This is a genomic window from Dankookia sp. P2, from assembly GCF_050632255.1.
Classification (GTDB): Bacteria; Pseudomonadota; Alphaproteobacteria; order Acetobacterales; family Acetobacteraceae; genus Paracraurococcus.
The window spans coordinates 3551481-3660955 of the sequence record NZ_CP192581.1 but is presented as its reverse complement, the minus strand read 5'-3'; the positions used below and the strand labels follow the sequence as shown (position 1 = coordinate 3660955).

Annotated in this window: 102 protein-coding genes and 26 pseudogenes (2 of these 128 cut by a window edge); 63 read left to right on the top strand and 65 right to left on the bottom strand. The window is 72.2% G+C overall.

Features of this window, described 5'->3' with window-relative positions; translation table 11 throughout:
- From ACQ86J_RS21580 to ACQ86J_RS21555, 6 genes are all read right to left on the bottom strand, one after another.
- Positions 1 to 244 carry the 5' portion of an ABC transporter ATP-binding protein gene (locus ACQ86J_RS21580; RefSeq protein WP_431267143.1) on the bottom strand. The gene continues 539 nt to the left of window position 1, outside the view, so the window shows 244 of its 783 coding nt (coding positions 1-244); the start codon lies at positions 242 to 244; the stop codon falls past the left edge of the window.
- Entirely contained in the window at positions 241 to 1215 is a 975-nt protein-coding gene (locus tag ACQ86J_RS21575; protein ID WP_431272489.1) for a branched-chain amino acid ABC transporter permease, read from the bottom strand. The genes ACQ86J_RS21580 and ACQ86J_RS21575 overlap by 4 nt, the downstream gene beginning before the upstream one ends.
- Positions 1216 to 1220: 5 nt before the next feature.
- Complete coding sequence (locus ACQ86J_RS21570; RefSeq protein ID WP_431267142.1) at positions 1221 to 1460, bottom strand: ABC transporter permease subunit; 240 nt, start codon at positions 1458 to 1460, stop codon at positions 1221 to 1223.
- Positions 1424 to 1666 carry an ABC transporter permease subunit gene (locus ACQ86J_RS21565; RefSeq protein ID WP_431267141.1) on the bottom strand — a complete coding sequence of 81 codons (243 nt, stop codon included), beginning with the start codon at positions 1664 to 1666 and terminating at the stop codon, positions 1424 to 1426. The genes ACQ86J_RS21570 and ACQ86J_RS21565 overlap by 37 nt, the downstream gene beginning before the upstream one ends.
- Positions 1555 to 2097: a branched-chain amino acid ABC transporter permease gene (locus tag ACQ86J_RS21560; protein WP_431267140.1), complete on the bottom strand. Its 543-nt coding sequence runs from the start codon at positions 2095 to 2097 to the stop codon at positions 1555 to 1557. Before ACQ86J_RS21560 ends, ACQ86J_RS21565 begins: the two co-directional genes overlap by 112 nt.
- A 215-nt stretch (positions 2098 to 2312) precedes the next feature.
- Entirely contained in the window at positions 2313 to 3224 is a 912-nt protein-coding gene (locus ACQ86J_RS21555) for an ABC transporter substrate-binding protein (protein ID WP_431267139.1), read from the bottom strand.
- 416 nt (positions 3225 to 3640) lie between these two features.
- On the opposite strand from ACQ86J_RS21555, the gene ACQ86J_RS21550 reads away from it, so the two are divergent.
- The 6 genes from ACQ86J_RS21550 to ACQ86J_RS21525 all read left to right on the top strand — a co-directional run bounded on the left by ACQ86J_RS21550 (position 3641) and on the right by ACQ86J_RS21525 (position 8490).
- On the top strand, positions 3641 to 4093 hold the full coding sequence (locus tag ACQ86J_RS21550) for a hypothetical protein (RefSeq protein ID WP_431267138.1): 453 nt from the start codon (positions 3641 to 3643) through the stop codon (positions 4091 to 4093).
- A 118-nt stretch (positions 4094 to 4211) separates the two neighbouring features.
- Positions 4212 to 5360: a hypothetical protein gene (locus tag ACQ86J_RS21545; RefSeq protein ID WP_431267137.1), complete on the top strand. Its 1149-nt coding sequence runs from the start codon at positions 4212 to 4214 to the stop codon at positions 5358 to 5360.
- Positions 5361 to 5448: 88 nt separating this feature from the next.
- On the top strand, positions 5449 to 6204 hold the full coding sequence (locus ACQ86J_RS21540; protein ID WP_431267136.1) for a molybdopterin cofactor-binding domain-containing protein: 756 nt from the start codon (positions 5449 to 5451) through the stop codon (positions 6202 to 6204).
- A complete protein-coding gene (locus ACQ86J_RS21535; protein WP_431267135.1) occupies positions 6195 to 7244 on the top strand; it encodes a xanthine dehydrogenase family protein molybdopterin-binding subunit in 1050 nt (349 codons plus the stop codon). The genes ACQ86J_RS21540 and ACQ86J_RS21535 overlap by 10 nt, the downstream gene beginning before the upstream one ends.
- Positions 7241 to 8032: an FAD binding domain-containing protein gene (locus tag ACQ86J_RS21530; protein WP_431267134.1), complete on the top strand. Its 792-nt coding sequence runs from the start codon at positions 7241 to 7243 to the stop codon at positions 8030 to 8032. The genes ACQ86J_RS21535 and ACQ86J_RS21530 overlap by 4 nt, the downstream gene beginning before the upstream one ends.
- Positions 8029 to 8490, top strand: coding sequence for a (2Fe-2S)-binding protein (locus tag ACQ86J_RS21525; RefSeq protein WP_431267133.1), 462 nt, complete (start codon positions 8029 to 8031; stop codon positions 8488 to 8490). Before ACQ86J_RS21530 ends, ACQ86J_RS21525 begins: the two co-directional genes overlap by 4 nt.
- On the opposite strand, the gene ACQ86J_RS21520 is transcribed toward ACQ86J_RS21525, so the two are convergent.
- The 3 genes and pseudogenes from ACQ86J_RS21520 to ACQ86J_RS21510 all read right to left on the bottom strand — a co-directional run bounded on the left by ACQ86J_RS21520 (position 8483) and on the right by ACQ86J_RS21510 (position 11160).
- Positions 8483 to 8905 carry a MarR family winged helix-turn-helix transcriptional regulator gene (locus ACQ86J_RS21520; protein ID WP_431272729.1) on the bottom strand — a complete coding sequence of 141 codons (423 nt, stop codon included), beginning with the start codon at positions 8903 to 8905 and terminating at the stop codon, positions 8483 to 8485. The genes ACQ86J_RS21525 and ACQ86J_RS21520 overlap by 8 nt on opposite strands.
- 165 nt (positions 8906 to 9070) lie before the next feature.
- Positions 9071 to 10247, bottom strand: a pseudogene (gene coaBC / locus ACQ86J_RS21515) (bifunctional phosphopantothenoylcysteine decarboxylase/phosphopantothenate--cysteine ligase CoaBC); the annotation flags it as partial.
- A gap of 31 nt (positions 10248 to 10278) precedes the next feature.
- Entirely contained in the window at positions 10279 to 11160 is an 882-nt protein-coding gene (locus ACQ86J_RS21510) for a TauD/TfdA dioxygenase family protein (protein ID WP_431267132.1), read from the bottom strand.
- Positions 11161 to 11288: 128 nt separating this feature from the next.
- Here ACQ86J_RS21510 and ACQ86J_RS21505 point away from each other — a divergent pair, with 128 nt between their 5' ends.
- The 4 genes and pseudogenes from ACQ86J_RS21505 to ACQ86J_RS21490 all read left to right on the top strand — a co-directional run bounded on the left by ACQ86J_RS21505 (position 11289) and on the right by ACQ86J_RS21490 (position 12627).
- On the top strand, positions 11289 to 11633 hold the full coding sequence (locus tag ACQ86J_RS21505; RefSeq protein ID WP_431267131.1) for a CidA/LrgA family protein: 345 nt from the start codon (positions 11289 to 11291) through the stop codon (positions 11631 to 11633).
- Positions 11633 to 11788, top strand: a pseudogene (locus tag ACQ86J_RS21500) (LrgB family protein); the annotation flags it as partial. The gene ACQ86J_RS21505 and the pseudogene ACQ86J_RS21500, both read left to right, overlap by 1 nt.
- A 101-nt stretch (positions 11789 to 11889) precedes the next feature.
- Positions 11890 to 12357, top strand: coding sequence for an LrgB family protein (locus ACQ86J_RS21495; RefSeq protein WP_431267130.1), 468 nt, complete (start codon positions 11890 to 11892; stop codon positions 12355 to 12357).
- 57 nt (positions 12358 to 12414) lie between these two features.
- Positions 12415 to 12627 carry a DUF2934 domain-containing protein gene (locus ACQ86J_RS21490; protein WP_431267129.1) on the top strand — a complete coding sequence of 71 codons (213 nt, stop codon included), beginning with the start codon at positions 12415 to 12417 and terminating at the stop codon, positions 12625 to 12627.
- Between the two features lie 634 nt (positions 12628 to 13261).
- Here the strand turns inward: ACQ86J_RS21490 and ACQ86J_RS21485 are convergent.
- Positions 13262 to 14202 (bottom strand): annotated as a pseudogene (locus tag ACQ86J_RS21485) (LysR family transcriptional regulator).
- 107 nt (positions 14203 to 14309) lie between these two features.
- Here ACQ86J_RS21485 and ACQ86J_RS21480 point away from each other — a divergent pair.
- From ACQ86J_RS21480 to cbbX, 7 genes and pseudogenes are all read left to right on the top strand, one after another.
- On the top strand, positions 14310 to 15341 hold the full coding sequence (locus tag ACQ86J_RS21480) for a class 1 fructose-bisphosphatase (protein ID WP_431267128.1): 1032 nt from the start codon (positions 14310 to 14312) through the stop codon (positions 15339 to 15341).
- A 74-nt stretch (positions 15342 to 15415) separates the two neighbouring features.
- A complete protein-coding gene (locus tag ACQ86J_RS21475; RefSeq protein WP_431267127.1) occupies positions 15416 to 16231 on the top strand; it encodes a phosphoribulokinase in 816 nt (271 codons plus the stop codon).
- Between the two features lie 23 nt (positions 16232 to 16254).
- A complete protein-coding gene (gene fba / locus ACQ86J_RS21470; RefSeq protein WP_431267126.1) occupies positions 16255 to 17337 on the top strand; it encodes a class II fructose-bisphosphate aldolase in 1083 nt (360 codons plus the stop codon).
- A 23-nt stretch (positions 17338 to 17360) separates the two neighbouring features.
- Positions 17361 to 17966 carry a hypothetical protein gene (locus tag ACQ86J_RS21465; protein ID WP_431267125.1) on the top strand — a complete coding sequence of 202 codons (606 nt, stop codon included), beginning with the start codon at positions 17361 to 17363 and terminating at the stop codon, positions 17964 to 17966.
- Positions 17878 to 18809, top strand: a pseudogene (locus ACQ86J_RS21460) (ribulose-bisphosphate carboxylase large subunit). The gene ACQ86J_RS21465 and the pseudogene ACQ86J_RS21460 overlap by 89 nt, the downstream one beginning before the upstream one ends.
- Positions 18810 to 18822: 13 nt before the next feature.
- The gene (locus ACQ86J_RS21455) at positions 18823 to 19242 is read left to right on the top strand and encodes a ribulose bisphosphate carboxylase small subunit (protein ID WP_431267124.1); all 420 of its coding nucleotides are present in this window, start codon (positions 18823 to 18825) and stop codon (positions 19240 to 19242) included.
- Positions 19243 to 19245: 3 nt separating this feature from the next.
- A complete protein-coding gene (gene cbbX / locus ACQ86J_RS21450; protein WP_431267123.1) occupies positions 19246 to 20118 on the top strand; it encodes a CbbX protein in 873 nt (290 codons plus the stop codon).
- 1314 nt (positions 20119 to 21432) lie between these two features.
- On the opposite strand, the gene ACQ86J_RS21445 is transcribed toward cbbX, so the two are convergent.
- The 12 genes and pseudogenes from ACQ86J_RS21445 to ACQ86J_RS21390 form a co-directional block, all read right to left on the bottom strand.
- Entirely contained in the window at positions 21433 to 22023 is a 591-nt protein-coding gene (locus ACQ86J_RS21445; protein WP_431267122.1) for a cysteine hydrolase family protein, read from the bottom strand.
- Between the two features lie 132 nt (positions 22024 to 22155).
- A complete protein-coding gene (locus tag ACQ86J_RS21440; RefSeq protein ID WP_431267121.1) occupies positions 22156 to 23556 on the bottom strand; it encodes an NAD(P)H-dependent flavin oxidoreductase in 1401 nt (466 codons plus the stop codon).
- Positions 23557 to 23638: 82 nt separating this feature from the next.
- Positions 23639 to 25844, bottom strand: a pseudogene (gene pnp / locus ACQ86J_RS21435) (polyribonucleotide nucleotidyltransferase).
- 499 nt (positions 25845 to 26343) lie between these two features.
- Complete coding sequence (rpsO, locus tag ACQ86J_RS21430; protein ID WP_431272488.1) at positions 26344 to 26616, bottom strand: 30S ribosomal protein S15; 273 nt, start codon at positions 26614 to 26616, stop codon at positions 26344 to 26346.
- A gap of 48 nt (positions 26617 to 26664) precedes the next feature.
- Positions 26665 to 27552: pseudogene (truB, locus tag ACQ86J_RS21425) on the bottom strand (tRNA pseudouridine(55) synthase TruB).
- 119 nt (positions 27553 to 27671) lie between these two features.
- Positions 27672 to 28088, bottom strand: a pseudogene (gene rbfA / locus ACQ86J_RS21420) (30S ribosome-binding factor RbfA).
- Positions 28089 to 28189: 101 nt separating this feature from the next.
- A pseudogene (gene infB / locus ACQ86J_RS21415) lies at positions 28190 to 31082 on the bottom strand (translation initiation factor IF-2).
- A gap of 184 nt (positions 31083 to 31266) precedes the next feature.
- A pseudogene (locus ACQ86J_RS21410) lies at positions 31267 to 31856 on the bottom strand (RNA-binding protein); the annotation flags it as partial.
- Positions 31857 to 31944: 88 nt separating this feature from the next.
- A complete protein-coding gene (nusA, locus tag ACQ86J_RS21405) occupies positions 31945 to 33543 on the bottom strand; it encodes a transcription termination factor NusA (RefSeq protein ID WP_431267120.1) in 1599 nt (532 codons plus the stop codon).
- A 13-nt stretch (positions 33544 to 33556) separates the two neighbouring features.
- Positions 33557 to 34212, bottom strand: a pseudogene (rimP, locus tag ACQ86J_RS21400) (ribosome maturation factor RimP).
- A 94-nt stretch (positions 34213 to 34306) separates the two neighbouring features.
- The gene (locus tag ACQ86J_RS21395; RefSeq protein WP_431267119.1) at positions 34307 to 35443 is read right to left on the bottom strand and encodes an alpha/beta fold hydrolase; all 1137 of its coding nucleotides are present in this window, start codon (positions 35441 to 35443) and stop codon (positions 34307 to 34309) included.
- Positions 35440 to 36540 carry a hypothetical protein gene (locus ACQ86J_RS21390; RefSeq protein ID WP_431267118.1) on the bottom strand — a complete coding sequence of 367 codons (1101 nt, stop codon included), beginning with the start codon at positions 36538 to 36540 and terminating at the stop codon, positions 35440 to 35442. The genes ACQ86J_RS21395 and ACQ86J_RS21390 overlap by 4 nt, the downstream gene beginning before the upstream one ends.
- Before the next feature lie 58 nt (positions 36541 to 36598).
- Between ACQ86J_RS21390 and ACQ86J_RS21385 the strand changes: the two genes are divergently transcribed.
- On the top strand, positions 36599 to 36859 hold the full coding sequence (locus ACQ86J_RS21385) for a hypothetical protein (RefSeq protein ID WP_431267117.1): 261 nt from the start codon (positions 36599 to 36601) through the stop codon (positions 36857 to 36859).
- Here the strand turns inward: ACQ86J_RS21385 and trmB are convergent.
- The 10 genes and pseudogenes from trmB to ACQ86J_RS21335 form a co-directional block, all read right to left on the bottom strand.
- A pseudogene (trmB, locus tag ACQ86J_RS21380) lies at positions 36840 to 37557 on the bottom strand (tRNA (guanine(46)-N(7))-methyltransferase TrmB). The gene ACQ86J_RS21385 and the pseudogene trmB sit on opposite strands and share 20 nt — an antisense overlap.
- Before the next feature lie 159 nt (positions 37558 to 37716).
- A pseudogene (gene metK / locus ACQ86J_RS21375) lies at positions 37717 to 38904 on the bottom strand (methionine adenosyltransferase).
- A gap of 178 nt (positions 38905 to 39082) precedes the next feature.
- On the bottom strand, positions 39083 to 39850 hold the full coding sequence (dapB, locus tag ACQ86J_RS21370; protein ID WP_431272487.1) for a 4-hydroxy-tetrahydrodipicolinate reductase: 768 nt from the start codon (positions 39848 to 39850) through the stop codon (positions 39083 to 39085).
- Positions 39851 to 39958: 108 nt separating this feature from the next.
- Positions 39959 to 40381, bottom strand: a complete 423-nt coding sequence (locus ACQ86J_RS21365) for a PRC-barrel domain-containing protein (RefSeq protein ID WP_431267116.1) — start codon at positions 40379 to 40381, stop codon at positions 39959 to 39961.
- A 194-nt stretch (positions 40382 to 40575) separates the two neighbouring features.
- The gene (gene dnaJ, locus ACQ86J_RS21360) at positions 40576 to 41721 is read right to left on the bottom strand and encodes a molecular chaperone DnaJ (protein ID WP_431272486.1); all 1146 of its coding nucleotides are present in this window, start codon (positions 41719 to 41721) and stop codon (positions 40576 to 40578) included.
- A 206-nt stretch (positions 41722 to 41927) separates the two neighbouring features.
- Positions 41928 to 43853 carry a molecular chaperone DnaK gene (dnaK, locus tag ACQ86J_RS21355; protein WP_431267115.1) on the bottom strand — a complete coding sequence of 642 codons (1926 nt, stop codon included), beginning with the start codon at positions 43851 to 43853 and terminating at the stop codon, positions 41928 to 41930.
- A gap of 223 nt (positions 43854 to 44076) precedes the next feature.
- Complete coding sequence (locus tag ACQ86J_RS21350) at positions 44077 to 44598, bottom strand: nucleotide exchange factor GrpE (RefSeq protein WP_431272485.1); 522 nt, start codon at positions 44596 to 44598, stop codon at positions 44077 to 44079.
- A 170-nt stretch (positions 44599 to 44768) separates the two neighbouring features.
- On the bottom strand, positions 44769 to 45023 hold the full coding sequence (locus tag ACQ86J_RS21345) for a helix-turn-helix domain-containing protein (protein ID WP_431267114.1): 255 nt from the start codon (positions 45021 to 45023) through the stop codon (positions 44769 to 44771).
- A 23-nt stretch (positions 45024 to 45046) separates the two neighbouring features.
- Positions 45047 to 45361: a hypothetical protein gene (locus tag ACQ86J_RS21340; protein WP_431267113.1), complete on the bottom strand. Its 315-nt coding sequence runs from the start codon at positions 45359 to 45361 to the stop codon at positions 45047 to 45049.
- 1 nt (position 45362) lies between these two features.
- A complete protein-coding gene (locus tag ACQ86J_RS21335) occupies positions 45363 to 46250 on the bottom strand; it encodes a S1C family serine protease (protein ID WP_431267112.1) in 888 nt (295 codons plus the stop codon).
- A 120-nt stretch (positions 46251 to 46370) separates the two neighbouring features.
- Between ACQ86J_RS21335 and ACQ86J_RS21330 the strand changes: the two genes are divergently transcribed.
- Positions 46371 to 46682: a WYL domain-containing protein gene (locus ACQ86J_RS21330; RefSeq protein ID WP_431267111.1), complete on the top strand. Its 312-nt coding sequence runs from the start codon at positions 46371 to 46373 to the stop codon at positions 46680 to 46682.
- A gap of 29 nt (positions 46683 to 46711) precedes the next feature.
- Here the strand turns inward: ACQ86J_RS21330 and ACQ86J_RS21325 are convergent, their stop codons facing one another.
- Genes ACQ86J_RS21325 through ACQ86J_RS21305 form a run of 5 tightly spaced genes read right to left on the bottom strand, consistent with a single transcriptional unit; the run spans position 46712 to position 49275 of the window.
- Entirely contained in the window at positions 46712 to 47242 is a 531-nt protein-coding gene (locus tag ACQ86J_RS21325) for a sensor histidine kinase (protein WP_431267110.1), read from the bottom strand.
- Positions 47243 to 47275: 33 nt separating this feature from the next.
- Complete coding sequence (locus tag ACQ86J_RS21320; protein WP_431267109.1) at positions 47276 to 47566, bottom strand: histidine kinase dimerization/phospho-acceptor domain-containing protein; 291 nt, start codon at positions 47564 to 47566, stop codon at positions 47276 to 47278.
- Entirely contained in the window at positions 47524 to 48123 is a 600-nt protein-coding gene (locus ACQ86J_RS21315; protein ID WP_431267108.1) for a hypothetical protein, read from the bottom strand. The genes ACQ86J_RS21320 and ACQ86J_RS21315 overlap by 43 nt, the downstream gene beginning before the upstream one ends.
- Before the next feature lies 1 nt (position 48124).
- Entirely contained in the window at positions 48125 to 49072 is a 948-nt protein-coding gene (locus ACQ86J_RS21310) for an ABC transporter substrate-binding protein (protein ID WP_431267107.1), read from the bottom strand.
- The gene (locus ACQ86J_RS21305; RefSeq protein ID WP_431267106.1) at positions 49066 to 49275 is read right to left on the bottom strand and encodes a hypothetical protein; all 210 of its coding nucleotides are present in this window, start codon (positions 49273 to 49275) and stop codon (positions 49066 to 49068) included. The genes ACQ86J_RS21310 and ACQ86J_RS21305 overlap by 7 nt, the downstream gene beginning before the upstream one ends.
- Here ACQ86J_RS21305 and rsmI point away from each other — a divergent pair.
- Both rsmI and ACQ86J_RS21295 read left to right on the top strand, forming a co-directional pair.
- A complete protein-coding gene (rsmI, locus tag ACQ86J_RS21300; RefSeq protein WP_431267105.1) occupies positions 49274 to 50182 on the top strand; it encodes a 16S rRNA (cytidine(1402)-2'-O)-methyltransferase in 909 nt (302 codons plus the stop codon). The two genes, ACQ86J_RS21305 and rsmI, sit on opposite strands and share 2 nt — an antisense overlap.
- On the top strand, positions 50172 to 50501 hold the full coding sequence (locus tag ACQ86J_RS21295; RefSeq protein ID WP_431267104.1) for a hypothetical protein: 330 nt from the start codon (positions 50172 to 50174) through the stop codon (positions 50499 to 50501). Before rsmI ends, ACQ86J_RS21295 begins: the two co-directional genes overlap by 11 nt.
- Before the next feature lie 114 nt (positions 50502 to 50615).
- Here ACQ86J_RS21295 and ACQ86J_RS21290 read toward each other — a convergent pair whose 3' ends face one another.
- Positions 50616 to 51260 carry a RecX family transcriptional regulator gene (locus tag ACQ86J_RS21290; protein ID WP_431267103.1) on the bottom strand — a complete coding sequence of 215 codons (645 nt, stop codon included), beginning with the start codon at positions 51258 to 51260 and terminating at the stop codon, positions 50616 to 50618.
- A 105-nt stretch (positions 51261 to 51365) separates the two neighbouring features.
- Here ACQ86J_RS21290 and ACQ86J_RS21285 point away from each other — a divergent pair, with 105 nt between their 5' ends.
- The 9 genes and pseudogenes from ACQ86J_RS21285 to ACQ86J_RS21245 all read left to right on the top strand — a co-directional run bounded on the left by ACQ86J_RS21285 (position 51366) and on the right by ACQ86J_RS21245 (position 59030).
- Positions 51366 to 51821 carry a GlcG/HbpS family heme-binding protein gene (locus tag ACQ86J_RS21285; RefSeq protein ID WP_431267102.1) on the top strand — a complete coding sequence of 152 codons (456 nt, stop codon included), beginning with the start codon at positions 51366 to 51368 and terminating at the stop codon, positions 51819 to 51821.
- A 130-nt stretch (positions 51822 to 51951) separates the two neighbouring features.
- A complete protein-coding gene (locus ACQ86J_RS21280) occupies positions 51952 to 52647 on the top strand; it encodes a PRC-barrel domain-containing protein (protein WP_431267101.1) in 696 nt (231 codons plus the stop codon).
- Positions 52648 to 52800: 153 nt separating this feature from the next.
- Positions 52801 to 54003, top strand: a complete 1203-nt coding sequence (locus ACQ86J_RS21275; RefSeq protein WP_431267100.1) for an aspartate aminotransferase family protein — start codon at positions 52801 to 52803, stop codon at positions 54001 to 54003.
- Positions 54004 to 54065: 62 nt separating this feature from the next.
- Complete coding sequence (gene argF / locus ACQ86J_RS21270; RefSeq protein WP_431267099.1) at positions 54066 to 54956, top strand: ornithine carbamoyltransferase; 891 nt, start codon at positions 54066 to 54068, stop codon at positions 54954 to 54956.
- Positions 54953 to 56113: a hypothetical protein gene (locus tag ACQ86J_RS21265; RefSeq protein WP_431267098.1), complete on the top strand. Its 1161-nt coding sequence runs from the start codon at positions 54953 to 54955 to the stop codon at positions 56111 to 56113. The genes argF and ACQ86J_RS21265 overlap by 4 nt, the downstream gene beginning before the upstream one ends.
- A 76-nt stretch (positions 56114 to 56189) precedes the next feature.
- A pseudogene (locus tag ACQ86J_RS21260) lies at positions 56190 to 57169 on the top strand (Hsp33 family molecular chaperone HslO).
- 149 nt (positions 57170 to 57318) lie between these two features.
- On the top strand, positions 57319 to 58056 hold the full coding sequence (locus ACQ86J_RS21255; RefSeq protein WP_431267097.1) for a hypothetical protein: 738 nt from the start codon (positions 57319 to 57321) through the stop codon (positions 58054 to 58056).
- Positions 58057 to 58211: 155 nt separating this feature from the next.
- The gene (locus tag ACQ86J_RS21250; RefSeq protein ID WP_431267096.1) at positions 58212 to 58595 is read left to right on the top strand and encodes a RidA family protein; all 384 of its coding nucleotides are present in this window, start codon (positions 58212 to 58214) and stop codon (positions 58593 to 58595) included.
- Between the two features lie 84 nt (positions 58596 to 58679).
- On the top strand, positions 58680 to 59030 hold the full coding sequence (locus ACQ86J_RS21245; RefSeq protein WP_431267095.1) for a hypothetical protein: 351 nt from the start codon (positions 58680 to 58682) through the stop codon (positions 59028 to 59030).
- Positions 59031 to 59091: 61 nt separating this feature from the next.
- Here ACQ86J_RS21245 and folE read toward each other — a convergent pair whose 3' ends face one another.
- Positions 59092 to 59733, bottom strand: a complete 642-nt coding sequence (folE, locus tag ACQ86J_RS21240; RefSeq protein ID WP_431267094.1) for a GTP cyclohydrolase I FolE — start codon at positions 59731 to 59733, stop codon at positions 59092 to 59094.
- 159 nt (positions 59734 to 59892) lie between these two features.
- Positions 59893 to 61056 (bottom strand): polyhydroxyalkanoate depolymerase, encoded by a 1164-nt coding sequence (gene phaZ / locus ACQ86J_RS21235; RefSeq protein WP_431267093.1) that lies wholly within the window; start codon positions 61054 to 61056, stop codon positions 59893 to 59895.
- 155 nt (positions 61057 to 61211) lie between these two features.
- Between phaZ and ACQ86J_RS21230 the strand changes: the two genes are divergently transcribed.
- The 4 genes from ACQ86J_RS21230 (at position 61212) to ACQ86J_RS21215 (ending at position 66074) form a co-directional block, all read left to right on the top strand.
- Positions 61212 to 62894 carry an FAD-dependent monooxygenase gene (locus ACQ86J_RS21230; RefSeq protein ID WP_431267092.1) on the top strand — a complete coding sequence of 561 codons (1683 nt, stop codon included), beginning with the start codon at positions 61212 to 61214 and terminating at the stop codon, positions 62892 to 62894.
- 5 nt (positions 62895 to 62899) lie between these two features.
- Positions 62900 to 63091 (top strand): hypothetical protein, encoded by a 192-nt coding sequence (locus ACQ86J_RS21225; protein ID WP_431267091.1) that lies wholly within the window; start codon positions 62900 to 62902, stop codon positions 63089 to 63091.
- Between the two features lie 326 nt (positions 63092 to 63417).
- Complete coding sequence (locus tag ACQ86J_RS21220; protein ID WP_431267090.1) at positions 63418 to 65229, top strand: tannase/feruloyl esterase family alpha/beta hydrolase; 1812 nt, start codon at positions 63418 to 63420, stop codon at positions 65227 to 65229.
- Positions 65226 to 66074, top strand: coding sequence for a general secretion pathway protein GspK (locus ACQ86J_RS21215; RefSeq protein WP_431267089.1), 849 nt, complete (start codon positions 65226 to 65228; stop codon positions 66072 to 66074). The genes ACQ86J_RS21220 and ACQ86J_RS21215 overlap by 4 nt, the downstream gene beginning before the upstream one ends.
- On the opposite strand, the gene gspG is transcribed toward ACQ86J_RS21215, so the two are convergent.
- Together gspG and ACQ86J_RS21205 are read right to left on the bottom strand one after the other, a co-directional pair.
- Positions 66071 to 66523 carry a type II secretion system major pseudopilin GspG gene (gene gspG / locus ACQ86J_RS21210; RefSeq protein WP_431267088.1) on the bottom strand — a complete coding sequence of 151 codons (453 nt, stop codon included), beginning with the start codon at positions 66521 to 66523 and terminating at the stop codon, positions 66071 to 66073. The genes ACQ86J_RS21215 and gspG overlap by 4 nt on opposite strands.
- Positions 66524 to 66536: 13 nt before the next feature.
- Entirely contained in the window at positions 66537 to 67280 is a 744-nt protein-coding gene (locus ACQ86J_RS21205; RefSeq protein WP_431267087.1) for a prepilin peptidase, read from the bottom strand.
- A gap of 102 nt (positions 67281 to 67382) precedes the next feature.
- On the opposite strand from ACQ86J_RS21205, the pseudogene ACQ86J_RS21200 reads away from it, so the two are divergent.
- From ACQ86J_RS21200 to ACQ86J_RS21185, 4 genes and pseudogenes are all read left to right on the top strand, one after another.
- A pseudogene (locus tag ACQ86J_RS21200) lies at positions 67383 to 68702 on the top strand (GspE/PulE family protein); the annotation flags it as partial.
- A gap of 574 nt (positions 68703 to 69276) precedes the next feature.
- Positions 69277 to 70431 (top strand): VOC family protein, encoded by a 1155-nt coding sequence (locus tag ACQ86J_RS21195; protein WP_431272484.1) that lies wholly within the window; start codon positions 69277 to 69279, stop codon positions 70429 to 70431.
- A 9-nt stretch (positions 70432 to 70440) separates the two neighbouring features.
- Complete coding sequence (locus tag ACQ86J_RS21190) at positions 70441 to 71670, top strand: type II secretion system F family protein (protein WP_431267086.1); 1230 nt, start codon at positions 70441 to 70443, stop codon at positions 71668 to 71670.
- 119 nt (positions 71671 to 71789) lie between these two features.
- The gene (locus ACQ86J_RS21185; protein WP_431267085.1) at positions 71790 to 72632 is read left to right on the top strand and encodes a ferritin-like domain-containing protein; all 843 of its coding nucleotides are present in this window, start codon (positions 71790 to 71792) and stop codon (positions 72630 to 72632) included.
- Positions 72633 to 72647: 15 nt separating this feature from the next.
- Here the strand turns inward: ACQ86J_RS21185 and ACQ86J_RS21180 are convergent.
- The 4 genes and pseudogenes from ACQ86J_RS21180 to ACQ86J_RS21165 all read right to left on the bottom strand — a co-directional run.
- Positions 72648 to 72872 (bottom strand): annotated as a pseudogene (locus tag ACQ86J_RS21180) (transposase); the annotation flags it as partial.
- A gap of 413 nt (positions 72873 to 73285) precedes the next feature.
- Positions 73286 to 74203 (bottom strand): anti-sigma factor family protein, encoded by a 918-nt coding sequence (locus ACQ86J_RS21175; RefSeq protein WP_431267084.1) that lies wholly within the window; start codon positions 74201 to 74203, stop codon positions 73286 to 73288.
- Complete coding sequence (locus ACQ86J_RS21170) at positions 74200 to 74892, bottom strand: sigma-70 family RNA polymerase sigma factor (protein WP_431267083.1); 693 nt, start codon at positions 74890 to 74892, stop codon at positions 74200 to 74202. Before ACQ86J_RS21170 ends, ACQ86J_RS21175 begins: the two co-directional genes overlap by 4 nt.
- 83 nt (positions 74893 to 74975) lie before the next feature.
- Positions 74976 to 75263 carry a hypothetical protein gene (locus ACQ86J_RS21165; RefSeq protein WP_431267082.1) on the bottom strand — a complete coding sequence of 96 codons (288 nt, stop codon included), beginning with the start codon at positions 75261 to 75263 and terminating at the stop codon, positions 74976 to 74978.
- A 166-nt stretch (positions 75264 to 75429) separates the two neighbouring features.
- Between ACQ86J_RS21165 and ACQ86J_RS21160 the strand changes: the two genes are divergently transcribed.
- The 3 genes and pseudogenes from ACQ86J_RS21160 to ACQ86J_RS21150 all read left to right on the top strand — a co-directional run.
- Complete coding sequence (locus ACQ86J_RS21160; RefSeq protein WP_431267081.1) at positions 75430 to 76359, top strand: metallophosphoesterase family protein; 930 nt, start codon at positions 75430 to 75432, stop codon at positions 76357 to 76359.
- A gap of 14 nt (positions 76360 to 76373) precedes the next feature.
- Positions 76374 to 76763, top strand: coding sequence for a cupredoxin domain-containing protein (locus ACQ86J_RS21155; protein WP_431267080.1), 390 nt, complete (start codon positions 76374 to 76376; stop codon positions 76761 to 76763).
- Between the two features lie 182 nt (positions 76764 to 76945).
- Positions 76946 to 77520, top strand: a pseudogene (locus ACQ86J_RS21150) (transposase); the annotation flags it as partial.
- Positions 77521 to 77724: 204 nt separating this feature from the next.
- On the opposite strand, the gene ACQ86J_RS21145 reads toward ACQ86J_RS21150, so the two are convergent.
- The 5 genes and pseudogenes from ACQ86J_RS21145 to ACQ86J_RS21125 form a co-directional block, all read right to left on the bottom strand.
- Positions 77725 to 78630: a VOC family protein gene (locus ACQ86J_RS21145; RefSeq protein WP_431267079.1), complete on the bottom strand. Its 906-nt coding sequence runs from the start codon at positions 78628 to 78630 to the stop codon at positions 77725 to 77727.
- Between the two features lie 110 nt (positions 78631 to 78740).
- Positions 78741 to 78833: pseudogene (locus ACQ86J_RS21140) on the bottom strand (SMP-30/gluconolactonase/LRE family protein); the annotation flags it as partial.
- A 116-nt stretch (positions 78834 to 78949) separates the two neighbouring features.
- Positions 78950 to 79420 (bottom strand): annotated as a pseudogene (locus ACQ86J_RS21135) (SMP-30/gluconolactonase/LRE family protein); the annotation flags it as partial.
- Positions 79421 to 79563: 143 nt separating this feature from the next.
- Positions 79564 to 80013: a cupin domain-containing protein gene (locus ACQ86J_RS21130; RefSeq protein ID WP_431267078.1), complete on the bottom strand. Its 450-nt coding sequence runs from the start codon at positions 80011 to 80013 to the stop codon at positions 79564 to 79566.
- Between the two features lie 10 nt (positions 80014 to 80023).
- Positions 80024 to 80488 carry a DoxX family membrane protein gene (locus ACQ86J_RS21125; protein ID WP_431267077.1) on the bottom strand — a complete coding sequence of 155 codons (465 nt, stop codon included), beginning with the start codon at positions 80486 to 80488 and terminating at the stop codon, positions 80024 to 80026.
- Between the two features lie 171 nt (positions 80489 to 80659).
- On the opposite strand from ACQ86J_RS21125, the gene ACQ86J_RS21120 reads away from it, so the two are divergent.
- A complete protein-coding gene (locus ACQ86J_RS21120; RefSeq protein WP_431267076.1) occupies positions 80660 to 82231 on the top strand; it encodes a GMC oxidoreductase in 1572 nt (523 codons plus the stop codon).
- Here ACQ86J_RS21120 and ACQ86J_RS21115 read toward each other — a convergent pair.
- From ACQ86J_RS21115 to ACQ86J_RS21090, 6 genes and pseudogenes are all read right to left on the bottom strand, one after another.
- Complete coding sequence (locus ACQ86J_RS21115) at positions 82228 to 82623, bottom strand: hypothetical protein (RefSeq protein ID WP_431267075.1); 396 nt, start codon at positions 82621 to 82623, stop codon at positions 82228 to 82230. The two genes, ACQ86J_RS21120 and ACQ86J_RS21115, sit on opposite strands and share 4 nt — an antisense overlap.
- The gene (locus ACQ86J_RS21110; RefSeq protein WP_431267074.1) at positions 82586 to 84952 is read right to left on the bottom strand and encodes an MGH1-like glycoside hydrolase domain-containing protein; all 2367 of its coding nucleotides are present in this window, start codon (positions 84950 to 84952) and stop codon (positions 82586 to 82588) included. Before ACQ86J_RS21110 ends, ACQ86J_RS21115 begins: the two co-directional genes overlap by 38 nt.
- Positions 84942 to 86204, bottom strand: coding sequence for an amylo-alpha-1,6-glucosidase (locus tag ACQ86J_RS21105; RefSeq protein ID WP_431267073.1), 1263 nt, complete (start codon positions 86202 to 86204; stop codon positions 84942 to 84944). The genes ACQ86J_RS21110 and ACQ86J_RS21105 overlap by 11 nt, the downstream gene beginning before the upstream one ends.
- Positions 86177 to 86818 carry a glycogen debranching enzyme N-terminal domain-containing protein gene (locus tag ACQ86J_RS21100; protein ID WP_431267072.1) on the bottom strand — a complete coding sequence of 214 codons (642 nt, stop codon included), beginning with the start codon at positions 86816 to 86818 and terminating at the stop codon, positions 86177 to 86179. The genes ACQ86J_RS21105 and ACQ86J_RS21100 overlap by 28 nt, the downstream gene beginning before the upstream one ends.
- A 164-nt stretch (positions 86819 to 86982) precedes the next feature.
- A pseudogene (gene zwf, locus ACQ86J_RS21095) lies at positions 86983 to 88441 on the bottom strand (glucose-6-phosphate dehydrogenase); the annotation flags it as partial.
- Positions 88442 to 88971: 530 nt separating this feature from the next.
- Positions 88972 to 89562, bottom strand: coding sequence for a TetR/AcrR family transcriptional regulator (locus ACQ86J_RS21090; protein ID WP_431267071.1), 591 nt, complete (start codon positions 89560 to 89562; stop codon positions 88972 to 88974).
- Between the two features lie 75 nt (positions 89563 to 89637).
- Between ACQ86J_RS21090 and bdcA the strand changes: the two genes are divergently transcribed.
- The 12 genes and pseudogenes from bdcA to ACQ86J_RS21030 all read left to right on the top strand — a co-directional run bounded on the left by bdcA (position 89638) and on the right by ACQ86J_RS21030 (position 97857).
- The gene (gene bdcA, locus ACQ86J_RS21085) at positions 89638 to 90351 is read left to right on the top strand and encodes an SDR family oxidoreductase (protein WP_431267070.1); all 714 of its coding nucleotides are present in this window, start codon (positions 89638 to 89640) and stop codon (positions 90349 to 90351) included.
- Between the two features lie 1011 nt (positions 90352 to 91362).
- The gene (locus tag ACQ86J_RS21080) at positions 91363 to 91830 is read left to right on the top strand and encodes a GspH/FimT family pseudopilin (RefSeq protein ID WP_431267069.1); all 468 of its coding nucleotides are present in this window, start codon (positions 91363 to 91365) and stop codon (positions 91828 to 91830) included.
- Positions 91820 to 92191, top strand: coding sequence for a prepilin-type N-terminal cleavage/methylation domain-containing protein (locus ACQ86J_RS21075; RefSeq protein WP_431267068.1), 372 nt, complete (start codon positions 91820 to 91822; stop codon positions 92189 to 92191). Before ACQ86J_RS21080 ends, ACQ86J_RS21075 begins: the two co-directional genes overlap by 11 nt.
- Entirely contained in the window at positions 92188 to 92781 is a 594-nt protein-coding gene (locus tag ACQ86J_RS21070) for a PulJ/GspJ family protein (RefSeq protein ID WP_431267067.1), read from the top strand. Before ACQ86J_RS21075 ends, ACQ86J_RS21070 begins: the two co-directional genes overlap by 4 nt.
- Before the next feature lie 158 nt (positions 92782 to 92939).
- Entirely contained in the window at positions 92940 to 93794 is an 855-nt protein-coding gene (locus ACQ86J_RS21065; RefSeq protein WP_431267066.1) for a hypothetical protein, read from the top strand.
- Positions 93743 to 93904: pseudogene (locus ACQ86J_RS21060) on the top strand (PilN domain-containing protein); the annotation flags it as partial. The gene ACQ86J_RS21065 and the pseudogene ACQ86J_RS21060, both read left to right, overlap by 52 nt.
- 73 nt (positions 93905 to 93977) lie before the next feature.
- On the top strand, positions 93978 to 94556 hold the full coding sequence (gene gspM, locus ACQ86J_RS21055) for a type II secretion system protein GspM (RefSeq protein ID WP_431267065.1): 579 nt from the start codon (positions 93978 to 93980) through the stop codon (positions 94554 to 94556).
- On the top strand, positions 94553 to 94921 hold the full coding sequence (locus ACQ86J_RS21050) for a hypothetical protein (protein WP_431272728.1): 369 nt from the start codon (positions 94553 to 94555) through the stop codon (positions 94919 to 94921). Before gspM ends, ACQ86J_RS21050 begins: the two co-directional genes overlap by 4 nt.
- Complete coding sequence (locus tag ACQ86J_RS21045; RefSeq protein ID WP_431267064.1) at positions 94921 to 95145, top strand: hypothetical protein; 225 nt, start codon at positions 94921 to 94923, stop codon at positions 95143 to 95145. The genes ACQ86J_RS21050 and ACQ86J_RS21045 overlap by 1 nt, the downstream gene beginning before the upstream one ends.
- A gap of 154 nt (positions 95146 to 95299) precedes the next feature.
- On the top strand, positions 95300 to 96697 hold the full coding sequence (locus tag ACQ86J_RS21040) for a secretin N-terminal domain-containing protein (RefSeq protein ID WP_431267063.1): 1398 nt from the start codon (positions 95300 to 95302) through the stop codon (positions 96695 to 96697).
- A gap of 23 nt (positions 96698 to 96720) precedes the next feature.
- Positions 96721 to 97448 (top strand): annotated as a pseudogene (locus ACQ86J_RS21035) (type II secretion system protein GspD).
- Position 97449: 1 nt separating this feature from the next.
- Entirely contained in the window at positions 97450 to 97857 is a 408-nt protein-coding gene (locus tag ACQ86J_RS21030; RefSeq protein ID WP_431267062.1) for a lytic transglycosylase domain-containing protein, read from the top strand.
- 70 nt (positions 97858 to 97927) lie between these two features.
- Here ACQ86J_RS21030 and ACQ86J_RS21025 read toward each other — a convergent pair whose 3' ends face one another.
- Positions 97928 to 98152 (bottom strand): hypothetical protein, encoded by a 225-nt coding sequence (locus tag ACQ86J_RS21025; protein ID WP_431267061.1) that lies wholly within the window; start codon positions 98150 to 98152, stop codon positions 97928 to 97930.
- Between the two features lie 69 nt (positions 98153 to 98221).
- Here ACQ86J_RS21025 and ACQ86J_RS21020 point away from each other — a divergent pair, with 69 nt between their 5' ends.
- The 3 genes and pseudogenes from ACQ86J_RS21020 to ACQ86J_RS21010 all read left to right on the top strand — a co-directional run.
- Complete coding sequence (locus ACQ86J_RS21020; RefSeq protein WP_431267060.1) at positions 98222 to 98734, top strand: tannase/feruloyl esterase family alpha/beta hydrolase; 513 nt, start codon at positions 98222 to 98224, stop codon at positions 98732 to 98734.
- Positions 98658 to 99137 (top strand): annotated as a pseudogene (locus ACQ86J_RS21015) (tannase/feruloyl esterase family alpha/beta hydrolase); the annotation flags it as partial. The gene ACQ86J_RS21020 and the pseudogene ACQ86J_RS21015, both read left to right, overlap by 77 nt.
- Positions 99138 to 99159: 22 nt before the next feature.
- Positions 99160 to 99645, top strand: a pseudogene (locus tag ACQ86J_RS21010) (tannase/feruloyl esterase family alpha/beta hydrolase); the annotation flags it as partial.
- Positions 99646 to 99891: 246 nt separating this feature from the next.
- Here ACQ86J_RS21010 and ACQ86J_RS21005 read toward each other — a convergent pair.
- The 4 genes and pseudogenes from ACQ86J_RS21005 to ACQ86J_RS20990 form a co-directional block, all read right to left on the bottom strand.
- Positions 99892 to 101508: a GMC family oxidoreductase gene (locus tag ACQ86J_RS21005; protein ID WP_431267059.1), complete on the bottom strand. Its 1617-nt coding sequence runs from the start codon at positions 101506 to 101508 to the stop codon at positions 99892 to 99894.
- A 28-nt stretch (positions 101509 to 101536) separates the two neighbouring features.
- Complete coding sequence (locus tag ACQ86J_RS21000; RefSeq protein ID WP_431267058.1) at positions 101537 to 102700, bottom strand: alpha/beta fold hydrolase; 1164 nt, start codon at positions 102698 to 102700, stop codon at positions 101537 to 101539.
- Positions 102700 to 103346, bottom strand: a pseudogene (locus ACQ86J_RS20995) (NAD(P)-dependent oxidoreductase). Before ACQ86J_RS20995 ends, ACQ86J_RS21000 begins: the two are co-directional and overlap by 1 nt.
- A gap of 359 nt (positions 103347 to 103705) precedes the next feature.
- A pseudogene (locus ACQ86J_RS20990) lies at positions 103706 to 104832 on the bottom strand (MFS transporter).
- Positions 104833 to 105095: 263 nt separating this feature from the next.
- On the opposite strand from ACQ86J_RS20990, the gene ACQ86J_RS20985 reads away from it, so the two are divergent.
- From ACQ86J_RS20985 to ACQ86J_RS20970, 4 genes are all read left to right on the top strand, one after another.
- Complete coding sequence (locus ACQ86J_RS20985; protein WP_431267057.1) at positions 105096 to 105986, top strand: flavin-containing monooxygenase; 891 nt, start codon at positions 105096 to 105098, stop codon at positions 105984 to 105986.
- A 369-nt stretch (positions 105987 to 106355) separates the two neighbouring features.
- Positions 106356 to 106730, top strand: a complete 375-nt coding sequence (locus ACQ86J_RS20980; protein ID WP_431267056.1) for a hypothetical protein — start codon at positions 106356 to 106358, stop codon at positions 106728 to 106730.
- Positions 106730 to 107521 carry a serine hydrolase domain-containing protein gene (locus tag ACQ86J_RS20975; protein ID WP_431267055.1) on the top strand — a complete coding sequence of 264 codons (792 nt, stop codon included), beginning with the start codon at positions 106730 to 106732 and terminating at the stop codon, positions 107519 to 107521. The genes ACQ86J_RS20980 and ACQ86J_RS20975 overlap by 1 nt, the downstream gene beginning before the upstream one ends.
- Positions 107522 to 107665: 144 nt before the next feature.
- Positions 107666 to 107902: a hypothetical protein gene (locus ACQ86J_RS20970; protein ID WP_431267054.1), complete on the top strand. Its 237-nt coding sequence runs from the start codon at positions 107666 to 107668 to the stop codon at positions 107900 to 107902.
- Here ACQ86J_RS20970 and ACQ86J_RS20965 read toward each other — a convergent pair.
- From ACQ86J_RS20965 to ACQ86J_RS20955, 3 genes are all read right to left on the bottom strand, one after another.
- The gene (locus ACQ86J_RS20965) at positions 107875 to 108303 is read right to left on the bottom strand and encodes a tripartite tricarboxylate transporter substrate-binding protein (protein WP_431267053.1); all 429 of its coding nucleotides are present in this window, start codon (positions 108301 to 108303) and stop codon (positions 107875 to 107877) included. The two genes, ACQ86J_RS20970 and ACQ86J_RS20965, sit on opposite strands and share 28 nt — an antisense overlap.
- Positions 108304 to 108332: 29 nt before the next feature.
- Positions 108333 to 108839: a Bug family tripartite tricarboxylate transporter substrate binding protein gene (locus ACQ86J_RS20960; protein WP_431267052.1), complete on the bottom strand. Its 507-nt coding sequence runs from the start codon at positions 108837 to 108839 to the stop codon at positions 108333 to 108335.
- An 81-nt stretch (positions 108840 to 108920) separates the two neighbouring features.
- On the bottom strand, positions 108921 to 109169 hold the full coding sequence (locus ACQ86J_RS20955; protein ID WP_431267051.1) for a hypothetical protein: 249 nt from the start codon (positions 109167 to 109169) through the stop codon (positions 108921 to 108923).
- Between ACQ86J_RS20955 and ACQ86J_RS20950 the strand changes: the two are divergent.
- Together ACQ86J_RS20950 and ACQ86J_RS20945 are read left to right on the top strand one after the other, a co-directional pair.
- Positions 109132 to 109230 (top strand): annotated as a pseudogene (locus tag ACQ86J_RS20950) (tripartite tricarboxylate transporter substrate-binding protein); the annotation flags it as partial. The gene ACQ86J_RS20955 and the pseudogene ACQ86J_RS20950 sit on opposite strands and share 38 nt — an antisense overlap.
- Positions 109231 to 109300: 70 nt before the next feature.
- Positions 109301 to 109475: the 5' end (the start) of a tripartite tricarboxylate transporter substrate binding protein gene (locus ACQ86J_RS20945; protein WP_431267050.1), read on the top strand. The gene runs 449 nt beyond the window's last position; only the first 175 of its 624 coding nucleotides appear in the window; its start codon is at positions 109301 to 109303; the stop codon falls past the right edge of the window.

The following is a 109475-nucleotide window of genomic DNA, read 5'->3' as shown; positions in this document are numbered from 1 at the left end:
GGCCGCGCTGGGCGATGCGGTCGGGCGCAAGGCCGGTGATGTCCTGGCCATCGAAGCGGATGCGTCCGGCGGTCGGGCGCATGTAGCCGGTGATGACGTTGAAGGCGGTGGTCTTGCCGGCGCCGTTCGGGCCGATCAGGCTGATCACTTGGCCTTCGGGCACGGCGAAGCTGGCATCGGCGATGGCGACCAGCCCGCCGATATGGACGGCGAGGTTCTCGACCGTGAGCAGCGGCCCCGTCATGCGCGGCGCCACAGGCCGGCGACGGCGGGGACGATGCCGCGCGGCAGGAACATGACGAAGAGGATCATCGCCACGCCGTACAGCACCCATTGCGCCTCGGGTGGGGCGCGGCCGCGCAGCAGGTCCGGGATCAGGCCGAAGATCAGCCCGCCCACCACCGGCCCCCAGAGCGTGCCCTTGCCGCCGGTGACCACCATGATGACCATCGTCACGGTGTAGACGAACAGGAAGACGTCCGGGTCGACGATGCGGACATAATGGGCGAAGAGGCTGCCCGCCGCCCCGGCGATGCCGGCCGAGATCACCGCGGCCACGACGAGGTAATGGGTGACGCGGATGCCGACCGAGCGCGCCAGGGATCTGTTGGACCGTAGCGCAACCAGCGCCCGGCCGATGCGCGACCGCACCACCTGCCGCACCAGCAGGAAAGCCAGGACGGCGACCGCCAGCACCAGCCAGTAGGTCTGTGCCTTGGTCACCAGCGCTACCGTGCCTAGGCCCGGCAGCCAGAGCGTGACCGGCGGGATGCCGATCAGCGCCATGGGTCCCTGGGTCAGCTCGATCCAGTTCAGCGCGACCATCCGCAGCACCTGGGCGAAGCAGATGGTGATGATGACGAAATAGGCTCCGCGCACCCGGAAGGCGAGCCGCCCGAGCAGCCAGCCGAAGCTCCCGGCGACCAGGATGGCGGATAGGAACCCGACCCAGACCGGCTGCGGCGCGATGTTGACGCGCAGGCCGAAGCCGATGCCGATGTCGAAGCCGAGCGAGGCGAGCGCCGAGGCATAGGCGCCAAGCCCGAAGAAGGCGCCGTGGCCGAGGCTGAGCTGGCCGGTATAGCCCAGCAGCAGGTTGAGGCTGATCGCGCCGATGATGAAGATGCCGGCCAGGGTCAGCACCGCCAGCATGTAGGGATCGGGCGCAACGATCGGCAGCGCCGCCATGGCGACGACGAATAGGCAGCCCGCCATGCGCGTCACCCGATCCGCTCCTTCGCCGGCACCAGCCCCTGCGGCTTCACCGCCAGGACCAGGATGATCAGCAGGAAGCCGAAGGCGTCGCGGTATTCGGTCGAGAGATACCTGCCAGCGAATTCCTCGACGAAGCCGAGGGCGAAGCCGCCGAGCGTCGCGCCCGGCAGGCTGCCGAGCCCGCCCAGGATGACGATGGCAAAGGCCTTCAGCCCGACCAGGTCGCCCATGGTGGGCGACACCATGAAGACCGGCCCGAGCAGCGCGCCCGAGGCAGCGGCGAGGCCTCGAGCCGAGCGCGAAGGTCGCGGTATTCACTCCAGGCCACCCGCACGCCCATCAGCGCCGCGGTCTGCGGGTCCTGGAAGGTGGCGCGCATCGCCATGCCCGCCCGGGTGCGGTCCAGCGCCAGCCAGAAGCCCAGCAGCAGCGCCGCCGCGGTCGCCAGCACGAAGAGCCGCAGCGGCAGGACCGGATACGGGGCCGAGCACCAGCGGCGAGCCCGGGAAGGGGTTGGGGATGAGCTTGGCGACGCCGCCCCAGATCCACATCTCCCCGTTCTGCAGCACCAGCGCGGCGCCGATCATCACCAGCATCACGCTGTCGATATCCGCCCCGCGCATCCGCCGCAGCAGCACGAGCTTCGAGCAGCGCGCCGAGCGCCACGCCCGCCAGCGTCGCCAGCGGCAGGGCGGCGAAGAAGTTCACCCCTGCCAGCGAGACCAGCGCATAGGTCATGTAGGCGCCGAAGGCGTAGAGCTCGCCATGGGTGAAGTTGACCACGCGCATGACGCCGAAGACGAGCGTCAGCCCGATCCCCAGCAGCGCATAGGTGCCGCCGAGGACCGTGCCGTTGACGAGATGTTGGAGCACCTGGTCCATCTCAGGGCAAACCTCGTCCGAGCGGCATGGCGCGAACGGCGTCACTTGCCCGGCAGGACAAGGCTGGAAGGCGCCTGGTGCGAGCCATGGCGAGCATGGGGGTTCCTACAGCAGGCTGGTCTTGCCCTCGCTCAGCCTCAGGATGGTGACGTTCGGCCGGTTCTGGCCGCTCTCCTGCCCGGCCGGGCCTTCCTTCTGGAAGGCGATGTCGCCGTTCACGCCGGAATCCGCACCTTCCACAAGGCGTCGCGGATCGCCTCCGGCTCCGCCTTTCCGGCGATGCGGATGGCTTCCACCACGGTCAGCATGGCGTCGTAGCCGCGGAAGCCCTCGGTCAGGCCGGCGAATTCCCAGCCTTTCTTGTTCCACTCCTCAGTGTAGGTGGCGGCCAGTTCGGGGTGCGGCGCCTTTTCGGGGAACCAGGGCGCATAGAACAGGATGTGGAAGCTCTCATTGCCCGCCGGCAGCGGGTTGGCGATGAGCTGGTCGGGGAAGGCGCCGCCGGTGGTGACGATGCGCTTGCCGAGCCGCTGCTCCACCGCCTGGCGCAGGGCGAGCGTGGTCTGCTCGACGCCGGTGGTGACGAAGATGGTGTCGCTGTCGGTCTGCTTCAGCGCGGTCAGCTGCGCCGCCAGGTCGGTGGCGTCCGGCGTCATCGTCTCGCCCCGGCCGATGGCGATGCCCTTGGCGGCCAGCGCCTGGCCGAATTTCTCCGCCGCACCCCGGCCGAAATCGTTGTTCACCGAGAGGAAGCCGATTTTCCGGATCGGCGGGTTGAACTTCGAAAGCTGCTCGGCGAAGGCCAGCGCCTCCATCTCCGAGGTCGGGGAGATGCGGAAGACCCAGGGGTTGCCCGAGGTGGTGATGCGCGCGGCCGACGACGTCTCGACCAGCAGCGGCACCTTGTACTCGACCAGCTTCGGCATGATTGCCAGGGTGAAGGTGCTGGACCAGGCGCCGATCAGCACCGGCACCTTGTCGCTCAGCACCAGCTTCTCGACCGAGGCCACTGCCTCCCGCGGATTGGACTTGTTGTCCTCGAGGATGAGCTGGATCGGCCGGCCGAGCACGCCGCCGGCGCGGTTCAGCACCTCGGTCGCGATCTTCGCGCCGTTGGCGACGTACATTGCCCGAGGCGGCGACCGCGCCGGTCAGCGGCTGGGTCATGCCGATCCTGACGGAATCGGCGGCGAGGCCGGGGCGGGGCCAGGGCCGGCATGGCGAGGCCGGCGAGCAGGACGGAGCGGCGGTTCAACATGCGGGACACCTCGGCGCGGGGCGGCCCGTCGGATGCGGACCTTGGCGGGAAGGCGATCAAGCAAGGCGGGTGCCACGCCCGGAACGGCCGGGGCACGCGGGTCCGGCGCCCCGGGCGCCCGCGCTTTGGGCGGCCGGTGGTCAGGAAATGTGCGTGCAGCCACCTATTCCCCTGGCCAGACTGGGTTCCAGCCATGGCATGCTGCTTGCCACCCCCGCCCGCCCTCCGGAGCCCGCGCCATGTCCGACCAGACCAAGCCCTTCGACCTGATCCTGCGCGGCGGCCATGCGGATGGACCCCGCGCAGGGGCTGGATGGCATCATGGACATCGCGGTGCAGGACGGCCGCATCGCCGCCATCGGCAGCGCCATCGCCGGCCCGGCGACCGAAATGGCCGACGTGTCCGGCAAGCTGGTGCTGCCGGGAATGATCGACACCCATGCGCATGTCTTCCGCTACGTCACCGGCCGCTTCGGCCTGGATGCGGACATGGTCGGCGTGCGGTCGGGCGTCACCACGCTGGTCGATCAGGGCGGGCCCTCGGTGCTGACCTTCCCGGCCTTCCGGGAATACATCGTGAAGCCCTCGGCCAGCCGCGCGTGCTGGCCTTCATCTCCGCCTACATGGTCGGCGGCCTCGAGGGCCACTACTACCCCGAGCTCTATGGCCCCGACTGCATCGCGGTGGAGGACACGATCCGTGCCGGCCAGGCCAATGCCGACCTGGTGCGCGGCGTGAAGGGCCATGCCGAGATCGCCGGCTTCACCCGCTGGGGCAATGCGGCGATGCGGAAGGCGGCCCAGATCGCCCGCGGGCTCGACCGCCCCTGTATATCCATTTCGGCCAGCTCTGGCCCATGCCGGGCGAGGGCGAGCCCTACGATCCCGACGCCATCCTGCCGGAGATGCTGGAGATCATGCGCCCCGGCGACGTGCTGGCGCATCCCTTCACCCGGCATCCCGGCGGCTTCGTCGACCGGCACGGCGCGCTGCACCCGGTGGTGCGGGAAGCGCTCGCCCGCGGGCTGAAGGTGGATGTCGGGCATGGCTCCCACTTCTCCTTCCGCATGGCGCGGCTGGTGATCGATGCCGGGGTGGTGCCGGACACGCTCGGCGCCGACATGCATGGCTACAACACCACCCTGCCGAAGCCGCGCGGCACGCCGGAGACGCATCCGGACAAGGAGGAGATGCATCTCTTTGCGGGGAAGCAGAATTTCTCGCTCGCCTCGGCGATGACCAGCATGCTGGCGCTGGGCCTGACGCTGCGGCAGGTGGTGCCGATGGTCAGCACGCATTGCGCGGCGATGCTGCGGATGCAGGACGAGATCGGTGCGCTGCGGCCAGGGGCGGAGGCGGACATCTCCGTCCTGCACGACGAGCGCGGCCGCTTCCGGCTGGAGGACAACGAAGGGCACGGTGGTGACCGCCGACCGCTTCCTACGCCCGGCCTTCTGCCTGCGCGCCGGCCGGCGCTTCGACGCGGATTCCGAGGTGCTGCCGCGGGCCGTGCTGGCCGAGGCCGCGTGAGCGCGTCCGATGCGCGGAGCGCCGCAGAGCTGAGCCCGCCGCGCCAGGATGGGGCGGGCGTTGGCGCCTCCCTCCGCCGCAAGGAGGACACACGCTTCCTTCATGGCCGCGGCCGCTATGTCGGCGATATCCGCCCCGCGGGCACGCTTGAGGTCGCCTTCCTGCGCAGCCCCGTCGCGCATGCGCGGCTGCTCGGCGTGGCGAAGCCCGGGGGCGCGGAACACCGCGTCTTCACCGCCGAGGACCTGCCGGAGATCGGCCCGATCCGCGCCAATTCCGCCCTGCCCGGCTTCCGGCCATCCGAGCAGCCGGCGCTGGCGCGCGGCAAGCTGCGGCATGTGGGCGAGCCCGTCGCCGCCTGCGTCGCGGCGACCCGGGCCGAGGCCGAGGACCTCGCCGCCGCCTGCAGACTGCAGTTCGAAGCGCTGCCGGCCATCGCCGACATGCTGGCGGCCTGCGCCCCGGCGCGCCGCTGATCCATGAGCACTGGCCGGACAACGCCTTCCTGGAGACCCGGCGGAGGAGGATCTCTCGGACCTCGATGCCGTCGCCGCCGCCAAGGTGGTGCGGGTGCTGCGCACCGCGCGGCAGAGCATGGCGCCGATCGAGGGCCGCGGCGTGCTGGCGGAATGGGATCTGCGGCTGGACCAGCTGGTCGTCACCAGCGCGGCGCAGATGCCGCACGTGACCAAGACCGGCATCGCCGAATGCCTGGGGCTGGACGAGGGCCAGGTGCGCGTCGTCGCCCCCGATGTCGGCGGCGGCTTCGGCTACAAGGGCATCCTGCTGCCGGAAGAGCTGGTCTGCGCCGCGCTGGCGATCCGCCTGCACCGCCCGGTGCGCTGGCTGGAGGACCGGCTGGAACAGCTGACCGCCAACGCCAATTGCCGCGAGCACCACTACGTCGTCACCGCCTGGGCCGATGCGGCGGGCCGACTGCTGGGCGCCGAGGTGGACGCCACGGTCGATGCAGGCGCCTATTCCGCCTATCCCTTCAGCGCCTGCCTGGAAGCGGCGCAGATCGGCAGCATCTTTCCCGGCCCCTACACCCTGCCGCGCTTCCGCTACCGCACCGTCTCGGCCTGCACCAACAAGCCACCGATCCTGCCCTACCGGGGTGTCGCCCGCACCGGCGTCTGCTTCGCCATGGAGACCACGCTGGACGCGCTGGCGCGCAAGCTCGGCCTGCCGGCGGAGGCCGTGCGCCACGCCAACCTCGTCCCGCCCGAGGCGATGCCCTACCGCAACCTTGTCGGCAAGGTCTTCGACAGCGGCGACTATCCGAGGCGCTGCGCCGCGCCGTCGCAGCGGTGGACGTGACCGGCATCCGCGCCCGCCAGGCAACCGGCGAGGCGGTCGGCTTCGGCCTGTCGGTCTTTTGCGAGCAGGGCGCGCACGGCACCTCGGTCTACCACGGCTGGGGAATCCCCTTCGTGCCGGGCTTCGAGCAGGCGCAGGCGCGCTTCACGCCCGATGGCGTGCTGGGATTGCGCGTCGGCCTGCACAGCCACGGTCAGGGGCTGGAGACGACGCTGGCGCAGGTGGCGCACGAGATCCTCGGCGTCGATCCGGCCCGCGTCCGCGTCGTGCATGGCGACACCGCGCTGACGCCGTATTCCACGGGGACCTGGGGCAGCCGCGCCATGGTCATGGCCGGCGGCGCGGTGGCAGAGGCCTGCCGACTGCTCGGCGAGCGGGCGCTGGCCATCGGCGCAGCCCTGCTGCAGGCGGAACCGGGCGCCGCCGTGCTGCGCGGCGGCGCGGTGCAGGCCGGCGAGGCGCAGGTCACGCTCGACCAGGTCGCCCGCACCTGGTTCCGCCAGCCGCAGAACCTGCCCGCCGGCGTCGATCGCGGCGGGCTGGAGGTGACGGCCGGCTACCGCCCCGACCCCGACACCGGCACCCACAGCTATGCCGCCCATGCCGTGGTGGCGAAGGTGGATACGGATACCGGGATGGTGACGCTGGAGGACTACGTGATCGTCGAGGACGGCGGCACGCTGGTGAACCCGATGATCGTCGACGGCCAGGTGCTCGGCGGCACCGCCCAGGGCATCGGCACCGCGCTGTACGAGGAGATGCCCTTCGACGCCGAGGGCCAGCCGCTGGCCGGGACGCTGGCCGACTACCTGCTGCCCGGTGCGACCGAGGTCCCCGATATCCGAATCGACCACATGGAGACGCCGAGCCCCTGGACCCGCTTCGGCCAGAAGGGCATCGGCGAGAGCGGCGCCATCGGCCCGCCGGCGGCGATCCTCAACGCGATCAACGACGCGCTGGCGCCGCTCGGCGCCGAGGTGACGGAACTGCCCGCCACGCCGGCCCGCGTGCTGGCCGCCATCGAGCGCGCCCGGCAATGAAGCCCGCCCCCTTCGACTATGCCCGCCCGGCGGACTGGCCAGCGGCGCTGGCGCTGCTGGCGGCGGGTGCGCGGCCGGTCGCCGGTGCGCAGTCGCTCGGCCCCATGCTGAACCTACGCGTGGCGACACCGGAGCGACTGGCCGACCTACGCCACCTGCCCTTCTATGCCGGCGTCGCGGCCACCGGCGATACCGTGCGGATCGGCGCCGGCACCACCCATGCGGCGATCGAGGACGGCGCGGTGCCCGGGCGGCTGGGCGCTATCCTGGCGGGCGTGGCGCGGCGCATCGCCTATCGCGCCGTGCGCAACCGCGGCACCGTCGGCGGCAGCCTCGTGCATGCCGACCCGGCGGCCGACTGGGTCGCGGTGCTGCCTGCCTTCCCCGGTGTCGCCATCGCGCGCGGACCGCAGGGAGAACGGCGCATCCCGCTGGCCGGCTTCATCACCGGCGTGATGGAGACCGCCTTGCGCGCCGACGAATTGCTGGTGGCGGTGGAGCTGCCCGTGCTGCCGGAGGCCGCGCGCTGGGGCCATTGGAAATTCTGCCGCAAGCCAGGCGAATTCTCGAAGGCCACAGCCTGCGTCCTGGCCCTGCCGGGCGCCGCACCGCGCGCCGTGCTGGCGGCGCTGGATGCCGCGCCGCTGGTGATCCCGGACGCCTCGGCGCTGCTGGCGGCGCCGGAAGCCGAAGCAGACCGCATCGTCGCCGGCCTGGCGCTTGACGATCCCTGGCGCGCGGCGCTCGCCCGTACCGCCTTGCGCCGCGCCGTGGAGCAGGCCGCATGATCACCCTGACCGTCAACGGCGACCGCGTCACCTCGGCCGCCGAACCGCGCACCCACCTAGCCGACCTGCTGCGCGGGGAGCTGCTGCTCACCGGAACGCATCTCGGCTGCGAGCACGGCGTCTGCGGCGCCTGCACGGTGGAGGTGGACGGCGCCCCCGCCCGCGCCTGCCTGCTGCATGCCGGCAGCTGCGACGGCGCCGCGATCCGCACCATCGAGGGCTTCGACGACGATGCGGTGATGGCCCAGCTGCGGGAGGCCTTCGCCGCGGAGCACGCGTTGCAATGCGGCTACTGCACCCCGGGGATGCTGGTCACCGCGCGCGACATCGTCCTGCGCCTGCCGCAGGCGGATGCCGCGCGGGTGCGGGAGAAGCTGGCGGGCAATCTCTGCCGCTGCACCGGCTACCGGGGCATCGTCCGCGCCATCCTGTCCGTGCTCGCGGCGCGCACTACCTGACCTTGGGCGCGGCGGCGCCCTCGGCCTCATGCGCGTCCACCAGTTGCCGCAGCAGCCGCAGCAGCACGGCCTGCTCGGCCTCCGGCAGCGGCGCCACCAGCCTTGCATGCGCCCGCGCCGCCGGCCGCTGCATCGCCGCCATCACCGCCTCGCCGGCGGCGGTCAGGGCCAGCAGCCGGGTGCGGCGGTCGGGCCCGGCCGCCACGCGGAGGAAGCCGGCGGCCTGCAGCCGGCGGATGACATCGGCGGTGGTGAAGCGGTCCAGCCGCAGCCCGGCGGCGGCGCTGCGCTGGTCCATCCCCGGCGCGGCCTGCACCAGGCTCAGCAGGCTGTACTGCACCGGGGTCACGCCGAAGGCGGCGCATTCCTCCTGGAACATGGCGGAATGCACCTGGTGCAGCCGGCGGACCAGCACGCCGGGGCGGTCCAGCAGCAGCGTGGCGGCCTCGGCCGGCAGGATCGCGCGGGGCGCCGGGCGCGGGCCGGCTGTGGCATCGGGCATGGGCTGCTGCATGGCATCGTGCCCGCCGGGTCCGCAAGCGCCGCGGCGCCCCGCGTCAGCCGGGGGCGGCTTTGCCACGGTCTCGGCAATCCGCGACGCCAGCCGTCCCGCGACCTCGGCCTTCGGCAGTTCCGGCCAGTCCTCGACCCCGCTTCGGTCACGAGATGCACGGTGTTGCGCTCGCCGCCCATGACGTCGCCGGAGACGTCATTGGCGACGATCCAGTCGCAGCCCTTGCGCAGCCGCTTCTCGGTGGCGTGGGCGACGACGGACTCGGTCTCGGCGGCGAAGCCCACCACCAGGCCGGGGCGCCGGGCGTGGCGGGACAGGGTCGCCAGGATGTCCGGGTTCAGCGCCATCTCGAGGGTCGGCGCCGCGGCGCCCGGCGTCTTCTTCAGCTTCTGCGTCGCCTCCCGCGCCACCCGCCAGTCGGCGACGGCGGCGGCCATGACGGCGATGTCGGCCGGCAGCGCGGCCTCGCAGGCGGCGAGCATCTCGCGCGCCGATTCGACCCGGACGACGCCGACCCCGCCGGGTCCGGCAGGCCGACCGGGCCGCTCACCAGGGTGACGCGGGCGCCGAGCGCGGCCAGCGCGGCGGCGATTGCGAAGCCCTGCTTGCCGCTGCTGCGGTTGGCGATGTAGCGCACCGGGTCGATCGGTTCATGCGTCGGACCGGCGGTGACGAGCGCATGCCGCCCCGCCAGCGGAAGCCCGGCGGGGGAGAGCAGCGCCTCGATCGCCGCCAGGATCTCGACGGGTTCGGACAGCCGGCCGGGACCGCTCTCGGGCTCCGCCATGGCGCCAACGCCGGGGCCGACCACCCGCACCCCACGCGCCGCAAGCGATGCCAGGTTGGCCCGGGTCGCCGGATGCTCCCACATCGCCGGGTTCATCGCCGGGGCGACGAGGATGGGCGCGCGGGTCGCCAGCAGGACGGTGGAGGCCAGGTCGTCCGCCAGCCCGTTCGCCATCTTCGCCAGCAGGTCGGCCGAGGCGGGGGCGACCACCACCAGGTCCGGCAGCCGGGCCAGGCGGATATGGCCGATCTCCGCCTCGGCGGCCCAGAGGTCGTCATGCACCCTTTGGCCGGTGATGCCCGCCAGCGCCTCCCGCGTCACGAAGCGGGCGCCGCCGGCGGTGAGGATGGCGGTGACGGCAGCGCCCGCCTTCCGCAGCAGGCGGGTCAGGTCGAGCACCTTGTAGGCGGCGACGCTGCCGGAGACGATCAGCAGGATGCGGCGGTCATTCAGCATGGCAGCGAAACTACAGGACCGCCGCCGCCGATCAAACCGGCCGCTCGCCCTTCACCGTGACGCGGTTGCCGTAGCGCCGGTTCGGCCAGTAGTCCCACATCGCCCGGTGCTGGGCACAGCGGTTGTCCCAGAACGCGACGGGATTGGGCTGCCAGCGGAAGCGGCACTGGAACAGCGGGTTCTCCATGTGCTGGTAGAGCCAGGCCAGGATGCCGTCGCTCTCGTCGCGCGGGATGCCGAGGATGCGGGTGGTGAAGCCGCGGTTGACGTAGAGCGCCTTCCGCCCGGTCACCGGATGGGTGCGCACCACCGGGTGCTCGGCGCGGGGATAGCTGGCCTTGTCGGCCACGCCCTCCTTGGCGAACATCCCGCGATAGACATGCTCGCCGCTGTGCTCGGCGGTGAGGCCCTCCAGATAGGCCTTCATCCGGTCGGACAGCGCGTCGTAGGCGCCGTACATGCTGGCGAACAGCGTGTCGCCGCCATCCGGCGGGCATTCGCGGATATAGAGGATGCTGCCCATCGGCGGCTCGAGGTCGCAGGAGACGTCGGAATGCCAGCCCTCGCCATTGGCGCGGACCGAGGTCTCGTCGGCCTTGATGATCATCAGCTCGGGGTGGCCGGGCTCGTGCGGTGCCGCAGGGTGCAGGTGCAACTCGCCGAACTGCCGCCCGAAATCGAGGTGCTGCTCCTGCGACATGTGCTGGTCGCGGAAGAAGATCACCAGGTGCTCGGCCAGCGCCCGGTGGATCTCGTCCATCTGCCGGTTGGAGATCGGCCCGCCGAGTGAGACGCCGCTGATCTCGGCGCCGATCAGGGGCGTCAGGCGGTTCACCCCGATCGTCTCATAGGCCTGGCCGGCCCGGGCGCCCACCTTGATGCGGGGGCCGTTGAGGGCGCTGAGCGAGGACATGGCGCGTTCCTTCTTTGCCGTGCTTTGGCGAGAGGCTAGCGCCGCCGGCGCCGCAGCGCGACTCCCCGCGGCGCGTTGGGCACAGACCCGCCCGGAGGCATGCTCGGCGGGTTGACCGGAGGTCCTGGATGATCGGTGCGCTCACCACCCTGCTCGTCTGCCAATTGGCCGGGGAGATCCTGGTCCGCGCCCTGCACCTGCCGGTGCCGGGCCCGGTGATCGGCATGGTGCTGCTCTTCGCCGGGCTGGTGCTGCGCGGCAGGCCGGCGGCCCTGGCGCTAGGCGCGACGGCGGATGCGCTGCTCGGCAATCTCGGGCTGCTCTTCGTCCCGGCCGGGGTCGGCGTGATGCTGTATCTGCCGCTGCTGGCGCGGGACTGGGCGCCGATCTCGCTGGCCGTGGTCGCCGGTACGCTGCTCGGCATTGCCGCGACGGGGCGGTTGGCGCAGGCGCTGTTGCGGCGGCTCGGCTGATGACCGACCTATCGGAGATCTGGGTCTACCTGGCGCGGGAGCCCCTGGCGGCGCTGACCGCCACGTTGCTCGCCTGGCTCGGTGCCTTGCGGATCCAGCGGCTGTTCCGCCGGCACCCGCTGGCCAATCCGGTGCTGTTCGCGGTGGCGTTGCTAGCGGCGGCGCTGCTGCTCGGCGGGGTCGAGTACCGCGCCTATTTCGAGGGCGCGCACTGGTCGTCCACTTCCTGCTCGGCCCGGCGACCGTCGCCCTGGCCGTGCCGCTGCACCGGCAATGGCAGGTGGTGCGGCGCTCGGCGCTCGCCGCGACGATCTCGGTGGTCACCGGCGGGCTCTTCGCGGCCGGCGCCGGCGTCGCCTTCGCCCTGGCCCTCGGCGCGGCGCCGGAGGTCACCGCCTCGCTCGCTCCGCGCTCCGTCACCACCCCGGTCGCCATGGGCATCGCCGAGCGGTTGGGCGGGCTGCCGTCGCTGACCGCCGCTGTGGTGATCTGCTCCGGCGTGGTCGGCGCGGCGCTGGGGCCGGCGGTGCTCGACCTGGTACGGGTGAAGGACTGGCGGGCGCGGGGTCTCGCCATCGGCACCGCGGCGCATGGCATCGGCACGGCGCGGGCGCTTTCGGTCAACGCCACCGCCGGGGCCTTCAGCGGGCTGGCGATGGGGCTGAACGCGCTGGCGACGGCGCTGCTGCTGCCCTTGCTGTGGCGGCTGCTGGCAGGCGGGTGATGGCGGCGCCGGACCGGCTTGCGGCAAGCTGGCCCGGCACGGAGCAAGGAGGCCGGAATGTCCGACACCGATCTGCACAAGCGCATCCAGGAACGCGCCTATGCCATCTGGCAGGCGGAAGGCTGCCCGGACGGGCGCGCCGCGGCGCATTGGGACCTCGCCCGCCGGCTGGTCGAGGAGCGCGAGGCCTATCTCGACGAGGAAGGCGCCGAGAGCTTCCCGGCCAGCGACCCGCCCTCCCATGTCCCCATCACCGGCGACCGGCTATGAAGCCCGGCCAGGAGGAAACGCCGATGCCCGTCTACGCCCTGCACGACCTTGTCCCTGATGCCGCCGGCCGGCCGCTACTGGGTGGCGCCGGATGCGCATGTCATCGGCCGCGTCACCCTCGGCGAGGATGTCGGCGTCTGGTTCGGCGCCGTCATCCGCGCCGACAACGAGAGCGATGGCGATCGGCGCCCGCACCAACATCCAGGAAGGCGCCATGCTGCATTCCGACAGCGGCAGCCCGCTGACGGTGGGCGAGGACGTGACGGTCGGCCACCACGCCATCCTGCACGGCTGCACAGTGGGCGATTGCAGCCTGATCGGGATGGGAGCGACGGTGCTGAACCGGGCGCGGATCGGCCGCTTCTGCATCGTCGGCGCCAATGCGCTGGTGACCGAGGGCAAGGAATTTCCCGACTTCTCGCTGATCGTCGGCAGCCCGGCCAAGGTGGCGCGGGTGCTGCCGGACTCGGCCGCCGAGGATTTGCGCCGGTCGGCGGCGCATTACGTGGCGAGATTGGCAGCGCTTCGCGGCCGGGCTGCGGGTCGTCGGCTGAAGCAGGCAAGGCCAGGGAGGAGGTATCCTCCCTGGCCCCACCTCTATCTTTGTGGATTGGCACTCGTCGCGCGGCGGCATCTACGCCTCGGCCGGCAGCGCCGGCAGGGATTCCGCCCCGTGGCGCGCCAGATGGTCCCACATCGCCTGCGCCGCCGGCAGCAGCCGCTTCTCCGTCCGGCGCACCAGGAACCACTGCCGCAGCGCCGGCGGCCCCGCCACGTCGAGGATCGCCAGCCGCCCGTCGCGCAGCTCCGCCGCGATGGTATGGGCCGAGAGCAGCGCGATCCCCATCCCCGCCATGACAGCCTGCTTGATCGTCTCGTTGCTGCCGATCTCCATCCGGGGCCCGTCGACCTCGGCGCCGAACAGCCGCCGCATCAGGTCGCGGGTGCCGGAACCGGGCTCGCGCAGCAGGAAGGTCTCCCCACCAGCGCGCCCAGCGGGATGGCCCGCCGCCGCGCGAGCGGATGCCCGGGCGGCGCGATGATCACATGCGGGTGTGGGCCGAGCACCGCGCGCTCCACCGGGAAGTGGTCCGGCGGGTAGCCCATCACCGCCAGGTCCAGTTCGAACCCCTCCAGTGCCGCCACAACCTGCTGCCGATTGCCCACCGAAAGCCGCATTTCGACGCCGGGATGGGCGCGCTGGAAGGCGGCGAGGGCGAAGGGCGCGAAATACTTCGCCGTGCTGGTCACGCCGACCGCGACCCGGCCGCCTTCCACGCCGCGCAGTGCTTCGATCGCCGCGGCACAATCCGCCAGAGCCGCCTCGATCCGGCCGAGCGCCGCCAGCGCCTCCCGCCCCGCCTCGGTCGGGCGCATGCCGGCCGGCGTGCGTTCCAGCAGCGGTACGCCGGCCAGCGCGTCCTCCAGCAACCGCAGTTGTTGCGCGACAGCGGGCGGGGTCAGCGAAAGCTGCGCCGCCGCCGCCGTCACGCTGCCGGTCCCGGCCACCGCGCCCAGGGCGCGCAGCTGGCGGAGCGAGGTGCGGCGGGAAAAATTGACAAGTTTTTCTTTCATTGACGACAAGATTAAAGGAATTTCTTGGCCCCGCCAGCCCGCCTAATGTCGCCCCATCGGGTCCAGCCGATGCGCCGCTGAAGGCGCCGGTTGGGGGAGGACGCGGCGTGACGCAGCTCGCGGAGCATCTGGAAGCCTGGGCCGGCCCCAGCCACGGCCGCCAGGCCGTGGCGGAGACGATCTTCGCCCTGGCCCGCGCCGCCGCGGAACTGGCCGAGCTGGTCGCCGAGGGGCCGCTGGCCGGCGAGCTCGGCCGGGTGGTCGGCGCCAGCGACGACGGCGATGGCCAGAAGGCGCTCGACGTCCGCGCCAACGACCTGTTCCTGCGGCACCTGCAGAAGGCCCCGGTCGCCGCCGTGGCCTCCGAGGAAATGCCGGCCGCTGTCGCGCTGCGCGGCGCCGCGCCGATCGCGGTGGCGATGGACCCGCTGGACGGGTCGAACAACATCGACATCGACGCGCCGCTCGGCACGCTGTTCTCCCTGCTGCCGAGCGAGCGGCACGACGACCCCGCGCTGCCCTTCACCGCCGCCGGCGACCGCCAGCTGGCCGCCGGCTGCGTGCTGTACGGCCCGCACACGGTGCTGATGCTGACCATGGGCGTCGGGGTGCAAATCTTCACGCTCGACCGCCGGATCCGCGAGTTCCGCCTGACCCGCGCGGATGTCCGTATGCCGGAGGCCAGGCGGGAATACGCCATCAATGCCTCCAACGCCCGGCACTGGCCGCTTCCGGTGCGCGCCTTCGTCGAGGAATGCGTCGCCGGCGCCGAGGGCCCGCGCGGCACCGACTACAACATGCGCTGGCTCGGCTGCGTCGCGGCCGATGCCTACCGGGTGCTGCTGCGCGGCGGGATCTACCTGTATCCGGGCGATGCGCGGCCCGGCTATGGCCGCGGCCGGCTGCGCCTGGTCTATGAGGCGAACCCGATCGCCTTCCTGATGCACCAGGCCGGCGGCACCGCGACGGATGGTTTCGTGCCGATCCTCGGGATCGCGCCGCACACGCTGCACCAGCGCGTGCCGCTGATCTTCGGGTCGCGCGACAAGGTGGCGCGGGTGGTGTCGTTGCATCTGGACGGCGTGCCGGCGGCGGGGCAGCGCCCGCTGTTCGGCGCCCGCGGCCTGTTCCGGTCCTGAGGGGACGCGCGCGATGTCGGTCCGCCACCCCATCATCTCGGTTACCGGCTCCTCCGGCGCCGGCACCACCCACGGTGAAGCACACCTTCGAGCAGATCTTCCGCCGCGAGGGCATCACCGCCGCCTGGATCGAAGGCGACGCCTTCCACCGCCACGACCGGGCCGAGATGCGCCGCGCCATGACGGAGGCCGAGGCAGCGGGCAACCGCCACTTCAGCCATTTCGGCGAGGCGGCGAACCTATTGGAGGAGCTGGAGGCGGTCTTCGCCACCTATGCCGCGGAAGGCCACGGCCGCACCCGCCACTACATCCACGACGCGGCCGAGGCGGCGCAGCACGGCGCGCCGGCCGGCAGCTTCACCGACTGGGCGGACTTCCCCCGCGGCACCGACCTGCTGTTCTACGAAGGCCTGCATGGCGCGGTGCGAACCGACCGGGTGGACATCGCCCGGCATGCCGACCTGAAGGTCGGCGTCGTGCCGGTCATCAATCTCGAATGGATCCAGAAGATCCATCGCGACAAGTCGGTGCGCGGCTACTCCACCGAAGCAGTGATGGACACGATCCTGCGTCGCATGCCGGACTATGTCCGCATCATCTGCCCGCAATTCGCCGAGACGGACGTGAATTTCCAGCGCGTGCCGACGGTCGATACCTCCAACCCCTTCATGGCGCGCTGGATACCGACGCCCGATGAATCGATGGTGGTGATCCGCTTCCGCAACCCGCGCGGCATCGACTTCGCCTACCTGACCTCGATGCTGCGGGACAGCTTCATGTCCCGGGCCAATTCCATCGTCATCCCCGGATCGAAACTCGACCTTGCCATGCAGCTCATCATGACGCCCATGGTGCTGCAGCTCATCGACCGCAGCCGCCGGGCACGGTGAGTCCATATCACGGGAACATGCGCATGGCCTTCGTCACCCTTCGCCAATTGCTGGATCACGCCGCCGAGCAAGGCTATGGCGTGCCCGCCTTCAACATCAACAACATGGAACAGCTCCGCGCCATCATGGAGGCGGCGGCGAAGACCGCCTCTCCGGTGATCATCCAGGCCAGCCGCGGCGCCCGCGCCTATGCCGGCGACTTCATGCTGACCGCCATGGTGCAGGGCGCGGTCGCCACCTGGCCCGACGTGCCGGTCTGCCTCCATCTCGACCACGGCGACCGGCCGGCCACCTGCCTCTCGGCGATCCAGCACGGCTTCACCAGCGTGATGATGGACGGCTCGCTGCGCGAGGACGGCAAGACGCCGGCCGACTACGACTACAACCTCGCCGTCACCGCCAAGGTCGCCGAGATGGCGCATGGCGTCGGCGTCTCGGTCGAGGGCGAGCTCGGCTGCCTCGGCTCGCTCGAGAGCGGCCAGGGAGAGAAGGAGGACGGCCACGGCGCCGAGGGCGTGCTCTCCCGCGACCAGCTGCTGACCGACCCGGCCCAGGCGCAGGATTTCGTGGCGCGCACCGGCGTCGATGCGCTGGCCGTCGCCATCGGCACCAGCCACGGCGCCTACAAGTTCACCCGTGCGCCGACCGGCGACATCCTGGCGATGGAGGTGGTGCGCGCCATCCATGCGCGGCTGCCGAACACGCACCTGGTGATGCATGGCAGCTCCTCCGTCCCGCAGGAGCTGCAGGACATCTTCAACGAATTCGGCGGGCAGATGCCGCAGACCTGGGGCGTGCCGGTGGCCGAGATCCAGGAAGGCATCCGCCACGGCGTCCGCAAGATCAACATCGACACCGATTGCCGCATCGCCATGGCCGGGCAATTCCGCCGCGTGGCGACGGAGAAGCGCGGCGAGTTCGACCCGCGCGCCTTCATGAAGCCGGCCATGGCGGCGCTGACCGCGCTCTGTGCCCGGCGCTTCGAGGAATTCGGCACCGCCGGCCAGGCGCCGAAGCTGAAGCCGATGCCGCTGCCGGCGATGGCCGCGCTCTACGCCCGCGGCGCGCTCGACCCCGTCATCGGGGGTGCCGCGCGCGCCGCCTGACCCGCTTCCAGGGAGACACGAGGATGAACGTCGCCAGCCCTCCACGCGGCCGCTACGACGCGGGCGTCATGAAGTACAAGGAGATGGGCTACTTCGACCTGGACTACCAGCCGAAGCAGACGGACATCCTCGCCTGCTTCCGGGTCACGCCGCAGGACGGCGTCGACCCGGAGGAAGCTGCGGCCGCGGTCGCCGGCGAAAGCTCGACCGCCACCTGGACGGTGGTCTGGACGGACCGGCTGACGGCGGCCGACCACTACCGCGCCAAGTGCTACCGGATCGACCCCGTCCCCGGCGCGCCGGGCTCGTGGTTTGCCTATATCGCCTATGACCTCGACCTCTTCGAGCCGGGCTCGATCGTCAACCTCTCGGCCTCGATCATCGGCAATGTCTTCGGCTTCAAGCCGCTGAAGGCGCTCAGGCTCGAGGACCATGCGGCTGCCGGTCGCCTATGTGAAGACCTTCGACGGGCCCGCCACCGGCATCGTCGTCGAGCGCGAGCGGCTCGACAAGTTCGGCCGCCCGCTGCTGGGCGCCACGGTGAAGCCGAAGCTGGGGCTCTCGGGCCGCAACTACGGCCGCGTGGTGTACGAGGCGCTGAAGGGCGGGCTCGACTTCACCAAGGATGACGAGAACATCAACAGCCAGCCCTTCATGCACTGGCGCGACCGGTTCCTCTACTGCATGGAAGCCGTCAACCGCGCCCAGGCGATGACCGGCGAGGTGAAGGGCACCTACCTCAACGTCTCCGCCGGGACGATGGAGGACATGTACGAGCGGGCGGAATTCGCCAGGTCGCTCGGCTCCTCCATCATCATGATCGACCTCGTCATCGGCTACACCGCGATCCAGTCCATGGCGAAATGGGCGCGGCGCAACGACATGATCCTGCACCTGCACCGCGCCGGGCATTCGACCTATACGCGGCAGAAGACGCATGGCGTCAGCTTCCGCGTCATAGCCAAGTGGATGCGCCTCGCGGGGTCGACCACATCCATGCCGGCACCGTGGTCGGCAAGCTGGAAGGCGACCCGGCGACGACCGCCGGCTATTACGACATCTGCCGCGAGCCGCACAATCCGCAGCGGCTCGAGCACGGGCTGTTCTTCGAGCAGGACTGGGCCGGGCTGCGGCGGATGATGCCGGTGGCCTCGGGCGGCATCCATGCCGGGCAGATGCACCAGCTGCTGACCCTGCTGGGGGAGGACGTGGTGCTGCAATTCGGCGGCGGCACCATCGGTCACCCCATGGGCATCGCCGCCGGCGCCACCGCCAATCGCGTCGCCCTGGAATGCATGGTGCTGGCGCGGAACGAGGGCCGCGACATCATGGCGGAGGGGCCGGACATCCTGGCCGCCGCGGCGCGCCACTGCACGCCGCTGGCCCAGGCGCTGGAGATCTGGAAGGACGTGACTTTCGACTACGCCTCGACCGACACGCCCGATTTCGTCCCCACCGTCTCCGTCGCCTGAAGGACCAGGATCGATGCGCCTCTCCCAAGGCACTTTCAGCTTCCTGCCCGACCTGACCGAGGCGCAAATCGCCGCCCAGGTCGGCTACTGCATCCGCAACGGCTGGGCGGTGAACATCGAATACACCGACGACCCGCATCCAAGAAACACCTACTGGGAGATGTGGGGCCTGCCGATGTTCGATCTCAAGGACCCCGCCGCGGTGCTCTACGAGCTCGGCGAATGCCGCAAGGTGCATGGCGGCCGCGCCTATATCCGGCTCAGCGCCTTCGACAGCACCCATACCTGGGAGAGCCTCCGGCTCTCCTTCCTGACGGACCGGCCGGCGGAGGAGCCCGGCTTCGCGCTGGAGCGGCAGGAGACGAACGGCCGCGACATCCGCTACACCACGCGGGCCTATGCCGCGGCCAAGCCGATGGGCGAGCGGTACTAGCGCATGGACGCGGCGGCGACCGTCGACCTGCGCGCGGCCTTCGAGGCCTCGGGCCTCGGCGCGGTGCTCGAGGAACTGGACCGCACGCTGGTCGGCCTCGCCCCGGTGAAGCGCCGCATCCGAGAGATCGCGGCGCTGCTGCTGGTCGACCGGCTGCGCCGCGACATGGGCCTGACCAGCGAGACGCCGACGCTGCACATGTCCTTCACCGGCAACCCGGGAACGGGCAAGACCACGGTCGCCGCGCGGATGGCGGATATTCTCCACCGGCTCGGCTATATCCATACCAATCAGCTCGTCTCCGTCACCCGCGACGACCTGGTCGGTCAGTACATCGGCCACACCGCGCCGAAGACCAAGGAGATCCTGAAGAAGGCGATGGGCGGCGTGCTCTTCATCGACGAGGCCTACTACCTCTACCGGCCGGAGAACGAGCGCGACTACGGGCAGGAGTCGATCGAGATCCTGCTGCAGGTGATGGAGAACCGCCGCAACGACCTCGTCGTCATCCTCGCCGGCTATGCCGACCGGATGGAACGCTTCTTCGGCTCCAATCCCGGCATGCGGTCGCGCATCGCGCATCACGTCGACTTTCCCGACTATGACGCCGGGGAGCTGATGCGCATCGCCGAGCTGATGCTGGCGGCGCAGAACTACCGCTTCAGCCCGGAGGCGAAGGACGCCTTCGTGCAATACCTCGCGGCGCGGATGCGGCAGCCGCATTTCGCCAATGCGCGCAGCGTGCGCAATGCGCTCGACCGTGCGCGGCTGCGCCAGGCGGTGCGGCTGTTCGAGGAGCGGCCCGAGGCGGTGACGGCCGAGGCGCTGATGACCATCGGGCCGGAGGAGATCCTCGCCAGCCGCGTGCTGGCCTGAATGGGCGTGGCGCTGGGGATCGACCTCGGCACCTCCGGCCTGCGGGTGGCGGTGCTGGACGCGACGGGGCAGGTGGTGGCGCAGGCCGGCATGCCGCTGCCGCCGACGCGCGCGACGGAGCCGGCGGCCTGGTTGGAGGCGCTGGACGCCGCCCTCGCCCAGGTGCCGCTGGACGCGGTGCGCCGCATCGCGGTTGCCGGCACCTCCGGAACGCTGCTGGCGTTGGATGCGGCGGGGCGGCCGGTCGGTCCCCCGGCGATGTACGACGCGCCGGCGCCAGCCGCGGCGGTGGCGGCCATTGCCCGCGTCGCGCCCGCCGGCAGCCCGGCGCGCGGCGCCACCTCGCCACTGGCCAAGGCGCTCGGGATGCAGGCGCGGCCCGGCGTCGCGCACCTATTGCATCAAGCCGATTGGATCCTCGGGACGCTGCTCGGCCGCTGGGACCACACCGACGAGAACAATGCGCTGAAGACCGGCTACGATCCCGTTGCCCAGTGCTGGCCCGGCTGGCTGGGGGCGACCGGCCTCGACACCGCCCTTCTGCCGCAGGTGGCAGTGCCCGGCAGCGCGCTGGGCGAGATCGCGGCCGGCCGCTTTGGCCTGCCGCGCGGCGCGGTGGTCTGCGCCGGCACCACGGATGGCTGCGCCTCCTTCCTCGCCGCCGGCGCAAGCGAGCCCGGGGAGGGCGTGACGGTGCTCGGCTCCACCCTGACCCTGAAACTCGCCTGCGACCGGCCGGTGGTGGCGCCGGGATACGGCGTCTACAGCCATCGCCTGGGCGGGCTCTGGCTGGCCGGCGGCGCATCCAATAGCGGCGGCCGGGCGCTGGCGCGGCATTTCGACCCGGCGGCGCTGGCGCGGCTTTCCGCCGGCATCGATCCATCGCTCCCGACCGGCCTCGACTACTACCCGCTGCCCGGGCCCGGGGAACGCTTCCCCATCGCCGATCCCGCCCTGCCGCCGCGCGAGACGCCGCGCCCTGCAGACGACACGGCCTTCCTGCACGGACTGCTGGAGGGCATCGCGCGGATCGAGGCGCTGGGCTACCTCCGCCTGGCCGCGCTCGGCGCGCCGCCGCTGCGCTCGGTCCGCAGCCTCGGCAGCGGCGCCGGCAATGCCACCTGGACCGCCATCCGCGCCCGGCAGCTCGGCGTGCCGATGCTGCCGGCGCGCTCGGGGAAGCGGCGGTCGGCGCCGCGCTGCTCGCGCTGCGCGGCGTGTAGACCGGGAACAAGAAAGGCCGGGGAGAAGGTATTTTCCCCGGACCCCTCATCTTTTTCTTTGAGGTCTGGCACCCGGCGCGTGGACGGCCTTTCAGGCCAGCGCCCGCATCGCCGCGGCGGAATCCGCCACCCAGCCGAAGATCCCGCCCTGCGCCTTGATCATCGCCAGGCCCATCGCGTGGAATTCCGGGAAGTAGGACCCGCAGCAATCCGCCAGCACCACGCAGCGATAGCCGCGGTCATTGGCCTCGCGCACCGTGGTGTTGACGCAGACCTCGGTGGTCACGCCGCAGACCAGCAGGGTGCGGATGCCGCGGTTGCGCAGGATCAGGTCGAGATCGGTCTCGCAGAAGGCGCCCTTGCCAGGCTTGTCCAGCACCACCTCGCCCGGGACCGGCGCCAGTTCGGGGACGATGTCGTGCCCCGGCTCGCCGCGGATCAGGATGCGGCCCATCGGGCCGGGATCGCCGATCCGCCGGCCGGGCGGGCCACGCTCCCACTTCGCCGGCGGGCAGTCGGTCAGGTCGGGGCGGTGGCCTTCGCGGGTATGGATCACCAGCAGCCCGGCGGTGCGGGCGGCGGCCAGCACCGCCCGGCAGGGACCGATCGCCGCGGCGAGCCGCGAGACGTCGTTGCCGAGCGCCTCGCCGAAACCGCCAGGCAGCAGGAAGTCCCGCTGCATGTCGATGATGACCAGCGCGGTCGCGGCACGCTCGGCCGCGAGGGGGCTGGTTCGGCTTCGATAAGGATGGACATGGCCGCCGCGCTCCTGCTGCGCGGCGGTCGTTGCAAGCGCGGTGCCAGACGCAGCCGCTCAGCGGCCGGTCAGGATCCGCTCGACCAATTGCTTCGCTGTCGGGATAAAGCCATTCGAATAGAAAGGGTCCGAGCCGAAGCGGTAGGCATTGTGCCCAGCGAACATCAGGTTGTGCTCCAGCGCGCCGTCATGCGCGATGTCCTGCAGCGTCTTCTGGATGCAGAAGCTCCGCGGGTCGGCCTTCTTGCCCGTGTCGTAGTCCGGCTCGTGCTGCGACCAGTTGCTGAAGCGGCAGGCCGACAGGCAGCCCATGCAGTCGACCTGGTCCTTGATGATCTCGGCCTGCTTGTCGCGGGTGACGAAGATCAGCGTGTTGTCCGGCGTGCGCATCGCCTCGACGAAGCCCGCGGCCTCGAAGCTGCGCACCCGCTCCAGGTCATGCGGCGTCAGCCAGACCTTCCGCTTGCGCGGGCCGACCGCGTATTCCGCGGTGTGGTCACCGACCGGCTCGGCGGTGTAGGCGACCTGCCGCTCGCTGCGCGCCTCGAGCTCCCGGATGAAGTCGTTCCGCACGGCCGAGGAGTAGAAGCCGGTCGGGGAGAAGCGCTGCAGCAGCACGTCGCCGGCCTGCAGGGTCAGCAGGCGCTGCTTCCAGGCATCCGAGATCGGGCTTTCCTGGGTCAGCAGAGGCCGCGTGCCGAACTGGAAGGCGACCGGCCCGAGCTCGGGGTTGTCGATCCAGTCGGCCCATTCCTCCAGCCACCAGACGCCGCCGGCCATGATGATCGGCACGTCGCCCAGGCCGAGCTCGCGCATCTGCTGGCGCAGCTTCAGCACGCGGGGATAGGGATCCTCCGGCACCTGCGGGTCCTCGGAGTTCGACAGGCCGTTATGCCCGCCGGCCAGCCAGGGATCCTCGTAGACCACGCCGCCCAGCAGTTCGCGCGCCTTGCTGTAGCTGCGCTTCCACAGTGCCACGAAGGCACGGGCGGAGGAGATGATAGGATAATAGTGGACGTTGTACTCGCGGGCGATGTCGGCCAGCCGGTAGGGCATGCCGGCCCCGCAGGTGATGCCGTTCACCAGCCCCTTGGCGCCATCCAGGATGCCGCGCGCGACGCGTTCCGCCCCGCCCATCTCCCAGAGAATATTGGCATGGATGCGGCCCTGGCCGTTGCTGCGCTCATGCGCCTCGCGGGCCTGGGCGATGCCGCCAGCGATGCCGTAGGCCACCAGTTCCTCATGCCGGTCGCGGCGCGTCTTGCCGTGGTAGACCTGCCGGATGAGGGTGCCGTCCGCATCGTAGCTGTCGGCATTCACCGCCGAGAAGGTGCCGACCCCGCCGCCGGATGCCCAGCCGCCGCAGGTCGCACCGTTCGAGACGGCTACACCCTTGCCGCCTTCGACCAGCGGCAGAACCTCGACCCCGCCCATGCGGATCGCGTTGATCGCCTTCACGCCTCTACCCTCGACAATCCTGGACGTTCGCCAATTGGGTCGGCCGGGCCCCGTACAGGACCCCGGCCGCACCTTTCCCGCCTTACTCGGCGGCGTCGCTACGCTCGCGGCGCGGGCCGCGGTCGCGACGCGGGCCACGGTCGTCGCCCTCACCCTCGGCGCGCGGCCGGCGGGCGCCGACCTGCTCGGTGATGTCGGCGCCGGTGGCCTGGTCGACCACCCGCATGGACAGCTTCACCTTGCCGCGGTCATCGAAGCCGAGGACCTTCACCTTCACCTGGTCGCCGACATTCACGATGTCGTTCGTGCGGTTCACCCGCTCGTTCGACAGTTCGCTGATATGGACCAGGCCGTCCTTGGCGCCGAGGAAGTTCACGAAGGCGCCGAAATCGGCGGTCTTCACGACCTTCCCGTTGTAGATCACGCCGACCTCGGGCTCCGCCACGATGCCGCGGATCCAGTCGATCGCCTTCTGCGCCGCTTCGGTCGAAGTCGCCGCGACCTTGATGGTGCCATCGTCGTCGATGTCGACCTTGCAGCCCGTCACTTCGCAGATCTCGCGGATGACCTTGCCGCCCGAGCCGATCACGTCGCGGATCTTCTCCTTCGGCACCGACATCATGGTGATGCGCGGCGCGTTCTGCGCCACGTCGCCGCGGTTGCCGGACAGGCCCTTGGCCATCTCGCCGAGGATGTGGATGCGGCCGTCCTTCGCCTGCGCCAGCGCCTGGCGCATGATGTCGAAGGTGATCGAGGTGATCTTGATGTCCATCTGCAGGGCGGTGATGCCCTGCTCGGACCCGGCCACCTTGAAGTCCATGTCGCCCAGGTGATCCTCGTCGCCGAGGATGTCGGACAGCACGGCGAAGCCGCGGTCCTCCTTGATCAGGCCCATGGCGATGCCGGCGCAGGGCCGCTTCAGCGGCGTGCCCGCATCCATCAGCGAGAGGGAGGTGCCGCAGACGGTCGCCATCGAGGAGGAGCCGTTCGACTCGGTGATCTCCGACACCACGCGCAGGGTGTAGGGAAACTTCTCCTTCTCCGGCAGCAGCGGCCGGATGGCGCGCCAGGCGAGCTTGCCGTGGCCGATCTCGCGCCGGCCCGGGCTGCCCATGCGGCCGGTCTCGTTCACCGAGTAGGGGGAAGTTGTAGTGGAGCATGAAGTGCTCCCGGTACTCGCCCGGCAGCGCGTCGATGATCTGCTCGTCCTGGCCGGTGCCGAGGGTCGCCACGCAGAAGGCCTGCGTCTCGCCGCGGGTGAACAGCGCCGAGCCATGCGCGCGCGGCAGCACGCCCACCTCGGCCACGATCGGGCGGACCGTCCGGGTGTCACGGCCGTCGATGCGGAGCCCGGTGTCGAGGATGTTGTTGCGGACCACGTCCGCCTCCAGCTCCTTCAGCAGGCCCTTGGCGGCGCCGGCATCGAGGCCCTCCTCGGTCAGCTTGGCGACGACGGCCTTCTTGACCTCGGCCACCTTGCCCTGGCGGACCAGCTTCTGGGTCTCCTTGTAGGCCTCGACCATCGCCTCGCGGCCCAGCTCGGCGATGCGGGCCTTCAGCGTGGTCTCGGCCTCGGAGGCCTCGGGCAGCGCCCAGGGCTCCTTGGCGGCGCGCTCGGCCAGCTCGATGATGCCCTGGATGACCGGCTGGAAGCCCTTGTGGCCGAACTCGACGGCGCCGAGCATGACCTCCTCGGACAGCTCCTGCGCCTCGGACTCGACCATCAGCACGCCCTCGGCGGTGCCGGCGACCACCAGTTCCAGCTTGCTGGTCTGGCGCTGCGCCATGGTCGGGTTCAGCACGTACTGGCCGTCGATGTAGCCGACGCGGGCGCTGCCGACCGGGCCGAAGAAGGGAATGCCGGACAGCGTCAGGGCGGCGGAGCAGCCGACCAGCGCCACCATGTCGGGATCGTTCTCGAGGTCATGCGACAGCACGGTCGCGATCACCTGGACCTCGTTGCGGAACCCGTCCGGGAAGAGCGGGCGCAGCGGCCGGTCGATCAGGCGGGAGACCAGGGTCTCGTTCTCGGAGGGACGGCCCTCGCGCTTGAAGAAGCCGCCAGGGATCTTTCCCGCGGCGAAGGCCTTCTCCTGGTAGTTCACGGTCAGCGGGAAAAAGTCCTGGCCCGGCTTCACCGAACGGGCGCCGACCACGGTGCAGAGCACGATGGTGTCGCCGAGCCGGGCCATGACGGCGCCATCGGCCTGACGGGCAACCTTGCCGGTCTCCAGCGTCAGAAGCTGGCCGCCCCAGGAGATGTCCTTGCGATAGTAGTTTTCGAACATGCGTCGTTCCTTCGTGGGACCGCAGGCCGGGGCCCTTCCCCGCGCATCCGGTCCGGCCGGACCCATCGGGGGTGCGGCTTGGCTTCAAGGCCGGCGAGCCCGCGGCCAGGCTGGCCACAGGCGATCCGGAATGGTGCGACGCGGTGGGTTGGCAGTCTTCAGCCGAAGTCCCTAAGGGGCGCCCCAAGGGGCATTGGCTCGGCGCTTCGGGCTGCATGGACTGCGAGCCATCCCTTGCGGGACGACCGCCCCCGTCGCCGGGGCTCCATGTGGCCGGAAACGCCGTCGCCGTCCCGGGCAGGGATCGCGGCTTGTCCTGTCAGCCCGCCGCGTGCGCGGCGGTGGCCCGGCAGAACCCGACCACATGTCGGCTCACCGGCTCCGGGCGAAGCATATGGCGCGGGGCTGGCCCGATTACCACGGGATTCTGGCGCCCGAAGGGGAGTTGCCCCCCGGAACGCCGGCCCGGGCCGGAATCCGGCCCAGGTGGCGCCGCTGGCTAGCGGCGCAGGCCGAGGCTGCCGATCAGGCGCGTGTAACGCTCGGCGTCCTTCTTCTTCAGGTAGTCGAGCAGGCCACGGCGCTGGCCGACCAGCACCAGCAGGCCGCGCCGGCTATGGAAGTCCTTGGCGTGGGTCTTGAGGTGCTCGGTCAGACCGGAAATGCGCTCCGACAGCAGGGCGACCTGCACTTCGGGGCTGCCGGTGTCGCCGGGCTTGGTCTGGTACTGGGTGATCAGCGCCTTGCGGCGCTCGGGGGACACTGCCGACATCGGGTTGTTCTCCGTCTTGGCCGGGCCCTTCGGGGCCTGCGGCATATTTCAACCGCCGGTCGGGGAGCCTTCCTGGGCCACCAGTCGTTCCGGCACCACAAGGCCGGAGTCCAGGCGGCAGAGCCCCACGAACCGTCCCCCGCCATGACGCGCACCAGGCCCCCCGCGGGGTTGGCATCGTCAGGAATGCGGCCCATGAATTCGACCAGCCCGAGGGCCTGGCCTTGCAGCAGCCGCATGGCCTCCGCCTCCGTCAGGGCCAGCGCCGGGATGTCGGCCAGCGCGGTCGCAACGGGAAGCAGGAGGTCCGGGGAAGGGGCAGGCGTATCGCCCGGCAGGCCGAGCTTGTCCAGCGGAATCGCCTTGTCCTCATGGAACGGCCCGACCCGCATGCGGCGCAGGGTGGCGATATGCCCGACCGTGCCGCAGGCCCGCGCCAGGTCGCGGGCGAGGGAGCGCATATAGACGCCCTTGCCGCTCTGCACGGTGAAGATCGCCGTGTCGGCGTCCGGGCGGCTCTCCAGATCGAACCGGTCGACCCGGGCGGGGCGCGGGGCGAGCTCACGCAACCTGGCCCTCGCGCGCCAGGTCGTAGGCCCGCTCGCCGGCCACCTTGATGGCGGAGAAGATTGGCGGGACCTGCATGATGTCGCCGCGGAAGGCCGGCAACGCCGCCTGAATCTGCTCGTCCGTCGGACGGACATCGGAAGTGCCGATGGTCTTGCCGTCGGCATCGTCGGTGTCGCGCAGGTCGCCGAAGCGCAGCGTGAAGCGGTAGGTCTTGGTGCCGTCCATGACATAGGGGACGGTCTTGGTCGCGGCGCCGAAGGCGATCGGCAGCACGCCGGTCGCCAGCGGGTCCAGCGTGCCGCCATGGCCGACCTTCTGCGCGTCGAACAGCCGCTTCAGCCGGTTGACCACGTCGGTCGAGCCCATGCCGGAGGGCTTGTCGACGATCAGCCAGCCATCCAGCGGCCGGCCCTTTGGCTTGCGCTGGCGGTGACGGCCGTGCTGGCCGCCGGATTTGCCGGAATGGGGCTTGCCGGGATGATGGTTCACGCCTCGTCATCCTTCGGCTTCGGCTCGAGATCACGCGCCACCTCGGGCTGGCGCAGCGCACGGTCGATCTGCATGGCGTAGTCGAGCGCGGTGTCCTGCTGGAAATGCAGGTCGGGCGCCGAGCGCAGCCGCACCGCCTTGGCCACCTGCCCGCGCAGATAGGGCGCGGCGCGCTTCAGCGCCCTGGATTGCCGCCTCCGGCAGCTCCTTGCCCAGGCCGCTGACGAAGGCGGTCATGTGCTTGAGGTCGGGGAGGCGCGGACCTCGGTCACTGTCACCCGCGCGCCGGCGAGGTCGGGGTCGCGGAAGTCCGCCCGGGCGAGGACGGCGGAGAGCGCGTGGCGCACTTCCTCGGCGACGCGCAACTGGCGCTGAGAGGGGCCCTCGCCGGCTCCGGCGTGGCGCTTGGTCATGGGGGTCGAACCCTCTTCTCGAAAAGCTCTGGTCGGAAAAGCAAAGGGGCGCGGCACCCTGCGGCGCCGCGCCCCGGTCATTCACCGGAGTGGGGCGCGGATCAGGCCGCGGTCACCATCTCCGTCTCGTAGCACTCGATCTGGTCGCCGACGCGGATGTCGTTGTAGTTGGCGAAGGACATGCCGCATTCGTAGCCGTTGGTGACTTCCTTCACGTCGTCCTTGAAGCGGCGGAGCGTGCTGAGCTCGCCCTGGTGGATCACCACGCCGTCGCGCAGCAGGCGGACGCCGCAGCCGCGCTTGACCACGCCTTCCGTCACGCGGCAGCCGGCCACGTTGCCGATCTTCTTGACCTCGAAGACCTGCAGGATCTGCGCGTAGCCGAGGAAGTTCTCGCGCGCCACCGGGGCCAGCTTCGACTTGAACATCTTCTCGATGTCGTCCGACACCTCGTAGATGATCGAGTAGTAGCGGATGTCGACGCCGTCGCGCTGTGCCATCTCCCGCGCCTGGGTGGTGGCGCGGACGTTGAAGGCGACGACCACGGCGTTGGACGCCTTGGCCAGCTGGATGTCGCTTTCGGTGATCTGGCCGACGGCGCTGTGCAGCACCCGGACCCGGACCTCCTCGTTGCCCAGCTTGCCGAGCGTCACGCCGATCGCCTCAGCCGAGCCCTGCACGTCGGCCTTGACGACGACCGCGACTTCCTTCTGCACGCCGGCCTGGATGCGGGCCAGCATGTCGGTCAGCGTGCCGCGGCCGGCGACGGCCGAGGCCGAGGCCTTGTCGCGCAGCTTGCGCTGGCGGAACTCCGAGATCTCGCGCGCCTGGGTCTCGTCCGTCACCGCGACGAAATTCTCGCCGGCGGAGGGGACGCCCGACAGGCCGAGGATCTCGACCGGCAGGGACGGGCCGGCGGTCTTCAGCTGGCGGCCCTTGTCGTCGAGCATCGCGCGCACCCGGCCCCATTCGGCGCCGGCCACGACGATGTCCCCGGTCTTCAGCGTGCCCTTCTGCACCAGCACGGTGGCGACGGGACCGCGGCCGCGATCGAGCTTGCTCTCGATCACGGTGCCCTCGGCCGCGCGGTCCGGGTTGGCCTTCAGGTCCAGCACCTCGGCCTGCAGCGAGATCGCCTCGAGCAGCTTGTCGAGGTTGATCTTCTTAGTCGCCGAGACCTCGATTTCCATGGTGTCGCCACCGAGGCTCTCGACCACGACCTCGTGCTGCAGGAGCTCCTGCTTCACCCGCTCGGGCCGGACGCCGTCCTTGTCGATCTTGTTGACCGCCACGATGATCGGGACGTTCGCCGCCCTGGCGTGGTTGATCGCCTCGATCGTCTGCGGCATCACGCCGTCATCCGCCGCGACCACCAGCACGACCATGTCCGTCACCTGCGCGCCACGCGACCGCATGGCGGTGAAGGCGGCGTGGCCCGGGGTGTCGATGAAGGTCACCTTCGACCCGTCCGCGATCTGCACCTGGTAGGCGCCGATATGCTGGGTGATGCCACCCGCCTCGTGCGCCGCCACGTCGGCCTTCCGCAGCGCGTCCAGCAGGCTGGTCTTGCCGTGGTCGACATGGCCCATGATGGTGACGACCGGCGGGCGGACCTGCAGGTCGGTGTCGACATCGGCCGCGCCCTGGATGCCCTGCTCGACATCCGAATCCGCCACCCGGCGGATGCGGTGGCCGAATTCCTCGACCACCAGCTGGGCGGTGTCGGCATCGATGGTCTGGGTCAGCGTCGCCATCACGCCCATGCGGAACAGCGCCTTCACCACCTCGCCGCCACGGGCGGCCATGCGGTTGGCGAGTTCCTGGACGGTGATCGCCTCCGGGATGACGACGTCGCGCACCACGCGCTCGGCGCCGGACCGCAGGCGGGCGAGCTCCTGCTGACGCCGCTCGCGTTCCCGCGCGCGCCGCAGCGAGGCGATCGAGCGGCTGCGCTCGTCGTCGCCCTCGATCGCCGCCTGCACGTCCACGCGATTGCCGCCGCGGCGATCCGGGCCGACCTTCTTGACGGTGGTGAGCACCGGCTTCTTGGCCGGCGTGGCCGCGGCGCCGGGGCGGCGGGCGGCGGCGCGGCGCGCCTCGTCCTCCTCCTCGGCGGTGCGGGCGCGCAGCGACAGCTTCGCGGCGCCGGCGGCCGTGGCAGCACCGGCGGGCGCGGCATTGGGGGCGTTGCCCGGCGCGGCGGCGGCGGCCGGCGGCTGGCCGGGCGCGGCCGGGGCACGGCGCTGGGCGCCGGGGCCGACGGGCACCGGGCCCGGACGGCCACTGCGCAGCGGCGGCGCCACCGGGCGCACCGGCTGGTAGGGCGCGGCGGGCGCCTGGGCCGGGGCGGCGGCCTGCACCGGCGGCGCCGGCTGGGCAGGGGCGGCCTGGACGGGCGCGGCCGGGGCGGCGGGCGCCGGAGGCTCGTCATCCGCGGACGCGTGCAGCGCCTCCTCGGCGGCACGGCGCGCGGCATCCGCGGCCTCGACCCGGGCGCGAGATCGCGTCCTCGGCGGCGCGGCGCTCGGCCTCCTCGGCCTCGCGGCGCTCCTCCTCCTCGCGGCGGCGGGCTTCCTCGGCGGCGGAGCGGACCATGAGCGCCTGGCGCTCCCGCTCCTCGCGCTGGCGCTGCGCCTCGACCCGGCGCTGCTCCTCGAGCACGCGCTGGCGCACGGCCTGCTCGGCCGCGGTCAGCGGCCGGTTGCCGGCGGGCGCCGGCCCGCGGCCTGCGGCCCGCCGGCGCGGGGCGGGCCGGCCGGGCGCGGGCCGCCGCCGGACGGCACCGGCGCGGCCGGGCCGGCCGCCTGGCGCGGCGCCGGCGCTGCCACCGTCCGCTTCTTCACAACCTCGACCTGAACGGTCTTGCTGCGCCCATGGCTGAAGCTTTGGCGGACGCTGCCCGCGTCCACCGTCTTGCCCAGCCTCCAGGCGACCACCGGCCGGCCGAAGGCTCAGCCTGCTCTTGCCCGCGTCCTGGTCGTTCTGGTCGCTCATTCTTTGGTCCGTACCCGATCCGTCTACCGTCATGCCACTCGTGCCAAAGGACTGCCGCAGGCCTGAGCCTGGAGCATGTCCGGGTGATTCCACCGGGCGCGAGATGGCGCGCCCAACCTAGCCGCTCATTGGCCCATGGGGCCGTCTCTCTATGTCCAGCACCATCGCCCCGCGGGCATGGTGTCGCAGCGCCCGGGGCGCCGGTGCCGAGCATGCCGGCGAGCCGTGCGGTCTCGAGCGCGATCGCCTCGGCCAGACGCCCGGGCGCGATCGCCACGTGCACGGCATGGTCCCTTGCGAAGACGCTGCCGAGCATATCCGCCGAAAGGGGGCCACCACCGGCACGTCCCGCCTGCCGACCAGACGCGACCGTTCCGCCGCGCTGCCGTCCGAAGCCTCCACCAGCAGGCCGGCCTTGCCCGCCTGCAGCCATTCGCGGACGGATTCCCGCCCGCAGACCGCCTGCCCGCTCCGCCGGGCGAAGCCGACGAGATCGCGGATGCGACCCCTGAGGCCGTCCTCGATCCGCGCAGCAAGGTCAGGGGGCAGGGTCACGGTCCCACGTGCCGCCTTAGCGAAGGCGCCGCGCTTGATGGCGCGTTCTAACACATCGGCCCTCGCGGACAACCACATTCCCCGCCCCGGCAGCTTTCCGGCCAGGTCCGGAACCACCACACGGCCCGGATCCAGCACGAAACGCAGCATAGCCTCCTTCGGCCCGCTCTCCCGGGTCACGATGCAGCGGCGGAGCGGCCCTTTCTCAGGGACATCCAAGGCTGCATCAGCCGCGGGGGCCGGCTGCGGCACCGGAGCCGCGCCCGGCGGCGGTTGCGCCGGCTTGCGCCGCCGCCCGCGATTAGGATCAGGCCTTCTGGCCGTCGCCATCCACCGCCTCCCCGGCGGCTTCCGGCGCCTCGTCCTGCTCGCCGGACTCCGGCGCCTCGCCGTCCTCGCCCTCGAACCAATGCTGGCGGGCCGCCATGATGATGGCGTTCGCCGTGTCCTCGTCCATCGAATCAGGGCCGAGGATCTCGATCAGTTCGTCGGAGGCGAGGTCGGCCAGGTCGTCCAGCTGCTTCACCCCCTTCTCGCCCAGCGAGACCAGCTGCGCCGGGGTGAAGCCGCCGGCCTCGGCGACCGCATCCTCGACGCCCAGCGCCCGGCGCTTCTCGTCCAACTCGACGTCGCGCTGCTCGAGGAAGGCCTCGGCGCGGCGCTTCAGCTCGGCCGCGACGCTCTCGTCGAAGCCCTCGATGCTGGCCAGCTCGTCGTCGTCCACCGCGATCACGTCCTCGATCGAGGTGAAGCCTTCGGTCACCAGCAGGCCGGCGATCACGTCGTCCACGTCCAGCGCCTCGACGAAGAGGCCGGTGCGCTTGCGGAATTCCTCCTGCCGGCGCTCGCTCTCCTCGGCCTCGGTCAGGATGTCGATGTCCCAGCGGGTGAGCTGCGAGGCGAGGCGGACATTCTGCCCGCGGCGCCCGATCGCCAGCGACAATTGGTCGTCCGGGACCACCACTTCAACCCGCCGTGCCTCGTCGTCCAACACGACCTTCGTCACCTCGGCCGGGGCCAGCGCGTTCACCACGAAGGTGGCGTTGTCGCCGGACCAGGGGATGATGTCGATCTTCTCGCCTTGCAACTCCTGCACCACCGCCTGCACGCGGCTGCCGCGCATGCCGACGCAAGCGCCAACGGGATCGATGCTGGAATCGCGGCTGATCACCGCCATCTTGGCGCGGCTGCCGGGATCGCGGGCGACCGCCTTGATCTCGATGATGCCGTCGTAGATTTCCGGCACTTCCTGGGCGAAGAGCTTGGCAAGGAAACCGGGATGGGTACGGCTGAGGAAGAGCTGCGGGCCGCGCGGTTCCTCGCGCACGTCGTAGATGTAGGCCCGCACCCGGTCGCCGTTGCGGAAGGCCTCGCGCGGGATGGTCTCGTCGCGGCGCAGCAGGGCCTCGGCCCGGCCGAGGTCGACCATCAGGTTGCCGTACTCGGTCCGCTTGACGATGCCGTTGACGATCTCGCCGACGCGGTCCTTGTACTCGTCGTACTGCTTCTTGCGCTCGACCTCGCGCACGCGCTGCACGATCACCTGCTTGGCGGTCTGCGCGGCGATGCGGCCGAAATCGATCGGCGGCAGTGGGTCGACGATGAACTCGCCGACCTGGATGCCCGGCTTGAACTTCTGGGCGATGCGGACCGGGATCTGCGTCGCCTCGTTCTCGACCGGCTCCTGCTCGACCACCTCGGTCCAGCGGGACAGGCGGACCTCGCCGTTGCGCCGGTCGATGATGGCGCGGATGTCCTTCTCGTGCCCGTACTTGGCGCGCCCGGCCTTCTGGATGGCCTGCTCCATCGCCTCCAGCACCTCGTCGCGCTCGATCATCTTTTCGCGCGCGACGGCATCGGCGACCTGCAGCAGTTCCGGGCGAGCGATGGCGACATCCACGGCCATGGCCTGGTTCTCCTTAGTGGGGTTTCTTGCCGCCGGGTCCGCGCTTCGCGCCCTTGGCGCGCGGGGCTTCGGCGATCTCGGTTGCTGTGTCGGCGTCGGACTCGCTCTCCGCCTCGTCCGGCAGGCCGGCGAGCGCGGCGGTCGCCGCAATCAGCGCGTCGGTCAGCACCAGCTTGGCGCGGCGGATATTGCTGCGGGGGAAGGCCGCCTCGCCGCCCTCGTCCAGCTTCAGCCGGGCCTCCTCCGCATCGGCGCCCAGCACGATACCGCGGAACCGCTTGCGGCCCTCTTGCGGGATCATCAGCTCGAGCGTCGCAACATGTCCCGCATAGCGGTTCCAATCCTTGGTCCGGGTCAGCGGCCGGTCGATGCCGGGGAGGAGACCTCCAGCGTCCACTCGCCCTTGATCGGGTCCTCGACATCCAGCACGGCGCCGGCGGCATGGCTGATCGCCTCGCAATCCTCCACCCGGAAGGGCGCGTCGTCGGCCCGGTCGGCCATGATCTGGACGACCGGCCTTTCCTTGCCGGAGACCTGCACGCGCACGAGCTCGTAGCCCATGCTCTCGATGGTGGGGGCGATGGCGTCGGCGATGCGCGCCTCCAGGCCCTCATGCTGCGGACGTTCGATGGTGCTGCCCAAAACAAAAAGGCGGCCCGTTAAGGCCACCCCCCGGTGAAGCGCGGATGGTGATGAGAACGGCTGATATAAACTCCTGCCGCGGCGGCCGCAAGGATCATCTCGCTTGCCGTCCGGACGGCCTTCAGGCGCCCGCGGCGCGCCGCATGAACTCCGCCAGCCGCGGCACCCAGCCGGGGCTGTCCACATTGGCGCCGATATGGCCGGATTCGTTCCTTATCTCGAAGAAATCGGCGTCCACCCCGGCCTCCGCCAGGCGCTGCATCACCGCCGGGGCGATGGATGGCGGAAACAGCCGGTCGGTGGTGGTCAGGGCATAGAGCACCTTGGCCTTGATTTGCCCGAAATCCTTCTGCGCGTCGAAATCGACCGCGGCGCGGCGCAGCACCACCAGCGAATTGCCGTCGAAGGCCCGGGCCCAGGGGGTCGCCAGGCGGCGGATCTCCGCCTCACGCGCCTCCGGGTCGGGAAAGCGGTCGTTCAGCTGCGCCTCGATGCCGTAATTCTTCAGCGTCGCCACGCGGATGTCGGTCAGGATCTGCTGGATGCCGCCATTCGCGTAGTAGCGGCCGCCGTTCCAGTTCGCATCCTCGGCCAGCCGCGCCACCAGCGCCGTGGTCTGCCGCTGGTCGCCGCTGCCCTTCGGCGCGGTGTTGACCGCGATGATCGCGTTCATGGCCTCGGGGTAGGTCACCGCCCATTGGAAGGCCTGGTAGCCGCCATAGGAGGTGCCCATCACCGCCACCAGGTGCCGCACGCCGAGCAGCCCGAGCATGGTCCGCTGCGCCGCGACGATGTCGGTGACCGCGATGGCCGGGAAATCCGGGCCCCACGGCTGGCCAGTCGCCGGGTTGATGCTGGCCGGTGCGGTCGAGCCATAGGAGGAGCCGAGCATGTTGGACGACACGACATAGAAGCGGTCGGTGTCGATCGGCTTGCCCGGGCCGATCATCAGGTCCCAGCTGCCGGGCGCGTCCTCCGCCACGCCGGGCGGCGCCTTGCCCGGCGCGTAGCGGCCTGCGGCATGGTGGCTGCTTGTATAGCCATGGGTGATCAGCACGGCATTGTCGCCGGCGGCATTCAGCGTCCCATAGGTTTCGTAGGCCAGCCGCACCCCGGGCAGCACGGTGCCGGAGCCGAGCCGCAGGTCGCCGATCTCGATCAACCGGCTCTCGACCGCATCCAGCGGGTCGGCCGCGGCCGGCCGGATGGCGGCGATCGCGAGGGGCAGCGCCAGCGCGGTGCGGCGGTCGACGCTCATGGCCGTGTCCTTCCCGTTTGCGGGAAGGCTAGTCCCGGCGCGCCGCCAGGGTCCAGCGCCCGGACGATCGCTGACGCCGCCTCCCGCGCCGCCTGGCGCACCCCCTCCGCCGCCCAGTGGATGCCATCCACGCCAGTCGCCACCCCGGCCAGGTCGCCGCCCGGCAACAGGCCGAAGCGGCGCGCGGCCTCCGCCTGGGCGTCGCGGATGGCGGCGGCATGGGCGGCGGTGGCGGGGTCCAGCGGCCGGCGCTGCGCCAGGCCGAGGCGGAAGGGCCAGGCCTCCCCCGCCTCCAGCCCCGCCCAATCCGCCAGCCGACCGGAGCCGAGCAGCCCGGCCGCGTCCCGCAACGGCGACAGCGGCGCCTGCAGCACGGGCATCGCCGGATCGCCGCCCGCCCCGCGCAGCAAGGCGACCAGCGCGCCGATCCCCGCGACGTAATCGGCGGCCGGGGTGCCGCGCATCGCATCCGTGGTGCCATGCGCCAGGATCAGCAGGGCCGAGGCCGGGGCGGCGGCCTGCGCCACCCGGACCAGGTGCCCGCGCATCGGCCGGGCGGGATCGAGCAGGTCGGCGATCCCGGCGGCGCCCCAGGCGGCATCGGCCAAAGCGAAGGGGGTGCCGGGGCGCAGCCGCGCCAATTCCGCCAGCAGGACGCGGGCGCCCAGCGTCTCGCCCGGCAGCGCCCAGCGCGTGCCCTCCGCCGGGCAGGCGGGGCGGCCGAGACAGGATTGCAGAACGGCGGAGACCGCCGGCGCCGGCGGGTCGCCCGGCCCGGCCGGATGCGCCCCGACCCGGGGCGAGGTCGCATCGAACAGCCCCGCTGCCTGAGACTGGCCGGTGACCAGCACGACACGCCCGGCGGCGAAGCGGCCGCCCTGCGGCACGCCGTCGCGGAACAGCCGGTACCAGCCGCCGGGCGGCACCAGCAACAGCCCGCCGGCGGTGGCGGCGACGATGCGGCCGGCCTCGTCGCGGGCCTCCCAGGCGCCGCCGGCGGGAAGCGGGATGCGCGCCGCGGCGCCGTCCAACGCATAGACGCGGTTCGGCGCCGGCTGCGCCGCGGCCAAGCCGGGGATCAGGAGCAGCCAGGCCAACAATCGCATCGCGCGCATGGCCAAGCCTTTGTTTACCGATTGCGGGCGATATTGGCGCATGGACATCGCCCGGACCCCTGCTTCCCTTGCCGCCCGGCCGCGCCGCTTCCCCGCCCCGGGATCCCGCCGGAAGGCCGTCGCGCTGGCCCGGGCCGCAATCTTCCACCTGCTCGGCGGCACGCTGCTGCTGGCGCTGCTGATCCTGGCCTATCTCACGAAACGGGCGCTCGGGCTCGACCTGGTGCCGGGCGTGGACATGCTACCAGACCCGGAGATCGAGGCGGCGCTGGAGGCCCTGGTCAGCCTGCTCGGCGGATGAGCGACCAATAGAGCGGGCGGCGGCCCTCGCGCAGCGCCTTGGCCTCGTAGCGGGTCGGCGGCCAGCCCTCGGGCCGTGCCTCGGCCGGGGGCGGGACGTCGAAGAGGTCCTGCGCCGCCATCACCTCGGCGACCCAGCCCTGATAGGTCGGGTCGTCGCTGGCGATCCGCCATTCGCCGCCCGGCCGCAGGGCGCGCGCCACCAGCGGCAGCAGGGTGGGGTTGACGAAGCGCCGCTTGGCGTGGCGCGCCTTCGGCCAGGGGTCGGGGAACATCAGGAACAGCCGGTCGAGCGCGCCTTCCGGCAGCAGCCCCAGCAGGTGCCGCGCATCCTGCGGCCAGAGGCGGAGATGCGCCGGCAGCGCCCCGGTCGCCTCCTCCCCCTCCGCGACCAGGCGCGAGAGCAGCGAGCAGAGCCCGTTCTCGAACACCTCGGAAGCGATGTAGCCGACCCGCGGGTTGCGCTCGACATGCGCCAGCGCGTGCTCCCCGCCGCCGAAGCCGACCTCCAGCCACAACGCCTCCACAGGCGTGGCGAAGGCGGCGCGCGGGTCGGCCGCCTGGTCGGGGGAAAGGCGCATCCGCGGCAGGGTCTCGTCCAGCAAGCTGCTGCTGGCGCGCCCGCAGCGGGTGGCTGCGGCGGCGGCCATAGAGCCGGTCGGGGACGCCCTCGGCGAGGGGTGGACGGTCGGCGGTCATGCAAGGGGTCCCGGACAAAAAGGGCGGCGCCGTCTGGCGCCGCCCGCATAGCCGATCCGGCCGGAAGTATCAGCGCCCGAAGGCGCGCTTCAGCAACCCGGACCGGGTGTCGCCTCAGCGCCCGAAGGCGCGCTTCAGCAACCCGGACCGGGTGTCGCCTCAGCGCCCGAAGGCGCGCTTCAGCTCCGGCGCCAGGATGTCCGTGCGCTCCCAGGTGAAGGTGTCGGCCTTCAGGTCCGGCGCCTGGCCGAAATGGCCATAGGCGCTGGTCACCGCATAGATCGGGCGGTTCATGCGCAGCATCTCGCGGATGCCCCGCGGGGAGAGGTTCACCAGGTCCTGCACCACCGCGGCGAGCTTCGCCTCGTCGATGTCCTTGCCCGTGCCGTGCAGGTCGAAATAGACCGAGAGCGGCTTGGAGACGCCGATGGCGTAGGAAACCTGGATGGTGCAGCGATCGGCGAGGCCGGCCGCGACCACGTTCTTCGCCACGTAGCGCGCGGCATAGGCGGCCGAGCGGTCGACCTTGGTCGGGTCCTTGCCGCTGAACGCGCCGCCGCCATGCGGGGCCGCGCCGCCATAGGTGTCGACGATGATCTTGCGGCCGGTCAGGCCGGTGTCGCCGTCCGGCCCGCCGATGACGAACTTGCCGGTCGGGTTCACGTAGAACTCGGCCTCCGGCACCACCCAGCCCGCGGGCAGGACATCCTTCACGATCGGGCGGATCAGCTCTTGATCTCGGCCTGCTCCATGCCCTCGGCATGCTGGGTCGAGACGACGACGCAGGTGACGCCCACCGGCTTGCCATCGACGTAGCGCAGCGTGACCTGCGACTTCGCATCCGGCTCGAGACCCTTGGCGCGGGCGTCGCCGGCCTTCCGGTACTGCGCCATCTTCAGCAGGATCTTGTGCGCGTAGAGCAGCGGCGCGGGCATCAGGTCGGGCGTCTCGTTCGTCGCGTAGCCGAACATGATGCCCTGGTCGCCGGCGCCCTCGTCCTTGTTGCCGGCGGCGTCCACGCCCACCGCGATGTCGGCGGACTGGCCATGCAGGTAGTTCTGGAATCCGGCGTTGCGCCAGGAGAAGCCTTCCTGGTCGTAGCCGATATCCTTCACCGCGGCGCGGACCTTCTCCTCGAGGCCCTGCATCACGCCGTCGGGGCCGCGCACCTCACCGGCGAGGATGATGCGGTTGGTGGTGACCAGCGTCTCGCAGGCGACGCGGGCATAGGGGTCGGCGGCCAGGAAGGCGTCGATGACGGTGTCGGAGATCCGGTCGGCGACCTTGTCCGGGTGGCCTTCGGACACAGATCTCGGAAGTGAAAAGATACTCACCCTTGTCGCGCATGGCGTGGTTCGTCCTCTTGTCGCGCGGGGGATCGGCGGCGCCCCGGCCTGGCCAGTCCGGCGCATGGACGCGCTGCCGCGCGCCCGCCCCGCCGGTTGCCCGGTGTTTCGCAGCCGGGCGGCGGGGGTCAAGGCCGGAGACATAAAGACATGCTTATGTGACGGATCGGTCCCGCCGGTCACCCCATGCCGAGCACGTGCTTCATGTCGTAGAGGCCCGGCGCCCGGCCCTGCAGCCAGCCCGCGGCCCGCACCGCGCCGGTGGCATAGACCCGGCGGTCGAAGCTGCGATGGGTCAGCGCGATGTGTTCCGACCCCGCGGCAAACAGTAGAGTGTGCTCCCCCACCACCTGGCCGCCGCGCAGCGCGGCGAAGCCGATGGTGCCGGTTCCCCGCGCGCCGGTATGGCCGTCCCGCCCGCTCTCGGTGCCGGCCGCCTCCAGCGTCGTCCCCCGGCCACGCGCGACCGCACGGCCGAGCGCGACCGCGGTGCCGGAGGGCGCATCGACCTTCTGCCGGTGGTGCATCTCGACGATCTCGGCGTCGTATTGCTCGGGCGGCAGGGCGGCGGCCATGCGCTCGGCGATCGCCAGGAACAGGTTCACCCCGGGCGCGAAGTTGGCGGCGTAGACAATGGCGGTGCGCTCGGCCGCCTTGGCCACCGCCGCCTCCTGCTCCGCCGAGAGGCCGGAGCTGCCGAGCACGAAGGGCTTGCCCACGGCGGCCGCGGCCTCCGCATGGGCCGCCGCGGTCGAAGCATGGGTGAAGTCGATCACCACGTCACTGGCGGCGAGCAGCGTGGCGATGTCGGGGAGGATGGGTGCCGGGGCGTCAGGGCGGCCGGCGTCTCGGCTGAGGCCGCCGGTAAGCGTCGCGCCGGCGGCCAGCGTCTCCTCGGCCAGCAGGCGGCCCATGCGGCCGGCGATGCCGGCGATGCCGATGCGGATGGGCATGCGCTGTGTCCCCCAGACGGTTCCGGGGGCCGTCATGGCCGGGCGCGGCGGCGCCAGCAAGCCCCCGGGCCATACGGATGGCGACCCGGGCGCGGCACCGGGTCAGCTGCTGCCGGGCGCGCCCCAGATCGAGCGGGCGCCCCAGTAGTCGTCGACGCTGCGGCCCCAGTCCCGGCTGGTCCAGTCCGGCGCATCGCCCGGCCCGTAGGCCGGGGCGCCTTCCAGCCGGTCGCGGTCGAGGTCGACCACATAGCCGCCGAGGCTGGTGTCGTAGCGCAGCACCGACCAGGGCAGCGGATGCACCTTCTCACCGATCCCGAGGAAGCCGCCGAAGCCCATCACCGCATAGGCGACGCGGCCCGACTGCTTGTCGAGCATCAGGTCCTCGATCGTGCCGAGCCGCGCCCCGTCCCGGTCATAGACCGGGGTGCCGGCCACCTTGCCGGCGGCGATCAGCTGCGGCGTCTCCTCGCGCGCGATGTCGCCGCTGACGCCGGGGGTCACGGCGCCTTCCATCTCGGGCATGCGGAGCCTCACGGAATATGGGAGGGGGGCGGGCGGCGATGCGGGTGGGACCGCGTCCGCACCGCCGCCTGCCAGTGTCGTCGCTGGGGGTGCGACGACTTGGGTTGAACGTGGAATCATTCGGCCGGTTCCCGGGCGGTCGACCGACTCTTTATTGCCGGCCGCAGGCGGCGGGGGGGCGAAGGCGGTTGCGCCTAGCGCCCCAGCCCGTCCCAGAAGGCCGCGACCTTGGCGAAGAATCCCTCCGCCTCCGGGCTGGTACGGCCGCCCTTGCTGGCCTCGGCCTCGAACTGCTCCAGCAGCTTGCGCTGCCGGGTGCTCAGGTTCTGCGGCGTCTCGACCGAGACCTGGACGAACATGTCGCCCCGCACCGTGCTGCGGAGGACGGAGAAGCCCTTGCTGCGCAGGCGGAACTGATCGCCCGCCTGGGTGCCGGCCGGAATCGTCACCCGCGATCGCCCGCCATCGATGCTCGGCACCTCGACCTGCGCGCCGAGCGCCGCCTGGGTCATCCGCAGCGGCACGCGGACGAAGATGTTGGCCCCGTCGCGCTGGAAGATCGGGTGCGCCTTGACCGAGATGTCGACATAGAGGTCGCCTGCCGGCGCGCCACGCAGCCCGGCCTCGCCCTCCCCGGCCAGGCGGATCCGGGTGCCGTCCTCGACCCCCGCGGGAATCGAGACGTTCAGGGTGCGGTCGCGCTGCACCCGGCCGGCGCCCTGGCAGACCTTGCAGGGGTTCTTGATGATCCGGCCGGCGCCGCTGCAGGTCGGGCAGGTCCGCTCGATCAGGAAGAAGCCCTGCTGCGCGCGGACCTTGCCGGCGCCCTGGCAGGTCGGGCAGGTCTGCGCCGCGGTGCTGCCGGCCTCGGCCCCGCTGCCGTTGCAGGCCTCGCAGCTGACCGAGGACGGCACCCTTACCGTCTTCTTGGTGCCGGAGAAGGCCTCCTCCAGCCCGATCTCGACCATGGTGCGGAGATCGGCGCCGCGGCCGCTGGCCTGGCGACGGCCACCGCCGCGCTGGCCGCCGCCGAAGCGGCCGAACATCTCCTCGAAGATATCCTCGAAGCCGGCGCCGAAGGGATTGCCGCCACCCCCGCCACCGCCGCCGCCCTGCTCGAAGGCGGCATGGCCGAAGCGGTCATAGGCGGCGCGCTTCTCGCCGTCCTTCAGGACGTCATAGGCCTCGTTCAGCTCCTTGAACCTGGCCTCGGCTTCCTTGTCCCCCTGATTGCGGTCAGGGTGGTACTTCATCGCCAGCTTGCGATACGCCTTCTTCAGGTCGTCCTCGGTCGCCTCGCGCGAGACGCCGAGCAGCTTGTAGTAATCCCGCTTCGCCATAACCGAGCCCTGTATCACGGACCCGCCAGCCCGCTCCCGGGGAATCGCCCGCAGCGGCGCCGACGGTCCAGTCCCCGCAGGGACGCAAAACCCATGCCTCAAGCATGCCGAGCCCCGGACAGGGCGGCGCCCGGTCCCGCCCCCCGGCCTGTCAGGGCCAGGGGGCGATCACCGGGCGCGCCTCCTCCGGGCCTGGCCGGAAAGCCTCAGCCAGGCTTCTTCTTGTTGGGGTCGACTTCCTCGAAGTCGGCATCGACCACCTTGTCGTCGCCCGCCGGCCCGCCGGTACCACCGGGCTGGCCCGCCGGGCCGGCCTGCTCGGCCGCCTGCTGCGCCTTGTAGAGCGCCTCGCCCATCTTCATGCCAGCCTGGGACAGCGTCTCCCCGGCTGTGCGCATCGCTTCGGGCTCGCCACCCTCGAGCGCGGTGCGCGCCGCGGTCAGCGCCGTCTCGACCTCGGCCTTCTCCGCCGCGCCGATCTTGTCGCCGTTGTCCTTCAGCGTCTTGTCGGTGCTGTGGATCAGGGCTTCCAGCTGGTTGCGGGCCTCGACCCCCTCGCGGCGCTTCTTGTCGGCCTCGGCGTTCGCCTCGGCTTCCTTGACCATCCGCTCGATGTCGCTGTCCGACAGGCCGGAGCGGGCCTGGATCTTGATCTGCTGCTCCTTGCCGGTCGCCTTGTCCTTCGCCTGGACTGACACGATCCCGTTGGCGTCGATGTCGAAGGTCACCTCGATCTGCGGCACGCCGCGCGGGGCGCCGGGGATGCCGGTCAGGTCGAAATTGCCCAGCAGCTTGTTGTCCGCGGCCATCTCCCGCTCGCCCTGGAAGACCTTGATGGTGACCGCGGTCTGGTTGTCGTCCGCGGTCGAGAACACCTGGCTCTTCTTGGTCGGGATGGTGGTGTTGCGGTCGATCAGCCGGGTGAACACGCCGCCCAGCGTCTCGATGCCGAGGGACAGCGGCGTGACGTCGAGCAGCAGGACGTCCTTGACCTCGCCCTTCAGCACGCCGCCCTGGATCGCGGCGCCGATCGCGACGACCTCGTCCGGGTTGACGTTGCGGGCCGGGTCCTTGCCGAAGAAGGACTTCACCGCGTCGATGACCTTGGGCATGCGGGTCATGCCGCCGACCAGGATCACCTCGTCGATCTCGCCCGCCGTCAGCCCGGCATCCTTCAGCGCCTGCTTGCAGGGCTCGAGGGTGCGGGAGATCAGGTCATCGACCAGGCTCTCGAGCTTCGCCCGGCTCAGCGTCATCACCAGGTGCTTCGGCCCGGAGGCGTCGGCGGTGATGAAGGGCAGGTTGATCTCGGTCTGCTTGGAGGAGGAGAGCTCGATCTTCGCCTTCTCGGCGGCTTCCTTCAGCCGCTGCAGGGCGAGCGTGTCGCCGCGCAGGTCGATGCCCTGCTCGCGCCGGAACTCGTCCGCCAGGTAGTCGATGACGCGCGCGTCGAAATCCTCGCCGCCGAGGAAGGTGTCGCCATTGGTCGACTTCACCTCGAAGACGCCGTCGCCGATCTCGAGAACGGACACGTCGAAGGTGCCGCCGCCGAGGTCGTAGACCGCGACCACGCCGCCCTTCTTCTGGTCCATGCCGTAGGCGAGCGCGGCCGCCGTTGGCTCGTTGATGATGCGCAGCACCTCGAGGCTGGCGATCGCGCCGGCTTCCTTGGTCGCCTGGCGCTGGGCGTCGTTGAAGTAGGCCGGGACGGTGATGACCGCCTGGGTCACCTTCTCGCCGAGATAGGCCTCGGCCGTCTCCTTCATCTTGGTGAGGATGTCTGCGCTGATCTGCTGCGGCGGGTACTGCTTGCCGTCCACCTCGACCCAGGCATCGCCGTTCGGGCCGCGGGCGATCTTGTAGGGGACGAGGCCGATGTCCTTGTTGACGACCGGATCGTCGAAGCGGCGGCCGATCAGGCGCTTCACCGCATACAGCGTGTTGTTCGGGTTGGTCACCGCTTGGCGCTTGGCGCTCTGGCCGACCAGCCGCTCGCCGTTCTTGGCGAAGGCGACCATCGACGGCGTGGTCCGCGCGCCCTCGGCGTTCTCGATCACCCGGGTTTCCTTGCCCTCCATGATGGCGACGCAGGAATTGGTGGTGCCGAGGTCGATGCCGATAACCTTGCTCATCCGTACTTCTCCTCTGCGGCGGGCGGAGGCGGCCCCGAGAGAGGCACCGCGTCCGTCCCCTGAACATGTCCCCGTGGACGGAATCCTGACGGGTTCGGATGGGGATCCCGGCCACCGGATGGCGGCCGACGACCGGGATGTATTGGCGGCGCCGGGGCTGAACAAGCCCTATCGCCACCGGTGCTGAAAAATTAGGCGGAAGCGGCCGGACCGCCTGCCGCCATCATCCCGCGCCGCCCGCGGCGACCACCACCATGGCCGGCTTCAGCAGCCGTCCGTTCAGGGTCCAGGCGGGCGTCCAGGCCTGGATCACCGTCCCCGGCGCGACGCCCTCAGGTGCCGGCTGCTCGGCCATCGCCTGGTGGAATTCCGGGTCGAAGGGCTGGCCCTGGGCTTCCTTGCGGGCGATGCCGTTGCGCTCCAGCACGCCGAGGAAGCTGCGCTCGACGCCCTCGAAGCCTTCGCGCAGCTTGGTCACGATCGCCGGCTCGTCCGCCGCCTGGGCCGGCAGCGCGTCGAGGCCGCGGCGCAAGTTCTGCGCCGCCTCCACCACGTCCCCGGCGAATTTCTGGATCGCGTACTGGCGGGCATCCGCCACCTCCCGCTGAGTCCGGGTGCGGAGGTTCTGCATCTCCGCCTCGGCCCGCAGCCACCGCTCGCGGAACTGCGCCACCTCGGCCTCGAGCGCGGCGACGCGCTCCTCCGGCGTGGTCTCGGCAGCGGGAGCGGCATTGTCCTGGGCCATGCTGGCGTCGTCCGCCGCGGGGGACACCGGCGGCATCTCGGCTGGGTCGCTCATATCCATCGATCTGATCATTGGGGGGCCCCGGGAAGGGGCGCCGGTCGCCGGCTCAGGTAGTCCCTGCGAGGGTCCACCGCAACCGGTCGAGGGAAAGGGTGAAGCCCCGCCCGGCTCTACAGCAGCACCAGCCCCGCCCGGGCGCCACGCGCCACCGCATCCGCCCGGCTGCCGGCGCCGAGCTTCTGCAGGACCGAGGCGACATGCGCCTTGGCGGTGTGGAAGGACAGGTTCAACCGCCGCGCGATCACCTTGTTGGAGGCGCCGGCCGCCAGCAGGTCCAGCACCTCGCGCTCCCGCCGGGTCAGCCCGGCCTCGACCGGCACCGCCTCCCGCCCCGCCAGCGTCGCCAGCGCCGAGGGCGGCAGCACCGCCAGGCCGCGGGCGACGGCGCTCAGCGCCGCCTCGAGCGCTGCGCCGCCGGCGCATCCGGGGACAGCACCGCCCGCGCCCCGGCCTTCAGCGCCGCGACCGCCGCGCCGCCCTCGGCCAGGATCAGCACCGGCGGACCCTCGCGCCCCGCCGGCAGGGCGTCGGTCACCAGCACATCGGCCATGCCGGGGTCGGAGACCACGCGCACGCCGGCCAGCGCCGCCAGCCGGGCGGCGCGGTCGGGGTCGTCCGGCCGCAGCGCGACCGCGACCGGGGCCCTCTCGGGCGGGGAAGCCGCCTGTCGCGGCTTCAGGGGAAGGTCTGCCAGGGCCACCATGCTATGCCGCCGCCCGCTCGCCGATCCGCACCTGCACGCGCTGCGGCAGGCCCGCCCGGACAATGTCCAATGTCACCGTGCTGCCGACGCTCTCGGGGTCGAGCCGCGCCAGCATGTCCCGCACCGAGCCGAGCGGCGCTCCGTCCCAGGCCGCCAGCACGTCGCCCAGCAGAACGCCGGCGAGGCCGGCCGGGCTGCGCGGGTCGACGCCGACCACGATCAGCCCGCGCAGCTCGCCCATCTGCACCGGCTGCATCGCCAGGCCCAGATAGCCGCGGGCGACCCGACCGCGGGTGCGGAGCTGCTCCACCGCGCGCTGGATCGTCTCGGCCGGGATGGCCATGGCCCGGCGGCGCGGCCCGGGGACGGCCATGCCGACCAGCCGCCCGGCATGGTCAAGCACCGCGCCGCCCTCGGCGCTCGGGTCGAGCTTGAGGCCGAGCTGGATGCGGCGGTCCAGCCGGCCGCCGCGCATCGACCGCCAGGGGCCGCCGACCAGCGAGGCGAGGCCGAAGGCCGCACCATGCCCGTATTCGCCGCGGCCGACCGCCAGCACCAGGTGCCCGGTGGCCAGCGCCCCGGGCGGGGCGAGGGGCAGCGGGGCGAAGGCGCCGGTCGCGGCCTTCAGCAGGGCCACGTCGGTACCCGGGTCCCGCCCCGCCAGGGTCGCCGGCACCATGCGGCCATCCGGCAGGGTCAGCGAAAGCTCGTCGTCCCGCTCCAGCGCCTCCTCGGCGGTCACCACCAGCCCCTCGGCCCAGAGCAGGCCGGACCGGGCGCGACCATCCCGCCCGTGCACGGCCACGACCCGGGCGGCGGCCGCGGCGGTCAGGGCGGCGACCCGGTCGGAGAAGGCGGCGAAGGGATCGGGGAGAGAGGCTTCGGTCATGGGACGCTCCGCTGTCCCAGGGGATTGGGGTGCCGCCCGCCCCCGCCATTGCCCGGATGGGCATGGCCGAATGGCTGGCAGCGACTCGAACCGCGTGACCTGAATGCCCATATCCGCATCATGGCAGATTCCAACGCCGCAGCGCTGCTGGCCGATGCGGTGCATCGCCGCCGGGCCGTGCAATTGTTGTACGACGACGCCTGGCGCGTGGTGCACCCGCATGCGCTCGGCCGCAGCGGCCGCGGCAAGCTGGCGTTGCTGGCCTGGCAGACCGCCGGGCTCGGCCGCTCCGCGGAGCCCGAGGGCTGGCGCATGTTCGACCTTGGCCGGGTCGCGGCAGTGGAGCCGCTACAGGCCCATTTCGCCCCGCGCCCCCGCCCGGCCGATGGCCGCTGGACGGCGGGGATCACCGAGCCGGTGGCGGCGGTCTAGCGCGGGTCGCCGGCGCCGCGGGGCGGCCATCACGCTGCGGCCCGCGGCTGCCGCCGCGCCGCCGCCAGCCGGCCCGGCAGCCAGACCCGGAACACCGCACCGGCGCCTTCCTCGCTCTCTATCACCAGCCGGCCGCGATGCCGGTTGACGATGTGCTTGACGATGGCGAGGCCGAGCCCGGTGCCGCCGGCGCTGCGCGACCGCCCGGCATCGACCCGGTAGAAGCGCTCGGTCAGGCGGGGGATGTGCTCGGCGGGGATGCCCGGCCCGTCATCGGCCACCGCCAGCACCACCCCGGCGCGCTGGCCGCCAGTCTCCCCGGCGCCGGCCGATACCACCACCCGGCCGCCCTCCCTTCCGTGCCGCACCGCGTTTTCCAGCAGGTTGCGGACCACCTGGGCAAGCTGTTCGGCATCCGCCGGCGCGGCCAGCGCGGCCTCGTCCAGCCGCGCCTCGACCTCCATCCGCCGGACCTGCAGCAGCGGTTCGAGCCCTGCGATCTCGGCCCGCGTCAGCGCGGCCAGCGGAACCTCGCCGACCGGCGGCTGGTGCTCGACCAATCTCGATCCGCGACAGGCCGAGCAGGTCGTCGATCAGCCGGCGCATGCGCTCGGACTGCTCGGCCATGATGCCGAGGAAGCGGGCGCGGGCCGGCCTGTCTTCCTCGGCCGGCCGCGCAGCGTCTCGATGAAGCCGATCAGGCTGGCCAGCGGGGTGCGCAGCTCGTGGCTGGCATTGGCGACGAAATCCGCCCGCATCCGCTCGAGCGCCCGCTCCCGCGTCCGGTCGGACAGCATGATGACGATCCGCCCGCCATCGGCCAGCGCCGGCTCCATCGGGATCACCTGCGCTGCGATCTCCCGCGCGACGGGCACCGGCAGCACCAGGTCGGCGGCCTGGGGCCGTTGTTCCGCCAGTGCCCGGTCCACCGCCTCGGCCAGGGCCGGGTGGCGCAGCAGCGCCGCCACGTCGCCCGCCCCCCGGCGCCGACGCCGAAGATCGCCCGCGCCGCGGCATTGGCCCGCAGCGGGACCCGGGTTGGGGAGAGCACCAGCAGCGGGTCGGGCAGGCTCTCGACGATCGCCTCGTCCGCCCGGCGCAGCCGGCCGACCAACTCGCCGCGTTCCGCCAGGGTGCGGGCCAGCCGCGCGACGCCCTCGGCGACCTCCGCCACCGCCGGCAGCAGCGGCGTGCCGGAGGGCGGCACCAGCCGGCCATCCTCGGCGGCGGCGCGGCGCAGCGCTTCCGCCAGGCGGTTCAGGTTGCCGATCCAGACCGTGGCGACCAGCAGCGCCCCGGCCAGGCAGACGGCCAGCGCCAGCAGGCCGATGCGCGGCGCCAGCGCCCCTCCGGCCATCAGCGCCAGTAGCACCGCCGCCGGCACCCCGCCGATCAGCCCGGCGGCGCCCAGCAGGCGGGCCAGCGGCAGCCGGCGCGGCATGTCAGGTGCCAGGGCCGCCGGGCACCGGCGCCGGCTCCACCAGCAGCGCCTCGCCGGCGGGCGCCACCTCGAAGATCGCCAGGCCGCGCTGCGCCAGCCCGCCGGCTTCCAGCCGGATCGGCCCGTCGGCGCCCAGCATGGGCTGGCCGAGCGGCGGGTTGCCGCCGGGCTCCCGCACCGCGCGGGCGGCCAGCGCCGCGGCATCGTAGGCGACGCCGGCCAGCCGCGGCGGCTTCTCGCCGAAGGCCATCTGGTAGCGGCTGTCGAAGGCGGCGCGGGCCTGCGGGTCGGGGCCGGGGAACCAGGCGCCGACCAAGGCGGGCTCCTGCCCCAGCGCCGAGTCCTGTGCCCAGAGCCCGGTGCCGAGGAAGCGCGGCCGGGCCGGCAGGGCGGCGGCCAGCGCCGCCGCGGCCTGCCGGGCGCGGTCGCCGCCCGTGCCCAGCAGCACCGCGTCCAGCCCTTCCGGCCCCGCCTGGGCGGCGAGGTCGCGCGCCACCTGCGCCGGGTCGGAGATCCGCGGATGCAGCAGCACCAGCGGCGGCGGGAGCGCCAGGATGGTGGCGCGGGCCCGCATCCCGCTGGCGAGCAGCCGGCCGAAGCCGTCGTCCGGGGCCAGCAGGGCCAGCCGCTGCGCCCCGGCCGCCGCCGCCGCCGCCACCATGCGGTCGGCCTGCTCGGCCGGCGTCACCCCCATGACCCAGACGCCGTTGCCGGCCTGCGCCGCATCGCTGGTGAAGGCCAGCACCGGGGCGCCGGAGGCGCGGGCGACATTGGCCGCGGCGGCGGTCTCGCCGAGCGTCAGCGGCCCGGCAAAGGCGCGGGCGCCCTGCGCCTGGGCGGCCCGCGTCGCCTCGGCCGCGCCGGCCGCGGTGCTGCCGGTATCGCGCGGCAGGAACTCGACCATCGGGTCGCCCTGGTCGAACAGCGCCAGCTGGGCGGCGTTCAGCATCGCCTCCCCAGCGGCCGGTTGCTGCCCGACAGCGGCAGCAGCAGCCCGACCCGGCTGCGCGGCGGCTCGGCCGGGATGGTGGCCTGCGGCGCCGGGGCGACCAGGATCGGCCGCGGCGGGGCTTGCGGCGCGCAGGCCGCTGCGGGCAAGAGCAGCAGGGCGGCGGCGAGCAGCCGCCGGAGGGGCGCCGCGGCGCGGAGCATGACGGAACTGGCAAGCGATCCTCCCGACCCTGGTGCCGACCCGCCCGCCACCGCCGCGGCGGCACCGGGCCTGACCCTGGTGGCGACGCCCATCGGCAACCTCGGCGACCTCTCCCCCCGTGCCCTCGCCACGCTGCGCGGCGCGGACGCCGTGCTCTGCGAGGATACCAGGGTAACGGGCGCCATGCTGGCACGGCATGGCGTTTCGGTGACGATGGTTCCTCTGCACGAGCACAACGAGGATGACCAGACCCCGAAGGTGCTCGCACGGCTTCGTGGGGGTGCGCGGATCGCGCTCGTCTCCGATGCCGGCACCCCGCTGGTCTCCGACCCCGGCTACCGGCTGGTGCGGGCGGCGATCGGGGAAGGCCTGGCGGTGCATGCGGTGCCCGGGCCGAATGCCGCGGTGATGGCGCTGACGCTGTCCGGCCTGCCGCCGCACCCCTTCCTCTTCCTCGGCTTCCTGCCGCCGCGGGCCGGCCCCCGCGCGGCCGAGATCGCCCGGCTGCGGGCCGTGGAGCGGGCCGGGCTTTCGGCCGCCCTGATCCTCTACGAGGCGCCGCACCGCCTCGCCGACACGCTGGCGGCGCTGGCCGAGGGCTTGGGCGCCGACCGCGCCGCCGCCGTCGCGCGCGAGCTGACCAAGCGCTTCGAGGAGGTCCGCCGCGGCAGCCTCTCCGCGCTGGCCACGCATTATGCCGGGGCCGAGGCGCGCGGCGAGATCTGCATCGTCATCGGCCCGGCGCCGGAGGAGCGCGGCTCGGCCGAGGAGCTCGAGGCCCGGCTGCGCGACGCGCTGGCCGCCGGGATGAGCGTGCGCGACGCCGCCGCCGCGGTCGCCGAGGCGACCGGGCTGCCGCGCAAGCAGGTCTATGCCCGCGCCCTGGAGCTCGGCCGTGACGCCTGAAAGGCGCGCCCGGCGCCGGGTGCTGTGGATGAACCTGCTGTTCTCCGCCGGGCTGGCCGTCGCGCTGCCCTGGTTCCTGGCCGGCATCCTGGCGCATTGGTGGGGGCCGGCACGCGGCACCGCCTGGTCCACCCATCACGCCTATGCGGTCAGGACCTTCTGGTTCGGCCTGCTCGGGATGCTGGCGCCGGTGGTCGCGCCGGGCGTCGGGCTGGCCTTCCTCGCGGTCGTCTGGCTGTGGTGCGCGGCGCGGATGGTGCAGGCCTGGCTGGCCTGGGAGCGGGAGGAGTGGATCGTCGATCCAGGACGGTTCATCTGAGGTCCTGCCCCCAAGCCCCATCCCGCCCTTTCGCAAGTCGGCTGCCGTCACGCGGAGGGTGCCAGGCCCACAAAAACAGATGAGGGGTCCGGGGAGAATACCTTCTCCCCGGCCTCACCCCTGCTTCAGCGCGATCAGCCGCTCCTCCGCCTCCCCCGGGTCCATCCCCAGCGCCGCCTCGGCCACCTCCCGCCCGAAGCCGGCCCGGGCCAGCGCCGCCAGCGCCTTCATGCGCGCCGCCCGCGCCGCCAGCGGGTCCTCGGGCGGCGCCTCCCGGGCGAAGGGGCCGATCCGCCGGCGGCGGCATTGCGCCAGCGCCGCGTCCAGCTCCGCCGCCGGGGCCGGCAGCGCCGCCGAGACGGTCTCCTGCGCCACCCCCTTGGCGCCGAGATGCGCCGCGATCGCCCGGCGCGACCGGCCGCCGCGCGCCAGCCGGCGGGCCCGCGACGCGGCGAAGGCGGCGTCGTCGACGGCGCCGGCCGTGACCATGGCGCGCGCCACCACGGCGGCCGCGGCGCGGGCGGCCGCCGCCTGCGGGGCGATCGCCTCGGCCGGGGTGCCCTCGGCCTCGGCCCGCCTTGCCCAGCGGTCCACCCTGCGTTGCAGGACGCGCCGCAGCCCGGCCTCGGTCGCGGCGAAGCGGGCCAGGTGCGCCAGCGCCGCCTCGCGCAGCGCCGCCTCGCCCGGCGCGGGGCCGGCCGGGCGCGGCGCGCGGCGGGGCCTGTCCGGCTTGCGGGGGCGGCGCGACTCCTCGTCCATGGCCGCATCCTGCCATGCCGCGGGCCGCCGACCCAGCGCCGGGGCTGGTCCCCCGGCCCGGCGCAGGGCACAAGCCGCCACCGAACCCCCGCAGGAGAACGCCCCATGGCGACCTACCCGACCAACGGCCTCGGCCTCGACCAGGCCAACACCATCATCGCCGCCGCGCGTGCCGAGGGGCGCGAGCTCGGGCTGATGCCGCTGACCGTCGTGGTGCTCGACGCCGGCGGCCAGGTGAAGGCCTCGCAGCGCGAGGACGGCTCCTCCCTCCTCCGGCCCGAGATCGCCCTCGGCAAGGCCTATGGCGCGCTGGCGCTGGGCTTGGGCGGGCGGGAGCTGGCGCGGCGCGCCACCGCCATGCAGGGCTTCATGAACGCGCTCTCCGACATCGCCGGCGGCCGCGCCGTGCCGGTGCCGGGCGGCGTGCTGGCCTGCGGGCCCGACGGGGTGATCCTCGGCGCCGTCGGCATCAGCGGCGACGTCTCGGCGCAGGACGAGGTCTGCGCCGTCGCCGGCATCCAGGCCGCCGGCCTCACGGCCGATACCGGCGATGCTGCCTGACCCCGGGGCCTGACCCCACCGTCAACCGGGCGGGCAAAACCCGCCTCGTTGCGCGGCGTTGCTGCGGCTTGTACCGGCCCCGGGAGCAAACTCCCCGGGCCGCAATCCGCGAAGGAGGCAGCGCCGCCCCATGACATTCCGCCAGACACTGGTCGCGATGACCGCCCTCGCCGGCCTGCTCGGCCCCGGCCTCGCGCTCGCCCAGGGCTCCGCCGGCAGCTCGATGCAGCCGCAGACCACCCAGACCACGCCGCAGCAGGGGCCGACCGGCGGCACGCCCGCCGCCCGGGCCGGCGCCAATGCCGGCCAGGCGACCGGCCAGACCATCCCTGGCGACAATGCCGGCTCGCCCCAGGGCGGCACGGCGCCAGGCCGGCAGACCCCGCCGAACATGCAGTCCAACGCCCAGTCCCAGGGCAACGCCCCGGCGGGCGCGCAGACCCAGGCTGTCACCCCGCCCTCGACCAATGCCGCCCGCCCGGCCGCGACCGGCGCCACCACCGGGCCGCTGGCGGTGGACAGCGCCGCGGTCCGCAGCGGCCGCCGCGCCAGCAAGCTGATCGGCTCCTCGGTCTACAACGAGAACAACGAGAGCATCGGCGAGGTGGACGACATCCTGATCCCCTCCGGAGGCAGCGGCCCGGTGGCGGTGATCTCGGTCGGCGGCTTCCTCGGCATCGGCGCCAAGCTGGTGGCGGTGCCCTATGAGCGGCTGCAGGCCGCCAGCGGGACCAACAATCGCTGGACCCTGTCGGGCGCCACCAAGGACAGCCTCGGCAGCCTGCCGACCTTCACCTACGACAATTCCGCCGAGAAGCGGGGCTGACCGGGGCACGGGGGCGGCCCGGCGCCCCCGCCACCCCGAAATTGTCACCCCGCATGGTTTGACGCGATGCGGTGTTTGCGGCCAAATCGCCGGCTTCCCCCGGGAAGCGCCCGCATTCCGCGCCGGCGCGGGGGAAGTCTGGAGACCAATCCGGTGATCCCCGCCCTCATGCCGACCTACAACCGTGCCGACCTCGCCTTCGAGCGGGGCGATGGCGCCTGGCTGTGGACGACGGACGGGCGACGATTCCTCGATTTCGGCTCCGGCATCGCCACCGCCTCCATCGGCCATGGCCACCCGCACCTCGTGCAGGCCATCGCCGAGCAGGCGGCCCGCGTGATGCACACCTCGAACCTCTACCGCATCCCGCAGGCGGAGAAGCTGGCGCAGCGGCTGGTCGAGACCTGCTTCGCCGACAGCGTCTTCTTCTGCAATCCGGGCGCCGAGGCGAACGAGGGCATGATCAAGGCGGTGCGCAAGTACCACGCCGAGGAAGGCCATCCCGAGCGCAACGTCACCATCTGCTTCGAGGGCGCCTTCCATGGCCGGACGCTCGCCACCCTGGCGGCCACCGGCAACGAGAAGTACCTGGCCGGCTTCGGCCCCGCCATGCCGGGCTTCAGGCACATCCCCTTCGGCAACATGAATGCGCTGCGCGACGCGATCGACGGCACCACCGCCGCGGTGATGCTGGAGCCGATCCAGGGCGAGGGCGGCGTCCGCCCGGCCAGCCTGGACTACCTCCGCGCCGTGCGCGCCGCCTGCGACGAGTTCGGCATCCTGCTCGCGCTCGATGAGGTGCAGACCGGCATGGGCCGCTCCGGCAAGCTCTGGGCCCACCAATGGGCGGGGATCGAGCCGGACGTCATGTCCTCGGCCAAGGGCATCGGCGGCGGCTTCCCGCTCGGCGCCATCCTGGCCAAGGAGAGGGTGGCGAAGTACCTCAAGGCCGGCACCCATGGCAGCACCTATGGCGGCAACCCGCTGGCCTGCGCCGCCGGCAACGCGGTGCTGGACGTCATCCTGGGCGAGGGCTTCCTCGCCCGGGTGGACCGCGTCGCCCGCCACCTCTGGCGCGGCCTGCTGGAACTGGCGGGGCGCCACCCGACGGTGATCGAGGGCATCCAGGGCGCCGGGCTGCTGCTCGGCATCCGCCTCGCGCCCGAGGTCTCGAACGGGGAGGCGCAGGCCGCCGCGGTGGCCGAGGGGCTGCTGACGGTGGCGGCCGGGATGAACGTGCTGCGCCTGGCGCCGCCGCTCATCATCTCGGAGGAGGAGGCGGACGAGGCGCTGCGGCTGCTCGACCGCGCCATGCGCCGCATCACCCCGTCCCAGGCGAAGGACGCGGCGAAGTGAGCAGCGTGGTCGCATTGAAGACAGGGACCGGGGGGCGAGCTCCCCGGCACTTCCTCGAGCTCATGGACTTCGAGGCGCCGACGCTCCGCCGCATGCTCGACCTCGCGGCGCAGACCAAGCGCAGCGGCTATGCGGCGAAGCCCTTGGCCGGCAAGCACGTGGCGCTGATCTTCGAGAAGCCCTCGACCCGCACCCGGGTCAGCTTTGAGGTCGGCATCCGCCAGCTCGGTGGCGACGTCGTCTACCTCAACAGCCGCGACATGCAGTCCTCCCGCGGGGAGGAGGTCTCCGACATGGCGCGCGTGCTGTCGCGCTACGTCGACTGCATCATGATGCGCACCCATGACGTGAACCGCATCCGCGAGATGGCGGCGCATGCCACGGTGCCGGTCATCAACGGCCTGACCGACATCTCCCACCCCTGCCAGCTGATGGCCGACGTGCTGACCTTCGAGGAGCATCGCGGCCCGATCGCCGGGCAGACGGTGGCCTGGATCGGCGACGGCAACAACGTGGCGCAGAGCTTCATCCAGGCGGCGACCCGCCTCGGCTTCAAGCTGCGCCTGGCCTGCCCGCCGAGCCTCCGGCCGCCGCAGCCGCTGCTCGACTGGGCGCGGGCCGAGGGCGCCGACATCCTGCTGACCGAGGACCCGGAGGAAGCGGTGCAGGGCGCCCGCTGCGTGGTCACCGATGCCTGGGTCTCCATGCACCAGGAGAACGAGGACGGCAGCCAGCCCAACCGCCACAACGTGCTGGCCCCCTACCAGGTCACGCCGGAGCTGATGGCAAAGGCCCTGCCCGACGCCATCTTCCAGCATTGCCTGCCCGCCCATCGCGGCGAGGAAGTCGCCGCCGCGGTGATCGACGGGCCGCAGAGCGTCGTCTTCGACGAGGCCGAGAACCGGCTGCACGCGCAGAAGGGCGTGCTGCTCTGGGCCATGGGCGCGGGGTGAGCGCGGCCGCCGAGGCGGTTGCCCCGGCGGCGGACCCTCCCGCCGAGCTGCTGGTCCGCGCCGGCCAGCTCACCGCGCTCCGGCTCTTCGACATCGCCTATGCGATCGACCTCAGGAAGGCCGAGGCGCTCTGGGCCGCCCGGGCGCCGCGCGCCGGCGAGCGCCGCGGCCTGACCGGCACGCCGCCGAAGGCGATGTCCTTCGGCGATCCGCCGCTGATCCTGCCGCTGCCGCCGGTCCGGCTGCCGCTCGGCGACGGCGGCGCCGAGGCGCAGGTCACTGCCCGGATCTACGATTTCGGCGTGGTTTCGCTGGCCGTCACCCTGGCCGTGGCCGACCTGCCCTGGTCCGGCTTTGCCGCCCGCGCCAATGCGCTGCAGCAGGCGGTCGGGCCCGGCACCGCCGCCGGGGCGCTCTGGCGCGACCTGCTGGATGCCGTCCGCGGCCCGCTGCGGGAGGCGATCGAACGCCCTGCCCAGACCCATATCGAGGAGGACTACCTCCTCGCGGTGGTCAACCGGCTGGAGGAGCCGCTGAGCGCCGAGGCGCTGCTCGGGCGCGTCGACCTCATCCCGCTGCTGACCGGGGAGAGCCGGCCGCTCTCGGCCGGGGCGCAGGCCGAGCTGCTGCGGCAGCGCTTCAGCTACTACACCGACGACCTGGTGGTGCTGACCTGGGACCGCGCCTTCCTCTACGAGCCGCGCGGCGACACCGATGTCCGCGACGTGCTGGAGGTGGCGAACGCCCAGCTGCTCGAGATGCGCTTCTACGACGAGCTGCTGGATGCCGAGCTGCCGCGGATCTACGACACGGTGGAGGCCGCCCGCCGCACCCCCTTCCTGCTCTCGGCCCGGCGCTATGCCAGGCTGGCCCGCCGGCTGCACGGGCTGGTGGCCGAGGTGACCGAGCTGACCGAGCACGCCGACAACGCGCTGCAGGTGACCGAGGACGTCTACCTCGCCCGGGTCTATGCCGCCGCGATGGCGCTGTTCCGGGTGCCGGTGGTCGGCGCCGCGATCGACCGGAAGCTGGCCACCCTGCGGGAGACCTACCAGGCGCTGTACGACGAGGCGCATTCCAGCCGGGCCGAGCTGCTGGAGATCACCGTGGTCCTGCTGATCACGCTGGAGGTGGTGCTGTCCCTGGTCCGGCACTGAACCCGATCGCGGGCATGGGTGGCCGCGGGCGGCCGCCGACCTTATCTATCGGGCGAAAGCACAGGTACCCCCAGCATTGCCCGACCCGACCCAGCCCTCCGCCACCCCGGATTTCCTGCAGCATGACCGCCCACCGGTGCCCGACATCGTGGTGCCGCGCGGCCTGCAGCCCTTCCACCTGCAGGACCGGCCGGTGCGCGGCCGGCTGATCCGGCTGGGCCAGCTGGCGGATGCGCTGCTGACCCGGCACGACAGCCACCCCGCCGTCGCCAGCCTGGCCGGCCAGGCGATGGCGCTGGCGGCCGGCTTGTCCGGCGCGCTGAAATCCGCGGCAGCTTCTCGGTCCAGGCCAAGGGCGACGGCCCGGTCCGCATGCTGCTGGCCGACTGCACCGAGTCCGGCGCGCTGCGCGGCTATGCCATGGCGGACAAGGCCGGCCTGGCGGCGGTGCTGGACGCCTCCCCCACGCCGACGGATGCCGCGCTGCTCGGCGCCGGCTACCTCGCCTTCACCTGCGACCAGGGCGCCGACATGGAGCGCTACCAGGGCATCGTGGCGATCGAGGGCGACAGCCTGGCGGAGATGACCGACCACTATTTCCGCACCTCGGAGCAGCTCCGCACCCATGTGCGCCTCGCCTGTGCGAGGACGCCGGCCGGCTGGCGGGCCAGCGCCTTCATCATGGAACGGGTGGCTGGCGAGGGTGGCATCGACCCGACGCTGGACGCCGAGGCGCAGGAGGAGGCCTGGCGCACCGCGCTGGCGCTGGCCCGGACGCTGACCGATGCCGAGCTGCTGGACGATTCCCTGCCGGCGCGCGAGCTGCTGCACCGGCTGTTCCATGCCGACGGGCTGGCGCTCGACCGGCCGCGGGCGCTGTCCTACGGCTGCCGCTGTTCCCGCGCCCGGCTGGCCGGGGTGCTGCAGGGCTTCCCCGAGGACGACCTGGACCACATGGCGCAGGAGGATGGCGCCATCACCATGACCTGCGAGTTCTGCAACCTCGACTTCCGCTTCGACCGGGCCGAGGTGCGGAGCAGCGCCGGCCGGGCTTGAAGGTTGGGGGAGACGGTATCCTCCCCCAGGCCCCTTCATCTGTTTCTGTGGGTCTGGCAGCCGCTGCGCGGCAGCACCCGACCGGGTTCGCAACCTTGTTGCCCTGATCTATCCTGGCACTTCCACCACTCGCAGGAGCCTCCCCCGAGATGCCGAACCGGCGTGCCCTCCTGCTGCTGCCGCTTGCCGCCGCCGCCTGCGGCACGCCGGAGCCCGCCTACGTGCCGCCCGGGCCGATGCGCTTCGACCACCTGACGCCGCTCTCGCTGAACGTCGCCGCGATCGAGGTGGCGCCGGGCGGGCCGCCGGCTCAGGCCGGCGATATCGGCGCCCGGCTGCTGCCCTCCCCGGTCGAGGCGGTGCGGACCATGGGGCAGGACCGGTTGCTGGCGGTCGGCACCACCGGGGAGGCCCGCTTCGCGGTCACCCAGGCGGCGATGATCCAGGGCCGCGACAGCCTGACCTGCCTGGTCGGCTGCCGGCTGGAGATCCTCTCGGCCGAGGGCCAGCGGCTGGGCTTCGTCGAGGCGCAGTCACGCCGGGCGGTCAGCGGGACCGATGCCGGCCGGCCGCGGGCGGCGGAGGCGCTGCTGCGCAACGCCATGGACGACCTGAACGTGGAATTCGAATTCCAGCTGCGCCGGGCGCTGAAGGACTGGCTGGTCAAGCTGGCGCCGGGGCCGGACGGCACCCTGCCCGCGCCCCCGCCGGCCGGCGGGGTGACGGTCGAGGAATTGCCGAAGAAGCCGAGCCGCGGCACGGCCGGCGGAAGCGCTCGGCCTCAATCCGCTCAATTCGGCTCAAATCCAGTAAATGGGATCAGGTCCGCCCCGGCCCTTTCCCGCGGCAGGCCAGGGCCGCCATCGCCTGCGGCGCGGGAAGGTTGAGGATTTCAGGAATTGCAATTCTCAATGCGGACTTCGCGAGCGGCGCGAACGACCCCGGCATGGCATTCTCTTTGATTATATTCCTATAGCCATCGCGCCATGGGATTGCAAGCCTGCCGGGCCGGGCGGTCGCGCCCCGCCACGGGAGCAACGCCATGCCGATCGAGACCTCCAACCCGCCGGCCGTCCACACGCCCGGCGCCTATGCCCATGCCGTGCTGGTCACCGCGCCGAAGCGCCGCCTGGTCATCTCCGGCCAGGTCGGCACCGCGCCGGACGGCACGACGCGCGAGGGCGGGGAGGCGCAGATCGACCAGGCCCTGGCCAATCTCGGCGCCATCCTGGCGGCGCATGGCATGGGCCCGGCCAACCTGGTGAAGATGACCGTCTTCCTGACCGACCCGGCGCTGATCCCGGCCTGGCGGGCGAAGCGCGGCGCCTGGCAGGGCGAGGCCCGGTCGGCCAGCACGCTGCTGGTCGTGGCCGGCCTGGCCGACCCACGCTTCCTGGTCGAGGTCGAGGCCGAGGCGGCGGAATGATCCGGGCGGCGTGATCCGGGGCAGGGGAACCGGCAACGGCGGGGCGCGCTGGGACGCCTTGCCCAACCGAACGGACCTGCCGCCATGCGACCCGCCGCGCTGCTCGTGATCCTCGCCCCCGCCCTGCTCGGGGCCTGCACCGTGCGGCAGGAGGTCGCGCGGCCCCCGGCCTATTCCCAGGCCTCGCCCTATGCGCCCGGCGCCTATGCCCAAGGGGGCTATGCCCCGGGTGGGTATGCCAGCGGGTATGCCCAGGGCGGCGGCTATGCCGCCGCACCCGCGCAGCGGGTCATCGTCCCGGCGCCGGGATCCTATTGCGAGGAGGCGGTGGGCGAGGCGCAGGACGCCGCGGCGCGGGCCGAGGCCAGCGGCCGCCCGCGCGACGCCCGCCGCGCCAACCGCACCGCCGGCTACGCGGCGCGCGACTGCCGGTAGCGCGGTCCCGGCTCCGGCCCGGGCGCCGGACAGCCGGGGCCAAGCCCGGAGCGGGGCTGCCTCAGCCTTCCACCGCGCCGCGCTGGCCGCCGATCATCGCCAGGAATTCGCGGCGGGTGGAGGCGTCGTCGCGGAAGGCGCCGAGCATCCGGCTGGTCACCATGGTGACGCCCGGCTTGTGGATGCCGCGGGTGGTCATGCACTGGTGCGCCGCCTCGATCACCACGGCGACGCCCTTGGGCTTCAGCACGTCGTTGATGCAGTTGGCGACTTGGGCCGTCAGCTTCTCCTGGATCTGCAGCCGCTTGGCATAGACCTCGAGCACCCGGGCCAGCTTGCTGATGCCGACCACGCGGCCGGCCGGCAGGTAGGCGATATGCGCGCGGCCGAGAATCGGCACGACATGGTGCTCGCAATGCGATTCCAGGCGGATGTCGCGCAGCACCACCATCTCGTCGTAGCCGTCGGTCTCCTCGAAGGACCGCGCCAGCAGCTCGACAGGGTCGGTCTCGTAGCCGGCGAAGAATTCCTCATAGGCGCGGACCACGCGGGCCGGGGTGTCGATCAGCCCCTCGCGGTCCGGGTCGTCGCCGGTCCAGCGCAGCAGCGTCCGCACCGCGGCCTCGGCTTCCGCCCGGCTCGGACGCTCCGTGAGCGAGGCATGGGTCGGGATGATCTCGGCGGGCGGAGTCTGGATGTTCACGATGCGGGTCCTCGGGCCTCGGCGGCGGGTGCGGTCGGTCGATCGACCGCCGGCCCTGCCATTCGCATCGCAGATGGGTCGATTCGGCGGGCGCGCAATAGCCGAGCCTGTACCCTAGACGCAGCCGCGCCGGTTGCACAGGTCCGGAACGGCAGCGCCTCAGCCGGCGGCGCGGATCACCCGGGCGACCAGCGGGCGGATCTCCGCCTCCCAGGCCGGCCCCTCGAACAGCGCGTCGTGCCCGGCGCCGGGCTGCAGGTGGTGGTGCCGCGCCCCCTGCGGCAGGCCGCGGCAGAGCCCGAGCGCGGCGCGCGCCTGGCCAGGCGGGCAGCTGGCATCCTCGGCGCCCTCGACCACCAGCAGCGCGGTGTCGCGGATCGCCTCCGGCCGCACCGGCCGGCCGCGCCAGCGCATCCGCCCCCGCGCCAGCTCCGCCGCCTGGAAGACGCGATGGATGGTGTCGAGGTAGAGTTCCCCGGGCACGTCCATCACCGATCGCAGCTCGTCGTAGCGCGCCCGGTGCGCCGCCGCCGCCGCGGTATCGCCCGCCGCCAGGGCGCGCAGCTGGGCGGCCTGCGCCAGGGCATGGGTCTGCAGGTCGGACAGGACCGAGGCCGCCAACTGCTGGGTGCCCGGCCGCACCCGCCGCCCGGCGCCGGCGAAGGGCGGCGGCACCAGCGCGGTCTCGGCGTTGGCGAACCAGCCGGGCGGCAGGCTGCGGGCCAGCTTGCCCTCCCGCGTCGGGGCGAGATGCGGGTCGACCGGGCCGGCGATCAGGGTCAGGCTGCGCGGCCGGGCGGGGTTGCCGTCCTCGGCCATCAGCGCGGCGGCGGCCAGCGCCGCGACCGCGGGCTGCGAGACCGCCAGCAGGTGGGCCCCCGGGCCCAGCGCCTCCAGCCAGGCGACGATCCGCGCCACCTGGTCGTCGAGCCCGAAGGGGCCGGCCGCGGCCGGGACCTCGCGCGCATCGGCCCAGTCGGTGACGTGCACGTCGTGCTCCGGCAGCAGGCCGGCGATGGTGCCGCGCAGCCGGGTGGCGAAATGGCCGGACAGCGGCGCCACCACCAGCAAGGGCGGCCCCGGGCGCGGGGTGTCCTTGGCGAAGCGCAGCAGCCGGCCGAAGGGGTATCGGCCACCACCTCCTCCCGCACCGCCACTGCCCGGCCGCCGGCGCGGGTCTCCGCCAGGCCGAATTCCGGCTTGGCATGGGTGGTGCCGAGATCCTCCAGCAGGTGCAGCGGCAGGCTGGCGGCGCGGCCGGCGGCGGAGGCCTGGAGCAGCGCCGCGGTCTGGCGGGCCAGCGGCCGCAGCCGGGCCGCCCATTCCTCCTGAGCCTGGTAGAGATGATAGAGCACGGGCGGTGGTTCCTGCAGCCAAGGCCGGTGCAACGCCGGACGCACTCGGACGGTGCCATCCGGCCGGCTGTTCCGCGGGCGGGCGCCGGCCTATCCATGCCCGAGCCCCAGGGAGGGACCATCATGCACCAGCCGGAGACGCAGCCGCGCCCGTCGATCTGGTACGACTACCGGGTGCACCCCTTCCGCCGCCCGCCCGAGCTGGACGGCGCGGCGGCGCCGGTGCCGGTGGTCGTCGTCGGCGGCGGGCCGGTCGGGATGCTGACGGCGCTCGGCCTGGCGCGGCAGGGCTGCCCCTGCGTGCTGCTGGAAGCCGAGCTCCAGGTCTCGCAGGGCAGCCGCGCCATCGTGCTGACCCGGCGCAGCCAGGAGATCCTGCAGACCACGGGCGTGGTTGCGCCCTTCCTGGCCAAGGGCCTGCCCTGGTCGAGCGGGCGGTCCTTCTACCGGGGACGGGAGGTCTACCGGATGGAGCTGCCGCACGACCCGGACGACCGCTTCCAGCCCGGGCTCAACATCCAGCAGCAGTATATCGAACAATACCTGGCCGAGGCGATCGCGGCCGAGCCGCTGGTCGAGCTGCGCTGGGGCAGCAGGGTGGTGGGAATGGCGCAGGACGCGGGCGGCGCCACGCTGCGCGTCGACACGCCGGAGGGCGAATACGACCTGCGCGCGGATTGGGTCGTGGCCGCCGATGGCGGCCGCTCGGCCCTCAGGAAGCTGCTCGGGCTGCGGATGGAGGGGCGGGCCTATGCCGGCAGCTTCGTCATCGCCGACATCCGCGCCGAGCTCGGCCTGCCCACCGAGCGGCTCTGCTACTTCGACCCGGACTGGAACCCCGGCAACAACGTGCTGGTGCACCGCGAGCCCGAGGGGATCTGGCGGCTCGACTTCCGCCTGCCGGACGAGGAGACGGCTGAGGCGGCGCTCGAGCCGGCGAAGCTCGCCGAGCGGATCGAGGCGATCCTGGCGATGGTCGGCCGGCCCGTGACCTGGGAGCTCGACTGGGCCGCGGTCTATTCGGCCAGCACGCTGACCCTGCCGGACTACGTGGCGGGGCGGGTCTGCTTCGTCGGCGACGCCGCCCACCTGCTGCCGATCTTCGGCGTGCGCGGCGCCAATACCGGCATCCAGGATGCCGATGCGCCGGCCTGGCGGCTGGCCTATGTCGCGCGCGGCCTGGCGCCGGCGGCCCTGCTGCGCAGCTATTCCGAGGAGCGCGTCGGCGCGGCGCGGGAGATCTGCGCGGAGGCCGGCAAGAGCACCCGCTTCATGACCCCGCCGACCGAGGGCTTCCGGGTGCTGCGCGACGCGGTGCTGTCCTTCACGCTGAGCGAGGGCTTCTGCAAGGAGCTGCTGCACTGGCGCACCTCCCGGCCGCATGTCTACGCGGATCTCGGCGCTGAACGCGGCGGATGCGGGCTTCGCCGGCGGCGCGCCGCCGGGTGCCCCGCTGAAGAACGTGAAGCTGGGCGAGGACGACCACCTGTACGACCATCTCGGCCGCGGCTTCCGGCTGATCGGCTTCGCCGGGCCGGAAGGGCCGGATGCGGCGCTGGCGGCGGTGCTGCGCGCGGCCGCGGAGGCGCCGGTGCCGGTCGCCTGCCTGCTGGTCGCGCCGCGCGCGTGCCGGGGCGGGCGGAGACGGTCGTCGTGGATGCCGCCGGCCGCGCCGCCGCGCTGTACGACGCCCCGCCGGGCAGCGCCTACCTGGTGCGGCCCGACACCCATGTCTGCGCCCGCTGGCGGCAGCCAACGCCCGCGCTGCTGCGCGCCGCGCTCGACACCGCCTGCGGGAAGGGCTGACGCGGATGCTGCCGAAACGCCTCGCCACCCCGGCGCTCGAAGCCGCCTACGACCAGCTCGCCGAGGCGCTGGACGACACGCCGGCCGAGCAGCGCGTGCTGCTGCTGGCGAAGCTGGCGCTCGCCCTGGCGAACCTGCTCGACGAGCCGGCGGAATTCACCGCGGCGCTGGAGGCGGCAAGGCGCGACCTCGGGTAAGGCGGGGTGGGGCTTGGCATCCGCCGCGCGGGGTGCCGCACGCACGGAAATAGCGCTGGGTTGGACGCCGAAGGCGCCGAAGAGGGGATGCTTTCTCCCTGGTCCTGCTACTTCGGCGTTCGATCCGCGCCTGCTCCCGCAGCAAGGCCGGATCCTGCATCACCGCGGAGAAAGCGTCGGCTTCAAGCCTGCGCGACGCAACCCGCGGCCGGGCATCCTCGCTAGCGCCAGGCGGGACCGCGGCCGAAGCTCGGGGAAACCGGGCAGGGGCGCAGGCCGGGGCGACGATGGCCGCGGCCCGCATGTGAGGGAGGATGTCACCCAGCATGCAGCGCTTGTCCCACGGCGATGCCGGCGCGCCCGCGCGCCCCATCGCCATACCGCTCCGCCTGCTCGCCGGCACCGCACTCGTCGCGGCCGGCATGGCCCTGGCCAACCCCGCCAGGGCCGCCTGCACCGACTTCCTCGGCGCCGCGATCCCCGGGGACGGCACCGTCACCGCGGCCGAGGCCGTGCCCGCCGGCACCTACACCGCGCCGGACGGCACATCCTGGCCGAACCTGCCGGCCTTCTGCCGGGTCGCCGCGACGCTCCGCCCCAGCCCCGACAGCGAGATCCGCATCGAGGTCTGGCTGCCCGAGGGCAGCGCCTGGAACGGCCGCTTCGTCGGCACCGGCAATGGCGGCTATGGCGGCGCCATCCGCTACGACGAGCTGGCCGGGGCCACCCAGCTCGGCTTCGCCACCGCCAACCAGGATGCCGGCACCGCGCCCTCGACCAGCGGCAATGCCAAGGCGCTGATCGGCCGGCCGGAGAAGTGGATCGACTTCGGCTACCGCGCCGCGCACCTGATGACCGTGGCGGGCAAGGCGGTGGTCGAGCAGCACTACGGCAAGCCGCACAGCTACGCCTATTTCGCCGGCTGCTCCTTCGGCGGCCAGCAGGCCTTCCACGAGGCGCAGCAATTCCTCGCCGACTACGACGGCATCCTGGCCGGCGCCCCGGCCAACAACCGCACCCACCTGCAGATGGCCGGCATCGCCAATTTCCAGGCGACCCGGCTGGACCCCGCCGCCACCATCCCGCCGGAGAAGGCGCCGCTGATCACCGCCGCAGTGGTCAAGGCCTGCGCCGGCCAGGTCGGCGGCCTGCGCACCGACCCCTATTTGACCGAGCCCCGCGCCTGCCGCTTCGACCCGGCCGAGCTGCAATGCGCGGACGACGCCGCCGATACCGCGCAATGCCTGACCCCGCCGCAGGTCGGCGCGCTGCGCAGCGTCTATGACGGCGCCCGCAACCCGGCCACCGGCGCGCTGATCTATCCCGGCATCTCCCGCGGCAGCGAGAGCGGCAGCACCTTCGACCTGCCCTACCTGGAAGGCGTCGGCCGCGCGGCGATCGACGAGCCGCAATTCCCCGGTCTCTTTTACTGGGTCTTCGGCCCGAACTGGGACTGGAAGGGCTTCGACTTCACCCGCGACCCGCAATTGGTGGACGACGTGCTGGCGGCGGTGGTGAATGCCAACGACGCGGACCTGTCGCCCTTCCGCGACCGTGGCGGCAAGCTGCTGGGCTTCCATGGCTGGGCCGACCCGCTGGTCCCGCCGCAGGAACACGTGAACTACTACAGCCGCGTCGCCGCCACGCTGGGGCGCGGTGGCCAGGGGACCACCAATGGCGCCACGGCCAGCACGCCCGGCCCGGTGATCCAGGGCCCGGACGACATGGCGGAGGACGCGGCCGATACCGCCGCCGAGCCCGGCCGCGCCGCGCTGCGCCGGGTGCGCGACTTCTACCGGCTCTTCATGGTGCCGGGCATGGGGCATTGCGGCGGCGGCCCCGGCCCGAACCAGTTCTTCAATGGCACCGCCAGCCCGGTGCCGGCCGACGCGGAGCACAATGCGCTGCTGGCCCTGCAGCGCTGGGTGGAGCAGGGCGTCGCGCCGCAGCGGATCACCGCGACCAAGTACGTGGGGGACCAGCCGGCCCAGGGCGTGGCGCAGACCCGGCCGCTCTGCCCCTATCCGCGGGTGGCGACGTACCGCGGCGCCGGCGACCCGAACGATGCCGCCAGCTTCACCTGCGGGCCGGGCGGCCGCTACGACAACCCGCAGCCCGCCGCCGAGTACCTGCGGTGAGACCGGCCGGGGCCGCCACGCGCATCGGCGGCCCCGGCCTGCGGGAGGGCGGCTTCGCCCTCCTGCTCGTGCTCTGGTCGCTGGCGCTGCTGGCGCTGATCGGCACCCAGGTGGCCGCGACCGGGCGGGCGGAGGCGCTGCTCGCCGCCAACCTCCGCACCGCCGCGATGGCCGAGGCGGCGGCGGATGGGGCGGTGCACCAGGCGGTCTTCCACCTGCTCGCCCCGCCGGGGCAGCGCTGGCCGGCGGACGGGCTGGCGCGGGAGGTGGCGCTGCCCGGCAGCGCCACGGCCCTGCTGAGGGTGGAAAGCGAGCAGGGCAAGCTGAACCCCAACCTCGCCAGCGCCCCGGTCCTGGCGGCGCTGCTGCAGCAGCTCGGCGCCGAGCCGCGCGCCGCCACCGGCCTCGCCGCGGCGATCCTCGACTGGCGCAGCGCCGGGCTGCGGCCGCGGCCGGGCGGGGCGAAGGAGCCGCAATACCGTGCCGCGGGCCGCGACTATGGCCCGCCCGGCCGGCCCTTCGAGAGCATCGCGGAGCTGGGCCTGGTGCTCGGGATGACGCCCGCGCTGCTGGCGCGGCTGTCTCCCTTCCTGTCGATCCACCAGGGGCGGAGCCCGACCCCCGCTTTGCCGCCCCGCCGCTGCTGCGCGCTGCGCACGGCGCAGGGGGCGGAGGAGGAGCTGGCGGCCGACCCGGATGCGGCGCCGGTGGTCGCCATCACCGCGGCGGTGGCGCTGCCCGGCGGGGCGCGCTTCGCCCGGCGGGCGGTGGTGCGGCTCGGCCCCGGCGGGCGTGGTCGCGGCTGGCAGGTGCTGGAATGGGGTGTGCCGGAGACCGGCGCCTAGTTGCAGATCATCCCCTCCGCCCCGGCCGTCTCCCCGCCCTGGGCGTTCGGCCCGCGCGAGCAGAGGTCGAAGTCGCGCCCCGGCCGGGTCGAGGGGTTGCGGTACAGATAGGGCCGGTTCCAGGGATCGAGCGGCGGCCCCGCCTCCGCCTTCAGGTAGGGCCCGTTCCAGGCGGCGGCGCCGGAGGGCCGGGCGACCAGCGCCTGCAGCCCCTGCTCGGTCGAGGGATAGCCGCCCATGTCGAGGCGATACAGGTCGAGCACCCCGGCCAGCCGCTGGACCGACTGCTTCGCCACCGAGACCTGCGCGCCGCCCAGCTGGCGCAGCGCCGCCGGCGCCACCAGCCCGATCAGCAGGCCGAGGATGGCGACGACCACGAGGATCTCGAGCAGCGTGAAGCCGGCCTGCCGATGCCTTCGGGCGGCCGTGGTCCTGGTCGGTGCGCGCAACTCTCTCTCCGCGTCAGCTCGCCATGGCCTGCAACCAGCAGAGCCAGAGCGCAAGGGTCAGGCAGGGGCCGAAGGGCAGCGGCGCCGCCGGGTCCAGCCCGCCGCGGCGCAGCGCCAGCAGCCCCGCCAGGCCGAGGCCGGCCAGCGCCGCCAGCAGCACCATCTGCGGCAGCGCCTGCCAGCCCAGCCAGGCGCCGGCCACGGCCAGCAACTTCGCGTCGCCCTGGCCCAGCCCCTCCCGCCCGCGCAGCCGGCGATAGGCCAGGGCCAGGCCGCGGAAGGCGGCATAGCCCAGCGCCGCGCCGGTGGCATGCGCCGCCAGGGCCCACGGCACCAGCCACCAGGTGGCGAGCAGGCCGGCCGGCACCAGCGGCAGGGTCAGGGCATCGGGCAAATAGAGGTGATCCCAGTCGATCCAGGCCAGCGCCAGCAGCGTCCAGCCGAGAGCGCAGCCGAGCCAGAGCGCGGCCGCGTCGTCCGGCAGCACCAGGGCGGCAATCCCGGCGATGGCCAGCGCGGCCAGCTCCACCGCCAGGTGGAAGCCGCCGATCGGCGCGCCGCAGGCCCGGCAACGGCCGCGCAGCGCCAGGTAGCTGCCGAGCGGCACCAGGTCGCGCGCGCCGAGCGGCGTGCCGCACGCGTCGCAGGCCGAGCGCGCCAGGGCGACCGGCCGCCCTTCCGGCAACCGGCGGATCAGCACGCCGAGGAAGCTGCCGAGGAAGGGCGCGGCGAGGATCGGCAGCAGCCAGTCTTGCACGCCCCTCCCCCGCCCAGCCGGTGTCGCCGCACCATCGCCCCGGGGCGGGCGCGGGGAAGCCGCCCCTTGCAGGGCGCGACGCACGTATACGATTGTAATCGGATGCTGATCGAGCGATCGCCGCCCGCCGCGGCCCCGGACCTCGACCAGGCGCTGGACGACCTGGCGGCGCTGCTGCTCGGCCAGGGCCAGGTCGATGCGCGGGGGATCGAGCGCGCCCGCCGCGTCGCCGCCGAGACAGGGCAGCGCCTCGACGCCGTGCTGATGCATCTGGGCCTGGCGACCGAGCGCGGCCTGGCCCAGGCATTGGCCGGGCTGCTCGGCCTGCCCGTGGTGCCGCCGGCGCGCTACCCGGCGGCGCCGGTCCTGCCGGACCGCCTCGGCGCCCGCTTCCTGCGCCAGGCCCGCGCCCTGCCGCTGGCCGAGGAAGGCGGCACCCTGGCCCTGGCGATGGCCGACCCGCTGGACGGCTTCACCCCGGCCGCGGTCGCCGCCGCCACCGGCCTCCGCGTCGCACCCGAGATCGCCCTGCCGATCGAGCTCGAGGCCGCGCTCGACCGGCTCTACCCCAGCCTGGAGGCGGAGGAGGCCGCCGCGCCGGCCGCGGACGAGCCGCTGGAGGGGGATGCCGAGCGGCTGCGCGACCTGGCCTCCGAGGCGCCGGTAATCCGGCTGGTCAACCAGATGATCTCCCGCGCGGTCGAGACCGGGGCGTCGGACATCCATATCGAGCCCTTCGAGGACCATCTCCGCGTCCGCTGCCGCTACGACGGCGTGCTGCAGACGGTGGACACGCAAGCCGCGCGGCTGGTGCCCGCCATCATCTCCCGCATCAAGATCATGGCGCGGCTCGACATCGCCGAGCGCCGCCTGCCGCAGGATGGCCGCATCCGGCTCGCGGTGCGCGGGCAGGAGGTGGATTTCCGCGTCTCCACCATCCCGTCGCTGCATGCGGAGACCGTGGTGCTGCGGGTGCTGGACCAGAGCGCGGTGGAATTCGACTACGCCCAGCTCGGCCTGCCGCCGCGCGTGGTGCAGCGGCTGTCCGCCGCGCTCGCCCTGCCGAACGGCATCGTCCTCGTCACCGGCCCGGTCGGCAGCGGCAAGACCACCACGCTCTACACCGCGCTGCTCGGGCTGAATGCCGAGACGCGGAAGATCATCACCATCGAGGACCCGATCGAGTACCGCCTGCCCGGCATCACCCAGGTGCAGGTGAAGCCGCAGATCGGCCTCAGCTTCGCCTCCCTGCTGCGCAACATCGTCCGGCAGGACCCGAACGTGGTCATGGTCGGCGAGATCCGCGACCTCGAGACCGCTGAGACGGCGGTGACCGCGGCGCTGGCCGGGCGGCTGGTGCTGTCGACGCTGCACACCAACTCGGCGGCGGCCAGCATCCCCCGGCTGCGCGACATGGGGCTCGAGGACTACCTCATCGCCTCCGTGCTGCGCGGCGTGCTGGCGCAGCGGCTGGTCCGCAAGCTCTGCCCGCATTGCCGGCGGGAGGTCGAGGCGCCGGCGGCGCTCGTCGCGGGATTCGCGCTGGACGAGCGGCCGGGCTGGCAGGGGCCGCGGCTGTGGCAGCCGGTGGGCTGCGCGCAATGCCGCAGCACCGGCTTCCGCGGCCGCATCGCCATCGCCGAGATTCCTCGCCGTGGACGGCGCCATCGAACGCCTGGTCTTCAGCCGCGCCGAGCATTCCGAGATCGAGCGCGCCGCCTGCGCCGCGGGGATGGTGACCATGCTGGACAGCGGGCTCGACGCGGCGCTGGCCGGCATGACCACGATCGACGAGGTGCTGCTCTCGGTCCGCGCCGAGGCCTGAGCGGATCGACGGCATCGGTGATCCGGCCTGGGCTGGCCGGTTCCAACCGGCGCTTGTTCCGGTGCGCGCGGCGATCCCGAGGGAGTGATACCGAAACGTATACCAGGCCCCTTAGTGTCCCGCCCGGTGCGCACGGGCCATCGCCGCGTGCCATCGCGGAGGAGGGGTCGAATGGAGATCCAGGCGCTCGGCTACCTGGTGTTCGGGGCGGACAAGCTCGAGGACTGGACCGACTTCGCCACCACGCGGCTCGGCATGCAGGCGGTCGACCGCGGCGCCGGGCTGCGCGCCTTCCGCATGGACGACCGGCGCCAGCGCCTCGTGGCCGATGCCTCCCTGCCCGCGGGCAGCCGCTGCTACGGCTGGGAGGTGGCGGATGCCGCGGCGCTGGACGCGCTGGCCGGGAGGCTCGATCATGCCGGCATCGCCGTCGAGCACGGGAGCGCGGCGCTCGCCGGCCGGCGCTGCGTCGCCGGCTTGATCGCCTTCGCCGACCCGGCGGGCAACCGGCTGGAAGCGTTCCATGGCGCGCAAATCGCGGACGCGCCGTTCCGGCCCGGGCGGATGATCTCGGGCTTCCGCTGCGGGCCGCTCGGCATGGGGCACGCGCTGATGGCGACGACCGACATGGCGCGCGGCCTGGCCTTCTACCGCGACCTGCTCGGCTTCGGGGTGAGCGACTACATGCGCGCCCCGGTGCAGGCCTACTTCCTGCACGTGAACGCGCGGCACCACAGCCTGGCGCTGGTCGAGGCGCCGATGGACGGGCTGCACCACCTGATGGTGGAGCTGTACTCGCTGGACGATGTCGGCCAGGGCTACGACCTGGCCCTGGCGGATGGCGGGGAGCGGATCGCGGCGACGCTCGGGCGGCACTGCAACGACCTCATGACCTCCTTCTACCAGCGCACGCCCGGGGACTTCCTGGTCGAATACGGCTGGGGCGGCAGCACCGTCGACCCCGCGAACTGGGTACCCACGGAGATGGACGCGGTCGAGAGCTACTGGGGCCATCACGGCCTGATGCGCGCGATCGGGGCGCCCGAGCCGCCGCCGGCGGACCGCCGGCCGGGGGGCGGGTGCTGCGCGCGCCGGTCCAGGTCATGGACGGCAACTACAGCCGCATGCAGGGCGCCTGCCCGTGGTGGGATGCGGCGAAGGCGGCGGCGCCGATCTAGGCCCGGTGCGGCCGGCCGCCGCGGTGGCCGGGCTAGGCCGGGCCGAAGCCGGGCCGAGCATCCGTGCAGGACCCCGCCGGGGCGCCGGGACCGGAGGCATGGCACCCATGGGTCCGAAGGGCGTTCCTGCACGCATCCGACGTCCTGAGGGTCCGTGATGCCGGCCTTCCGCACCCTCTCGATCGCGCCCGACGGCACGCTGGCCCGTGGCCGGATCGACGCGCCGAGCGAGGCCGCGGCGATCGAGCGGCTGCGCCGCCAGGGCCACCTGCCGATGCGGACCGAGCCCGACGCGGGTGGCCGGCCGGTGCTGGACGCGGTGCTGCATGCCGAGCTCGGCCGCGGCCGCGGCGCGCTGCGGCGGCAGGAGCTCACCGACCTGACGCGGGAGCTGGCGGTGATGCTCGGCGCCGGGCAGGACCTCGACCACGCCCTGCGCTTCGTGGTGGAGACCGCGGCCAGCGCCCGCCTGCGCAAGGTGGTGGGGCAGCTGCGCGACCTGGTGCGGGACGGCAGCCCGCTGGCCGCGGCGCTGGCGCGGCAGCCGCGCAGCTTCCCGGCGCTCTATGTCGGGCTGGTGCGGGCGGGGGAGGCGGGCGGCACGCTGGCGGCGACGCTCGACAGCCTGGCGACGCTGCTGGAGCGGCAGCGCGCGCTCGATGCCTCGGTGCGCTCGGCGCTGATCTACCCCGCGCTGCTGCTGGTCGCCTCGATCGGCTCCGTCGCCCTGCTGCTGACCCATGTGCTGCCGCAATTCGTGCCGCTGTTCGAGCAGTCCGGCGCGCAGCTGCCCGGGCCGACGCGGCTGCTGATGGCGGTGGGCGACGCGGTCGCGGCGCATGGCGCGCTCGGGCTCATGCTGCTCGGCGTGCTGTTCCTGGTCGCGCGGCAGCTGCTGCGGCTGCCCGGGCCGCGGCTGGCCGCCGACCGCCTGCTGCTACGCCTGCCGATCATCGGCGGCTTGGCGCGGGAGGCACTGGCGGCGCGCTTCGGCCGGACGCTCGGGACGCTGCTGCAGAACGGCATGCCGCTCGATGCCGCGCTCGGCGTGGTGCGCGACACGCTCGGCAACCGCGCCGCCGTCGCGGCGGTGGAGGCGGCGACGGCCAGCGCCAAGGGCGGCGCCGGGCTGGCCGGGCCGCTCGGCGCGGGAAAGCTCTTCCCGCTGCGCACCGTGCACCTGCTGCGGCTGGGCGAGGAGACCGCGCAGCTCGGCCCCATGGCGCTGCGCGCCGCCGAGATCCATGAGGAGCGCACGCGGATTGGTCTGCAGCGGCTTGTGGCGCTGCTGACACCGGCGATCACCGTGGTGATGGGCGCGCTGGTCGCCGGCATCGTCGCGGCGATGCTGCTGGCGATGCTCAGCCTGAACGACCTCGCGGGCTGACCACAGCACACGGAGGCGTGACGCATCCGGGCCTTTCGTGCCGTCTCCGGACGCCTCGCCCCGCCGTAGCCCGGATGGCGCGCGGCGAGATCCGTGCGCCTCCGCATGAGGAGACGTCCATGGTGCCCAACCCGATGCGCCGTCGCGGCATGCTCGCTTCCGCGATGCTCGGCGCCACCCTGCCCGGCCTGCTCGCCGCCCGTCCCGCCGCCGCCGACCCCGCGGCGATCACCGATGTCGACATCCTGAACTTCGCGTTGAATCTCGAATACCTGGAAGCCGAGTTCTACCTGCGCGCGGTCACCGGCGAAGGTCTGGCGCCGGCCGATACCGGCGGCCTGGGCACGCCGGGCAGCGTCATCGGCGGCCGCCGCGTCGCCTTCGCCAATCGCCGCGCCCGCGCCTTCGCCGAGGAGATCGCGCAGGACGAGCTGAACCATGTGCGCTTCCTGCGCGCCGCCCTCGGCGACCGTGCCGTGGCGGCGCCGAGCATCGACCTGACCGGCAGCTTCAACGCCGCGGCGCAGGCGGCGGGGCTGGGCGATACCTTCGATCCCTTCGCCGATGGCCAGAGCTTCCTGCTCGGCGCCTTCGTCTTCGAGGATGTCGGCGTCACCGCCTATGCCGGCGCCGCCGCCTTCATCCAGAACAAGGGCTACCTGACCGCCGCCGCCAGCATCCTGGCGGTGGAGGCCTACCATGCCGGGCAGATCCGCACCCGACTGCTGCTGCAGGGGCTCGACGAGCAGGCCGGGCTGATCTCGGCACTGCGCGCCGCGGCCTCCGGCACGGCGGACGACCAGGGCGTGCGGCTGGACGGCCGGCCCAACATCGTGCCGGGGGACACGAATCTGCTGGCCTTCACGCGGATGCCGCAGCAGGTGCTGAACATCGTCTATCTGGGCGGGGCGCCGGCGGGCAATGGCTTCTTCCCGAACGGGCTCAACGGCAGCATTGCCTAGGCCCCGCTGGCGCCCGAGCCAGTCGGTAGCGGCGGCGGTACAGAGGACGCCGAGGACGCCGAGGACGGAGGCGGCGGCCTTCGCCTAGCGGGTGGCAATGGCGCGCGCCTCTTTCAGCCTCGCCCAGAGCCGCTCGACGCGGTTGCGGTTGGCGTGGATCGGCGCCGGACAGGCGACTGGAGCCTCGTTGGTCCTCGGCGGGACGGCAGGCCGTGCTCCGAGGCTCCAGGCATGCTGGCGGACGGCCGCTCCCTCGCAAAGGCGGCCCTGCGCCGGCAACGCCGCAGCGTTCAGGCACTAACAGCGCCTGGTTCCCGCATCGGGTCGTCGCTAGGTCCTCACGCTCTGGGGTGGTCATGGCGCTGGCAGTCCCGCACACCATCGGCAATCCGTCGCGGTTTCGCCTGGTCCGGACTGTCGGTGCCTTCCTCGGCCTGATCTCCACATGGCCGACGCGCCTCGCGGCTATCCCAGCGCCCAGTTCGGCGTCGTCTGATTCTATATGCCGCTACTTGTGCCGAAACCCGGTCTGAACGCCGTCGCGCCCGAGCCGCCTGTATCGGATGCGGGAGTTGCGTGGTTTCCACGCATGCTGGGCGAAGCGCGACAGGTCACACCGCGCCACACGACGCGCGCCAAACCCGGCTCTCCGGTCACGACGGCCGCGCCGCTTCCTGCGCCTGGGCGCTGAAGAGCCGCGCGAAATCCACGAGCTCCATCCCGTTCAGGTCCGACACGGCCCAGAATGTCATGCCGCCCTGCGTCCAGCGCACCACGGCATGGCCGCTGTCCCGCCCCGTGCCGGTGCCGGTCAGCTGCGGCGCCGTCGACCCGCCGGCCCGCGTCGCCGGCCAGACGAACAGGTTGATCACGTGCCCGCGCCGCCGATAGACCAGGGCCGCCACGGGCCGGCCGTCCAGGTAGTCCAGCCGGCCGCCGTCGAGCGGGAAGCCCGCCTCCGCCAGGTCGGGCGTGGGCGGCGAGAAATCCAGCCGGCCGGCGAACCAGGGCTTGACCGTGTGGCGGTCGGAGGAGGCGACGTCCTCCAGCCGGCCGGGCACCAGCAGCGAGCGCACATGGCTCGCCACCACCTCCCGCTGCAGCGCGCCGGCATCGGCGTCCCCGGGCCCCGACCGGGGGCCCGTGACAAGGACCACCCCGGCGGCGAGGCCGGCGGCAAGCGCCAGCCCCGGCAGCCTGGCGTTCCGCGTCCAAGGCAGGCGGCGCCGTGCCGCCGGCCGCGCGCCGCGCACGGCGGATGCGGCAACGCGAAGCGGCCGTTCCAGCCAGGGCGGCACGGCCGACGCGGACGCCGCCTGCCAGGCCGGGCCGGTTTCGGCCATCGCCAGGATGCGGCCACGCAGCCGCTCCGGCGCCCGGTAGCGCAGGGCATCGTGGCGCAGCGCCTCGCGCTCGGCGCCGAGATCCGCGAAGGTGGCGGCGCAGGCCGGGCAGGCGCGCAGATGCGCCTCGCAACGCAGCGCGTTCGCCGCATCCAGTTCGCCATCCAGATGGGCGTGCAGCAGTATCTCCATGCCGGCGCAGCCGGCTTCGTCCCGCTGGCCGCTCATCGCACTGTCCCTCCGTCTGCGGCCGCCAGGCGGCGCCAGGCTTCCCCGAACATCTGCCGCGCCCGCGCCAGCCGCGACATGACGGTGCCGATGGGCGTGCCCGTCACTGCGGCGATCTCGCGGTAGGACAGGTCCTCCATCTCCCGTAGCACCAGCGCCTCCCGGAAGGGCGCCGGCAGGCCGGCGACCACTGCCCGCACCGCCACCGCCTCTTCGGCGCCTGCCAGCACCTCCTCCGGCGTGGCGGCTTCGGTGTCGGGGAAGTCCGCCATGCCGTCCTCCTCCGCATCCACCAGCGGCGCGGCAGGATTGAGCCGGCGTTCGCGCACCCAGTCATGGAAGCGATTGCGGACGATCTGCAGGATCCAGGCCCGCGGGTCGCCGCCCCGGTAGCCGTCGAAGCCGCGGAGCGCCCGCAGGTAAGCATCCTGCACGATGTCCTCCGCCGCGGCGGCATCGCGGCACAGGTAACGCGCGAGGTTGTACGCGGCGTCGAGCTGCGGCAGCGCGAGCTCGTGGAAGCGCCGGGCGCGCTCGGCGCCGCCCGGCCCCGCGTCATTGGCGGGAGGCGCCAAGGCGGCGTGCTCCCCGCCGGCATCCGCTGCGGTGCCGGCCGCCGGCCCATCCCCGGTCGCGCCGCCCATGCGACGCGACCGGAAAGCCTGCAGCGATGCAACCTTGGCTGCCATCACGCTCCCCTGGGTGGTGGACTTCCATGCGAAAGACCCTCCGGGGGCACATTCTATTCCCGCGGCCGGGCGAGGGCGCGCCGTCATCGCCGCGGGGCTGCCGCGCTGCCCTGCGCCAGAAGGCCGGACGGCCCGCCGGCACCCGGCCCCTGCGCGGAGCCGGCGCGATCCAGCGCCTGCCGGACCAGGCGGTCAATCCGCGCCTGCTCCTGCCGCTCCGCCGCGATGTCGCCTTGGATGGCGTCCTGGATCAGCTGCTCGATCCGCGCCTCGCGCTGCGGGTCGCCGTGGCCCTCGCCCTCGGCCCGGGCCAGGCCGGGCAGCGCGGCGGCGAAGATCAGGGTGGCAGCGATCCGGTGCATGCGGTGCATGGCTCATCTCCTTCTGCGACGTTGGCCTTGCCGGGACGGCAGGCCGTGTCCACCGGCCATGACGGCGGCGGTGCCCCGCCTATTCCGCGCCATCGCCGCCGGCATGCGGGAATAAGTCACGCGTCGGCATCGTCTCCGCCCTGTCGCCAGGATGAAGGAGGCCGACATGGACAAACCGGTGGATCGTCGCGGCGCGCTGACCTGCATGCTCTGGGCCGGCAGCGGCGTGCTCTGGACCATCGCGGGCGGCGTGCCCCGCTCCTCGCTTCTCACGCAGGCGCAGGCCGCCACGCCGGCGACAGCCGGCGACCTGTCCTTCGTGCAGATCAGCGATAGCCATATCGGCTTCCACAACGCGCCGAATGCGGATCCGGCCGGAACGCTGGCCGAGGCGATCGCGCAGGTGCGGGAGCGCCGCGACGGCGCGGAGCTGCTGATCCACACCGGCGATGTCAGCCATCTCTCGCGCGCCGCGGAGTTCGACGCAGCCGAACAGATCATCCGCGGTGCCGGGCTGCAGCCCCATTACGTGCCGGGCGAGCACGACGTGCTAGTGGACGAGGGCCGGCCCTTCTTCGAACGCTTCGCGTCCGGCGCGCAGGCGGGCGGCTGGTACAGCTTCGACCAGCGCGGGGTGCATTTCATCGGCCTGAACAACGTCAGCAACTTGCGCGCCGGCGGCCTGGGCCAGCTCGGCGAGGCCCAGCTCGAATGGCTTGAGGACGACCTGCGCGGCCGCCCGGCGAGCCAGCCGATCGTGGTCTTCGCGCATGTGCCGCTGTGGACCGTGTACGAGCAGTGGGGCTGGGGCACGGAGGACGGGGCGCAGGCGCTGGGATACCTGCGGCGCTTCGGCTCCGTCACGGTGCTGAACGGGCACATCCACCAGGTGATGCAGAAGGTCGAGGGCAATCTTGCCTTCCACACCGCCATGTCCACCGCCTTCCCGCAGCCTGCGCCCGGCTCGGCGCCCAGCCCGGGGCCGATCCGGGACGTGCCGGCGGGGCGGCTGCGATCGCTGCTCGGGATCGCGCGCGTGCGCGAGGTGCGCGGCCAGCAGGCACTGGCGATCGTTGACGCGCCGCTCGGCGCCTGAGCGGGGAGGCACGCATGAACCGGCCGCATCGCATGCGGCGCCGCAGCCTGCTGCTGGGCGCTGTCCTCGTGCTGCCCGCCGCCGCCGCGGCCGCGGCCGCGCGCGGCACAATGCCTTTCGAAGCAGCGGACGCCACCCCCGCCGCCGAGGGCACGGCGGCGATCACGATCGACAACTTCACCTTCTCGCCTGCGGTGCTGACGGTGGCAGCGGGCACGCGCGTCACCTGGACCAACCGCGACGACATTCCGCACACGGTGCTCGGCACGGAGAACCCGCTCGTCCTTCGGTCGCCGCCGCTGGACACGGAGGACAGCTTCGCCTTCACCTTCGCGGCACCCGGCACCTATCGCTATTTCTGTTCGCTGCATCCGCACATGCAGGGGATGGTGATGGTGCGGTGAGCGCGGCGGCGGAGCCCGGCGCGCGAGCTGACCTGGCAGCCTTGCAGGCCTGGAACGGCGCCCGGGTCCGGGTGCTCGCTGCTCTGGCCGCAGCGGATGCCTTCGGCACCGCCCTCTGTCAGGCCGCACAGGACGCGTCGCGCCTGCATCGCCCGGCAGCTGCGACTGCGCCCACCGTCATGACGGCCGACGGGAGGGCGCTCGACCGCATCCGTCATGCGCTCTATTTCCTGTGCCGCGAGCGGGCCGCGCGGAAGGCCAGCCCGACAGCAGCGATCATCGGCAGCCAGAGCGTCAAGGGCGCGGAAGAAGGGGGCCTGCATCGACCCCTCGGGCTAGGACGCAGGCAAGACGCGTCAGGTCCTGGTCGACACCCAGAGGGCTGCTGATGCAGGCCATCCCCCATGCTGCTGACACCCAGGCTCGCGATGGCGGCGTGCTGCTCATGGGCTCGCTGTTCGGCCGCTACCCCTTCCTGCCGAAGCCCTAAGCCGACAGCGGCTACCAGGGCGCCGCATGCCAGGAGAGACTGCGCGCCACCTGCAGCCGGATCAACCTGGAGATCGTCAAACGTCCCGGCCGACACCGCTTCGTCGTGCTGCCGAAGCGCTGGATTGTCGAGCGCTCGATCGCCTGGCTCAACCGCTGCTGCCGATTGGCCAAGGATTGGAAGTGCTCGAGCCGCAGCGCACGCGCCCTCCTCTGCTGGACCTCCGTCCGCCGTGTGTTTCGAAGACTATCCCTGAAAGCCGCATGATCCCGGATGGACGCAATCAGCGCGCGCCAGCACGAAGGCGATGCTCTCGCTGGCCATGATCCGGGTCTGCTCGCAGGTTGCCGGGCTGCGCCCCGCTCGGAAGAGCCGCGAGTTGGAAGCGTCAACGAGCAGGGATGGAACCGAAAGATGTGACGTCAGATGATGCCTGGTCAGTTCACCAGCACAAGGTGGTGCCCATCGGGGTCATGCAGGAGGACCGTTCGGCAAGCATTCCTGTCCGCAACCGTAGCCTCGGCCATCAAGGGACCATTGAGGCCGGCAAGAAGCGGCGCAAGCGTAGTCCCAGGCTGCGCATGAAGCACGATCTCGGGTCGTGGCGATGTCGTTGCTCCGTCCATCTGCGGTCGGCGGCGATCTTGCCGATGATACGCGGTAGCAGAGCAGCTCGAGCTGTGGCGGGGCATCCATGGCCGCAGTGTGCAACCTGGTCACCTCCACCTTCGCACCGGGTATCGCGTCCAGCCTCGCCTGCTCGATGCCATGGTTGCACGATCGTCCAGCGTTGATGAACCCGAGCCGCTGGTAGAAGGCGACGCTCGCCGCAGTGCTCGACACCACGATCGCCGAATGGTCAAGCCCGAGGCAGGGATCGGCACCGCGCGGTGCCTGCCAGATTTTGGGTGTCCTGGCCGGCGGGAATTCGATGAGTTCCAGCGGATGGCCTTCAGGGTCGCGGAACTTGAAAGCCGTCACTCCACCCGAGCTGTCCGGCAGCGACTGCGGGCCCGAAGTTGAAATGGGCGTCCATCCCGGCCAGGCCATGAGGCGGCGATAGGCGGCGCCCATATCCGACACCACGATGGCGACGTGCTGGAACCATGGATCGGAGCTCGTGCTGCCGGGCGGATAAGGACGACCTTTCTCGGCGAAGGCGACCAGCTCGATTTCCTGGCTCCCGAGGCGGAGGAGCCGGACCTGTGCCCGCGCGCCGGGCAACCCCATCAGCCGACCGAAGGCTGCGTCCACCCGCTCCTCGATGCCGGTCTCCTCGAAGCCGAGCGCTTCGCGGAAGAAGGTCGAGCACGCGGCGGGCTCGGCGGTGGTGAAGCTCACCCGCGCGATGCGCCAGGACGGGATTGTCACGGCCATTGCACGCCTCGCCGATTGAGGAAGATCGCGTAGAGCGTATGCGACCCGCCGATGAACAGCCGATTCTTGTCCGGCCCGCCGAAGGTCAGGTTCGACACGGGATGCGGCACCAATACCTTGCCGAGCAACTCGCCGGCCGGGCTGATGCAGTGCACGCCGTCCCCGGCGCTGCTCCAGAGATTGCCGTCCTCGTCGACCCGCATCCCGTCGCAATAGCCCGGCTCGACCTTGTGGAAGACATCGCCGCCGGACAGGCGCGCTTGCCATCCGCGGAAACATCGAAGACGCGGATGTACTGCCTGGGATCGTCCCGTGCCTGGTCGCCGGTCTCGGCGACATAGAGGCGCCGTTCGTCGGGCGAGAACGCCAAACCGTTGGGCCCATCGAAATCCGCGGCCATGACCCGGATGTCACCAGTCTCCGGGTCGTAGCGGTAGAGCGCCGGCGGCTGCTCGGAGGACTGGCGGCCTCCCTCGTAATCCGTCTGGATGCCGTAGAGCGGATCGGAGAACCAGATCGTGCCGTCGGACTTCACCACGACGTCGTTGGGCGCGTTGAGCCGCTTGCCGTCGTGCTGCGTGACCAGCGTCGTGATGCGCCCGTCAAGCTCCGTCCGGTACAGGCAGCGGCCGCGATGCGAACAGGCGATCAGCCGGCCCTGCCGGTCGCGGGTCTGCCCATTGGCGAAGTGCGAGGGCGCGCGGAACACCGAGACGCCGCCCGATTCCGTCCAGCGCATGGTCCGGTTGCGCGGGATGTCCTGGAACAACAGGCAATCCGCATCGCCCATCCAGACCGGGCCCTCGATCCAGCGGAAGCCGGTAGCGAGTTCCTCGAGCGGCGCATTGCCGAGCACGTAATGCGCGAAGCGCCTGTCCTTGATCTCGAAGCCGTCCATGCGCGGTCTCCTGCCGCCCGGGTCCTGTCGCGGCTTCAGGCGAAGCGGCAAGGCGAGGCGATGGTCGGCGGCGCCGCGAACTGCACCACCATCAGCACGGCGGGCACGTCGCCGACGGTGCCGGAGCGGTGCCCCTTCCGGCCATCCGTCTCCGCGGTGTTCTGGTCCTCGCCGAAGGAGATCTCGCCGGGTCCCATCTCTACCCGCTTACCGTCCATGGATCTGACGAACCAGCGGCCGGACAGCGGAATGATCCATTGCGGCTTCGGGTTCTCGTGCCAGGTGCCGACCCAGCCGACCGGTTGGACCGTCACCATCACCGTCATCTCGTCCGTGGTCCGTTGCCCCTGCCACTGCGGGTCAGCAGGCGCCTGCATGGTCTTCAGGTCGAACTCCGTGAGCGCGCAGCGCGTCTGGTGGCTCACGCCCTGCTCGTCCGTCCAGAGATGCCAGTAGGGGATGTGGGGCTTTTCGCCGGGGATCATTCTCAGCGCCTCATTGCAACCTGGAATAGGGATGCGACGACCCGAAGGGGTCCGCCAGGAATGCCGCCGCGCTCCCCGCATCCGTCCCGATGGTGAGCAGCAGGAAGCCGCCGGCCAGCGAGAAGTTCTTCAGGAAGTCCCAGAACAGGCCGCGCGCCTTGCTGTCTCCGGCCTGCCAGAAATCGCCCGGTTTCCAGAACTGCTTCCAGAGCAGCGCCGTCACCATGCAGTAGCCGGCCATGACCAGGGCGGCGAGCCGGTCGGCCGTGCCGGTCAGGATGCCGAGCGGCATGACAATTTCGACAAAAAGTCCGGCCAGGATGAGCAGCGTCGCAACACCCTCGCTCGGCGCGATCTCCCGCGCCTGGCCGACGGCGCCGCGGAAGTTGAGGATCTTGTCGAGCGCGCTGAACGGAAAGAACAGCATGACCAGCAGATAACGCACGGCAAGCTCGACCGCGATGCTTGGTTCCATGAAGTCCCCTGTCACGGGCGGTGCTGCACGGGGTTTCATCCGGTGCCGCAGGAAGCCTAGCCTGATCCTGCCGACTTCCGCAGCAGTCCCGATACGGGCAATCCGGTTGCAGAACGTGACGGCGAGCGAGTTGGCGCCGGGCCGCCGACAGCACGGGGAGCAGGAAGCGCGATGGCCAGCGAACGCTACGACATCATCATCATCGGCTCCGGCCCCGGCGGCGCCACCATGGCCTGGCGGCTGGCCAAGACCGGCAAGCGCATCCTGCTGCTCGAGCGTGGCGACTACCTGCGGCGCGAACGCGAGAACTGGGACAGCCGCGCCGTCTTCGTCGAGGCGCGCTACCAGGCGCCCGAGACCTGGCACAGTTCCAGCGGGGCGAGCTTCCACCCGGGGCTCCACTATTTTGTCGGCGGCAACAGCAAGGTCTACGGCGCGGTGCTGTTCCGCCTGCGTCAGGAGGATTTCGGCGAGATCCGCCACAAGGATGGCCTCTCGCCGGCCTGGCCGGTCGGCTATGACGAGTTCGAGCCCTACTACCAGGCGGCGGAGGAGCTCTACCGGGTGCGCGGCCTTCGCGGGGAGGACCCGACCGAGCCGCCCGCCCCGAAGCCCTATGCACATCCCCCCATCAGCCACGAGCCGCGCATCCAGGAGTTGTTCGACGGGCTGCGGCGGGAGGGCCACCACCCCTTCCACCTGCCGGTCGGCGCGATGCTGGACGAGGCCGCGGATGGCCAGGCCGCGCCGCATTCCGCGTGCATCCGATGCGCCACCTTCGACGGCTATCCCTGCCTGGTGAACGGCAAGTCGGACGCGCAGGTCATCTGCGTCGATCCCGCGCTGCGGGCGCACCCGAACCTAACGCTGCTCACCAACGCCTTTGTCGAGCGGCTGACCACGGATCCCTCGGGCCACGCTGTTACGGGTGTCGAGGTGATCCGCCATGGCGAGCCGCTGACCTTCGTCGCCGACATCGTGGTGGTCGCTTGCGGCGCGCTCTCCTCGGCGCTGTTGCTGCTTCGCTCGGCGAACGACGCCCATCCCGCGGGACTGGCGAATTCCTCGGGGCAGGTCGGGCGCAACTACATGCGCCACAACAATGCGGCGGTCATGGCCATCTCCCGTACGCCCAACCCGACGAAGTTCCAGAAGACGCTTGGGCTGAACGACTTCTACTTCGGCGCCGAAGACTGGGAATATCCGCTCGGCCATATCCAGATGCTCGGCAAGACCGATGGCGTACAGGTCGAGGCCGACGGGCTTCCGGCCTTCCTGCAATGGTTGCCAGAGAAGCCCTTCGACTGGATCGCCCGGCACTCGATCGACTTCTGGCTGACTTCCGAGGACCTGCCGCTGCCGCAGAACCGGATTTACTACAGGGATGGCAAGGTCCATCTCGACCTGACGGAGACCAACACGGAAGGCAACATGCGCCTCAGGGAGAAGCTCCGGCAGCTGTGCGGCCGGCTCGACATCCACCCGCACCTGCTCGACCGCACGCTCTATCTCGGCCAGGACATCCCGATCGGCGGCACGGCGCACCAGGCGGGCACCCTCCGCTTCGGGCGCGACCCGGCCAGCTCGGTGCTCGACCTCGCCTGCAAGGCGCATGACCTCGACAATCTCTACGTGACGGATGCTGGCTTCTTCCCCTCGATCGGCGCAGTGAACCCGACGCTGACGATCATCGCCAACGCGCTCCGCGTCGCCGACCTCATCGAGGCGCGGCTGAAGGGCTAGGCTGAACGGCCCGGTCCGGCGTTTCCGCGACGGCCATAAGGCTGCCCATCCGGCTGACGCGGGCGCTGCAGGAGCAAGGCGACGAGCCCGGTCCAGCCGGTCTGGTGCGCCGCCCCGAGCCCCTTGCCGCTATCCCCGTCGAAGTATTCGTGGAACGGGATCAGGTCGCGGAAATGCGGGTCGTCCTGCAGCAGCGCGTTGTCGCCGAGCACCGGCCGCCTTCCATCCGGCCCGCGCAGGAACAGCCCCGCCAGCCGGGCGGAGAGGTCGCGCGCGATCTCCGGCAGCGTCTGGAACCGGTCCGATCCGGATGGGTGCTCCACCCGGAATGCCTCGCCGTAGAAGCGCTCGAACTCATAGAGCGCCTCCACGATCAGGAAGTTGAGCGGCATCCAGACCGGCCCGCGCCAATCCGAATTGCCGCCGAAGACCTGCGTGGTGGACTCGCCGGGCTCGTAATCGACGGTGAAGCGCGTGCCGGCATGCTCGATCTCGAAGGGCGCCGCAGCGTGCACCTTGGAGAGCGACCGGATCCCGTGCCCGGACAGGAATCCCGCCTGGTCGAGCATTCGCCGCAGCGACGCCTTCATGCGGTGCCGCCGCAGCAGCGACAGCAGGAACCGATTGCCCTTGCCGGGTTCGGTCCAGCGCGAGACGAGCCCCGCCAGGTCGGGCCGGTTGCACAGCATCCACTGCGCCCGCTCGGTGAAGGCGGGAAAGCGCTCCAGCGTGTCGCATTCCAGCACCTCCACGGCACAGAGTGGGATGAGCCCGACCATCGAGCGCACGCGCATGGGTACGCGCTGTCCGCCCGGCAGGTTCAGGACGTCGTAGTAGAACTCGTCGCGGTCGTCCCAGAGCCCGATGCCGTCCTCGCCGATATTCGTCATGGCACCGGCGATGTGGAGGAAGTGCTCGAAGAATTTCGAGGCGACGTCCTGGTAGACCGGATCTCTCCGTGGCGAGTTCGAGCGCGATCCGCATCAGGTTGAGCGTGTACATCGCCATCCAGGCGGTGCCGTCTGCCTGGTTGATGAACCCGCCGGTCGGCAGCGGCGCCGAACGGTCGAAGACGCCGATATTGTCGAGGCCGAGGAAGCCGCCCTGGAAGATGTTGCGCCCTTCGGGGTCCTTGCGGTTCACCCACCAGGTGAAGTTCAGCATCAGCTTGTGGAAGACGCGCTCCAGGAAGGCGCGGTCGGCCCGGCCGGTCAGCGCCTGGTCCATGCGGTAGACCCGCCAGGCGGCCCAGGCATGGACCGGCGGATTCACGTCCCCGAAGGCCCATTCATAGGCCGGAAGCTGCCCGTTCGGGTGCATGTACCACTCGCGCGTCAGCAGCACGAGTTGCTGCTTGGCGAATTCGGGGTCGATCAGGGCGAAGGTGATGCTGTGGAAGGCGAGGTCCCAGGCGGCGTACCAGGGGTATTCCCAGGTGTCCGGCATCGACAGGATGTCGGCATTGTCGAGGTGCTGCCAGTCGCTGTCGCGCCCGCCCCGGCGGCCCTCGGGCGGCGGTGGCTGCGTCGGGTCGCCCGCCAGCCAGCGGCGCACGTCGAAGCGGTAGACCTGCTTCGACCAGAGCATGCCGGCGAGCGCCTGGCGCTGCACCGCCCGTGCGTCCGGATCGACGAGGTCCCGCTGCAGGGCCGCGTAGAAGGCGTCGGCTTCGGCACGGCGGCTTTCCACCAGCGTGTCGAACCCGTGCTCCGATGGCGCGGTGTCGCCCACCGCCGGCCCGAGCCGGAACCGCAGCACGACCCGCCCGCCCGCATCGACATCGACCCGGGCGAGCGCGGCGCATTTCGTGCCCTCGCGCAGCGGGCTGACCGCGTCGTGCCGCCCGTCCACCACGTAGTCGTTGATGCCGTCCTTGAAATGGCCTGGGACGTCCGCGCCGTGCAGCCGGCGCGGGTTGGTCTCGTTCTCGCAGAACAGGAGCTTCGCCGGCTGCAGCGGCATGAAGCGCAGCGGCGGCGCCTCCGGATGGTCCGCCTCGACCGCGCCGCCGCCGGTGGCGCGCAGCAAAGGTCTTGGCGCGCCTTCGGTCCAGGACCAGGTGTTGCGCGCCCAGAGCTGCGGCAGGACATGCAGCGAGGCCGCCTCCGGCCCGCGGTTCTCGACGGTGACGCACATCAGGATATCGTCGGGCGCTGCCTTGGCATATTCGACCGTGACGTCGAAGTAGCGCCGTGCATCGAAGATGCCGGTGTCGATCAGCTCGTATTCTGGCTGGGCCTGGCCGCGGCGCCGGGCATTCTCGGCGACGAGGTCGGCATAGGGAAAGGCGGCCTGCGGGTACTTGTACAGCATGCGCATGTAGGCATGCGTCGGCGTGCCATCGAGGTAGTAGTAGAGCTCCTTGACATCCTCGCCGTGGTTCCCCTCCTCGTTGGTGAGGCCGAAGAGCCGCTCCTTCAGGATGGGGTCGTGCCCGTTCCACAGCGCGAGGGCGAGGCACCAGCGCTGGTGCGCATCGCTGAAGCCGGCGATGCCGTCCTCGCCCCAGCGATAGGCGCGCGAGCGCGCATGGTCATGCGGGAAGTAGTCCCAGGCCGTACCGCCCGGGCTGTAGTCCTCGCGCACCGTGCCCCATTGCCGCTCGCTGAGATAGGGGCCCCAGGCCCGCCAGCCCGCCTCCTCCGCGGCGACCAGCCGTCGGCCCTCCGCGGTCTCGAGCAGGTGCGGCGGCGGCACCCCGCCACTCCGGTCATCGGGCATCCGGTTCCTCCTCCGCCACGTCCAGCATCGCCCGCACCCGCAGCAACTCGCCCAGCGACCAGGCCTGGAAGGGGCAGCCGCCCGGCGCATGCGGCGGGTCGCCATCCGCCACCTCCGACACATGGCCGAGTCCGGCCGTGCCGAGATGCGCGAGCAACGGCGGCAGGAAGCGCCGGCGGGCTTCCGCCTTCGCGGCCTCGCTGCGGCCACGAACGGCGAGCCAGGCATCGACGAAGGGACCGATGAGCCAGGGCCAGACCGTGCCCTGGTGGTAGGCTCCGTCGCGGGCGCGCGGGTCGCCTCGATACTGCCCGACATAGGCTGGATCGTCCGGCGTCAGGGTGCGCAGTCCGAGCGGCGTGAGCAGCGACGCCTCCACGCGGTCAACCACGGCGCGCGCCGCCGCGCCCTCGATCACCGGGAAGGGGAGGCCGCCGACCGCAAGGATCTGGTTCGGCCGCAGCCGCGGATCCGCGGTTCCCGGGACATTGTCGACATCCACCACATCGTGCAGGCCGCCGGCGGGATTGGCGAAGCGCGCGGCGAAGGCAGTGCGCGCGCGGGCCTCGATGCCGCTCCAGTCCGCACCCCAGCCGCGCAGGCCGGCGATGCGGAGGGCATTGATCCAGAGCGCCTGAACCTCCACCGGCTTGCCGATGCGCGGCGTGATCACCCGGTCGCCGACCTTCGCGTCCATCCAGGTGAGCTGCACGCCCGGCACGCCCGCGCGCAGCAACCCATCGGATGGGTCGAGCGCGATGCCGAAGCGGGTCCCGGCCGCGTAGCCCGCGAGGATCGCCGTCGTGGCCTCCGCCAGCGCTGCCGCGATCGCGGCCGGGACGGCCCTGCCCACGGCTTCCGAACGCGACAGGAATTCGTGCACGGCGACGATGAACCAGAGCGAGGCATCCACGGCGTTGTGCTCGGGTGGCGCGTCCCCGTCGGGGAAGCGGTTGGGCAGCATGCCCTCGCTCACGGTGCCGGCCCAGGCGGACAGGATCGCCCCGGCCTCGTCGAGCCGACCGGTGCCGAGGACCAGCCCAGGCAGGCTGATGAAGGTGTCCCGGCCCCAGTCGGTGAACCAGGGGAATCCGGCGATGATGGTGCGGCCGCCGGCGCGGTCCACGAGGTAGCTGTCCACCGAGGCAAGCGGCGGCGCGGTCGTCCCGCGCCGGGCGCGCTCTACCCGCATCAGGTCCTCGGCATGCGGCGCCGCGCGCACGGTCAGGCCGTCGCCGGCGCGCAGCACCATCGCGGCACCTTCGGCCAAAGCAAGGTCGAAGCCAAACAGGCCGGGGGTAGCGAGGTCCTCGGTGTCGTCCAGGCCGCGATCGCGCTCCGCCGCATACAGGAATCACGGTACCAGTCCGGGGCGTGCCGGTAGCGGCCGTTGGTCAGCGCGGCGATCGCCGGCCGGTCCGCATAGGGCCGCCACGCGACATTGCCGCCCTGCACCGCGGCATCGAAGCGGAAGGCGTCGTTCTCCCGCTGCAGCGCGTGGTAGTCGCGCCCGGACAGCAAAGGCCGGACGCTGAGGCGGCAAGGGCCGGCGCCCGCGGTCCGCCGCCAGCGCAGCACCGTTTCACAGGCATTCCGCGCCACCAGGATCTCCTGCGCCAGCACCGTCCCGTCCGGCAGGGTGAAGGTCCAGCATGGCCAGGGCCGGCAGGCGAAGCCACTGATCCGGCGCCAGCCATCGGGGTGCAGGAAGTCCGGCGCGTAGCGTTGCGTGGTAAGGGCGTAGCGCCCGGCCGGCGTCTCGACCCAGGCCTCGACACCATTGACGAGGACGACACGCCCCGCGGGCGGGCGCGTCGCGGTGAGGAGCAGCGCATGGTAGCGCCGCGTCCGCAGGCCGTTCGCCATGCCCGAGGCGAAGCCGCCGAGGCTGTCGGATTCAAGCCACTCCGCCGTCTCGTCCAGCGCGCCCCGGCCGCCGGGCCGCCCGATCCCGCCACCATGTTCAGGCCCGACGCCAGGGCAACGGACCCGCGCCCGCCAGCATTGCCCCCATGCCGTGCTCCTGCGCCTTACTCATTGGCCAGGGGAAGCCAGGTCCGCCCATCGCGTGCGAGGAGTGCATCCGCGCCGGCCGGTCCTGTGCCGCCGGCAGCGTAGGACTCAGGCTCGCCCGAACGCCAGGCATCGAGCAGCGGCTGCACCGCCGCCCAGCCCGCCTCGATGTTGTCGGCGCGCTGGAACAGCGTGGCGTCGCCCACCATGCAGTCGTAGAGCAGCGTCTCGTAACCGACATAGGGGCGGTCCGGAAAGATGTCGCCGTAGCGGAACGTCATCGTCGCCTGGCCGAGCCGCATCTCCGGCCCTGGCACCTTGACGTCGAAGCGCGGCTCCGCGCCCTGCTCCGGGTCGATCTGCAGGCGCATGAGGTTGGACCCCGCCGCACCGGGGAACAGGCTGTGGGGCGAAGGCTTGAACCGCACCGCGATCTCGGTATGCCGCGCCGCGAGGCACTTGCCGGTTCGCAGGTAGAACGGCACGCCGGCCCAGCGTGGCGTATCGATGGTCAGCCTGAGCGCGACATAGGTCTCCGTCCGGCTGTCCGGCGCGACATGCGGCTCCTCGCGGTAAGCCTGGACATCCTGCCCGAGCACGCGGCCGGCGATGTACTGGCCGCGCACCGCGTCCTCCGGCCCGATAGGCCGCACCGCTTCGGCCAGGCTCGCCTTCGCGCTGCGCACCGCCTCGGCCTGCAGGGTATCCGGCGGTTCCATGGCTGCCATGCAGAGCAGCTGGAACATGTGGTTCGGCACCATGTCGCGCAGCGCGCCGGTCGGCTCGTAGAAGGCGCCGCGTTGCTCGACGCCGATCGTCTCGGCCGCTGTGATCTGGACGTGATCGATATGCGCGCGGTTCCAGATCGGCTCGAAGATGCCGTTGGCGAAGCGGATCGCCAGGATCGATTGCACCGTCTCCTTCCCGAGGAAATGGTCGATCCGGTAGAATTGGTGCTCGCTGGCCGCGGCAAGGATCTCGCGGTTGAGCGCCTGGGCCGAGGGCAGGTCGCTGCCGAAGGGCTTCTCGATGACAACGCGGCGGAACGCGTCGTCCGTCTCCTTCAGCAGGCCGGCCCCGCCGAGCCGGGTGACGATCGGGCCGAAGAAGCGTGCGGCCACCGCCAGGTAGAAGACGACATTGCCGCGAAGCCGGCTGCCGAGCGTCGCGTAGGCCGCGGGATCCAGGAAATCGACCTTGAGGTAGCGGAGCCGCGACCGGACCCAAGTCCACGCCCTCGGGTCTATCTGCGCCGCGTGGAATTCCGCGGTCGCGTCATGGGTGAAGGACTGCATGGTCTCGGTGAGCGAGGTCGCCCAGGCTCTCGTCGGTATGGTCGAGGTGGTCGAGCCCGAGGATGGTGAGCTCCGCGTTGAGCAGGCCGCTGCCCGCGAGGTTGTAGAGCGCCGGCATGAGCAGGCGCTTCGTCAGGTCGCCGCCGGCACCGAAGACGACAAGCGTGCAGGCTGGCGCCGGTGCGGTGGCGCAATCGGAGCGACCGGCGAGGTCTGACTGGAACGTCCATCTTCCCTCCTCGGTTGTGCTTCAACCGAACCTGGCGCGCCGACCAAGCCGGGCTGGCGGTGGCACGCCGATGGAGGATTGCACAGATCGCCCGGATGCACGCCTCGGACGACGTGTCTCATCGAACTGACCTCGAGCCCTCAGGCCGACGGCCGCTGAGGTGAGCCGATTGCCGCTCGCTGGCCAGACGCCTGGCCTTGGTAGCGCCGGCGTGGCCAACTCGGCCCGATTGACGCGGGGCGCCGGGTCGAGCGGCCCGCGGTTCATGCATGTTCACGGCAGTTACGACCCACCATGGGCGCTCACCGAAGGCAGATGCCGCGCACGACAAGAGGCAGTGAGCAACAGCTGCCACGCATCATCGAGAAGGATCGAGAGCCACCACGCATAACCGCTCAGGGCGTCCAGTGCGGAGCGGAAGGACCTTGAGCGATCAGCGGGACGGCGCGAGGCGCGATGGGATGCGCCGGATGGTTCAGCGCTCAGGCGGGAAGGGCGTGCGGGATGGCCTGGCCGGCGAGGCGGGCGGTACCGAGCAGGCGGTCCAGGTCGTGCCCCTCGCGGGCCATTGCGGAGAGGCCGGTCATGAGGGTGAGGACATAATCGGCCAGGTGCCCGGCCGCTTCCGGCTGCGTGGCAGCGACGAAGTCTCGGATCCTGTCCTCGGCGGCCGTGCTCAGCACGCGGGCGGCTTGCCGCGCCTCGGGGTCGTTGCAGCGTGCGCCTTCAATGACCAAGCAGCCGGCGGCGGCCGGATCGGCGGCATAGCGGCGGGCGGCTTCCTCCAGCAGCGCAGCGAGTGCTTCGGCCACAGGCCGGCCAGGACGCAGGATCTCGTCCAGGGGCAGGCCATCGGCGGCGCTGTAGCGGCCGAGGATGCGGGCGTAGAGGCCGGCCTTGCTGCCGAAGGCTGCGTAGAAGCTGGGCGGGTTGATGCCGAGCGCCGCGGTGAGATCGGCGACACTGACAGCATCATAGCCGCGTGCGTGGAAGAGCCGCTGGGCGGTGGCGACGGCCTGTTCCGGGTCGAAGCGCCGGGGGCGGCCGCGTGCGCGCGGGGAATTTGTAGTCATCGATACAGATTGCCTTGACATGGCCCTTGGGAGATTTATGTAGCGTCCACTACGTTGAATCTCAAGGAGGGCCTGATGGCCGGTTTTCAGGGCAAATCCGTTCTCGTGCTCGGCGGCAGCCGCGGGATCGGGGCGGCGATCGTGCGGCGCTTCGCCGCGGAAGGGGCGGCAGTGACCTTCACCTATGCCGGCTCAAAGGAGGCAGCCGAGCGGCTGGCAGCCGAGACGAACGCCGCAGCCGCGGTGACGGACAGCGCCGACCGGGACGCGGTGATTGCGCGGGTGCGCGAGAGCGGGCCGCTCGATGTGCTGGTGGTGAATGCAGGGGTCGTCCTCTTCGGCGATCCCCTGGAGCTGGACCCCGACGCGGTGGACCGGCTGATCCGCATCAACGTGGCCGCGCCCTACCACGCGGCGGTGGAGGCGGCGCGGCGGATGCCGGAGGGTGGGCGGATCATCGTCATCGGTTCGGTCAACGGCGATCGTTCCGCCTTCCCGGGCATCTCGGCCTATGCGATGAGCAAGTCGGCCCTGCAGGGCATGGCACGGGGGCTTGCGCGGGACTTCGGGCCGCGCGGAATCACGGTGAACGTCGTCCAGCCCGGGCCGATCGACACCGACATGAATCCGGCGGACGGGCCGTTCAAGGACCTCGTCTACCCCGCCATGGCCTTCAAGCGGCATGGGCGGCCGGAGAACGTGGCCGGCATGGTGGCTTGGCTAGCGGGGCCGGAGGCGAGCTTCGTCACCGGAGCGATGCATACGATCGACGGCGGCTTCGGGGCCTAGGCTCGGAACCAGGATCCAGGGTGACCGGCTGTCAAACCGACAGATGCCATGGCGGCCGGAGGTGCTGCCATGGCTGACCTGTTCCGACGGGCGAAGGCACAGGTTGCCGGATCGCCCCCGCTTTCCGCCACCGCACGGGGTGCCGCGTGCCATGGGGTTCAGCCGCGCCTGGAGTGGTCCGTCTTGCAGTGATCGCGGGCGAGCCGCTCCGCCCTGTCGTGAAGCACGCCCTTCAACCCCGCGTCGACCCTTTGCTCCTTCGCAGATCAGGTGACGGATTTCAGGCCGAAACAGCATCCAGGTCAGCCGCCAGCGGGATGCATGGCCGCCATTGTAGCCTTCCTCGGCGACTGCAGCGAGGCGTCCGAGATCCCTTGCGGACCAAGATGCTTGGTTGCCACCCCCGCGAGGCCTTCGCCGGACAGGGATCACCGGGGCCGGGTGGACGAAGGCGGTTTCCGCCCCGGTACTTTACGGCATCCCAGCTGGTAGTCCCGAAGGCGTTTCGGGGCGCTGGTGAGGAGGTTGGAGGGCTGACGCAGCGCGCCTGGAAACCAGGACGGAGTTCGTCAGCAACTTGAAGCGGCTGCAACCTGGACCGCCGCCGTCTGGCCGGCAGCCTTGGCCTGTCCCAGGTGGCGGCTGAGGAGCGCGCAAACAGGCTCTCGGCAACACGATCCTGGCCAGGATCACCGCGATGGCCGCCACCGTTGCGGTGGCGTCATCCTGCACCATGCCCAGGGCCGCCGCCCTGCGCAGGCCGGCCACGGATCTCGACGAAGCATTTCTCAGGATGAAATGGCGGTTCCCCATAAGCGGCGCCAGGCTACCTGGACCCGCTCTATTTCTGGAAGTCTGACATTCGCCGCGCAGCGAGTGCCGACTTCCGAAAAGGAAGGGACCGGGGAGGGAACACCCTCCCCGCCCCGGCCGTCTTGCCGCCGCAGCACCAGGCGCATCGTCACGCGCTTGCGGCTTACGCCCCGCCGGCGCGGGCCTAGCCTTGCCGCCATGCGGCAGGGACGGCGCAGCGCGGCGGGCTTCACGCTGATCGAGGTCATCGTGGTGCTGGCCGTGCTCTCGCTCGGCCTCGGGCTGCTGGCGATGCGCGGGCCGCCGCGCAGCGCAGCGCTCGAGATCCGCGCCGCGGCAGGGGAGATGGCGCAGGCGCTCCGCCTCGCCCGCGCGCAATCCATCGCCCGCAACAGGCCGGTGCGCGTCGTGCTGGATCCCGGGCGCGGCGCCTGGGCGGTGGACGGCGCGGCGGCCCGCATGCTGCCGCCCGGCATCCTCATCGCAGTGCGGGTGGCGGAGACCGAGGCGCTCGGCGACCGGCTCGGCGCCATCCGCTTCGCCCCCGACGGCAGTTCGACCGGCGGCACGATCGAGCTGGCGGACGGCCATCGCCGGCTGCAGATCGGCGTCGACTGGCTGAGCGGGCGCGTCACCCTGGCCGAGGCCCGGGCCGATGCGCGCTGACCGCGGCGCCGGCTTCACCCTGCTGGAAGCGCTGGTCGCCTTCGCCATCCTGGCGCTTGCGCTGGCCGCGCTGCTGCAGGGCACGCTCGGCGGGCTGCACGCCACCCAGGCGGCGGGACGGACGGAGGAAGCGCTGGCCCGCGCGCGTTCGCGCTTGGCGGCGCTGGAAGCGGGGCCGATCCGCGCCGGCGACCAGCGCGGCGACGACGGCGGCGGCTTCGCCTGGCGCACCCGCATCGTGCCGGCGGAGAGCGCCGACGGCCGCACGCTCTTCGCCGTCAGCGTCAGCATCGCCTGGCGTGACGGCAACACGCCGCGCGAGGTGCGGCTGCAGACGCAGCGGCTGGGTGCTGTACCATGAGGCATTCCCGGGCGGGCTTCACCCTGCTCGAGATCCTGGTCGCGCTCGCCGTGCTCGGCTTCCTCATGCTCGGCCTCTCGCAGGGGCTGCGCTTCGGCCTCGCCGCCTGGGACAGCCAGGCGCGGCTGCTCGGCCGCGGCGGCGACCTGGACATCGCCGACCGCACGCTGCGCCGGATCGTCACCCAGATCGTCCCGACCGACGACCCGCAGAACCCCGCCCTGCGCGGCACCGCCCATGGCTTCGAGGCGGTCACCGAACTGCCGGTCACCGCCGCCCTGCCGACCCGCCAGGCCAGCGTCGCGCTCGGCGTCGACCGGACCGGGCGGTTGGTGCTGCGCTGGACGCCCTACCTGCATGCCCGCCGGTTCGGCCCGCCACCGCCGCCCGAGGAGAGCGAGCTGCTGCGCAACCTGGCGCGGATCGAGCTGGGCTACTGGTCTGCTGCGGCGGGCGGCGGCTGGCTCTCCGGCTGGGCGCGGCCGGAGCCGCCGGACCTCGTCCGCATCCGTCTGGTCTTCGCCCGCGGCGATGCCCGCCGCTGGCCGGAGATCGTCGTCGCACCGATGCGCGAGCGGACCGAGGAATAGCGCGGACCTCGGGCCGGCGTGCACGCTTGGGTGAGACCATGGCGGATCGCGTTGACGCTGCTGGCGGACCGGCACCCAGTATGGGACCGCGCCGACGACATGGAGAGGAAACGAATGCCGGTCCCCGCGCGGCCCTCGGCCCGGCCCGGGGCGTGACGATGCTGCGCGCCTTCCTGGTCTGGTGGACCGCAAGGCTGCGGGAGCTGCTGCCCGCCCGGCTGCGCGCCGGCACGCTGCCGCCGGATGCGCTGCTGGTCTCGCTCCGCCCGGATAGGGAGGCCGAGTTCGCCCAGCGCCGGCGCGGCCGGGAAACCCCGCTCGGCCGCTTCGCGCTGGATGCCGCGGCGCTCGGGACCCTGCCCGCCGCGCTGCGCCGCCGGCCGCGACGCGTGCTGTTGCGCCCAGCCCCCGGCACGCTGCTCGAACGCACGGTGGTGCTGCCGCTGGCGGCGCAGCACGACCCCGCCGGCGTGCTGCGCTACGAGCTGGACCGGCTGACGCCCTTCGCCGCCGAGGAGGTCTACTGGTCCTGGCGGCAGGAGGCCCGCGATCCCGCGCGCAACGCGCTGCGGCTCCGCCTCTCGCTGCTGCCGCGCGCGCCGCTGCAGGCGCCGCTCGCCGCGCTGCGCCGCGCCGGCCTGGCCCCCGCGGGGCTCGAGGCCGCGGCCGCCGACGGCACGCCGCGCGCCATCCCGCTGGACGAGGCCGCCGCGCCCTCCCCCGTCGCGAGGCCTGGCGCCGCCGTGGCTTGGCGCTGGCCGGCACCGCCTGCGCCGGCCTCGGCATCGCCGCGATCGCCCTGCCCTTCGCCCTGCAATCCCTGGCGCTCGTCGATGCCGGGCGGCGGATCGAGGCGCTTGCCCCGCGCGTGGCGGAGGCCGAGGCGCTGCGCCGCCGGATGGCCGAGGCCAAGGGCGGCCAGGACGCCTTCGCCGCCGAGCGCGCCCGGGTCGGCGACGCGCTGCAGGCGATCGCCGCGATCACCGACATCCTGCCCGACGATACCTGGCTGACCGAGTTCACCCTGCGCCAGCGCCGGCTCGGCATGGCCGGGCGGTCCGCCGGCGCGGCGCGGCTGATCGGCCTGCTCTCGGCCGATCCCACGATCGGCGACGCCGCTTTCGCCGCGCCGGTGACCCGGGCGGAGCAGGGCGCCGTCGACGCCTTCTCCATACGCGCCGAATTGCAGGATGTAGATGGCCACGCTGGACCTTCCGACCGGACGGCGCGGCCAGCTGCTGGCGGTCGGGCTGACGCTCGCGGTGCTCGGCGGCGCCTGGGCCGGCATCGCAGCGCCACTGCTCGACTGGTACACGCTGCGTGCCGAGCAGGTGCAGGCGCGCCGCGCGGTCGCCCGCCGCATGGCCGAGCTGGCCGAAACGCTGCCGGCGCTGCGCGACCAGGCCCGGCGGGTGGCCGCGCCCGGCCGGCCGGCCGAGGGCGCGGTGCTGGACGGCAGCAGCGACGCGCTGGCCGCCGCCGCGCTGCAGGGCCGGCTGCAGGAGATGGCGGCCCAAGCCGGCGCGCCGTTGTCGAGCGCCGAGGCGCTGCCCGGCGAGGCGGCCGGCGCCTGGCGGCGCATCGGCGTGCGCGTCGCGGTCAACGCGCCCTGGCCCGCCGTGGTGCGGCTGCTGCAGGCGATCGGCACCGCCACGCCGCGCATGCTGGTGGACGACCTGCAGCTGCGCGCGCCGCCGCTGCTGCTGCGGACCGGGGCGCGGCCGGTCGATGCCAGCTTCACCGTGCTCGGCTTCCGGGCGGAGGCGCCGCGATGAGCCGGAGCGCCTTCGCCGCGCTCGGCCTGGTTGGCACGGCGCTGGCCGGGATCATCGCGCTGGAGCTGCGCGGGATCGAGGGTGATGCGGTGGCCAGCGGCGCCGCCGCCACCGCCGCAGCGCGCTGGCGGCCGGCGCCGGAGGTCCCGACCCCGCCGCCGCCCGACCGCACCGGCGAATGGGCGGCGACCGCCCTGGCCCGGCCGCTGTTTGCCCAGGACCGGCGGCCTGTGGCGGAGCCGCGCGGCGCGGTCGCCGGCGGTCCGCCGTCGCGGGAGCTGCCGCGCTTGACCGGCGTGCTGGTCACGCCGGGCGGCGCCACGGCGATCTTCGCCGGGGCGGGGAGAATGCGAAGCCGCAGGTGATGCGGGTGGGGGACAGGCTGGCTGGATTCGAGGTGAAGGCGATCCTTGCGGGCGAGGTGACGCTCACGGGACCGGATGGCGACCGCGTGCTGCGGCCGAGCTTCGACCAGCGCCCGGCGGGCGGCGGCGGGCCTGGCCGGACTGCCGGGGTGGTGCCGGCCGCGGCGCCCGGCGGCACGCCGGTGCAGCTGCCGCGTGGCTTCCCCGGGGTGCCGGGCCGGTGAGGCGGCTCGCGCTCGGCCTCGTGCTGCTGGCCACCGCCTGCGTGCCGCCGCCGGAGAAGCCGGTGGTGCAGCCGCTGCCGCCGGTCAGCGGCGCCAGCGCCATCGCCTCCCCCGCATCAGCGGGCGGATCGACGCGCCTCTGCCGGCGCCGGCGGTGGCGACCAACTTGGCGCTGCCCTCCACCCTGCCGGGGCCGGCCGGCGGCACGGCGCGGCAAGGCGGCGAGTATTCGCTCGACTTCGCCGACACCGACATCCGGGAGGTTGTGGCGCAGGTGCTCGGCGGCATGCTGCGGGTGAACTACGCGATCGATCCGGCGGTGCGCGGGACGGTCACCCTGAGGACCGCGGTTCCGCTGACCCGGGCGCAGCTGCTGCCGACGCTGCAGGCGCTGCTGGCGCAGAGCGGCGCCGCGGTGATCGAGGCCGGCGGGCTCTACCGCGTGCTGCCGCAGGCCGCGGCGGCCGCCGCCTCGGGCGTTGCCGGGGCGGAGGCCCTGACCGGCGCCGGCAACCGCGTGCTGGCGCTGCGCTATGCCTCGGCCGAGGAACTGGCCAAGGTGCTGGCGCCCTTCGCCGGGCCGGGCGGCCGCGTCGCCGCCGATCCTGGCCGCAACGCGCTGATCCTCGGCGGCGACCCACAGGCGCGGGAGGCACTGGCGCAGCTCGCCACCAGCTTCGACGTCGACGTGCTGGCCAATCAGTCCTACGCGCTGCTGCCGATCCCCTCCGGCGATGCGCGCGACATGGCAACGGCCTTGCAGGAGGCGCTACGGGCGCAGCAGGGCGGGGCCATGGCGGCGCAGATCCGGGTGGTGCCGATGACCCGGATCAATGCCGTGCTGGTGACGGCGGCGCAGCCGCAGCTGATCGACAGCGCCCGACGGATCTTCGGCCTGGTCGAGACTGCGCGGCGCCGCACCGTGCGGTCCTGGCATGTCTTCTACCTGCAGAACGGCCGCAGCAACGACGTGGCCTACCTGCTGCAGCAGGCCTTCACGCCGGACAACGTCACGGCCCAGCCGACCGCGCCGGGCGGCACCGCGCCGGGCCTCGGCCAGCGGACCTTGAGCGCGGGCGGCGGCTTCGGCGGCGGCGGCATCGGCGCCGGGCGGTCGGGCAGTGCCGGCGGGCTGGGCGGTGGCCGCTCGGGCGGCGCGGTGGGGCTCGGCCAGGGCGGGCTGGTCGGCGCCGGGGCGGGACAATTCGGCCAGGCGCAGCTCGGCCAGGGGCAGCAGCCGGGCGGGGCCGGGCCGCTGGCGCAGCAATCCGCCGCCAATCCGCTTCTGGGCGGGCTCGGCGGCGGCCTCTCCGGCGGCGGGGAGGGTGCGGCAGAGGCCATGCGGGTGCTGCCCAACCCGCAGAACAACGCCGTGGTGGTCTATGCCACGGCGCAGGAGGCCGGGACGGTTCAGGCCATGCTGCGGCGGATCGACATCCTGCCGCTGCAGGTGAGGATCGACGCGACGATCGCCGAGGTCACGCTGAACGACAACCTGGAAATACGGCACGCAATCTCCTGTTCGGTGGCGGCGGGCTGCAGGGCGCGCTGACGCTGGCCGCCGGGCCGGCGCGGGTGCTGGCCAACCCCTTCCCTGGCTTCGTGCTGGGCGACAGCCGCGGCACGCAATACGCGATCGACCTGCTGCAGCAGGTAACGCAGGTGCGCGTGCTCTCCTCCCCGCAATTGCTGGTGCTGGACAACGAGCCGGCACGGCTGCAGGTCGGCAGCCTGGTGCCCTTCCTGACCCAGTCGGCGCAGAGCACGCTGGCCGCCGGCGCGCCGGTGGTGAACAGCGTCGACTACCGGGAGACCGGGGTGATCATGGAGGTGATCCCCGCGTCAGCAGCGGCGGGCTGGTCACGCTCGACATCTCGCAGGAGGTGAGCGAGGTCGATACCGCGGCGCCCAGCACCTCGGGCATCAACTCGCCCACCTTCCTCGAGCGCGCGGTGCGCTCGCGCGTGGTGGTGCAGGACGGCCAGACGATCGGGCTGGCTGGGCTGATCCGCGACAGCGATCTGCGCGGCAACCAGGGCGTGCCCTTCCTGAAGGACATCCCCATACTCGGTGCGCTGCTCGGCACCCAGAACAACACGAGGGCACGGACCGAGCTGCTGGTGCTGATCACCCCGCGTGTGGTGCACGACCAGCGCGACGCGCGGTCGCTGACCGAGGACATGCGGGAAGGCCTGGCGAATGCGGCGGCGCTGCCGGACACGCTGCGGCGGCAGGGGCTGAGCGGTTCGGTCGATCCGAACGCGCGGATGCGCCAGAAGCTGCGCGAGAGCCTGGAGCGGTGAGGTGGCGATCCCCTGGCTCGCCTGCATGCTGTCGGTGTCGGCCTTCTACGGCCTGCCGCCGCGCGTGCTGCCGGCCATCCAGGCGGTGGAGGGCGGCCAGGTCGGCACCATAAGCCGCAATCAGGACGGCTCCGAGGATCTCGGGCCGATGCAGGTGAACACCCGCTGGCTGCAGCCGGTGGCGCAGCTGACCGGGCTGCCGGAAGCCGCGGTGCGGGAGCGGCTGATCGGCGATGCATGCTTCAACATCGCCGCCGCCGGCGCCATCGTGGCGATGCATCTGCGGGAGCAGAACGGCAACCTGATGCGCGCAGTCGGCAACTACCATTCCCGCACGCCGGAGCGACACGAGGCCTATGCGGCGCGGGTGACGGCGGCGGCGGCGCGGCTGTTCGGCGGCGGGCGGTAGCGGGCGGGCCTGCACGATCGCGTGCGCCTGGCGCAGGATCTTGCGGCAGCGCGGCTGCCGCTGCCATGGTTTACTCCTGCTTATTCCAAAGCAGCATCCGCAAGTAGTGCCGAAGAAGCGTTTCCAGGGGCGATTTATTTCCGTTTTCCGTCCCTTTGATAGTAACGAAGGCAATAATAACGAAGGAATATGTGCGCAGGGAGGAGGAACGCCCACCCGGCGCGCTGTGTCGGTCGATGCCGCCGGACAGGCTTTCCGCCGCCAGGTCGGCGCCGGGATACCTGCGCTGATTCACCACTTCATCAAAAAGAAGCAGGCCTGGCAGCGTGTCCGCCGTCGGGCCACCGAAGCGGGAGGAGATACCATGACACGCAGGATGCGTCTTGGCGCGGCGGCCGCGCTGCTGCTGGCCGGCACCGCATTGGCGCCACCCCGCGCCGCGGCGGCCAGTTGCGGCGAGCTCGGCGGGCTCGCCCTGCCTGGCATCACCGTCAACACGGCGCTGGATGTCGACAGCTACACCATCCCCGGCACCACGCCGGTGGTGGTGCCTGGTCCCTTCTGCCGCGTCACCGCGACGGCGAAGCCGGTGCCGGAATCGAGCATCAATTTCGAGGTCTGGCTGCCGCCGTCGGGCAGCTGGAACGGCAAGTTCCGCGGCGAGGGCTCGGGCGGTTCGGCCGGGTCGATTTCCTATGCCGCGATGGCGGATGCGCTGTCCCGGCACTACGCCACCATGGCGAATGACAACGGCCATACCGGCAGCAGCTGGACCTTCTCCGCGAGATCCAGAAGCCGTCGTGGATTTCGGCTACCGCGCGCAGCACGTGACGACGGTGGCGGCGAAGGCGGTGGTCGAGGCCTATTACGGCGATAAGCCACGCTATTCCTACTTCGTCGGCTGTTCGCAGGGCGGCCACCACGCGGAGATGGAGGCGCAGCGCTACCCCGAGGATTACGACGGCATCATCGCCGGCAACGGCGCGCAGGACTGGACCGGGGTGATGACCTCGGAGGTCTGGGTCGGCCTCGCCTCCTCGGTCCGGGGGCCGGCCTACGACCTGCCGCAGCCGGTGCTGGACCTGGTGAACAAGGCGACGGTCGCGCATTGCGCCGTGCAGGACAGCAACCTGGCCAGCCAGCCCTACGTCACCGACCCGCGCGACTGCAAGTTCGATGTCGGCACGCTGCAATGCCAACCCGGCGACGACCCGGCGCAGTGCCTCTCGGCCGGGCAGGTCGAGGCGGTGCGGCTGATCCATGCCGGGCCGCGCGACCCGAGGACCGGCGCGGTGATCGCGCATGGGCTGCAGCCCGGCAGCGAGAGCGCCTGGCGGCAATTCCTGGTGGGCGGGGCGCAGCCGGGCGGCAGCTCCTACTCCTTCTACGCCGACGCGGTCTTCAAGGACCCGACGCATGACTTCCGCGGCTTCGACTTCCGCGAGGACGTCGCCCGAATGGAGGGGACGCAGTATGCCGGGCAGACGCTGCCCGAAATCCTCAACGCCACCAACCCGAGATTACGAGCCCTTCCGCCAGCGCGGCGCCAAGCTCATCATGTATCATGGCTGGGCCGACCCGTTCATCTCGCCCGGCTTCAGCATCGACCTCTACCGCGCGATCATCCGCGACCAGGCCAGGCGGCATTCGCTGCCACGGGGCCAGGCGCTGCGCCAGGTGCAGGACTTCGCCCGCCTGTTCATGGTGCCGGGCTTCTACCACTGCGCCGGCGGGCCCGGGCCGAACAGCTTCGACATGCTGCCCAAGCTGGAGCGCTGGGTGGAGCAGGGCGTCGCGCCGAAGCGCGTGCTGGCGACCAAGTATGTCGAGGACGACAAGACGAAGGGGTCGCCTTCACCCGGCCGCTCTGCGCCTATCCGCAGAGCGCGAGCTATGCCGGCCAGGGCGACACGAACGATGCCGGCAGCTTCCACTGCGTGCCGGACCGCTCGCCGATCGGGCCGCTCTCGCGCGACTTCGCGCGGGAGTTGCGGGCGCAGAACACGGCGACGGAGGCGGAGTAGGCGCAGCGGCCTAGGCGGCGTCCTCCAGGATCATCGCCGCGGCCTTCTCGCCGATCATGATGGAGGGTGCGTTGGTGTTGCCGGCGACGACGGCCGGCATGATCGACGCATCCGCCACCCGCAGCCCGGCAATGCCATGCACCCGCAGCCGTGGGTCGACCACGCTGTTGCTGCCGGTGCCCACGGCGCAGCTGCCGGCGGGATGGTGGTTGGTCAGGCCGGATTCCCGTACGAAGCGCTCGAGATCGGCCTCGCTGGCATAGCCGGGGCCGGGGAAGATCTCCTCCGCCACCAGCGGCGCGAAGGCCGGCTGCCGCACCAGGCTGCGGGCCAGCTTCGCCCCCGCCACCATCGCCCGCATGTCGTAGTCCGAGCCGAGGAAGCCGAAGGTGATCGCCGGCGGCGCCAGCGGGTCCGGCCCGTTCAGCCGCACCGTGCCGCGCCCGTCGGGCGAGAGATGCACCGGGCCGAGGGTGAAGCCGGGGAAGTCGTGCGCGACGACACGGGTGCCGGAGCGTTCCAGCGTGCTCCATTCCAGCAGGTTGATCTGCAGGTCGGGGCGTTCCAGGCGCGGGTCGGTGCGGGTCAGCAGCCCGGCGCGGATGCCGTTCACCGCCATCGGGCCGCGGCGGGTCAGCGCATAGCGGATGGCGGCGCCGATCTTGCGCGGCCAGCTCGCCTCGAAGTCGTTGAAGGTGATCGGCTTGGTGCAGCGCCACTGCATGTAGAGCGCGAAGTGGTCGTGCAGGTTGGCGCCCACCGCCGGCATGTCGCGCAGGACCGCGATGCCGTTCGCCTGCAGGTGATCCGCCGGGCCGAGGCCCGAGAGCAGCAGGAGCTGCGGCGAGCCATAGGCGCCTCCGGAGACGATCACCTCCCGCCGCGCCCGCGCCTGCCGGCGGCCCTGCGGGGAGGCGTATTCGATGCCCGTCGCGCGGCCCTCCTCGATCAGCAGCCGGGTGGCCTGACAGAGCGTGCGGATGGTGAGGTTCCGCCGCCCGCGCGCCGGCGCCAGATAGGCCCGGGCCGAGGACCAGCGGCGGGCGCCGCCGGTGGTGGACTGGTAGTAGCCGGCGCCTTCCTGCCGCGCGCCGTTGAAATCCTTGTTGCGCGGGATGCCGGCCTGCTCGGCGGCGGCGATCATCGCCTCGGCCAGTTCCGAGGTTTCCGCCTGGTCGGAGACGTTCAGCGGGCCGCCGGTGCCGTGGTACTCGTCCTCGCCGCGCGCCTGGTTCTCCGCGCGGCGGAAGAAGGGCAGCACCGAATCCCAGTCCCAGCCGGTGCAGCCGCGCTGGCGCCAGCCATCATAGTCGCGTGGATGGCCGCGCATGTAGACCATGCCGTTGATCGAGCTGGTGCCGCCGAGCGTCTTGCCGCGCGGCACGTACATGGTCCGGCCGCCGAGCTTCTCGTGCGGCGCGCTCTCGAATTTCCAGTTCACCTTGGGGTTCACATAGGTCCGGGCGAAGCCGAGCGGGATGTGGATCCAGGGGTTGGTGTCAGGCGGACCGGCTTCCAGGAGCAGCACGCGGTGCCGGCCATCCTCCGACAGCCGCGCGGCCACCAGCGGCGCCGGCCGAGCCGGCCCGCTGACGATGTAGTCGAGTTCCTCGGCCGGTTCCGGCATGCGTTCCCCCGTGTTTCGGGGAAGCGTATCAGCCGGATTTCAGGGTGTCATGCGGCGGAGGAAATCGACCACGCGGCTGCGCTGCTGCTCCAGGTGTTCGGGTCCGCGCCACGCCGTCAGCACCTCGACGCCCGGCAGCAACGCGGCGAGCTCCGTGCTGGTCGCGGCGGGATGGGGATGTCGGTGCCGGGCAGCAGCATGGTCGGCACCGGGCAGGCGCGGACGAAGTCGCGCGGGACACAGAAGACGAAGTCGCCACCCCACATGTTGCGGCCGAAGCCGGCCAGCGCCGCCTCCTCCAGCTCCGGCCGGGCGGCGCGCGCTGCTCGCGGCTCCATTCGGCATGGCTGTCGGGGAAGTAGCCGGGGTGTTCGGGATGGAGGCCGATCGGGTTCTGCAGCACCGCCGAGGCGACGCGCCCCGGCGCGGCCTCGATCGCCTTCAGGCAGAAGCTGCCGCCGATGCAGCCGCCCAGCACGTGGAAGCGCGGGAAGCCCAGGTGGTCCATCAGCGCGAGGTGGTCGGCGGCATAGGTATGCCAGCCATGGTCGGCGTGGATCTCGGTGCGGGACTCCCCGGCATTGCGCTGGTCCATGGCGATGGCGGTGAAGCCGGCCTCGGGCAACGCCCGCGTCCAGTCCACCCAGGGCCGCGCCGGGCCGCCGGGCGGGGACGGCCACATCTCCAGCCGCGAGCGCAGCCCGCCGGGTGCGAAGAGCAGGACGGGGAAGCCCGCGCCATGCACCTCGTAGCGGATGCGGCCGTCGGGGCGGTCGAGGAATGGCATGGCTGGCTCCTTCAGTCCGGTGCGCCGTAATCGGCCAGTTCCGGCCGCATGGCCTCGATGACGAAGTCGACGAAGGCCTCCGGCACGTCGAGGTAGAATTCGCGCCCGGAATAGGCGCCGACGCTCGCCGCCATGCCATGCGCCGCGGCCCAGTCCGCCAGCGCCCTGCAAATCCTCGCGCGGCGTCTCGCTGAGGAAGGCGACTTGCGAGCGCAGCTTGTCGGCGTCGCGCGTCGGCGTCTCGCTGCGGCTGGATTGCACGTCCACATTGGCGCCGGGCTGGCGCAGCCAGATGGACCGCTCGGTCCGCCGCAGCACGCGGAAGCCGAGCTGCGTCACCAGCATCTCGACCACCGTCTCGAAGTGGCAGGGGGCCAGCCGGTTGGCGACGTGGTTGAGGCGCATCAGTAGCCGAGCGTCCGGTCCACCACTTCCTTCAGCGGCTTGCCGTCGAGGAAGCGGCCGAGATTCTCCACCAGCAGCCGCGCCGCCACCGTGTCACGCTCCGGATGCATGCCGCCCATGTGGGGCACCACCAGGATGCCCGGCGTGGTCCAAAAGGGATGGGTGGCGGGCAGGGGTTCCTCGCGGAACACGTCCAGCACCGCGCCGGCCAGATGCCTGTCGCGCACCGCGGCGATCAGGTCGGCATCGACGATCGCCTGGCCGCGGCCGGAATTCAGCAGCCAGGCGCCTTGCTTCATGCGGGCCAGCCGCTCGGCGTTGATAAATTCTCGGTCTGCCCCGTCGCCGGCAGCAGCAGAAGGAGGTAGTCGGCACGGGCCAGGACTTCGTCGGTGCGCTCGGGCGGCAGGACCTCCACCCCCGGCAGCGGCGCCGGATTGCGGCGCGTGCCGATGACGTTCATGCGCAGCGCCACGGCCAGCCGCGCCACCTCCTGCCCGATGGCGCCGAGGCCGAGGATGCCGAGCGTTTTGCCGTTCAGCGGCGTCGCCACGCGGCGGGTCCAGCGGCTGGCCTTCTGGTCCTCGGCGATGGCGGCATAGGGCTTGGCGATGTGGAAGAGCGCGCCGAGGATGTTCTCCGGCATCGACTCCCCGTGGGTGCCGCGGGCGCAGGTCAGGACCAGGTCCGGCGGCAGGTCGGGCAGCGCCAGCCAGCCCTCGACCCCGGCGGTCAGGGATTGCGCCCAGCGCAGCTTCGGCATGCGCGGCAGCACCCCGGCCGGCACGCCCCAGCCGAGCAGCGCCTCGGTCCCGGCCAGTTGCTCCTCGCTCGGCATCGCCTTGCGCGACAGGGCATCGATGCGGACGCGTGGCGCAAGTCCGGCGGCGGCAATGGCGGCCTCGTAGGGACCGGGCGTATCGGTCCAGAGCAGCAGGCGGGTGGGGTCGGGCATCGGACGGTCCTCGTTCTTGCAGGAACCCTATCCCCGGCCCGTCCGCACGGCTACCGGGGGCGCGGCGGCTTCCGCAGGGCGTAGAAGGCGATGGACCCGGCGGCATAGGCGAGGATGGAGCCGATGAAGGCGACGCGGTAGCTGCCGGAGACGTCGAAGATGAAGCCCGCGGCCCAGGAGCCGATGGCGGCACCGAGGCCCGAGCCGATGGTGATGACGCCGAGGATGGTGCCGAGCCGCGGCCCGGGGAAGATATCCGCGGTCTTCGCGGTGATCGCCGGGCCGCGCGCGCCCCATGTGAGCCCGAAGAAGCAGGCATGCAGCCAGAGCAGCAGGTGGTCGCCCGGCCCGGTGATCGCCAGCGCGCAGAACACCCCGACGATCGAGATGCCATAGGCCAGCAGCGCCGAGTATTCGCGGCCGATATAGTCGGACAGCGTCCCCGTCGCGATCACCCCCGGCATCGCCAGGAAGGCGCCCATGCCCAGCACGCTGGCGGCATAGAGCGGGTCGAAGCCGACATCGACCGCGAAGGCGATCTGGTGCAGCGACACCAGGAAACTGCCGATGCTGGTGCACATGTAGACGAAGAAGAGCAGCCAGAATGCGGCGTGCGGATCGCCTCGGCCAGGGTCCAGTGGCGTTCCCCCGCCACCGTCGCCGGGGCGGCCCGCCCGGCCCCGCCGCGGCGGTCGAAGAAGAAGGCCAGCGGCAGCAGCACCGCGGCGGCGACGGCGGCGGCCACCAGGTAGGCGCCGCGCCAGCCGATCCCGGCGATCAGCATCTGGCTGGCGGGGGCGGAGGCGGCGCGGCCGAAGCCATTGGCCGATTGCAGGACCGAGATCGCCATGCCGCGCCGGTTGGCGAAAAGGCGCGACGCCAGCGGCACGAAGACCAGCAGGCCGACGCAATTCGCCCCGAAGGTCATCACCACGCCGTACAGCAGCACCACCTGCCAGAGCGCCTCCGCATGGGCGCTGCCGATCAGGCCGATGACGAGCAGGGTGGCGCCCAGCAGCACCATCCGCCGTGTCCCCAGGCGGTCCACCAGGTTGCCGACGAAGGGCAAGCTGAAGCCGCCGACCAGCTGCCCGACCGAATAGGCCAGCGAGCTCTCCGCCCGCGACCAGCCGAAATCCGCGACGAAGGCCAGCAGGAAGACGGTGTAGGAGTGCATCACGCTGGCGCCGACCGTGAAGGCCAGGAAGGCACTGCCCAGGATCAGCCAGGCCCGGCTGGTGGTGGGTGGGGCGGAGGGGATGGGCATCGGCGTATGCTAGGTGCGCCAGCCGCGCCGAGTCCAATCGGGGCGAAAAATTGCAGAAGCGCCGGATGGGGGTCTAACCTCCCCGCCGGGACCGGTGCCGCATGCCCCGGTCCGGGGAAACGAGATCGACGGGGGCGCGTCCCCTCCGCCATGGCATGCAGGAGCGACGAGAGATGTCCGCCTCGCTGGAAGCATCGGCCGAAGCCGGCCAGACCCTGGACTTCGACGCCATCGTCATAGGCGCCGGCATGTCGGGCTTGTTCCAGCTGCTGCGCCTGCGCGAGATGGGAATGAAGGTGCGGGTCTTCGAAGCCGGCACCGGCGTCGGCGGCACCTGGTACTGGAACCGCTACCCCGGCGCCCGCTTCGATTCCGAAAGCTATTCCTACGGCTTCTCCTTCTCGAAGGAGCTGCTGGAGGAATGGAGCTGGTCGGAGCATTTCGCGCCGCAGCCGGAGACGCTGCGCTACCTGAACCTGGTTGCCGACAAATTCGACCTGCGCCGCGACATCCAGTTCAAAAGCCGCGTCGCCGCGGCGCATTGGGACGAGGCCTCGCGCGCCTGGGCGGTGACGCTGGAGGATGGCAGCCGGCACGTCTCCCGCTACCTGATCACCGCGATCGGCGTGCTCTCGGCGCCGACCCTGCCGCGCTTCGAGGGGATGGACAATTTCAAGGGCCTGTCCTTCCACACCGCCCGCTGGCCGCACGAGCCGGTGGACTTCGCCGGCAAGCGCGTGGCGGTCATCGGCACCGGCGCGACCGGCGTGCAGACCATCCAGGAAGTGGCGAAGACGGCGGGGCACCTCACGGTCTTCCAGCGCACGCCCAACTGGTGCGCGCCGCTGCACAACCGCAAGATCACCGAGGAGGAGCAGGCGCAAATCAAGGCCAGCTACCCCGAGATCTTCCGCCTCTGCCAGGAGACCTTCTCCTGCTTCATGCACACGCCGGACCCGCGCGGCACCTTCGAGGTGACGAAGGAGGAGCGCGAAGCCTTCTACGAGAAGCTCTACGCCTCCCCGGCTTCGGCATCTGGGTCGGCAATTTCAAGGACATGCTGACCGACCGGGCCGCGAACAAGGAGATCTCGGACTTCGTCGCCAACAAGATCCGCCAGCGGGTCAAGGACCCGGAGGTGGCGGAGATGCTGATCCCCAGGAACCACGGCTTCGGCACCCGGCGCGTGCCGCTCGAGACCAGGTACTACGAGGTCTACAACCAGCCGAACGTACTGCTGGTGGACAGCAAGGCGACGCCGATCCAGGCGATCACGCCGACGGGCATCAAGACGACCGACGCCGAGTACGAGTTCGGACATCATCATCTACGCCACCGGCTTCGACGCGCTGACCGGCGCCTTCGACCGCATCGACATCCGCGGCGAGGGCGGGCTGCCGCTGAAGCAGAAATGGGCCCACGGCGCGCAGACCATGCTGGGCATGCTGGTGGAGGACTTCCCCAACATGTTCATGCTGCTCGGGCCGCATACCGCGCTCGGCAACATCCCGCGCAGCATCGAGTACAACGTCGAATGGGTTTCGGCCCTGCTGCGCCACATGCAGGCCCGCGGCCTGACCCGGGCGGAAGCCAGCGCCGCGGCGGTCGCCGCCTGGACGGAACACGTGAAGCAGATCGGCGCCGGCCTGCTGACCAACGAGGTCGATAGCTGGATGACCGGCGTGAACCGCAACGTCGAAGGCAAGGAGACCCGGATCATCGCCCGCTACAGCGGCAGCGCGCCGGACTACCGCGCCTGGTGCGACCGGGTGGCCGCGGAAGGCTACCGCGACCTGGCGCTCTCCTGATGCCGGATATCGATGCCGTCCTGCGCGGGGCGGTGGACGCAGGCGCGGTCCCCGGCGTGGTGGCGCTGGCCGCCGACCGGGCCGGCACGCTCTACCAGGGCGCCTTCGGCCGGCGCGACCTCGGCGCGGATGCGCCGATGACGCCGGACACGGTCTTCTGGATCGCCTCGATGACCAAGGCGATCACCTCGGTTGCCGCGATGCAGCTGGTGGAGGAGCAGCGGCTCGAGCTCGACGCGCCGCTCGGCGGGCTGCTGCCGCATCTGTCCGCGCCGCAGGTGCTGGAAGGCTTCGCGCCGGATAACACGCCGCGGCTGCGGCCGGCACGGCAGCCGATCACGCTGCGGCGGCTGCTGACCCATACCGCCGGCTTCACCTACAACACCTGGAATCCGGAGATGGGCCGCTACATGGCGGCCACCGGCCTGGTCGCGCCCCGCAGCGGCAAGCTGGAATCGCTGCGCGCGCCGCTGGTCTTCGACCCCGGCGAGCGCTGGGAATACAGCATCGCCACCGACTGGGTCGGCCAGGCGGTGGAAGCCGCCAGCGGCCAGCGGCTGGAACACTATGTCCGCGACCGCATCCTGGCGCCGCTGGGCATGCAGGACAGCGGCTTCATCCCCGGCCCGTCGCAGCACGCGCGCCGCGCCCGCGTCCACCAGCGCGCCGCGGATGGCAGGCTGACGCCGATCGACTTCGCCCTGCCGGAGAACCCGGAGATCTCTACGGCGGCGGGGGCGGGCTGCTCTCGACCGGGCCGGACTACATCCGCTTCCTGCGCATGCTGCTGAACCAGGGCACGCTCGACGGCGCGGAGATCCTGCGGCCGGAGACGGTGGCGGAGATGGGCCGCAACCAGATCGGCGCGCTGAACTTCCGCCCGCTGCGCAGCGCCATGCCGGCCATGTCTCAACGACTGCGACCCCTTCCCCGGCATGGCCTGCAAATGGGGCCTCGGCTTCCTGATCAACGGGGAGGACGTGCCGGGCCGCCGTACCGCCGGCAGCCTGGCCTGGGCCGGGCTCGGCAATACCTGGTTCTGGGTGGACCCGCGCAGCGGCCTCGCCGGGCTGCTGATGACGCAGATCCTGCCCTTCGCCGATGCCGCGGTGCTGGATCTCTTCGCCCGGTTCGAAACTGCCGTCTACTCGGCCCGCGCGCCGGAGGCCTGAACCACCCTCCCCCAGCGCGCCCGCTCCGCGGCGACGAAACTGGCGAAGCCCGCGGCATCCAGCGCGCCCGGCTCGGCGCCGGCGGCGGCCAGCTTCGTGCGCAAGCCGGCTCCGCCAGCGCCGCCTGCACCGCCGCGGCGATGCGCGCGACCAGGATCGGGCGGCGTGCCGCCGGGCGCGGCCAGGCCGAACCAGGACGACGCCTCGAAGCCCGGCAGCCCGGACTCGGCCATGGTCGGCAGCTCCGGCAGCGCCGCGGCGCGGGTGGCGCCCGCCACCGCCAGGGCGCGGATACGGCCGTCGCGCAGCTGCGGCAGCACGCCGGGCATGTTGTCGAAATAGAGCTGCAGCCGCCCGGCGATAAGGTCGGTCATCGCCGGCGCCGCGCCGCGATAGGGCACGTGGGTGATCTCGATCCCGGCGCTGCTCTTCAGCAGCTCCCCGCCAGGTGGTTGGTGCCGCCGATCGAGGAGGAGCCGAAGGCGAGCTTCCCCGGCTCGCGCCGCGCCAGGGCAATCAGTTCGGCCAGGCTGCGCGCCGGGCTGTCCGCCGGCACCACCAGCACGATCGGCACGGCGGCGACCAGCGCCACCGGCACCAGGTCGCGCGCGGGGTCGAAGGGCATGCTTCGATACAGGTGCTCGTTGATGGCGAAGGGGCCGGGCGCGGCGAGCAGCAGGGTGTGGCCGTCCGGCGCCGCCTTGGCGACCGCATCGGCACCGATATTGCCTCCGGCACCGCCGCGGTTCTCCACCGGGAAGGGCTGGCCCAGCCGCTCCTGCAACGCCTCGGCCAGCAGCCGCGCGGACGATGTCGTTCGACCCGCCGGGCGGAAGGGCACGACGAGCCGCACCGGGCGGTCCGGCCAGGCCGCCTGCGCCAGGGCCGGCAGGGCAAGCGCGGAGGCCAGCAGCCCGCGGCGGGTGATCCGGTGCATCGCCTGTTTCCTGCCCTTTGGCCGCGAGTCTGCGGCCCGCCGGCAGGCTGTCAATCCGCTCGCCGCCGCCGCTGCGGCTCGCTAGGCTTCGGGAAAACCGGGAGGCCACGCCATGTTCCGCCCCACCCGCCGCGCCCTGCTGGCCGCACCGGCGCTGCTGCCCGGCCTCGCCGCCGCGCAGGCCTTCCCCACCCATTCCATCACTTGGATCGTCCCCTTCGCCGCCGGCGGCATCACCGATACCAGCGCCCGCACCCTGGCCCAGCGCATGGGCAGCAGCCTCGGCCAGACCGTGGTGGTGGAGAACCGGCCCGGCGCCGGCGGCACCATCGGGGCGGAGGCGGTCGCGCGGGCCGCGCCGGACGGCTACACCATGCTCTACGGCAGCCAGGGTCCGATGGCCGCGGCGCCGGCCATGTTCCCCGCCCTGCGCTACGACCCGCAGCGCGACGCTCGCGCCGGTGCATGGGCTCGGTGCCTCGCCGCATCTCATCGTCAGCGGGACGGGCCGGCCCTGGCGCAGCCTGCAGGACCTCGTCGCCGCGGCGAGGGCGCGACCGGAGGGGCTGACCTATGCCTCGGTCGGCGTCGGCACCTCGCCGCACTTGGCGGCGGAGACGCTGATGCAGGCGACCG

Bases quoted from the DNA above. Each gene is read 5' to 3' on its own strand.
- ACQ86J_RS21525 (WP_431267133.1), top strand. From the start codon at position 8,029: ATGATCACCCTGACCGTCAACGGCGACCGCGTCACCTCGGCCGCCGAA.
- ACQ86J_RS21185 (WP_431267085.1), top strand. From the start codon at position 71,790: ATGGTGCCCAACCCGATGCGCCGTCGCGGCATGCTCGCTTCCGCGATG.
- ACQ86J_RS20985 (WP_431267057.1), top strand. From the start codon at position 105,096: ATGTCCGCCTCGCTGGAAGCATCGGCCGAAGCCGGCCAGACCCTGGAC.
- ACQ86J_RS21070 (WP_431267067.1), top strand. From the start codon at position 92,188: ATGAGGCATTCCCGGGCGGGCTTCACCCTGCTCGAGATCCTGGTCGCG.
- ACQ86J_RS21100 (WP_431267072.1), bottom strand. From the start codon at position 86,818: ATGGCGAACGGCCTGCGGACGCGGCGCTACCATGCGCTGCTCCTCACC.
- gspM (WP_431267065.1), top strand. From the start codon at position 93,978: ATGGCCACGCTGGACCTTCCGACCGGACGGCGCGGCCAGCTGCTGGCG.
- ACQ86J_RS21530 (WP_431267134.1), top strand. From the start codon at position 7,241: ATGAAGCCCGCCCCCTTCGACTATGCCCGCCCGGCGGACTGGCCAGCG.
- bdcA (WP_431267070.1), top strand. From the start codon at position 89,638: ATGGCCGGTTTTCAGGGCAAATCCGTTCTCGTGCTCGGCGGCAGCCGC.
- ACQ86J_RS21350 (WP_431272485.1), bottom strand. From the start codon at position 44,598: ATGGCCCAGGACAATGCCGCTCCCGCTGCCGAGACCACGCCGGAGGAG.
- ACQ86J_RS21550 (WP_431267138.1), top strand. From the start codon at position 3,641: ATGCGGATGGACCCCGCGCAGGGGCTGGATGGCATCATGGACATCGCG.
- ACQ86J_RS21000 (WP_431267058.1), bottom strand. From the start codon at position 102,700: ATGCGCCTCAACCACGTCGCCAACCGGCTGGCCCCCTGCCACTTCGAG.
- ACQ86J_RS21510 (WP_431267132.1), bottom strand. From the start codon at position 11,160: ATGTCCTCGCTCAGCGCCCTCAACGGCCCCCGCATCAAGGTGGGCGCC.
- ACQ86J_RS21130 (WP_431267078.1), bottom strand. From the start codon at position 80,013: ATGATCCCCGGCGAAAAGCCCCACATCCCCTACTGGCATCTCTGGACG.
- ACQ86J_RS21090 (WP_431267071.1), bottom strand. From the start codon at position 89,562: ATGACTACAAATTCCCCGCGCGCACGCGGCCGCCCCCGGCGCTTCGAC.
- ACQ86J_RS21310 (WP_431267107.1), bottom strand. From the start codon at position 49,072: ATGCTGAACGCCGCCCAGCTGGCGCTGTTCGACCAGGGCGACCCGATG.
- ACQ86J_RS21145 (WP_431267079.1), bottom strand. From the start codon at position 78,630: ATGGCCGTGACAATCCCGTCCTGGCGCATCGCGCGGGTGAGCTTCACC.
- ACQ86J_RS21230 (WP_431267092.1), top strand. From the start codon at position 61,212: ATGCACCAGCCGGAGACGCAGCCGCGCCCGTCGATCTGGTACGACTAC.
- ACQ86J_RS21340 (WP_431267113.1), bottom strand. From the start codon at position 45,361: ATGGTGGCCCTGGCAGACCTTCCCCTGAAGCCGCGACAGGCGGCTTCC.
- ACQ86J_RS21165 (WP_431267082.1), bottom strand. From the start codon at position 75,263: ATGCACCGCATGCACCGGATCGCTGCCACCCTGATCTTCGCCGCCGCG.
- ACQ86J_RS21155 (WP_431267080.1), top strand. From the start codon at position 76,374: ATGAACCGGCCGCATCGCATGCGGCGCCGCAGCCTGCTGCTGGGCGCT.
- ACQ86J_RS21560 (WP_431267140.1), bottom strand. From the start codon at position 2,097: ATGGACCAGGTGCTCCAACATCTCGTCAACGGCACGGTCCTCGGCGGC.
- dnaJ (WP_431272486.1), bottom strand. From the start codon at position 41,721: ATGGCGAAGCGGGATTACTACAAGCTGCTCGGCGTCTCGCGCGAGGCG.
- rsmI (WP_431267105.1), top strand. From the start codon at position 49,274: ATGACGGAACTGGCAAGCGATCCTCCCGACCCTGGTGCCGACCCGCCC.
- fba (WP_431267126.1), top strand. From the start codon at position 16,255: ATGGCCTTCGTCACCCTTCGCCAATTGCTGGATCACGCCGCCGAGCAA.
- ACQ86J_RS21080 (WP_431267069.1), top strand. From the start codon at position 91,363: ATGCGGCAGGGACGGCGCAGCGCGGCGGGCTTCACGCTGATCGAGGTC.
- phaZ (WP_431267093.1), bottom strand. From the start codon at position 61,056: ATGGGCGGCCCGGCTGCGGCCGCTGGCCCGCCAGACCGCGGCGCTGCT.
- ACQ86J_RS21555 (WP_431267139.1), bottom strand. From the start codon at position 3,224: ATGTACGTCGCCAACGGCGCGAAGATCGCGACCGAGGTGCTGAACCGC.
- ACQ86J_RS21285 (WP_431267102.1), top strand. From the start codon at position 51,366: ATGGCGACCTACCCGACCAACGGCCTCGGCCTCGACCAGGCCAACACC.
- ACQ86J_RS21220 (WP_431267090.1), top strand. From the start codon at position 63,418: ATGCAGCGCTTGTCCCACGGCGATGCCGGCGCGCCCGCGCGCCCCATC.
- ACQ86J_RS21105 (WP_431267073.1), bottom strand. From the start codon at position 86,204: ATGGTGCTGCGCGCCGGCGACGGCCTGACCGTGCGCGCGGCGCCGCAT.
- ACQ86J_RS21250 (WP_431267096.1), top strand. From the start codon at position 58,212: ATGCCGATCGAGACCTCCAACCCGCCGGCCGTCCACACGCCCGGCGCC.
- ACQ86J_RS21245 (WP_431267095.1), top strand. From the start codon at position 58,680: ATGCGACCCGCCGCGCTGCTCGTGATCCTCGCCCCCGCCCTGCTCGGG.
- ACQ86J_RS20970 (WP_431267054.1), top strand. From the start codon at position 107,666: ATGGCCTGCAAATGGGGCCTCGGCTTCCTGATCAACGGGGAGGACGTG.
- ACQ86J_RS21545 (WP_431267137.1), top strand. From the start codon at position 4,212: ATGCCGGGCGAGGGCGAGCCCTACGATCCCGACGCCATCCTGCCGGAG.
- ACQ86J_RS21445 (WP_431267122.1), bottom strand. From the start codon at position 22,023: ATGCAGCGGGACTTCCTGCTGCCTGGCGGTTTCGGCGAGGCGCTCGGC.
- ACQ86J_RS21005 (WP_431267059.1), bottom strand. From the start codon at position 101,508: ATGCCGGAACCGGCCGAGGAACTCGACTACATCGTCAGCGGGCCGGCT.
- ACQ86J_RS21170 (WP_431267083.1), bottom strand. From the start codon at position 74,892: ATGGCAGCCAAGGTTGCATCGCTGCAGGCTTTCCGGTCGCGTCGCATG.
- ACQ86J_RS21280 (WP_431267101.1), top strand. From the start codon at position 51,952: ATGACATTCCGCCAGACACTGGTCGCGATGACCGCCCTCGCCGGCCTG.
- ACQ86J_RS21065 (WP_431267066.1), top strand. From the start codon at position 92,940: ATGCTGCGCGCCTTCCTGGTCTGGTGGACCGCAAGGCTGCGGGAGCTG.
- ACQ86J_RS21570 (WP_431267142.1), bottom strand. From the start codon at position 1,460: ATGGTGTCGCCCACCATGGGCGACCTGGTCGGGCTGAAGGCCTTTGCC.
- ACQ86J_RS21505 (WP_431267131.1), top strand. From the start codon at position 11,289: ATGATCGGTGCGCTCACCACCCTGCTCGTCTGCCAATTGGCCGGGGAG.
- ACQ86J_RS21330 (WP_431267111.1), top strand. From the start codon at position 46,371: ATGGCAGATTCCAACGCCGCAGCGCTGCTGGCCGATGCGGTGCATCGC.
- dnaK (WP_431267115.1), bottom strand. From the start codon at position 43,853: ATGAGCAAGGTTATCGGCATCGACCTCGGCACCACCAATTCCTGCGTC.
- argF (WP_431267099.1), top strand. From the start codon at position 54,066: ATGGACTTCGAGGCGCCGACGCTCCGCCGCATGCTCGACCTCGCGGCG.
- ACQ86J_RS21225 (WP_431267091.1), top strand. From the start codon at position 62,900: ATGCTGCCGAAACGCCTCGCCACCCCGGCGCTCGAAGCCGCCTACGAC.
- ACQ86J_RS21490 (WP_431267129.1), top strand. From the start codon at position 12,415: ATGTCCGACACCGATCTGCACAAGCGCATCCAGGAACGCGCCTATGCC.
- ACQ86J_RS21175 (WP_431267084.1), bottom strand. From the start codon at position 74,203: ATGAGCGGCCAGCGGGACGAAGCCGGCTGCGCCGGCATGGAGATACTG.
- ACQ86J_RS21195 (WP_431272484.1), top strand. From the start codon at position 69,277: ATGGAGATCCAGGCGCTCGGCTACCTGGTGTTCGGGGCGGACAAGCTC.
- ACQ86J_RS21385 (WP_431267117.1), top strand. From the start codon at position 36,599: ATGGACATCGCCCGGACCCCTGCTTCCCTTGCCGCCCGGCCGCGCCGC.
- ACQ86J_RS20975 (WP_431267055.1), top strand. From the start codon at position 106,730: ATGCCGGATATCGATGCCGTCCTGCGCGGGGCGGTGGACGCAGGCGCG.
- ACQ86J_RS21045 (WP_431267064.1), top strand. From the start codon at position 94,921: ATGCGGGTGGGGGACAGGCTGGCTGGATTCGAGGTGAAGGCGATCCTT.
- ACQ86J_RS21255 (WP_431267097.1), top strand. From the start codon at position 57,319: ATGCCGAACCGGCGTGCCCTCCTGCTGCTGCCGCTTGCCGCCGCCGCC.
- ACQ86J_RS21465 (WP_431267125.1), top strand. From the start codon at position 17,361: ATGAACGTCGCCAGCCCTCCACGCGGCCGCTACGACGCGGGCGTCATG.
- ACQ86J_RS21020 (WP_431267060.1), top strand. From the start codon at position 98,222: ATGACACGCAGGATGCGTCTTGGCGCGGCGGCCGCGCTGCTGCTGGCC.
- ACQ86J_RS20960 (WP_431267052.1), bottom strand. From the start codon at position 108,839: ATGCACCGGATCACCCGCCGCGGGCTGCTGGCCTCCGCGCTTGCCCTG.
- ACQ86J_RS21365 (WP_431267116.1), bottom strand. From the start codon at position 40,381: ATGCCCGAGATGGAAGGCGCCGTGACCCCCGGCGTCAGCGGCGACATC.
- ACQ86J_RS20980 (WP_431267056.1), top strand. From the start codon at position 106,356: ATGCTGGGCATGCTGGTGGAGGACTTCCCCAACATGTTCATGCTGCTC.
- ACQ86J_RS21160 (WP_431267081.1), top strand. From the start codon at position 75,430: ATGGACAAACCGGTGGATCGTCGCGGCGCGCTGACCTGCATGCTCTGG.
- ACQ86J_RS21315 (WP_431267108.1), bottom strand. From the start codon at position 48,123: ATGCCGCGCCGGCTGCCGCTGGCCCGCCTGCTGGGCGCCGCCGGGCTG.
- ACQ86J_RS21115 (WP_431267075.1), bottom strand. From the start codon at position 82,623: ATGCCGCTCAACTTCCTGATCGTGGAGGCGCTCTATGAGTTCGAGCGC.
- ACQ86J_RS21455 (WP_431267124.1), top strand. From the start codon at position 18,823: ATGCGCCTCTCCCAAGGCACTTTCAGCTTCCTGCCCGACCTGACCGAG.
- ACQ86J_RS21575 (WP_431272489.1), bottom strand. From the start codon at position 1,215: ATGGCGGGCTGCCTATTCGTCGTCGCCATGGCGGCGCTGCCGATCGTT.
- ACQ86J_RS21395 (WP_431267119.1), bottom strand. From the start codon at position 35,443: ATGAGCGTCGACCGCCGCACCGCGCTGGCGCTGCCCCTCGCGATCGCC.
- ACQ86J_RS21075 (WP_431267068.1), top strand. From the start codon at position 91,820: ATGCGCGCTGACCGCGGCGCCGGCTTCACCCTGCTGGAAGCGCTGGTC.
- ACQ86J_RS21110 (WP_431267074.1), bottom strand. From the start codon at position 84,952: ATGCCCGATGACCGGAGTGGCGGGGTGCCGCCGCCGCACCTGCTCGAG.
- cbbX (WP_431267123.1), top strand. From the start codon at position 19,246: ATGGACGCGGCGGCGACCGTCGACCTGCGCGCGGCCTTCGAGGCCTCG.
- ACQ86J_RS21050 (WP_431272728.1), top strand. From the start codon at position 94,553: ATGAGCCGGAGCGCCTTCGCCGCGCTCGGCCTGGTTGGCACGGCGCTG.
- ACQ86J_RS21120 (WP_431267076.1), top strand. From the start codon at position 80,660: ATGGCCAGCGAACGCTACGACATCATCATCATCGGCTCCGGCCCCGGC.
- rpsO (WP_431272488.1), bottom strand. From the start codon at position 26,616: ATGTCGGCAGTGTCCCCCGAGCGCCGCAAGGCGCTGATCACCCAGTAC.
- ACQ86J_RS21335 (WP_431267112.1), bottom strand. From the start codon at position 46,250: ATGACCGAAGCCTCTCTCCCCGATCCCTTCGCCGCCTTCTCCGACCGG.
- ACQ86J_RS21125 (WP_431267077.1), bottom strand. From the start codon at position 80,488: ATGGAACCAAGCATCGCGGTCGAGCTTGCCGTGCGTTATCTGCTGGTC.
- ACQ86J_RS21290 (WP_431267103.1), bottom strand. From the start codon at position 51,260: ATGGACGAGGAGTCGCGCCGCCCCCGCAAGCCGGACAGGCCCCGCCGC.
- ACQ86J_RS21190 (WP_431267086.1), top strand. From the start codon at position 70,441: ATGCCGGCCTTCCGCACCCTCTCGATCGCGCCCGACGGCACGCTGGCC.
- nusA (WP_431267120.1), bottom strand. From the start codon at position 33,543: ATGGCCGTGGATGTCGCCATCGCTCGCCCGGAACTGCTGCAGGTCGCC.
- ACQ86J_RS20955 (WP_431267051.1), bottom strand. From the start codon at position 109,169: ATGGTGCCGCCGGCGCCGGGCCGGTTCTCCACCACCACGGTCTGGCCG.
- ACQ86J_RS21305 (WP_431267106.1), bottom strand. From the start codon at position 49,275: ATGCTCCGCGCCGCGGCGCCCCTCCGGCGGCTGCTCGCCGCCGCCCTG.